We start from the raw sequence: 109,296 nt of genomic DNA, 5'->3' as shown, positions 1-109,296 counted from the left end.
GATGTTGTTGCAGATGTAGTAGTCTTGCTTGTTGAAGTTGTTGTCTTTGATGTTGTTGCAGATGTAGTAGTTTTGCTTGTTGAAGTTGTTGTAACTGTTCCTGAAGTTGTGGTTGTTGTGTCATAAACTCCGTTATCGTTAAGGAATCTTACCTTACCGTCGATAGCTTCATTGTTTACACCGATAGTAACATTCTTATCCCAGTCTGCTCTTGTGCTTGGATAGAAAACATTCTCTATGCCGCTGCAGCCGTTGAATGCATTATCAGCGATAGTTGTAATAATCTTAGGAAGATATACATCTTTAATACCTGACATTCTGTAGAACGAATACTTAGGAAGCTTCTTGCCGCCGTTTACTTTAACAGTTGTAAGCGACTTAGGTATCCATCTGCTCCAGCCCGATGCATTGGTAATACGATAATAATCGTCTTCGTTTCCGTCAAGGAAAAGCTCAGATAACTGATAAGTGCTTCCGTCAGCATTTGCCGTAGCAAGTGAAGAACCTACAAACGGAACAGTAAGGCTTTCAAGTGCCTTACACTTATTGAATAAAAAGTTACCGATAGTCTTATTTTCGCCGATAAACTCAGCAGATTTAAGTGAAGTACAGTTTTCAAATACTCTATCGTTCACAGATATAACTGTTTCGGGAATTGTTACGCTTGAAAGACTATAGCAGTTTGCAAATGCGTATGCTCCGATAGATTCAACGCTGTCAGCAAATTCTATGCTGTCAAAATCAGCAGCACTGCAATTATTGAATGCTGAATCACCTATAGTTACAAGTGATTTTGGCATAGGTGCATTCTTGAGTGAATTGCAGGCTTCAAATGAATGATTTCCGAAAGAGATTATTTCATCAGGAACATTGATCTTTTCAACGCCGCCAAAACGATAGAATGCATAATTCGGGATGCGCTTGCCGCCGACAATGTTGATAGTCTTTAACGACTTCGGTATCCATCTGCCCCAGCCTGCAGCGTTTGTAATATGATAATAATCTTCCTCATTACCGTCATTGAAGTAATCAACAACATACTGAGAGCTGCCGTCCTTATTCACATCATCAAGAGAGAAGCCTGCAAAAGGAAGTGTGAGTGTTTCAAGCGAACAGCAAGCGTTAAATATGAATACGCCGATGCCGTTGCTTCCGCCGTAAATTTCAGCATTTTTAAGCTTATCACAGCTATTGAATACATAATCTCCCAAATTGAGGACTGTAGCAGGTACATTTATGCTTGTGATTTCGTTACAGTCTGAAAAAGCATAGCTGCCGATAGATGTAAGATTTTCAGGGAATTCAACGCCCTTGAAAGAAGTACTGCTGCAATTCTCAAATGAACGCACACCAATTGAAATCAGTGAAGAAGGCATAGGTGCGCTCTTCAGTTCTGAACAGCTTGCAAAAGCGTAGTTTCCTATGTATGCTATTTCATCCGGAATAACGATATCTGTAACGCCTCTTAAACGATAGAACGCATAATTCGGTATCCTTGTTCCTCCGAGTACAGTTATCTTTTTAAGTGCCTTAGGTATCCATCTGCCCCAGCCTGACGGATTGGTTATATTATAATAATCCTCTTCATTGCCGTTGTTGAAGTAATCAGCGATACACTGAGAGCTGTTTTCGGCATTTACATCTGCAAGTGCATAGCCGGCAAATGGTATTGTCATTGAAGCAAGCGATTTGCAGCCGCTGAATATATGATAGCCGATGCTTGTGCCCGAACCGAGTATTTCAGCTGTTACAAGACCTGAACAATCATTGAATACAAAATTACCGATAGTTTTTACTGTCTTTGGAACTGAAATCTTTTTAATGCTGCTGCATCCAGAGAAAGCATAGTTTCCGATATTTTCAAGAGTTGTCGGGAACTTTACAGTATCAACAGCCGCATTGCTGCAATTGCCGAATGCAGAATAACCGATAGATTTTACGCCTTCAGGCATATAGATCTCAGTCATTGATGTACAGTTATCATATGCATGATCGCCTATTTCGGTTATGCTCTTAGGAATAATAATAGACTCAACTGAACTCAGATTTCGGAATGCATAATTAGGTATGCGCTTTCCGCCGAGTATAGTTATTTTCTTCAATGAATTAGGAACGTATCTTCCCCAGCCGTTTGTGTCACAGAAATTATAATAATCCTTATCATCTCCGCTATGGAAGTAATTAACGATCTCCTGCTTGCTGTTCTCAGCGTTTACTCCTGCAAGTGAGTGACCTGCAAAAGGAAGTGTCATATCAGCAAGTGACTTACAGCCGCTGAAAGCAAAGTTTCCGATACCTTCCTCACCGCCGTAAATAACAGCAGTTTTAACAGCAGAGCAGTCGCTGAATGCAAATTCACCGATTTTCTTTACTGTGTTCGGAACATTTATGCTTGTGAGACCTTTACAGCCTGAAAAAGCATGATCGCCGATAGAAGTAAGAGTCTTAGGGAAAGAAATGGTTTTGAGTGCAGCGCTGCTGCAATTGCTGAATGCATAATTGCCGATGCTTATAACGCCCTCTTTTATCTTGCCGTCAGAGATCGATGTACAGCCCTCAAATGCATGATTGCCGATGTATTCAACACTCTCTGGGATATAATCCTTTGTGATAGATGCACAGCCTGCGAATGTGTAGTTGCCTATCTCGGTCACTGTCTTGGATATCTCAAACTTTTCAACGCCGCCGAAGCGATAGAATGCGTAGTCACAAAGTCTTTTACCGCTTAAAACAGTGATCTTTTTAAGTGATTTCGGTATCCATCTGTTCCAGCCGTCTGTATTTGTTATCGAATAATAGTCCTTTTCATTACCGTTAAGGAACATTCCTGAAAGCTCACACTTTACATTTGGCTCATCAATTGTCTTTGCATTATATCCTGCAAAAGGAAGAGTAAGATCAGCAAGTGATTTACACTCACTGAAAATATAATGACCTATACCGTCTGCACCGCCGTAGATAACGACCTTTTCAAGTGCAGAGCACTTGCTGAAAACGTAGTCTCCCATAGTTTTTACTGTTTTTGGAACAGTAATATTTGTGAGACCTCCACATTCTGAGAAAGCATAATTACTTATAGAAGTAAGGCTCTTAGGGAACTCAACTGTTTTCATAGCTGTACTGCAACAGTTGCTGAATGCATATAAACCTAAGCTCTCAACGCCCTCAGGTATATTAGCATTTTCAAGTGAGATACAATTAGCGTATGAATAGTTTCCGATCGTTTTCATTGTTTTCGGAATATAGATGTTCTTAACGCTCTTTATATTATAGAATGCGTAATTAGGAACTCTTGTACCACTTGTAACTGTAATGGAATCAAGGGATTTAGGTATCCACCTTCCCCAGCCGTCGGTATTATTGACATTGATAAAATCTGCATCATTACCGCCGTAGAAGAAATCCGTGAATTCCTGCTTGCTGTTTTCAGCTTCAGCCTTTTCAAGAGAATGTCCTATATACGGGATAGTGATATCCTTAATAGCAGAACAACCGCTGAATATATGATATCCTATGGTTTCTGTAGCTTCGCTGATAACTGCTGTTTTTAGCGAGGTACAATCGCTGAATACGTAATCGTTGATCTTGATTATATTCTCAGGTACGCTGATAGACTCAATACCTGTGCCAGAGAACACATAAGAAGTAAGCTCTGAAATAGTTTCGGGAATAACGATATCAGTAAATGAAGCACAGCCGCTGAAAGCATATTCGCCAACTGTTTCTATAGCCTTCGGCATTACTAACTTGCCTTCAGGATACTTTACTTCTATTACCTTTTCTTTTGCATAATCATATTCATCGTAAGAAACTTCAGAAAGCGAAGCACAGCCTCTGAAAGCGTTCTTGCCGATGCTCTTTATAGTCTGCGGCATATTTATGGACTCCATATTCTTACAGCCGTTGAATACGCCATTTCCTATGTTTGTGATTATTTCTCCGTCATTTTCTATTATAACATTCTTAACGAGTGAAGGATCTCTGAAAGGTGAAGAACTGAAATCGTACATCTCACCAAATCCGCCTACATAGAGATAGCCGTTAGGATAGAGCATATATGAGATGTTATCTCCCAGTGCACCTGTCTCTGCAATAATCTGATCCTTTTCTGCTTTAATAGCAGGAAGAGTCTCTGTAACTATTATGCGCTTGGCTGTTGTTGCCTTTGTTACAGGAGAACCTGTTACAGACTTTGTATCACCGTGTGTATATTCTTTAAAGTTTCCGTCGTCGTCAAGTTTTACATCTTCTTTAAACTCCAGATCCTGCGAAGAATTATTTACTGTGACTCTTCCTGATTCCAAAGTCTTTCCGTCATAGGTTACAGAATAATCATACGAACCTGGCAGACAATAGAAAGTCGCACCGCTGCCTCCGACTGTCACTTCCTTATCGTTAAGCTTGACTACAGCAGGAATAAAACCGCCGTCAGCCTTGTTTAAAACCATGAACGTAGTTCTGTATCTGTTGTAATTACATTCACCCCAGCCCCAGCCGTCTTCAAGTGAATAATGGAAATATGCCCATTTCAACGGTACTTCTACTGTCAGAAGATCCCATTTCTTTTCTTTTCTCAGAACAATGAGAGTTAATTTTATTTTTACAACAAAATCAACTTTTGCCTGCATACAGAATTTGCAAGCATGGTAAGAATCGCCTTTTCCGGAATCAATAATGACTTTATCAGCAGGCTCATCTGCGTTTTGAGCTAATTGGTCATACATTTTTCCGAGATCTGCTTCCGCACTGATTCTTATACCTGCTTTAAAATCAATACCTACAGATGCAAGAGCTTTTGTGAATATCTCAACTTTAGGCGTTAACTCCAGTCCTGCGTATATCTCACCATATATTTTTAATGAGAGATCTACTGTTTTCTCGGGATTCAATTTAGAGTCATTTGTAAATTCTCCGTCCTTATAAGTAAATCCCAACACATTTTCCCATTTTAAAGTTAATGTCATATTTCCGACAAAATCCGCAAAAAGGCGCGGTTCAATGTCAACGACTACTGCTGGAATCGATGTCGGGATAACAAACTTTGCTATTGTAGCATAAATAGATGCAGCAGATTTTGAAGATACTGTCGTAAACGCTTCTTTAGGATTTGAAGAAGAATAGCCGATGGTAAAAGTAATAGCAGGTGTTACTTTTAACGCAAATTGTATCTCTGTTGTTGTGAAACTCTTGTAAAAATTAAGAGAAGCCGATATGGTGACCGTACCTGACAGATTTCTCTGAAATTCGCCTTTAGTACCTTCATACGGATCAAGTTTTCGGGGATCGACCGTTTGCGGATCCAGAATTGAATTAATATTGAAAACCTTTTTGGTCTCAAGCTTGAATTCTGCATTATACTCCGGTATCTCATATTCAAAATCCAGTGATCCGTCGTCATTAAAAATCGGATTACCGTTTTCGTCGGTATTAGGAAACGACATACCTTCATCTGCACAAGAAGTATCAACCGATGCATTTTTTAAATCGCCGTCAGTTTCGATCTTGATGAAATCGAACATATCATCAATAGCACCGTTACCCGATACAGTTACCTTATCGCCGTCTTTTTCTATATTTTCAACATTTACAGCGATGATATTCTGATCATCAGGCTGAATGAATAAGGATTCTCCTTCCCGGAGTGAAGAAATAGTCTCGTCCGCATTGTCGAAAACGAAAACATTGTTGTCATAGTCGGCAGAAACAAGAGTATTCTGCTCCTCAGAGCTTTCTGCCTTTACAGTATCTTCATTGAGAACGAGGAAGTTAGTTGTATCATCTTCATCAAGGTTAACTACCTGTTCCTCATCGAATGCTGTTATGTCGGTTGCAATGATCTCCTGAACAGCCTTTGTATACCTGCTAAGGACATATTCTTTTCCGACAGGTCGGTTCAGATCGTTGAAAAGCTGAGCTTTTACAGCATAATACTTCGGAAGCTTTGAAATATCGGCTTTGACCTCGCTGTTAACGAGCTTGCCTGCTTCAACAGAAGTTTCGACACTAAGAACACATTCAGAAGTTTCATCATCAACAAATGAAACTACTATTTTAGCGTCTGTTGATTGGTTAGATGCGATCTGTACCATTCCTGTCTCGCTGTCAAATTCCAGAGATGTTATCTGGAACTGAGAAGCATCACTGCTTTCAGCAAGCGGATCAGATACGTTCTTTTGGGCAGCTTCTCCTGCAAGAAAGTTTCCCAGCGAATTAGTAGACTTGATGTCATAATCGCCTGAGCCAGCTTTTTCCTTGCCCGAAGCTGCGTTTGCTTCACGACCGGCACTATCAGATACCTGATTCGGCATGACTGCTGTAGTACACATAACTGCACTCAGCAATCCTGCTATTAGTCGATTTCTAAGCATTTTTCACATTCCTCCTTAATACATATAATCGGTATAATATACCAAATATATATTATAAGCGAAAATATACAACTTGTCAATGACATTTCAGTCATTTTCACTTAATACCGATCATAAATTGCGATTATGTCAACAGCTGCTTTTTACTTATAATTCGGCAAAAGTCAAACATTTGCAATTATAGGCGCATTTCCATCGGAAATGGTATATAAAAATTCATATACTAACTTCAAAAAGTCTTACTTTTGAGCATAAAAAATCCCACAGATCAGAACCTTATCGGCTCAGACCTATGGGGTATCATTTTTTATCATATCAGCAAAAACGGCTTTCAGCAGTGAGATATCACCCTGAGCAGCCTTTATATTTGCAATTGCAAGCATATCGGGATCACATAATGCAAAGTCGATATCATATTCCGCATTTCTCACAAGCAGAGTTACGAACAATCGCAAAGTACGTCCGTTCCCTTCGCGGAAAGGGTGAAGCATATTAAGCTCATGGTACAGCTCAGAGACCTCTGAAACAAATTCATCATATTCCATATCCCGAAAGAAATCCCGAGCCCTCAGGCGTTCAAATCTCAGCCTTCCCAGTCTTTCAAGTTCGTTATGGTCGCAGAAAACAGTACCTTTTTTAGAGATATTTATAGTTCGGACAGTCCCTGCCCATTCATAAAGATCACCGAAAATAAGCTTATGCAGCCCTTTATAGTACTCAAAATCCACATCTTTGAAATCAAGCTCCTTTTCAGCCTTTACCGAACACGATGTAACGATTATTGACTCGGCTTCATTCAAAAGCTCCTGTTCCCTTATATCAAGCTTATTGACAAGAACCGTGGTATCGGGATAACAGCTGTCATTACAGCCTTCAATGCTATATACTGCCATTATGACCTTTCAGCGCACTTTTTCGCAACTATCTTTATAAGCTTATCATGTGAGAGTCTGTTGTCGGCGTATTCCTTTATGATCTCAATAGCCTCCTTGCTAAAACCCAGACCCTCCATTTTAGCGGAAGCCACCTGATTTTTTATAGCCTTTTCAGTTGAAACACTGTGCATTCTATCAGCTCCTTACCTACACATTATAACCGATACCAATATAGATGTCAATAGTTTATTTCACGCAGATATGCCTGCTCTATCAGCATATAAATGTAAAAATTCCATGAGTTTAAGCCAAAATGTTGAAAAAAACAGAAAAATATGCTATAATCATTATATCTTTTCTTACAATAAGGAGGTCAATATGTCCAATGCAAGATCAATAACAGAGGAATTCATACGCAATTATGCTGCAAATTCCTCTGCAATGAACAATGCCAATAAGATCTCATCATCAGGGGGCTTCAGAAAGCTTTGCAAGACCGATGACGAAATGCTCATATTCGGTGACTGCTACGGAAGCGGAAGCAAGCCCTACAACGCATCTGTTGATTTTTCGGGAGATGTTCCCGTTTTCAGATGCTCCTGTCCAAGCCGACAGATCCCCTGCAAACACTGTCTTGCCATAATGTACGACTGGCTTGCAGGAAAAAGCTTCGATATTGAAGCTATACCCGAAGATATCGCAAGAAAGCGTGAAAAAATAGAAAAACGTGCAGAAAAAGCCGCATCAGGCGAGTCAACAGCAGCCGCCCCTAAGCCTAACAAGTCAGCTGCCGAGAAAAAACTGAAAAAACAGCGTGAGGGACTCGATCTTGCCGACAGCTTTGTCAAAGACATACTTGAACACGGAATAGGCTCAGTGAGCAAGGCTGCCTGCACTCAGTACAGCCAGCTCGCAAAGCAGCTTGGCGACTACTATCTCCCCGAGCCGCAGGCTATAATGTATGAGATAATCGAAGCAGTACAGCTCCTTGATGCCGAACCTGACGACAAGGAAACCAACAAGGTCATAGCCCTGTGTGTAAGGCTTTCATCTGCAATTCACAAGAGCCGTGATTACATCGACAAAAAGCTTGAAACAGGCGAGGTTCTGCCCGAGGACAATATCCTGTACGAAGAAATGGGCGGCATATGGAAGCTCTCTCAGCTCCGTGAGCTTGGACTTTACCGCGAAAACACCGCTCTTATGCAGCTTGCATTCACCGTTGTGAATGACGTTCCTCACAAGGCGGAGATTGACACGGGCTACTGGATAGACCTTGATACGGGAGATATTTTCAGGACAGAGAATATCCGTCCATACAGAGCCGCAAAGTACATAAGATCAGAGGATTCAAGCTTTGATCTTTACATAATAAAGGAACTATACCTCTACCCCGGAAGCCTTAACAGGCGTGTACGCTGGGAAGCCTCAGAGGGCGTAGAGGTCACGGAAAAGGACTTCCGTCAGGTGCTTTCAAAGGCCGACGAAACCATCTCTTCTGCTGTAAAAAATGCTAAGAATGAACTCAAAAATACTCTTTCGCGTCCATATGCAGCGGTTCTCATAAAATTTGACCGCATAGAATATGCCGCTGACGGACACGGTGTGCTTATCTGCGGAGAAGAGACTATCTCACTCAGGGACTGCTCGGATTTCCCGTCAGCTTGCCAATCGCTGAAAATGCTGGCAGGAACGCTCAGCGGAGGAGCTGTTTTCGGCGGTCTCTTCTATGAAGCTGCCGAACACCGCTTTTATTTCAGTCCCTTCTCAATAGTCACCGAAAACGATATCATAAGGCTTTAAGGAGGCAGCTATGGAAGTAAAAACAAATCCCTTTTATGAACTCAGAGACAGACTCTATGCCTCAGCAGCCGCAGGCTGTTCGCTTATTTCCGAGGATTTCAGGCTCAAACGCGCTATTGAGGGCTTTCAGCCCATGTCGGAGGCTAACAAGGTATTTGCAAAGCTCTATGCTATGTGCAATTCACTTCTCACAGCCGATGATAAAGCATCTGCAATTGCAGATTGCATAGCCCTTGCCGATGCTCTCGCCGTAACTCAGGGCACATTTACAGACAGCAGCAAAACAGCTCCTGCTGCTCCATTAAAGGGAATACGCCCTGCACATCTTTCCCTTAAAACCATAAACGAATACAAGGAGCTTATCCGAAAGAACGCATACACACCGCAGGAATTCGATGATAAATTCTATCAGAACGCATCTGACCCGAGGATACTTTCAGCTATTCTTAATGCAGCTGATAAGCCATATATGAACAAGCTCATCACAGCTCTCGAATCTGTTATGGGCGATGACCTCATGCCTATGCTTCTTAGCTCTATAGACTTTTCAAAGAAAAACTCATCGGGCAATCAGATAATGCTGGTAAGCTATTTTACGCAGGATAAGTACAACGACAGATTTACAGAGCTTGCCGAAAACAGCAAAGCTCCTATGGAAGTACGCTGCGAAGCAATAAAGGCTATGTCTTTCTCGCCTGCCAACGAGGAGCAGCTCATAACCATGTATCAGACCTCAAAGGGCAAATTAAAGTCAGCAGCAATGTTCGCACTTGCAAAGATAGGCTCTCCAATCGCCGATAAATACATCACGGAAATGCCAAAGGACGACAAAAACATCGACCTTGAGCTTTTAACCGCAGCAAGCGGACAGGCTGCTTCGGAATACATATGCAAAGCACAAAAGCAGCATCTCATAGAGGGTGGAAAACTTGCTGATTTCTCATCTGACTTCACTCCGTACAGTTTAAGACTGCTCGCAAATAAAAAGAATGTCATAAGTGCGTTTGAGATGTGGGGAAAATATCTTTCAGAAAACAGCAGCAATTCTTCAAACGGACTTATACAGTCCTTTAATCTGATAAAATCTTTGAACGCTCCTCTTACAGCAAATATCTGCACTCATAACGACAAAGAATACCGCGATATGATAAGGGAGCTTTATGCGAAATATCCCGATGTCTATTCCTTAGCCGCAAGCACACTTGCACTTATAGAATCTCCTGAAACCGCCTGCTCGGAGCTCCGCGGCAAGAATCTCCTTTCCGATATAGCACTGTGCGCACAGATTAATTTCCACCTTACTCCCGACGGCTGGTACAGGTACAGAAGCCATAATGCTTCACAGTACAGCAGCTGCAACAGCCTCAGACTTTTCAGGTCTATCCCCGATGATATGATAAAATTCCTGACTGACACCAATTCAATATACAATGACGAGGATATGGACAGCATTTTCAGACATCATTGCGAAAAGACAGCAGCCTGCGAAAATATGGAGTGGAGATGCCTTACGCTTTCATTCATTCTCGGAAACTGTAAAAGGTCGGACTATGACCGCCTTATTGACTCGGCAAACAAATACGTATGGCTGGTACACAGAAATCACCCTAATCATACTTCCCTTGATTATCTAATTAAATTCAGCGACAAACCGCTTAACGGTGTGTTGTATAAATATATTTATAATTCACTTAAATACAGGAATGATATTATCAGCGACAGACGCATAATAAATATAAACATAGCCCCCGATATCAAGGTATCGGATATGGAAAGACTGATAGCAGACCTGACTGCAAAGCCCATACAGCACAGCGATGAACAGATAAAGTTCCTCAATGAAGCTATCAGGAGAATGAAACAGTAAAATCTATAAAAAGGAGCAAAATAATGGCACAGGAAATACTCAGGCTGTCAGCAGAACAGCTTTACAAAAACGAGATAGATACACTCATAGCAAATGAAACCGCCCCTATCCCCAAAGGATGGCAGATGTCGCCCAAATCAGTGCTGACATACATAATGGGCGGAAAGGTAGGCGGAGTTGATATAACTCCGAAATACATGGGCGATAAGAGAGTCGTGGAAATATGCATCGCTACACTCGTCACAGACCGCGCCCTTCTTCTCATAGGCGAACCCGGTACGGCTAAATCATGGCTCTCAGAGCATCTTACCGCCGCTATCAACGGCAACTCATCACAGGTGATACAGGGCACAGCAGGAACTACCGAGGAGCAGATACGCTACTCATGGAACTACGCTATGCTTCTTGCAAAAGGACCTTCCTTCGAGTCTCTTGTAAAAAGTCCTATATACAACGCAATGGAAACAGGTACTATCGCACGTTTTGAGGAGATATCAAGATGTGCTAGCGAGGTTCAGGACGCACTTATCTCAATTCTTTCCGAAAAGCGCATCTCAATACCGGAGCTATCCGAGGAAGTAGCTGCCAAAAAGGGCTTCTCCATAATAGCTACAGCCAATACCCGTGACAAGGGCGTAAACGAAATGTCCTCGGCTCTGAAAAGACGTTTCAACATCGTCATACTCCCACCGCCGTCGGATATGGATACTGAGATAAACATAGTCAAGACCCGTGTTGCACAGATGTCGAAGGATATGGAGCTCAATGCAGCTATGCCTACAGACAGTGACTTTGAGAAAATAGTAACTGTATTCCGTGAGCTGCGTGAAGGCAGAACTCTCGACGGACAGGTGAAGATAAAGCCCACAAGCGGCGTTCTTTCCTCCGCAGAGGCTATATCACTAATGGTAAACAGCATGGCACTTGCAGGCAGCTTCGGCAGCGGAAAAGTAACCGACTCCGAGCTTGCCGCCGCATTGCAGGGCGCAGTAGTCAAGGACGATGACAAGGACAAGTCTGCGTGGACAGAATACCTTGAAAATGTAATGCGGAAAAAAGGCAGAGACTACGCCGAACTTTACAGCGAATGTATGGAGCGCAATGCATAATGGCTGAATATTACGGCGTAAGACACCTGTCACCTGCCTGTGCGTATTACGTCAGAGAATTCCTTGACCGCACAAAGCCAAAGGCTGTGCTTATAGAAGGACCTTCCGACCTCAGCGGACTAATTGAAGGACTTTGCTCTCCGAGGGTACGGCTTCCCGCTGCCATACTCGCCTATACTACAGAAGCTCCCGTCAGGACAGTAATGTACCCAATGGCGGAGTTTTCTCCCGAATATCAGGCAATGCTCTGGGCTGTCACTAACAATATCCCTGTAGAATTCTGCGACCTCCCCTCAGGAAGCCTTCTGAGCAGGGAAAGAGAGGACGAGAACAGCCCACAGGAAAGCGAAAGCGTCTACAGCAGGCTTGAAAAGCTTACAGGACTTGATACGGACACATTCTGGGAATACCGCTTTGAACACTGTGAAAGCTATGACGACTTTATAGCTGCCGCAAAGGAATACGGAAAATCCATAAGGGAATTTTCAATTTCTGACGAGCATAACGAGCTTCGAGAAGCATATATGCGCCGCAGGATAAATGAGACCGAGGAAAAATACGGCAAAACAGCTGTTATTACAGGAGCCTTTCACACAAGCGGTATAAAGGACAGACCATATACCGACAAGGACAAAATACTCACAGACAAACTTGAAGCTGCGGCTTCAAAGGCTACACTGATGCCCTATTCATATTACCGCCTTTCCTCGCGCTCGGGCTACGGTGCAGGCAGCAAAGCTCCTGCTTACTATGAAATGCTCTGGAACAACCGTATCAAGGGTACTCTTGATAATACTGCCCCCGAATACCTTTCTGCACTTGCGGCATATCAGCGCAAAAACGGCTTTTCCGCATCATCGGCAGAGGTCATCGAAGCACAAAGGCTTTCTCTGACCCTTTCCGCTATGAGAGGCGGCAGACTCCCCTCAATGTCAGACCTGCGTGACAGTGCGGTTACCTGTCTTGGTCACGGCAGCTTCGGTGAGATATCACTTGCCTGCGCAGATGTAGAAATAGGCAGCAAGATAGGCGAACTCCCTGAGGGTACGGTCTGCACATCAGTACAGGAGGACTTCATGCTTCAGCTTAAAGAGCTGAAACTGGAGCGCTACCGCACTGCCACAGTACAGGAGCTTGACCTTAACTTGCGTGAAAACCTGAGAGTAAAATCCGAGAAATCAGCATTTCTTGACCTAAATCGCTCTTTTTTCCTGCACAGGCTATTGCAGGCAGGGGTGCATTTCGGTGAAAAGCTGCTTCATTCACAGGAGAACGCAACATGGGCAGAAAAATGGAATATCAGCTGGACTCCCGAAACAGAGATACAAATAGTTGAAGCCTCCCTCAACGGCGATACAGTCGAGGAAGCTGCAAGAACATCTCTGAATATGGAGCTTGCTTCCTCGGAAACGCTGACCGCTACCGCGAAGACGCTTTATTCCGCTCTTTTATGCGGACTCCCCGATTGCATAAAAACAGCAGCATATGCCGTACAGAAAATGGCTGCTGACTGCGCTTCCCCCTCGGACGAGGGCAGCACAATAGGCAGTCTTTCCGCAACAGTCCGCTACGGAAACATACGCAGACTCGATGCAGAGCCAATCATACCGCTTATAAAGCAGCTTTATCTGAAATTCTGCCTTCAGCTTTTCACAGCTTCTATATGCGATGCAAATGCAGCAGAGGAAATTATAACGGCAATGACAGCAGTACATGATGCCTGCATCGCTCACGATTTCCTTGACAGTGAACGCTTTATCGCTCTCCTCGGCGACATTTCCGACAGTGATACGGTAAATCCTCTAATATCGGGATTTGCCTGCGCACTTCTTGCAGAGCAGGGAAAAATAGCTCCCGAAAAGCTGTCAGAGCTTGTTTCACGCCGTCTTTCAAGAGGCACACCTCCTCACGAGGGTGCAGCGTGGTTCGAGGGACTTGCAAAACGAAACCGCCGCAGTCTTATCGGCAGACTCACACTATGGGAAAAGCTTTGCAGCTTTATAAGCGAGCTTGACGATGATGAATTCAAACCTGTGCTAATCTCGCTTAGAAGAACATTTGCGGATTTCTCACCTGCCGAAAAAACTGACATAGCCGAAAATATCGGCGAAGTTCTTGGAATTTCCACACAGCAGGCAGCAGAGATGATAACCGCCGAGGTCACAGCCGAGGAACAGCAGGCTATCGACGAGCTTGACGATTTTGATTTTGGAGATATATGATATGGAACATCAACAGATCTTAAAACGCTGGAGACTTATCCTCGGGGCTGAGTCACAGGACAAAATATCAACTCTTGGCGGTGCTGCGCTGTCTCAGGAGGATATACTCATGGACTCCGCTCTTTCACAGATATACGGCAGCTCTTCATCGGGCAAAGGCGGCAAGCTTGGCGGACACGGAGCTTCATCGCCTCAGCTCACCAAATGGCTGGGCGATCTGCGCACGCTGTTCTCACCAATGGAAATAAAAGTCATACAAAAGGACGCCATCGAACGCAAAGGACTGAAGCAGCTGCTTTTCGAGCCTGAGATGCTTGACGGACTTGAACCGGATATATCCACCGCATCACTGCTTCTCATGCTGAAAGATCAGATACCCGCAAAAGCCAAGGACAACGCACGAGCATACATTGCAAAGATAGTTGAGGACATAAACCGCCGCCTTTCCGACGACCTGCGCCGTTCGGTCACAGCTGCACTCAACCGCCGCGAACACTCCCCAATCCCCTCGGCGTCCGCTCTGGATTACAAAATGACCATACGCCGCAATTTAAAGAACTACGATCCACAGCGCAAGGTACTGCTCCCCGAAAAATTCTACTTTTTCGAGCGTGCGGCAAAGTCCGCTTCACGTACCGTAATACTTGATATAGACCAGAGCGGCTCAATGGGCGAATCAGCGATATACTCCTCCATAATGGGATGTATACTCGCAAGCATAAACGCTCTTAAAACACATATAATCGCCTTTGATACGGCAGTAAATGACCTTTCCGACCTTTGCAGCGACCCTGTTGAACTTCTCTACGGCATACAGCTTGGAGGCGGAACTGATATAAATATGTCCGTTGCCTATTGTCAGGAGCTTATCACAGAGCCGTCAAAGACCACCATGTTCATAGTCACAGACCTGTATGAGGGAGGTAACCGCGCTCAGCTCGAACGCAGACTATCCGAGCTGAAAGCGTCTGGGGTCAATGTAATAGTGCTCCTCGCAATATCCGACAGCGGCAAGCCCTGCTATGATACACAGCTTGCGGAAAAGGTCTCGGCAATGGATATACCATGCTTTGCCTGTCCGCCCGAAAAGCTTCCCGAGCTTCTTGATGCTGCACTGAAAAAGCGCAGTCTCAAGGCATTCGTGCAGAATGTTTATGACAAAAAATAAAAAAGCACCCGAAAGCGTTGTAAAAATCTGCTTTCGGGTATTTTTTTCAAGTCTTTTCGGTTTTGCTGCCGTCAAGGATTTTCCTTGCAATATGAACATTGAAAAACTCTATCAGCGGTCCCATAAAAAATGCCGTGATTATAGTGCCTATGCCTGCTATTGTGGATATCTCTTTAAGATGTCCTCCACCTGCAATGAACATGACAACACCAAGAACAACGCAGCACAGATCAGTGCATACGCGTATGAACCTGAACTGACCTATCTTCCACTTGTTCGCCATTATGAGTGCTACAGCATCATAGGTGGAAACACCGAGATTTGCAGTGATATACAGCGATGAACCGATGCATATTATCACAATTCCCACGATAAGAAATACCACTCTGAGCTGCAAGGTCGGTTCGGGAATGAGCCAGCGGAACAGCTTGTAGGAATATTCCGTAACATAGCCCAACAGGAACAGATTTATGAACGTAGCAATACCGATGTAATGCCTGTCAAATATGAGACTGAACGCCAGCAGCACAGCATTTACGATAACGTAAAGCGTACCGAAGCTAATGGGTATAAGCTTGCTTATACCGCTCATAAATGACTGAAATGGGTCAACTCCGAAGGCTGCCATTTTGAATATGGCAACACTTACAGCACCCGTCAGCACACCAAGCACCGACATTATTATCCTTCTTTTCATGTTTTCACTCTTTCCATTTTTTCTTGATTATAACACGGTCATAGTAAATATGTCAATTTAATTATTGCGCAAAAGTAAGCATTTTTAGCTGAATAACAGCTGCTTTCAAAAAAATGCGGAAAGAAAATACAGCATAATCAACAATTCAACATTCATTTTATTGTACAACGCTACAAATTATTCCATTATCATTATTAATTCACAAAATGTTATCAATTACATTGAAATAATATGATATCATATAGTTATAATGCTATATAGAATCGATAATAGGGTTCTTTTTCAGCAAAATTAAGCGGACAATAACAGGGTATCCATTCTGCCCTGTCTAAAATATTCAACTTGGGGGGGACTCGTTGTGAGTACTATCAATTTAGAGAATTGCAGTCTTGAAAATGTAGTCAACTTTATAACACAGGAAGTTGACGCAATAATAGCTGTTGACGGAAAAAATGATAAATACAAGGCTATCGCCAGAAAAGGATTATTTTCTGAGATCGTTGAGGAAGAAGGAAAATACAACGACCTCATAAAAACGCTATGGTATCATTTCAGCGACGGTTCAAGCGAGGTCGTTGAAGATTATCATGTCTTTGTCCCCACAGCAGGTATTTTCCTCGGCAAATACAGTAAAAGAGTAAAGATCAACTACAACGAGCAGCCGCACGTTGTTCAGATGACAATATATCCGACTTCTCAGCCGGATATGTACATATTCATACTTGACGAGCTTGACGGCAGTCAATACGTTGACGAAGCGCTTACAAACAAAAAAGTTGAGTCCATTCAGAACACATACCTATTCTCAATGTATGTTGATCTCCTGAACGATACCGTAAACAGCTGCAGTGTAACCGAAATATCCGATGAAGTAATTAATCAGCAGATAAAATACTCTGACTGGCGCAAAAAGATAGTAAATATGTTCGGTCCCGAGGATCAGCCGGTCTTCATGCAAAGAACATCTCCCGAATATCTCAAGAAAAATCTTGCTCCGGGAAAAACATCTTCATATGACTGTATGATGCTTAATCTCGAAGGGAAGTTCATATGGGTAAAGCTTATTTTCTCCCGTGCAGAAACAAATAATGACGATGATTTCATATTTGTATTCATGGTCCAGGATATCCACGACAATACTGTCGAGCTTATGGAAACGCTGAAAAAATATGAAGATATGGCTTCAAAGGATACTCTCACATCTGTTTACAACCACGGACGTATCGAAACAGAGATGCGCAACGCTGTTGAAACTAAGAAGAAGTTTAACATGGACGTTTCCATATTGATGATAGATATAGACTTTTTCAAGAGTGTAAACGATGCATTCGGTCACTCCGTCGGTGATACAACTCTTATCCGTTTTGTTGAAACGATCACTAAATCAATTGACGGCTATAAAGCAGTTTTAGGACGCTGGGGCGGTGAAGAATTTGTTGTGGTACTCTACGGTACCAACGATGTCAAAAGCCTTTCCCTTGCTGAAAAGATAAGAACAAGCGTCGCTGCCGAAACATTTGATACAGTAGGTCATATCACCTGTAGTATCGGAATGACTCATGTAAGATCTGATGACGAACTCGATGCCGCATTTGAACGCATGGACAAGGCTGTATACGAAGCAAAATCCGCAGGCAGAAACTGTGTAAAGGTACTTTGATACAATGAAAAAATCCCGAAAGCGGTTTATTACTGCTTTCGGGATCATTTTTTATTAAGAGCCGATGCCACCTTTTTCTGTACGGGGAACCTTTTTCTGCGCGGTACTTCCCTATCATAAATCTCACAAAGCTTTTCTGCGTCCTTAGAGTCAAGGAAACGGATAAGCCCCAGCGTCAGCCCATGTACAGCGTTCATTATCCAGTACGCACTGGTAAAGCTGATATATTCAGCCTGTGCATGATAGATATACTCCAGCACATCTGCCGCCTCTTCCGAGGACGGTCCTGAAGCTTCAATTTCCTTCAGTATGGCATCAAGCTTATCTGCAAAAGCTTCATGACAGGGATCATCGGATATCTTTTTTCCCATACCGAAAAGCCCGTCACCCGGCTTTTTTTCCTTTTCCAGCTTTTGCACCTGATTTATATAATCAATGTAAAGCTCTCTTACTTCTGTCAAACCCATGAACTATCTCCATTTCAGATGTTTTCATTCACAGAGATATCACTGTCTGCATCTGAATCCTCAGCATCAGCTTCCTCTGCAACTGCTTCTATCGTATCCTCTTCTTTAAGCTTTGCATCATCAAGATCAGCATGAAAACGCTTGTACGAATATACACCAAAGCCTATAGCCGCCGCAATGAAAACACCGCCTATTATCCAGCACAATGTCTTACTCATAGTTGTATCATCAGCAGATGCGATCTTGAACGCAAGATAACATATATACACAGCAACAATAAATCTAAGTGCTGCAAATCTTAATGCCTTTGAATATTTTACCTGATCATATTTTGAACTGTTCATTGCTTTTTCCTTTCGCATAAAATACAGATTACGGCCCGGAGCTCCCCATGACTGCCCCGAGCCGTATTATTCTGTTTTTTAACCTGCCTTACCTGTTTTCTTGTTTGATACAACGTCAAAGATAACAGCGATAAGAAGAACTGCGCCCTTTACAACATACTGCCAGTTGTTGTCAAGACCCTTGATAGACATACCCTGATTGATTACACCGAGGAGTATAGCACCTACCATAACGCCGCCGACTGTACCGCTTCCACCGTATGCAGAAGCACCGCCGATGAAGCATGAACCGATAGCGTCCATTTCAAATGAGTTACCGGTATCACCGTTTACAGAACCAACACGGGCTGCAACGAGAAGTCCCGAAAGACCTGCCAGTAATGACATAGATGTATATGCCATGAAGTAAACCTTGTTTGTATTGATACCTGAAAGCTTTGTAGCCTTCTCGTTTCCGCCGACTGCGTAGAAATAACGTCCGAATGCAGTCTTTGAAGTGATGAATGCATAAATGAGAACTATTGCAAGAACCCATATAGCCATTACAGGGATACCCTTGTAGAGAGAGAGCTTCCATGTATAAGCAAGTATGAGAGCATCAATAACGAGTATCTTTCCGAACTGTGATATAGCAGATGTCTGCTTATAACCCTTCTTAGCCTTCTTTGCACGGTTGATAACTGTTATAGCGAGAAGAGCTACTGCAATTATGATACCTGCGATAAAAGCGGAAAGCTTTACTTCAACGCTTCTGCCTTCAGCCTGTATAGTCCATGAATGGTCAAGACCGGGAACATCTATATAAGATGAGAAGATATCAAGGAACTTCTTGCCCTTTGATCCGTCAACCTGCTGAATAGCAATGGTCTTTGAATCCAGTATCTTTCTTCCGATACCTCTGAACAGGAACATTCCCGCAAGAGTACAGATAAACGGAGGGATATGTATATATCCTATCCAGAAGCCCTGCCACATACCGATAAGTATGGATATAAACAGACAGAAGCATATTACAAAAATAGGATCAAGGTTGTTTTTCGACAACAGCTGTGCGGCGACCGCTCCGATGAGACATACCGTTGAACCAACGGAAAGGTCGATGTTACCGCCTGTGAGGATACACATAAGCATACCGCAGGCAAGAACCAGTACGTATGCATTCTGTATCAGAAGATTGGACATATTCTGTGCAAGCATAAGCTTCTGTTCTGTCCATACAGTAAAGAATATAAATACCACGACCAGAGCAATGACCATGGTGTATTTTTTTACGAATGACTTAACGTTCATGTTACACTCCTTCGATCATTATTTTTTATCGGACATAAGGATAGCAGACATTATCTTTTCCTGCGTTGCATCAGCAGCAGGCATCTCTGCGACCATCTTGCCCTCGTTCATAACGTATATACGATCACACATACCAAGCAGCTCGGGCATTTCCGAGGATATCATGACAACTGATTTACCCTGTGCCACAAGATCATTCATGATGCAGTATATCTCATACTTTGCACCAACGTCGATACCTCTTGTCGGCTCATCAAGGATAAGCACCTCAGGATCCGCAAACATCCATTTTGCCAGCAGCACCTTCTGCTGGTTTCCGCCTGAAAGGTTTCCGACTGCCTGCTGTACAGAAGGAGTCTTGGTTTTGAGCTTGCCCTTGTATTCCTCTGCAACAGCATTTTCCTTGTCAAAGTTTATGATACCCTTACTGCACACCTTTTCAAGTCGTGCCATAGTGGTATTTTTAGCAATGCTCTCTGCAAGTATAAGACCATTGCCCTTTCTGTCTTCGGTAACGTATGCAAGACCTGATTCGATAGCGGAACGGACACTTTTCAGTTCCTTTTCCTGACCGTCGATCTTCAGCTTTCCGCTTATGCCTGTACCGTAAGACCTTCCGAAGATAGACATTGCAAGCTCGGTACGTCCTGCACCCTGCAAGCCCGAAAATCCAACTATCTCACCGCGGTGAACATTGAAGGATACGTTGTCAACTACCTTCTTTTCGGTATATATCGGGTGATGTACAGTCCAGCCGTTTACCTCAAGACCTATCTTGTCGCTTATATTGTGCTCGCGTGAAGGATAGCGGTCGCTGAGCTCACGTCCTACCATTCCGCGTATGATGCGGGCTTCGTCGATATTGTGCTCTGCATTGTCGATAGTTTCGATTGTAGAGCCGTCACGAAGCACGGTTATCTTATCTGCAACATAAGATATCTCATTGAGCTTATGGGAAATAATAATTGAAGTCATGCCCTCTTTCTTAAAGCCTAATAAAAGATCGAGAAGCATCTTTGAATCTTCCTCATTAAGTGATGAAGTAGGCTCGTCAAGTATGAGCAGCTTAACGTTCTTGCTGAGAGCCTTTGCGATCTCAACCAGCTGCTGTTTACCTGTACCGATATCCTTGATAAGTGTTGTAGGTTCTTCCTTCAGACCTACCTGGCGCATATGCTCGCCTGCCTCATGATAGGTCCTGTCCCAGTCGATACCAAAGGCGCCCTTGCGCTCATTTCCCAGGAACATATTCTCACCGATAGAAAGCTCAGGGATAAGAGCAAGCTCCTGATGTATGATAACAATGCCCTTTTCCTCACTGTCATGCAGTGTTTTGAACTGGCAGGTCTCACCATTATAAACGATATCTCCGGAATATGAACCATATGGATATGTTCCGCTGAGAACATTCATAAGTGTGGATTTACCTGCACCGTTTTCACCAACAAGAGCGTGTATCTCACCTGGTCTTACCTGAAGATTAACATTATCGAGAGCCTTTACACCGGGGAACTCCTTTGTGATCTTTTTCATTTCAAGTATAAATTCTGCCAAGTATAACCCTCCTTTGACCTGCGAAAATGGCTATTTACCGTTCGCAGATGACCTGAAAATTTATAAAAAGGGACGGGCACAGCCCGCCCCAAATATATTATTTCGTTATTCGTTTATCAGGTCGTAGAAGCTGTAGACTCAAGATACTTGTTAGCAGAATCCCACTGATAGAGTCCTGTATCTACGAGGAGGTCGAGATTATCCTTAGTGATAACATAAGGAACGAGGAGGTATGAAGGAACTACCTTCACGCCGTTGTTATATGACTCTGTATCATATGTAGCCTCAGCATCAAGTGAGCTTACAAGACCAGCATCAGGTGTCTGACCTGAAAGGATAGCCTTTGATACTTCGAGAGTAACGCTTGCTTCATCGCTTACGTTCTTGTAAACTGTCATTGACTGCTTGCCGTCAACGATGTTCTTGAGGTTAGCGATATCGCCATCCTGACCTGTTACGATAGGAACATTCTTACCGCTGTAGTCAGAAGTGATAGCCTGAGCTACACCAAGAGCTGTTGAGTCGTTTGAGCAGAGAGCAACATCGAGCTGTGTGCCGTCTGAATAGTATGAAGCAAGAGTGTTCTGCATATTAGAGAAAGCAGTATCTGTTGACCACTGTTCTGTAGCAACCTGCTCGAACTTCTTCTTGCCCGACGGGATCTTGAGCTTGCCTGCATCAATGTACTGCTTAACAGCATCATATGCACCGTTGAAGAAGTAGCCTGCGTTATTATCAGCAGGGTCGCCTGCTGTGAATTCGATATTGAAAGGACCGTTGCTGTTCTCAAGGTCAAGAGCATCAACAACATACTCGCCCTGAAGCTTACCAACTGTGTAGTTATCGAATGAAACGTAGTATGAAACAGCGTCTGTGTTCATGATAAGACGGTCATATGCGATAACTGCTATACCTGCGTCCTTAGCATCAGCAAGTGTCTGAGAAAGTGTGCTTCCGTCGATAGCAGCGATAAGGAGAAGATCTACCTTATCAGCGATCATGCTCTGGATATCGTTGTTCTGCTGGTTTGTGTCATTGTCGGAATACTTGAGCTCAACAGAATAACCTGCTGCCTCGAACTGTGACTTGAGGTATTCACCGTCACGGTTCCAACGCTCAAGAGACTTTGTAGGCATTGCGATACCGACTGTCTTTCCGCCTGCACTGCTGTCTGTGCCTGCATTGCTGTTTGCGTCATCGTTAGCCTTTGTAGTTGCGTCTGCACTGTTGTTGCTGTTACTGTTGTTGCTGTTGCTGCCATTGCTTTCAGAAGACGAGCTGTCTCCGCAAGCAGTAAATGCGCCTAACATTACCAGTGAGCTTACAGCAGCAAGAAACTTTTTGATTTTCATTTGAAAATTCCTCCTTTTGAATATTAAAAAATAATTGTTAAGAAATTGTTGCCATAAAAATTATAACGATAAACGTTATAAAATATTTTACTCTCTTTTCTTTGACGTGTCAATTGTTATATCTGCATTTTGTCGGATTGAATAACATCGTTCCACATTTTATATGCACATTGACAATCGACTCTTCAATAATTCTTTCTTTTGTGATACAAAAATATAAAAACCGCGCGTTTTATACAAATGGTAATCCATTATGTGTATTTTGTCTTTCTATATAGTATAAACGATGCTTGACAATACAAATGGACAGGTGTTTTAAAATTTTTTTATTTACTTAAATCAGTGACCATATTTATAGTTATTTTTTGTTATTCAGAAGGTCATCATTACATATCCGCTTGAAAAAAATAACCGCAGATGTTATAATATGAAAAACGAGAAGAGGCGGACAGCAAAATGGCAGAAATAATGATAATAGATGATGATACACATATAAGTGATATGCTGTGTGAGGCATTACAAGTGGAAGGCTATGCAGTATCAAGAGCTTATTCCGGCACGGAAGCACTTATGCTCCTTTCCGTGAGAAAGCCCGACCTTATACTCCTTGACCTTATGCTCCCCGGGCTAAGCGGCGAGGAGCTGATACACAGGATAAATGATATCCCTGTCATTGTTATAAGTGCAAAGACCGCCACCTCCGATAAGGTGGGGCTTCTTCTGAAAGGTGCTGCCGACTATATAACAAAACCTTTTGATATCGATGAGCTCCTTGCAAGGATAACCGTGCAGCTCCGCAAAAGCAAAAGCGTATCGGAGGGCGTGATAAAATGCGGAGAATTACAGCTTTATACAGACTCCCATACCGTTAAATACTCGGACAAGGATATAAAACTAACAAGAACCGAATACGCTATATTGAAGCTCCTCATGCAGAACGAAGGACAGGTGGTGGCAAAGCTCACTATTCTTGACAAAATAAGCGATGACACCCCCGACTGCACCGAGGACTCACTGAAAATACACGTTCATAACCTCCGCAGGAAGCTGAAAGCCGTTTCCGATACCGATTATATTTCCGCAGTATGGGGCATAGGCTTCATGCTGAAATATTAACCATATCTTAACTTATTCCTTAACCGTTTTCTTAACCATTTGATGCTATAATGGACTCAGAAGAAAAAAAGGAGGTTCTTATATGGACTATGTACTAAAAACCAATGCCATTACAAAAAAGTACAAGGATTTCAAAGCACTTGACGGACTTACCATGAATGTGCCAAAGGGTTCTATTTACGGCTTTGTAGGCAGAAACGGTGCCGGAAAAACTACTCTCATACGCACTGTATGCGGACTTCAGCCCCCTACAAGCGGAGACTTTGAACTTTACGGTGTAAAGCATACAGACAGTGCTATTTCCGATACAAGAAAGCGAATGGGAGCAGTTGTTGAAACTCCCTCTATCTACCCATATCTCACAGCTAAGCAAAATCTTGAGATACAGCACAAAATAATGGGTGTACCGAGCATGAAGGACATAGATGCGCTGTTAGAGCTTGTGGGACTTAAAGATATAGGCAAGAAAAAGGCAAAGGACTTTTCCCTCGGTATGCGTCAGCGTCTCGGCATAGCCGTTGCACTCTGCGGAAATCCCGACTTCCTTGTACTTGACGAGCCGATAAACGGTCTTGACCCGCAGGGAATAATCGAAATGCGCGAGCTTATCCTGAAGCTGAATCGTGAAAACAATATCACTATTCTCATATCAAGCCATATCCTTGATGAGCTTTCAAAGATAGCAACTCATTACGGCTTTATCAACAACGGACAGCTTGTCCGCGAAATGAGTGCAGAGGAGCTTGAAAACGAATGCCGCAAATGCGTGCGCATGAAGGTAACAGATACAGCCGTACTTGCAAGGACTCTTGACGGCATGGGCATTGATTACAAGATAATCGACAAAGAAACTGCCGATGTCTACGCTTCTCCAAATATAACCAAGCTTGCTTTCAAACTCTGGGAGGAAAAATGCGAGATATTCTCTGCATCAGAGCATGACGAAAGCCTTGAAAGCTTCTTTATATCGCTTGTGGGAGGTGGCAGCAATGAGTAAGCTCCTGAAAGTAAATATAAGCCTGATGAAATACAGGTCAGATGTAAAAATATGTATAGTACTGGGCGCGATTTTAGGTGTAGTCGAAGCCGTTTCCTGTCATATGAAAGGTAATCTGACATGGTTCGATATGTTTGAGATGAGCGTGCTCATGGTAATGTTTTTATCAGCTGTAGGCGGACTTTTCATAAGCCGCGACTATACGCATAACACCATACGCAACAAGCTCACCGTAGGGCACAAGAGAAATGACATATACCTTGCAAATCAGATAACGGAAATACTTATTTTCTGTCTGCCTCTGATACTTTATCTTATAACATCTGTGATATGCAATATCTGCTTCATAGGCACAAAGGATCTGAATTTATCAGCATTTCTGAAAAACATAGTTGTATGTCTTTTCGCTAACATAGCAATATCAGCTGTTACTACCTTTATCGCCATGACAGTAAAAAGCAGTGCAGGCGGAGTCCTGCCCATAATCCTTATGTATCCCCTGCTGTTCTTCTCTGTAATGGCACAGGAATTCCACGATATCAAATGGCTGAAAATCATCAATGACATAAACCCTTTAAGTCAGCTAACAGTTCTTATGGGACCTGATAAATCCCCGTGGCTGCACATATTCTATTCAATTTTAATTAGTGTAATATTCATATTACTCGGAATGTCAGTATTCCGAAAGACTGATCTCAAATAAAACAGGAGGTAAAAAATGGTATTATGTCTGTTATGCACCGCAGTAGTGATAATACTGCTGTGTGCAAAGATATATCTGCTGAAAAAGTCAGCACGGGAAATATCCGAGCAGTTTGCTGACAGACTGAAAAACGATACCAATAATCCTGTTTATGTTTCAAGCAGCGATAAGGATATACAGCAGCTTGCCGAAAGTATAAACACTCAGCTTGCAGAGCTCCGCCGCCAGCATCTTTCCTATATCAACGGCAACAACGAGCTGAAAAGCTCCGTAACAAATATATCCCACGATCTGCGAACTCCCCTTACAGCTATACGCGGCTATCTTGACATTTCCAAAAAGACCGACGATCCGCAGAAGCTCCACCGCTATATGGACATAATCTCCGAGCGCACGGAAGCTATGCAGAAGCTTTCCGAGGAGCTTTTCTGCTACTCCATGATAATATCAAGAGATGAAGCCCCCGAGCTTGAGGATATATACATAAATCAGATCCTTGCAGAAAGCATAAGCAGCTTTTATCCCGTACTTACTCAAAACAATATCACTCCTGTCATAGATATTACCGATGAAAAAATAATCCGCCGAGCAAATAAAGAGTCAATGCAGCGCGTATTCTCAAATATCCTCAATAACGCTGTAAAATACAGCAAGGGCGACCTTGAGATACGTCTTTCCGATGCGGGCGTGATAACATTTTCAAATATTGCCGACGAAATAACCGCTGTACAGACCGAACAGCTCTTTGAGCGTTTCTACACTGTAGAGACTGCCCGAGGCTCAACAGGTCTTGGACTCCATATAGCCCGTTATCTGCTCAGAGAAATGGGCGGAAGCATAACCGCCTCCTGCGAAAACGGTAGGCTTACATTCACGATCATGATATAGTCACATGGCTCCCGATACTGCTGTATCAGGAGCCTTTTATATAATATAGCCAAATTCGGACTCATATGTTTTATGTAAGTATTTATAAATTATTCATATATTATCATTGACTCTATTAGATAAAAATGTTATAATATAGGAGATATAATACAATAATAATAAATATGTTTGATTTTATTTAACTAAATATACAGTTATGGGGGGGATTTGTATGTTCAGCAACGATAAAATATTCAATAAAATAGCTGAAGCTCTCCTTGTCGATTATTCCAGCGTTTACTATGTCAATGCCTTGACCAACGAGTATCAGTGGTATTCTGTTGATCCTGAATTTCATTCTCTGCATATAGAACACGGCGGCGAGGACTTTTTCAAGAACATAGTCCGCGATGCGGATAAAGTGGTTTACGAAGAGGACAAGCCCATCTTCATGGACGGTTTCAAAAAAGAAAAGCTGCTTGCCGACATAAAAAAGGGCACTATGCAAAGCATAGAATACCGCCTTATGATAGACGGCAAGCCTGTATATCACACTCTCAGACTCATTCGCGGCATTGAAGATGATGAAGATTATTTCATACTCGGTGTCATAAACATAGATGAAAGAGTCCGCGACCGCGAGCGCCTTCGTCAGGCAGAACATGAGCGCGCGATCTACACACGTATATCGGAATCACTTGCCGCATATTATGATGTGCTCCTTTATATCGACTCGGATTCAGGTAATTTCTCTGAGTTTTCATTTGACAAGAAAACGGGAACTATCTGCGTAACAAACGAAGGAAACAATTTCTTTTCTTCGCTGACGGTTATGATAAACAACAATTTCTACCGCTTTGACAAAAAAAATGTTTTGAGAGCACTTACTAAAGAAAAGCTCATCGAGGAACTCAGCGATAAAAAACAATACACGCTCGAATACCGCATAGTTTCAAACGGCGAACCTATACATACAAGGCTTACAGCCATGTGGTCAAGTGACAGGTCGCATTTTATCATCGGTATCGAAAACATCGAGGAACAGCTGAAAAAAGAGCGTGAACACCTTAAAGCCCTGAAAATAGCAAATGAAATGGCACGGCGCGATGAGCTTACAGGCATAAAGAACAAAAACGCCTTCTACGAGCTCGAAAAGACAGTGCAGAGCAATCTTGACAACGGTCTTGATTATCTGCCATTTGCCATAGTAGTATGCGATATCAATAACCTGAAACTCATAAACGACACCTTAGGTCATAAGGCAGGCGATGAATATATAAAATCATCTTGCAAGCTCGTCTGCAATATATTCGCTCACAGCCCTGTTTTCAGAGTCGGCGGTGATGAATTTGTAGTATTTCTCAGAAGTTCGGATTACGAAAACCGAAGCACCCTCATTGAAGATCTGCACAATCAGGTAGTCGAAAACATGAAGAAAAAAGAAGGTCCTATCGTAGCAAGCGGTATGGCTGTTTACGATCCGCGCAATGATAAGCTTTTTACAGATGTTTTCGAGCGTGCGGATACAATGATGTACGAAAATAAAAAATGGCTGAAGAAAGGTGCTTTGGAGAAGCATATGCACGGTCCCGACAGCCTCGACGCACCTTTGCCGCTGGAAAGGAAAAAGAAGCTGGACGCTCTTTTTGAAGCATTTTCGGTTGTGGCTGACGGAACATACGTCTATATATGCGACATGAAGTATGATTATTCACGCTGGTCGAAATCAGCGGTAAAATGCTTCGGTCTGCCATCAGAGTATATGCTCGGTGCAGGAGGGATATGGGAAAAACACATCCACCCCGAAGATGCAGAGGTATATCATTCGGGAATATCCGCAGTTTTCTCAGGCAATGCTCTCGGACATGATATGCAGTACAGAGCAAGAAAGCTCAACGGCGACTATGTTCTTTGCACCTGCCGCGGTGTAGTTATACGAGATCCCAACGAGATACCCGAATTCTTCTGCGGTTCCATCCGAAACCACGGTATACAGGGACATATCGACCCACTTACAGGTCTCAGAAATCAGTACGGATTTTTCGAGGATATTGAAGCCAATATGGTAAAGAACACCGAAATGCGCATATGCATGATAGGTATCGGTAAATTTTCCGAGATCAATGAGGTTTACGGATATCATTTCGGCAATATCGTTCTCCAGAAATTCGGAAGATATATGTTTGAAAACATAAGCAGCTCGGAAAGCATCTACCGCCTTGACGGTACTAAATTCGCCGTCATATCCACTTCTCTTACAGTTGCGTAAATGAAAGAACGCTACGAAAAGCTACGCACTCATTTCAGAAAAGGCTTTTTCGTAGATGATAAATTCATTATTCTCGATCTGAATTCAGGTATCCTTACGGTAGATAACTTTATGATAGATGTGCAGACAGTGTATGCCTGCCTGAACTTCGCATACGGCGAATCAAAGGTACGCAGACAGGGCGATCTTGTGGAGTTCTACAACGATCTCAACGACGAAAACAAGCACAGGATCGAAAAGCTCCATGTAATAAGAGCTTCCATTATGCAGGACTATCAGGGCTTTTATCTGCTGTACCAGCCTGTTGTGGACGCTGTTTCCGAAAAGATAATCGGCGCAGAAGCACTTCTCAGATGGCGAAATGACGAATACGGCATAGTTCCGCCGGATCATTTCATTCCTATCCTTGAAAAGGATCCTCTTTTCTTCAAGCTCGGTCAGTGGATACTGAAAACGGCTATCCTCGGCGCAAAGGAGCTTATGAAAAAGTATCCTGACTTTATTATAAACGTAAATCTTTCATATACTCAGCTGGAAAAGACCAACTTTCTAGATATGGTCTTTGATACCCTTGAGGACACCGACTTCCCTCCCGAGCATCTCTGCCTTGAGATCACGGAGCGATGCAGGCTCCTCAATATAGATATGCTGAAAAATATAATCGTAAATCTCCGCGGAAGAGGCATAAGAATAGCCCTTGACGATTTCGGAACAGGCTTTTCATCAATGGAGATAGTAAAGGAGCTTCCTTTCGATGTAATAAAGATCGACAGAAGCTTCGTTATGAAGATAGAGGAAGACATGAAGGAACGCACCTTCATCAAGACCTTCGCCGAAGTATCCTCAACATACGGCGCAAAGGTCTGTGTAGAAGGTATAGAGACCGCAGGAATGAGACATATTCTCCTGAATTATCACGTACACAGCTTACAGGGATATTATTATTCACGGCCTGTGGAACTTGACAAGCTGCTGCAACTTGACACTGAGAAAAATCAATAGTTATAAAGCAGCATAAACGAAAAAACAAACGTTTATGCTGCTTTTGTTTTATCACAAAAGCATTACAACACAAGATCAACGGTATATTATCAAATACACGAAGATCCGGCAGTTTGTGATATAATACATATATAGCAAATAACGCGCATAAAAGGAGAGATATAATGAATCAAAGTATACAAATACAATTCTGCGCTTTGATATTTCTGCTGCTCATATGTTATTATTCATTCAAAAAGCAAAGTGTCATACTTGAAAGTATGTGGATATATCGACAGTTGGTACTGGTGACTACTCTATGCGTATTATCTGATATATGCTCCGTAGACGCTATCATTTACGCTCAGCCTTCAGAAGCGAGCATATTCTGCAGGGTCTACCTGTTCTTTGTAATATGGACAAGCTACCTGTCATTCAATTATGTATGCTATGATATCGTTAACCTGAGAAACAAAAAAAGACTGCGGCATATTTTCTTTTTGATAACGCTCATTCTTAGCGTGATACCATTTATGCTTCCGATCTCAATTATGAATGAAAAAAATGAAGTATACAGCTACGGTCCTGCCGTTTCATATACATTTATCGTTGCTCCTATATATATCATCGGCTGTATTGTAATGATACTCTTCTTCAATAAGCTTATGAACCCATACCGCAGTCAGGCTGCTATGCTATGGATGATACTTGAAACAACAGGCGCTATGATACAGCTGTTCAACCGCGAGCTGCTTCTTGTAAGCTTTTCAATGGCACTTGGAATAACCATACTCTTTGCGAAAATGGAAAATCCCGACTCGGGCTTAGACCGTAATCTCGGAATATACCGTATCCAGATGCTCTATGAATATTTAAAGCAGCTTTTCTACAGCAAAAAGCATGACTGCTCATTCATAATAATCACGGGCGAGGACACGGAAAAATCGATAAGCTCGGAAAATCTGCTGCTTGAGATATCAAATTATCTCAAAAAACAGACAAGCGACAAGGTATTCAGAGGGATAGGAAACGATCTCGTTGTTGCCTTTTCTGACGACGGCACATCAGATCGCCAACTCATACAGATAAAGAAAAGATTTGAAGCAGGCTGGTCAGGAAATCAGTTTCCCCACCCTCATTTCATCTCCATACCTTCACTGAAACCATTTCATAATGTCTCCGAATTCTTCACGGCATACCGCTATTACTCAAATATCGTAAGCGACAGCCACGAGGATTTCTTCGTTATTGACAATGATGCCATAAACAATATGGAGAAATTCCGTTCAATGCAGAACGAGATCAAGGCTGCGCTCAAGGATGACAGGTTAGAGATATTTCTACAGCCTATCTACTCCGTCAAGGAGCATAAATTCGTATCCGCAGAAGCACTTGTCCGTATGCGCAGCGATGACGGCAGTATCATAATGCCAAACCGCTTCATTCCTATCGCCGAGAGCTTGGGACAGATAGAACAGATAGGCGAACGGGTATTCGAGCTGGTATGCAAGCTGATACACGATCACGATATAGACTCTATCGGTCTGCAATACATAGAGATAAACCTTTCGGTAGTACAGTGTGAGAACACCGAGCTTGCTGCGAAATTCCTGAAAATAATGCACAAGTACGGTATTGATGCCAAAAAGATCAATCTTGAGATCACCGAATCAGGAGCTATAAAACAAAAGGACATACTTCTTGAAAATATGGAGTATCTCCGTAAATTCGGCTGTACCTTCTCTCTTGACGACTTTGGCACAGGCGAATCAAATCTTAACTACATAGTCAATATGCCCGTTGACCTTGTAAAATTTGACCGAACTATGGTCAACGCATATTTCAACAATGAAAAAGCAAAGATAATGCTGGAATCGGTAACGGAAATGATAAAGCGCATGGGTATGCACATCGTTGCCGAGGGAGTCGAGGAAAAGCATCAGCTTGAACAGCTGTCCAAGCTGGGTATAGACTTTATTCAGGGATATTACTTCTCAAAGCCCATACCTGTAAGCGAATTTCTCGATTTCGTAAGACGAAACAATTCCTCCACCTCCAAATTATAGCAGAACAGCCGCCCATTAATAGAAATGGACGGCTGTTTCTCATTATCTGTTATTTATGCTTTCGGGATAGAGGTCGTGATGAGAAAGTCTTTCCCACGCAAGCTTCTCCCACTTAGTACCTTCCCTGCCGTAATTGCAGTAAGGGTCAATCGAGATACCTCCGCGGGGCAGGAATTTTCCCCATACCTCGATATATTTCGGATCCATGAGCTTTATGAGATCCTTCATAATAATATTCACGCAGTCCTCATGGAAATCGCCGTGATTGCGGAAACTGAAAAGATACAGCTTCAGCGACTTGCTCTCAACCATTACCTTATCGGGAATGTAGGAAATATATATTGCCGCAAAATCAGGCTGTCCCGTAATAGGACAAAGGCTTGTGAACTCGGGGCAGTTGAATTTTACGAAATAATCATTGTCAGGGTGCTTATTAGGAAATGTCTCAAGCACTGACGGGTCATAGTCCGAGGAATACTTTGTATTATTATTGCCGAGAAGCGTGATGCTTCCCTTTTCGTTTTCGGTTCTGCCGCTCATATTATTCTCCTTTCATTGCAGGGTCATGTATACCATTAGCCTCAAATGCAGCCATTCTGTCACGGCAGGTACCGCATACTCCGCAGGGCTTGTCGCCGCCTTCATAGCAGCTCCATGTAAGCTCATACGGCACATTAAGGCTGAGTCCCTTAGCTACCACCTGCGCCTTGTTCATACCGATAAACGGCGCAATAACACTCAGCTCGCAGCCGCTTCCGAGATAGATAGCGCGGTTTATAGCATCGTTGAAGTCGCTGCTGCAATCGGGATAGGCATTGCCTGCTGCATCATCGCTGTGAGCACCGTAGTATATCTCGGTGCAGCCGTTTGAAAGCGCGATGCTTGCCGCAGATGCAAGGAAAAGCCCGTTCCTGAACGGAACATAAGTGGAAACAGGCTTACCGTCGGTCTTTTCAAGCTGCTCTGCATAGCTTTCCTTGGGAATATCTCCGCTTGACCCCTTTAAGAGAGTGCAGTCGCTGTCCGCAAAAATGAGCGCAAGGTCAAGCTCCTTATGTTTAACGCCGTAATGCGCAGCTATCTTACGTGCAGCTTCAAGCTCACGGCTGTGTTTCTGACCGTAGTAAAGTGAAAGTGCGAGAACATTTTCCGCACCGTATTTATCAACTGCGATAGCGAGACAGGTAGTGCTGTCAACACCGCCGCTGAATAAGACCAAAGCTTTCATATTATCCTCCTCAGTCGAATTTAACAAGCTCTTTCAGCTCCGCACTGTCGCGGAATGCCCCCATATAAGTACCTGTTACGGTCTTGGCGTTAGGATTGCGGATACCTCTTGCAGTCATACAGCTGTGGCTTCCGCGTATCATAACTCCCACATCTGGAGTGCCTGCTGCTTCCGAGATTATCTCCGCAATATCCCTGCCAAGCCTTTCCTGCAATTGCAGACGCTTTGCAGCCATATCGCATATACGTGCTATCTTGCTGAGCCCGAGAACCTTTCCGTGAGGGATATACGCAACATTTACGCTCATATCGTACATAAGAGCGATATGATGCTCGCAATAGCTGAAAACAGTTATATCCTTCATAACAACAGCACTGTCCATATCAGTATTGTAGTCAGCTTCAAATGTCTTTCCGAACATTTCTGCTATCTGATGATTTGTATAAGCAGTACCCTCAAGCACCTCCTCCAGCATACGTGCAACACGAGCAGGAGTTTCTCTGAGTCCCTCGCGCTCAGGATCCTCACCTATAGCCTTGAGTATCCCGAGAACATGATATTCTATTGCTTCTCTGTCCATTATACGCCCCTCCTTGAAGGCTCCCAGATAAACTTATGCAGCTGGAGCTGAAGCCTTACACCGTTCATTTTACGCTCCTCCATAAATCCTACTATATCCGCAGGTTCGATCTCTCCGAAAACAGGACTTATATACACATGACATCGTCCCACAAGTCCGTATTTTTCAATTATCTCCGCAGCTTTTTCAAGGTCCTCCATGCTTCCCGATACGAATTTTACTGTATCATGCTCACCGAGAAGACGGAAATTGTCCCTGCACATAAACTCCTCCATACCGCTTGACGGCAGCTTATAGTCCATAGTGAACACAGGACGATACTCCGCAGCGGCAAGTCTGCCAAGATATATACTTCCGTTTGTCTCTATCTCAACGCGGCAGCCCTGCTTCATCAGAAGCTCGGCAACTGCATCACATTCCTTTTGCAGAAGCGGCTCTCCGCCTGTGAGAGTAACATTTTCAACACCCTTTTCAGCCACCCACTCAGCAATATCCTCGGGAGTTTCATACTCAGCAGGAGCAGTCTCACAGTTTGCCCAGCTGGTATCGCAGTATGAGCAGCAGAGATTGCAGCCTCTGAAACGGATAAAGGCAGCAAGCTCACCTGCATGAGCTCCCTCACCGTTAATACTTATAAACTTTTCAACTACAGGAAGCATCAGTTTTCCTCCTCATATACCGCACAATTCTCAGGTGTTTCGTATACTGCAACACTTTCCATCGGAAGCCCCTCTGCTTTGAGGAGACCGTAGAAATGTTTTGCAAAGTTCTCGGCTGTAGGGCGGAAATCCACCTCTATAAGGCGGAAGTCCTCATCATTAAGCGCAGCAAGAGTGGCAGCCTTCAACGAGCCCTTTTCATAAATAAGCACATGGTCAAAGCTCTTTGCAAGAGTCCTGACTGCCTTTTTAAAATCGCCGAAATCAACGACCATTCCGCGTTTTTCGCCGCTTGCTGTAAGCTCGCCGCTTTTAACGACTGCTTCTATTTTCCAGCGGTGTCCGTGAATATTGGCGCATTTTCCATTATAGCCTGCAAGAAAATGAGCACTGTCAAATTCCGCAGAAGTTTTCAGTCTGTACATAACATCACCTCATGGATATACGTCGGGCGCGTCATACGCCGCTTTATGAATAAAAAAGCGTCTGCCATAAGCAGACGCACCTGTTTCGTAAAAAGAGCGCAGTTCCCCTGCACTCACAGATGCCCTGGTTTTGTTTAACGACAGGATGGCGCAAACGAACTGTCGGGAAAAGTTCCGTTCTATATTATATCATCTGTCAAACGATATGTCAACCCCTGCACGGACAAATAATCCGTATATTGACTGCTAAAAAGCCGAAAGTATATACTTTCGGCTTTTAGAGCTTATTTAGTTGAAGGTTTAAGGTCTTTTACCTTGCCGAGGAGGAACTCCTGTATCCTCAGTGCATCGTTAGATGTAATGCCTGCACTGCTCTTGTCAACATCGCCGTTTGCTTCGCCCTGTGCTGTGATGTGGTTCTTATCCGACCCCTTTAAGCCGAACTTGTCAGGATTAGCAAGAGACTGCATAATGAGTACAACGTCTGACATATCAATCTCACCGTCACAGTTTGCATCACCGTACTTCTTAGCTGCAACAGCAGGTGTCGAAGAAGTTGTTGTTGTAGTTACAGGCTTTGTTGTGGTAGTAGTTGTTGTCGTACCTGTTGAAGGCTCTGAACCGCCCTTATACAGGTCCTTAGGGAGCTCTGAAAGTGTGATGCAGAAATCGCTCTTGTAAAGCTCCTTGAACGTATCGGGATCCTGATACTCCTTGCCGCAGAGGAAGTGTGCCTGCTCCGAGTCATACCACGGGCAGAAATACAGCCAGTAAGCGTGTTCTACCTGCATATTGTTAAGGCTCGGGCATGAGTCATTCTCAGGCATTGATACCATTTTATTTCCATTTACGAATTTATTCAGAGTATAGAATATACCTGCCTCAGCGTCCTCATTCGGAACGCCCTGCTGCTTGCCGTCATGGCGGTTGTACTGGCAGTTGTACTTATCAAATCCTACGATATCTACCTTGTCATCGCCCGAGTACCACTTTGCGGAATTATCAGACCATGCATAGAGGTTCTGCTCCCAGATAAGATTGTGGAGTCCGTACTCATTTGTGAGAGTATCCTGTAAGAAGTTCCAGAGCTTGTTATATACTACTGCGCCTTCCTTCGACCACCAGAACCATGCACCAGAACCGTCGATAGGATCATCTGTACGGCTGGGGTTACCCTCAGCCTCATGGAATGGGCGGAAAATAACAGGCACACCTGCGTCCTGAAGCTTTTTCAGCTCAGCTGCAAGATTTTTCATACACAGCTGGAAGTAATCATACTCCATAGTACCCTTTACCATGCAGTTTGCAGTTACAAAGTCCGTATTCTCCGTGTAAGTAGTAAGACCGAAGTCAAGAGGCTCACCAAGAGTATATGAAGCCTTTGTTTTAGGCACATTTACGTGCCATGAAGCTGTACAGATACCGTTCTTATTTTTAGCCCAGTCTATCATACGCTGAGCAACTCCGTCGTCCCATGCATAGCAGGGGCAGTAGCTTCCGAAGTCAAATCCGCGGATAGCAGGCTCTTCGCCTGTAAGCTCCTTGATATATCTTACCTCATAGTTATAATCGTTATATGTATAGTTGCGGTTCTGAGTGCTGTAGGTATATACCTGACCGTCAGGACCTGTACAGTGCCACGGGAACTTTTCGCCCTGCTCTGTCTTGTCCCAGCTTTCCTCGTCTATGACGTACTCAACGCCTTCCTGGTCAATACACTTATTAGCGTTTGCATCGTAGCGGATAGTAGTCTCAACTGCATGACCGCCGCCGTATATCTCCTGCTGTCCCGAAAGGATATGCTTACCGTAAACGCTCTTGAGATACTTCATAAGAGCCTTAGTTTCAGGAGTAGCGTCCTTGTCAACAGTCGTTCCGCTTGCCTTTGAAAGATCGGGGAACTTCGCATTATCCACAGTTACAGTATCAATAGCCATATAACCGTATTCGCTGATGAATTCGATCGTATTCACGCCCTTGTTCATACGTACCATTCCGAAATCATAGTCTACCCACTTATCGGAATAAGCAGCCTGTGTTATATACTTTACTCCGTTGATCTTCACAGCCTGCTGTCTGCCTTCCTTATTGAGTATCTGTGCGCCGTGAACAACGATGGAATACATTCCGTCCTCGGGAACAGTGACCTCAAATGATGCAGGCTGAGCTGTGAGATAGTAAAAGCCCTCGCCGGAGTATCCGGGGAGCTCCGTCTGATAGATAGATGTCCACAGGTCTGCTCCCTTCATCTTCTCGCCCTCAATGGTATAAGGGAACGCTGTAGCCGCAGTTGCCTCTCCTGCTGCTGTAACGTTGAAAAGTCCTGTAGAACCGCACTGTACAGCCGCCATAACTCCCGCAGCCGCAAACGCAATTGCCTTTCTTAATTTGCTTTTCATGTTTGATATCCTCCTTTTATTGGAATGCTCCAATAATTCTTTAATTTCATTATACTTTCTTTTAAGTTCCGTGTCAAGACTATTTTAAGCATTATATGTAAAATTTCTGTTATTATTTAAGTTGCTTGCTTAAATAATGAAAAAAGGAACCAATGGGGGGAAGGTTCCTTTTTCCATAATATCATTTATTATGAGACCCGATCTGTTTATGATTCGGGGAGAGTGGGAATGAGCTTTAAGAGATATTTCTGTATAGTCAAAGCATCTCCGTTGGTAATACCGTTGCCCTTTTGGTGCACATCGGCATTATCGCGGTTCTCGGGAGCTATCTGATACTTGTTCGGATTTGCGAGACTCTGCATGATAAGCACGATATCGCCGAAATCCACCTCGCCGTCACCATTTGCATCACCTGCTACGCCGCTGCCTGCAATTACAGATGTAGTAGTCACAGCAGTAGTTGTGGTGCTGGTTGTGGTTGCAGAAGCAGTAGTTGTTGTCTGCACAGGAGCAGATGTACCGTTTGCATATGGATCAGGAGTTGAAACCTGCTTGACTCCGCTGCTCATATGATAGCCTATGCTCTTGTACGCGCTTCCCGATGCTGTTTCGGCAAATCCGCCTGTCTTAGGAGAGCCGTCTGCATTTCTCCATGTCTTGTGGAAATCCGTACCCATAGCAGCAACGTTAAGGGTCATAAAATCGCCGTCAGCAGGAGTAATGACATCGCCCAGCTTCGCACCGTTGGTCATCGTTGTATTTGACTTGGCAAAGTAGTACTTGCTGTTGTAATACACTGAATTGGACATATTTCCAACAAACTTGTCATTTGAGACCTTTATGCCTGCCGCATTTGTCTTTGATACCCTGCCTGTGTTGATGTATGAAATAACACTGTTGAAGGTTGCAGAGGTATCGCAGCGGTATACCATATAGTTTGCCTTGCCCTTGCCGCCGATACCGTTATTGTACGCGGTGCAGTTCTTCATATCGCCGAATTTCGGGTTATTATTGTCTGTAAATCCGCAGTTGAGGTTCTCGAATGCGAGGCAGTTCTCAACGATGTGGCGTGTGCCAACACCGCCGCCGCCAAGCTTGAAGCCGTTTCCGTCACAGTCTCCGTAGCCCTTGCCGTTTTCCGTGAAACCGTTACGGAATGAGATACAATTCTTTATAGTAACAACGCCTATAGGACCTGTTTCCGTCTTTGCGTATAAATCCCAGCCGTCGTCAGAGTTACAGTATGCGATACAGCCGTCGAATACATTGCCCTCACCACAGGTAAGCTTTGCAGCAAAACCGTCTGCATTTTCCATTGTTGCGTCATCGCAGTTATTGCGCGATGTGCAGTTCTTTACAAGGTTATTTGAAGGCCACTGTGATACACTTGTGTAAGAACCGTTATACCTTGATATCTGGAGACCTGTATCCTGATTGCCGTCAAACAGCATCATTTCAATGATATTGTTATCGCCTGAGAGAAGCATACCGTTGTCGCCTGCATTTGCTATCTCAAAGCCGTAGAAGTGCCAGTATGAGCCGTCAAGGACAAAGCCGCGGTTAGTGCCCGATACAGCTTCACCCGAGAAGTCGAATTTTACATCTGCATTTGGACAAGGAGTGATAGTCTTGTATGAACCTGCCTTGCCTGCATTGCTCTCTTCAATAATAATAGGTGAGCTGCATTTGTATGTACCTGCCAGCAGATAGATAGTGCCGCCTGCTGGTACAGATTTTATAGCTGTAAGTACGTCTGTTGGAGAGCTTACTGACTTTCCGTCGCCTCCGCCGTTAGGTGAAGCGAAGATTATATTTGCACCTGTTACCGGAGTAACCACAGACTGTACTGTTGTGGTCACAGCAGATGTCTGAGATACTGTAGTTGTAGTAGTTATATCAGTAGCTACAGGCTGAAGAACCGTTGTTGTCGTTACAACAGGTGCAGGAGTATTATCCTCCTTGAAGCCGCTGCCGATAGCTGTTACACTGCCCTTATATGCCACAAGTGCGGATTTGAGTCCCTGATTTACCGCATAACTCTCATCGTCAACAGCATTGTTGAACTGCCACTTAAAATCGCCGCCGTCAACTCTGCCTGCCTTTGAAGTTACTATTGAAGGTACATCTTTGGCATTGTCGGGAGTATAGCTGTACATGACACCCGATGTATCGAAATTGTTATATGAAGTTCCGCCGCTTTTTGCCTTTACATTGGAACCTATTTTCTCTGTTTTTGACGATGCCTCATAAGCATCGAAATCCGTATTATTCTGCTGATAGGTAGTATAAGCCTTCTGACCTGTCATAATATTGCCGAAGGACTTTATAACTCCGCCTGCTTCACCTGAGAATGTACCTCCTGTGATATCATCTGAGCCCTGCATGGATATGAGCATAGGATATTTGCAGTTTCTGAAATAGTTGTTCTCAACGAAGCAGGAAGCTCCCATTGTAACGCCTACGCCGTACTTTGCATTGCCGTCAAAATAGTTATTGTAGCAGTGCACCGAGCAGGTCCTTATTCTGGGGTGGCGGGAGTCTGAGTGATCGTACCAGTTATGGTGGTATGTGATGTAATTCTCAGTCGACTCAGACTTCATGCCCTGTAAGTTGCACTTACCGTTGTCCCAGAAATGATTATAGGAATGAGTTATATATGTAGATGTCTTTGTATCAAGCGCTCCGTCGCCCTTTACCTGATCTGCATCGGAGCCTGCATCACCGTAGAAGAAGTCGCAGTTATGCACCCACACATGGTCGTTATTCTGCTGCAGACCGCAGTTATCGCCCTCGTTGCTGTTACAGTTCATAAAACCGAGATTTCTTACCTCAACGTTTGAGCAGTTTTTCATAACAAGTCCGAAGCCGTTGAGAGTCGCATCGTTTCCAATTCCCTCAACAGTACAGCCTGCCTTTACTGAATCAAGCATAAGATCGCCCTTAGTGAGAACTGAGGGATCCGTGATGTTTCCGATGAAGCGTATATTTAACGGTCTCGCTTCTTTTCCCTTTTTATAGCCTGTAATGATGTTCTGCACGCCTGTAAGAGTCTCTGCGCCCTTACCTGTAGCATCAATACTTGCCGTGACACTGTCCTTATTTGAGTTGGTAACGTAAACAACAATGGCATTGCTCTTGAGAGTGCCGTCTGCATTGTATGCACCGCTTGCGCTGCCGCCTACGAAAGCAAAACCGCTTCTGTCGTGTGCATATGCATTCACCTTTGTTTCGGCAGACTTTGAAGCATCTTCCCTGCCGCCTATGACAGGTACTATTTTAATAGTGTGGCTTCCTGCCCTGAGACCTACTGCATCAGCTCTCATGTATCCGCTGTACTGTCTTATGAGCATACTGTCTATCTGAGTGCCGTCAACATAGACATTATAGCCCGATGCGCCCGATACCGATGACCATGTGGCATACACGCCCTCGCCGTAGCCTGCCGAGCTGAGTACCTTCACGCTGCTCTCAGCCGCATACACGGTCATCACAGATGGACCGACATCTGATGTGAATACGTTTCCCGATGTTCCGACTGCCGCGGATAGTGTGATAACAGCCGCAGCCGCAGCAGATGCTGCTCTTTTTTTAAAGTTAGTGTTTCTCATTACAGATCCCTCCGGATTTTAATATCCTCTGAAAAGTATGCCTATTGCATCCTTATCTCACTGATTATATTATATATTCCGATGTAGTTATTTTCAATGACATATAATACTTCTTAGGTGATATTTTGTGCTATAAGTATTTATTATCTCACACAATCTGTCAATTATTGACTTGAACAGTAATTATATTACTATTTTTATATTATATACCGTAATAAAAACTATATATTTCTTAACAAAATGTTCACAATATTCATGTGAGAGTTTTCATATTGTGGTACGTCTAATAAATAGAAGGCATGAAAATTTTACAAAGGAGGTATATTTATGCTATTCAAAAAATTATTATCAATCACACTTGCAGCTGCAATGTCAGCATCTATGCTGTCTGCTGCACCGACCACCACTACCGCAACGGTGGCACCACTAAATGCTATAGCCGCTGATGACACACAAGAGGTCGAAACGGTGCAATGCATGATGTGTCATAAGAACGTACCGAAATCCGAAATTCAGGTTGCTTCAAACGGCTGTGCTGCTTGTTATGACTGCTATCCTGCTGCTTCATGCTGTTTCCCTACAATAACAGCCAGCGCAAGCGGTATTATAACTGCTGTCGACAATGATTCAGTAACTCTCGACAAGGCAGGAAAATACTTCTTCAATGCTCCCCTTGAATTACAGCACCTCACAAACAAGCTCGGTCACAAACCCCAAGTCGGTGAAAAACTGAATATGGAATATACATATGTGGATAATCCCGAGCATACAGACGATCATTACATCATCACTTTCAAAAGTGCAAGCACAGAAAACGATACCACTGTAACTGTGGAGGATAATGAAGTTCACGGTATCGCAGGCGTTTTCGACCATGCAGAGGATGGTTATCTCTATTTCATCAACAACGAAAAATATCCATATGGCGAATCACTTGCAGCGGTCGTCAATTCGCTCAGCAAGGGCAATATAATAAATGTTACCCTTTCAGCTTCTGATACTATTATTAATATAGAAAAGACTCTTGAAGGCACAACTACAGCAACAAGCGTCCAGACATCAATAACGACAACGACCACCTGCATTAACACGACATTGCCTGCTACTACAGAATACTGGAAACAATATGCTCTTTCCCTGATCCCTCCTGAAAAAACCGAATACAATATCGGTGAAGAGCTTGATTTCACAGGCGGAAGCGCATACGGAACCGTATATGATTCTCTCGGAATGCTCGGAGATACTTTCCCACAGCCAATAGATTCAAAGTATTTCAAGGTAGACTCATCTGAATTTGACAACACGAAGCCGGGTACTTATACTATCTACGTAACATACGGCGAAGGCGAAGGAATGGCTAAGCAATCATTTAAGGTAACTGTCCGCAGAGCTGTTACTTCTCAGCCCGTAACAACTACTACGATCACAACTACGTTAACTGCTCCGGTAACAAGCGTCAAAGAATATGACCGCACATCGTTCAGAGGTACTTTCGACAGCTATGCTGATTGTGGTAGCTATAAGGAGCTTTATCTCAGCAACGGTATAAAATACACTTTAAGTTCTCTCCGTCTCGAAGGCGGTCTTTCCGATGAAAAAGTCACAGAAATACTAAAGAGCCTCAATAAGGGCGATAATATAATAGTAACTGCTAATCAAAGCTATATGGCTGTAAACTATCTCTATGATATTTTCAGCATTGATCTATATTCTGTTACAACTCACTATAACCCGAGCCCTACCACAACAGCTAATGTATCTTACCCTTACGGCGGTACAAATAACGATGTTCCCGACAATTCAACAACTTATACAGAACCCGAGCGATGGATGTACGGTACAGGTGTTGACCACTTCGAAAAGATAAAAACTATCCCTACAAAGACTATCTATGACGAGGGTGAAAAACTCGATCTGAGTGGTCTTGTTATCAACGCTTATCACAGCGTAAGCAGGTGGTCAAACAAGGGCAACGGCGAAACTTTAAGAACTGATTACATATGGAATGTTACAAACATTTATCCTAAATACATCAAGATAGAGTCACTTGACGGTGATACTTCTGTTTCAGCCGATGAGTTCAACACACTCAAGGGCGGTACTTATATCGTAAAAATTGGTACAGACGGCAGCTTCAAGTGCAATGTAGAAGGTGAATCATCCGACCGCACTGTTTATGACACACAATCAGTTGAATTCTCTTTTATAGTCTACATCAATTCAGCTGATAAGTCAGCTAAGCTCGTAAAGATCAACAACGCTGAGGTTACAGACTTCACTATCGGTTCAGAAAACGGATTTGTTATAAGCAACGTTGGTGCTTACACTATAAACAGTTGCTTTGACTCAGATATCCGCAAGGGCGACATTGTTTCAGGTAATATCTATGTTTCTCCTGATACAAATACTATCATCCGCAGCGAACTTGAAGTTGAAGAATACAGCGGCGATAAGGGAGATGCCAACGGAGACGGTTCACTCGACATGGGCGACGTTGTTCTTATAATGCAGTCTCTTGCAAATCCTAACAAGTACGGCGAAAACGGTACTGACGCACAACATATCACAAAAAGAGGAATTGCACTCGGTGATATGAACGGCGATGGAATTTCAACTCTGGACGCACTTTCAATACAACGCATACTCCTCGGTATTGATCCAAAGCCTGTATCGGACAATAACCACAGCGAGCAGCCTGTAGTTACAACAGTCACTAATAAAACAATTATCTAAATAGTTACAACAACTGAAACATATTCATGAAACTTTCATCCGACATATTATTACGCTTATACTTTATGCCTTAATGTAGAAATCTCCTTTAAGGTTACTATCGAAAGCGCAGAATAAGCTTAACACACACGTTTTTACACAAGCCCCAATAAAACCATGATATAGTTAAAAGGCTCTCCGTAACCGTGGTACTAATATAGAAGCTTATACTATTTATCGGGGGAAACCTTTCTGAAGAAAGGCTTTCCCCCGAACCCCTTTCCAAAGACTTTTTTAGCTGATTTTTTCTCAGATAGGGCACACCCTGCATTACTTGCAGGGCTTTTTTATTTTCGGTGTGCCCTATCTGAGAAAAAATAAAACTGAAAGTTTTCGGGAGAGAGTTTGAGAGTGACTCCCCACAGTGTGGGGAGATGTCACGCAGTGACAGAGGGGACGTCCTCCGTCAGAGGAGCCCCTTTTTCAAAAGGGGTTCTCTCAATAAATACTACAAAACTGCTATATGGGTATCGAGGTTATGGAGAGCCTTGTTTATGCTTATATATACAAAAAGCTCCGCATAAAGCGGAGCTTAAAGAATTCTTAGAAGAGATCGATGTCGCCGCTTGGCACACCATCAATTACATAGTAAACCTTGTTTGCCTCAGGAATAACATAAAGATCAACCTTCTCAGCATTCTTCTTGCCTGAAGCCTTTATTGCCTTCTTGATAAGCTCATCGGTATTTACCTCTGTGCCTCTTCCCTGGATCACTACCTTGCTTTCAACAGCAGCTGCAGTCTTCTTAGCAGCAGGCTTCTTCTCAGCAGCCGGCTTCTTTGCAGTTGTTGCTTTCTTCTCAGCAGGCTTCTTTGCAGCAGGAGCCTTCTTTGCAGCTGTTGCCTTCTTTTCAGCAGGCTTCTTTGCAGCTGTTGCCTTAGCAGCAGATGCCTTCTTCTCAGCTGTTGCCTTTGTATCAGCTGCAACAGCAGCTGTCTCAACTACTTTTGTATCTGCAGTCTTCTTTTCTGCCATGATAGTATCCTCCTTGAATTACTTGTTAACAGCGTTCTTGAATGCCTGACCAGCCTTGAAAGCAGGAGCCTTTGATGCAGGAGCTGTCATCATCTTCTTTGTCTGAGGATTGATTACCTGCTTCTCCTTACGGTCACGTACTTCAAATGTTCCAAAGCCTACGATTGAAACCTTCTCACCGCTTGCGAGAGCATCTGTAATTGTTGAGATGATAGCGTTTACAGCAGTCTCTGCGTTCTTCTTTGTGAAGTCAGCCTTGTCGGCAACTGCACTGATTAACTCGGTCTTTGTCATAGTTTTATCCTCCATAAAATAGATTTTACAATTGAATTATATACCCTTTATAACGATTTGTCAAGAATTTCAAAAAAAAATGACAAATCCACCTATATTTGGCTGTATACCGCCCCATTTTTATTCAAAACCGCCATAGAATTTGCCTATTTTCCGTTGAAAACGGTGCTGCCGCCCATTTTTTATTTTACTTTTTGTATATTATGTCTAAAATATTCCGAAATATAGAGTGATTTCAGCTCTTTGAAGGTAAAAAAATCAACGTTTTCGTCTCTGATTTTCTTAATATTTTGTGAACACGCCCAAAATATCCGACTTTTGCACTTGACCTTTAGCCATCAAAAAAATAAAAAGCCATAGTATTTCCGACTTTTCATCAGGAAAACTATGGCTTTGTTTTATTTATCAATCTGCGACCAGCTTGCCGTTTGCGTCTATGTCTATATCAATGACATCGCCTGCGGAAAGGTTGCCGCCTATTATACGCTTAGCCGCAAGTGTCTCAACATTGCGCTGAATAAATCTTCTGAGCGGTCTTGCACCGAAATTAGGATCATAACCGCACTCAACGATATAATTCTTAGCAGCCTCGCTTACATTTATACGTATATGCTTGTCGTCCAGACGCTTCTGAAGGTCAGCCAACATAAGGTCAACTATCTTGATTATCTCTGTTTTAGCCAGCGGCTTATAGAAGATTATCTCATCAAGACGGTTGAGGAACTCAGGTCTGAACTGCGTTTTAAGAAGTCCCTCTACCTGTGAACGTGCCTCATCGGTTATCTCACCGTTTTCGTCAATACCTTCAAGTATATACGGAGAACCTAAATTAGATGTGAGTATTATAATAGTATTCTTGAAATCAACTGTTCTGCCCTGTGAGTCTGTGATACGACCGTCATCAAGCACCTGAAGCAGTATATTGAACACATCGGGGTGAGCCTTTTCTATCTCATCAAAGAGAACTACAGAGTACGGCTTTCTGCGGACTGCCTCTGTGAGCTGACCGCCCTCATCATAACCAACATATCCTGGAGGCGCACCAATGAGTCTGCTTACGCTGAATTTCTCCATATATTCGCTCATGTCGATACGGATAATATTTCTCTCATCGTCAAAGAGTATCTCTGAGAGTGCCTTTGCAAGCTCTGTCTTGCCCACACCTGTAGGACCGAGGAAGAGGAATGAACCGATAGGTCTGTCGGGAGCCTGTATACCTGCACGAGAACGCAGTATAGCTTCGCTTACCTTTGTAACAGCCTCGTCCTGTCCGATGACTCTCTTATGGAGAAGTCCTTCCAGTCCCAGTATCTTTTCCTTTTCGCCTTCCATAAGCTTTGATACAGGGATACCTGTCCAGCGGCATACGATCTTTGCGATCTCGTCCTCTGTTACCTTATCACGGAGGAGTCTGCCATTCTCCACGTCATGCTCTGCCTGCTTTTCAAGCTCCTCCAGTTCTTTCTGGAGCTGCGGCAGCTTGCCGTATTTCAGCTCAGCAGCCTTGTTAAGGTCGTACTCACGCTCAGCCTTATCTATCTCGCCGCCTGTACGCTCTATCTCCTCACGGAGCTTCTGAACAGCGGAGATATCATTCTTTTCGTTTTCCCACTTAGCCTTCATGCTGTTGAACTTCTCACGCAGCTCTGCAAGCTCCTTCTGAATCTCCTCAAGGTGTTCCTGAGAGATATTGTCGCTTTCCTTTTTGAGCGCAGCTTCTTCAATTTCCAGCTGTACTATCTTACGTGAGATAACGTCCAGCTCAGTTGGCATGGAGTCCATTTCAGTACGTATAGTCGCACAAGCCTCATCTATAAGGTCAATAGCCTTATCTGGGAGGAAACGGTCTGTTATATAACGATTTGAAAGCATTGCTGCCGAAATAAGTGCATTATCGCTTATCTTTACGCCGTGGAAGACCTCATAACGCTCCTTGAGTCCACGAAGTATGGATATAGTATCCTCAACGCTTGGCTCATCGACCATAACAGGCTGGAAACGTCTTTCAAGAGCAGGGTCTTTTTCGATGTACTGACGGTACTCATTAAGTGTGGTAGCACCGATACAGTGGAGCTCACCTCTTGCAAGCATAGGCTTTAAAAGGTTGCCTGCGTCCATAGCACCGTCGGTCTTTCCTGCACCAACGATAGTGTGGAGCTCATCAATAAAGAGAAGTATCTGTCCGTTGCTGTTCTTTATCTCATTGAGGACAGCCTTCAGACGCTCCTCAAATTCGCCTCTGTACTTTGCTCCTGCGACGAGAGCTCCCATATCAAGCGAGAAGACCTTGCGGTCTTTAAGGCTGTCGGGGACATCTCCTGCCACGATACGAAGGGCAAGTCCCTCAGCGATCGCAGTTTTACCAACGCCCGGTTCACCGATGAGCACAGGGTTATTTTTCGTTTTTCTTGAGAGTATGCGGATAACGTTTCGTATCTCGCTGTCACGTCCGATAACGGGGTCGAGTTTATTTCTCCTGGCAAGCCCGACAAGCTCCTGACCGTATTTTGTGAGCACATCGTAGGTATCCTCCGGATTTTCACTGGTGACTCTGGTATTTCCTCTGACGGACATAAGTGCGCTGAGAAAGCTGTCACGGGTGATATTGAATGTGCCGAAAAGCTGTGAAACATCTCTGTCCTTGCTGTCGATAAGAGCAAGCATAAGATGCTCTACGGAAACGAATTCGTCCTTCATATTTGCAGCGATGCCCTCAGCCGATGTGAGAACTCTGTCGCACTCAGCCGATATGCCGATATTACTGCTTCTGCCGCTTCCCGTTACCTTCGGGAGAAGGTTCATCTTCTTCTCAACCTCAGAGTCGAAGATATCCTCGTCTATATTCATCTTTTTAAGGAGCTGCGGTATAAGTCCGTTTTCCTGACGAACCAGTCCTGCAAGCAGGTGTATAGGCTCGATAACGGAATTTGAGAGCATTACAGCGATGCTCTGCGCTTTTCTAACAGCGTCAATGGATTTCTGTGTCAATTTCTCTGCATTCATATTTATTCCTCCATTCACATTTTCTTTCTTATCAAAAATTATTCATTGAATACTCTTTTTTGCTTACTAAATAATATACCTGCTTAACAGCAATCGGTAATTCTTTTCAAGAATATGTGCGCTCTCGCCAAAGTTGGCAGGATCCGCAAAATACACCTTTACGGCGTGGTCAAGATCCTTGATGTACTCGCCTATTGCTTCGCCAAGCTGTTCTCCCGTAAGCTTTCCGGTATTTATAAGAGCCCTCGAAAAGCTTCCGTCACCTATCTCGCAGCTGTACTTATTTATACCAAGCTGTTGCAGATACGTTTTTTCAAGCTTTGCACGATAGGCAAAAAAGCTGTGAAACATATCAATAAGCGCCGAGCTCTGCGTCCTTATGTTAACTCTGAGAGTACCGATATGATCCGACGGCGATCGTTCCAGCTCCACCTTATAATTTATAGTAGGTCTGTACTTATATTCCAGCGCGGTTTTTACGGTCATAAGTGACGGCGAACGCTGTTCCTGTATCAGGAAGCTGCTGCTGACCAGCTCTGCCACCTGTTCAAATATCTCCCTCATACGCATTTCGGGGGTAACACAGGATAAATGCTCTGCAAGTATCTGATTTATAAGATTTGAGCGGCTCGTCCCCAGCCTGTAAGCCTCTTTGTCCACAGCTTTTATAACATCGTCCATTAGGACAAGGCTGTATACACTCTTTTTCACGGGTACATCACTTCCCTTCTTCATTACATATATTCTAACACAGGTTATAGAATTTGTCAAGCGGATTATATAATCTTTCACGCAAGTTTCACAATGTAAAAAAAATCCGCTCAGAGGGAGCGGATATTCGACCCAAACGATTTCTCGTTTAGCACTGTGGGTCGAGCCATAGACGATAAGTTAAAACAAATTATTGAGAATAGAAAACATGAAAAAATTACAAATGAAAGGGGTTAGTTTTATTACTTGACAAAACTATTTCTATGGCGTGCAAGTGAACTAATACTCAATATCAAGCACATGAGAGGGGAGGGTACTTGATGTTGAATACCAATAATCTTCATTTGCTGTATTTATTATATTGCATTATCCCGTACTTTACAATATACATTTATCTACAAAAATATACTTATGTGTACTTTTGCTTGTTTTTTCATATTTTTTCAAGTTAATTTTATGTGAATAAGTTTTCACTTATTACATATTTACATTTATTATACAATAATTCTTTTATTTAGTCGTAAACAGATTAAGTCCTTCTTCAATGGTATACTGTTCTGTATTTTCGCCATTGATAACAGCATAGAATGTATTCCCTGCTGATATTTCAGGTGCAAGCATCATAAGGCTTCTGAATTCTGTATGCGGAACAAATGTAGCCATCTGGATATCATTGAGCACCATTTCAACACTGTTTCCGCCTTCTACAGGGTCAACAAGGTCCATGACCACATAAGGTCTTTCAGAGTATGTAGGAACAGATACCTGATTGCCTGCTGCAAAAACATATCCGCCTGTATAGCTGAAGGTTCCCATAGCATAAATGGAACGCTTCTCCTCCTTGAAGCCGCCCGATATCATTGTACAGCCACCGTTTATATTGATAGTACCCTTTGACTTGATACCGTTTGTGCCGCCCTTGATATTTACTCTGCCGCCGTTTATCGTGATATCATCGTGAACAAATATGCCCGATTTTGCAGAAATGATATTATATGTGCCGTTATCGACGATAATATCGTCATCGCAGGATATACCGTGAGCATTGTTTGCAGTTATATAAAGCTCGCCGTTGCCCTTGAGTCTGAGAGTATCATTGGAGAAGATAGTACCGTCGTATATCTTATTGTCGCCGCCGTCGGAAAGGTAATTTGCTGTACCGTCCTTGACCTTGATAGTACACTTCTTAGCCTCATCAATAAGGATAGCAGGACCGTTTGAATTGGATATCTCAACGCCGTTAAGCACGATAGTGACCTTATCCGTCGGAGAAGCTGTATCAACGCATATCTGACCGTTTGGAAGACTTCCCGAAAAGATATAATCGCCCTCAGAGGTAATAGTTACCACCGAGCCGTTCACCTTTATATTACTGCCCTTTACGTTTATATCACTGCCAAGAGTTACCTCGGCAGTATACTTTAATGTATCATCAGGCGCTTCGACCTCAGAGCTGTTGACAGGCGCAGTAGGTGCCTGTGTTGCAGGCTGAGTATTGGGCTGTGTATTCTGATTCTGCTCACCGCCGCCGTTTTCACCGCCCTGGTTATTGTTTCCGCCTGTATTACCGCTGAAGCCGCCGCCGTTATAGTTATTCTGTACGCCGCCCCATGTACCGCCGCCTGACTGTCCCCAGTTAGGAACGCTCTGCTGTCCGCCGCTGTACGGGTTTCCGCCGTTGGGATTACTGTTTCCCCAGAAATTATTGCTGCTGTTGTTATTTGATGGATAGCCGCTTCCGCCCATATAAGGCGCGGAATTTCCACCCTGAGGACCATTTCCGTTAGGCATACCGCCGCCGTTGCCGCTATTCTGCTGAGGCATATTATTCTGACCGTTATTTGGTCCGCCATTATTCTGTCCACCGTTATTCTGCGGCTTATTCTGAGAGCTGTCGCCCCAGTCGAGCTTCTGTGAAGAGCTCTTGCTCGTATCCTCGGAATATATAGTCGGGTTTTTATCTTTGTCCGACTCAGGAACTTCATCTTTTCCGCATGATACTGCGGTCATCAGTGTTAAAAGTGCAGCAGCCGCTGCAATAAACCTTCTATATTTCATAGCTTTCTCTCCTTTTCCCCATATGCAAAATTTGTCAGACCTATAATTAGAGCCTGACAAATCTGCTGGAGAGGGTTTTAAATTATCTATTTATCAGCCTTCGTATATCTTATCGTCATACTTGAAGAATACGAGGTTGATCGTCATATTTCCGTTAAGAGCACGGAGCTCATCAACGAATTTCTTCTGGTCGATGTTATCAAGAACATCAACGCTGTAGATAAGCTCAAAGAGTGTACCGAAGTTTGTTGTCTTAACTCTTCTGAGCTTGTGGTATGTTGTGTATCTGCCGAGAACAGGCTCAAATACGCCCTGATAATCAAGGTTCTCGGGGATAGCGATCTTGAGAGTCATATGTCTCTTCTTGCAGCCGCCGAAGTCTGTCTCGCTGAGGATAAACATTACAACGCCGAGGATAACAAAGAATACGATAGCAAATCCGATGTATCCGATACCGCAGGCTGTACCTGCTGCCATTGCAAAGAATATGTATGCTATATCCTTCGGGTCACCCGCAACGCTTCTGAATCGTACAAGTGTGAATGCACCTGCCAGACTGAGTGCGCCTGCTGTTGTGTTAATGAGTAAAAGTATAAGTGAAACGATAGTCGGAAGCATTATCATGGTCAGAACATAGCTCTGTGAATAACCCTCTTTTCTATGAGTCACGATGTAGATAAGGCTTATAAGGAAGCCTATAAGAAGTGCTGCGCCGACGCAGAGGAAAAACTCTCCCGCCTTGATAGTAGTCAGTGTTGAGCTGATGCCCAAAACCGAATCACTTGACTCATAATACTTTGAAAGTACATTTCCGAAAAAACCGTGTTCAAACATAAATTATACGCTCCTGTTCATAATTACGTTATTCTTAACCATTGAGATGCCTGATATATAAATCCTTCTTCCCGATGTCTGCTGAGCACCCTCGATCTGAGTTTTAACGAAGTTCTGATATGCTCTGCCGTACTTTGAGAAGCTGGTCTTGAAGATACCAAGCTCTGACATCTTGCTTACCAGCCAGTCGGGAATGGCATTTGAGACCTTGACCTCCATAAGTCTCTGGTCTACGCCGATTATATAATTGCCGTAGCTCTCATAGTTCAGTCCGAGATCATAGCGGCGCTCAGTTATCTTTCTGTCAAACGTAAGACGGAAATCGTGATCGTACTTTCCGAAGAAAGCCTCACGCTGATAACTGATATACTGCTTTGGTGCGATGGGATAATTGTCAAGGAATACATCGAGCTCTCTGAAAACCTGCTCTGTTATGTACTTATCATATGCAGGCTTTGTTCGGTCAGCAAAGTATGCATCTGAATCAGCAAGGGTCATTGAAACTCTTCTCTTTGTAACAATTCCGCCGATCTTCTTCTTTATCTCAAGGAAAACCTTGTCATCAGGCTTAGCAGGTGAATAATAGCTGCGAAGTCTGATCTTTTCCTTGTAATATGGCTTTGAGAGTGACTCTCTTATAAGGTAATCATCTGGGGTATCATAATAGATATTATAAATACCATACTCCTTACCGCCTATGCAGTAATCATCAGGATTCATATACTCGGATATGACCTCCATCAGTCCGTGATACTGATCCATATTAAGGAGAAACTTGATTTCTTTGCGAGCGAATGTATTGATTGCCATAACTACCTCCGAAACGGACTTTTCCGCACGGAGTCTCACACTCCTTTCGTATCATTTGATTACATTATAGTCACCGTTCCTTAAAATAGTCTTAAGAATATGTTAAATTCACCAAAACTTCAGCTTTATTCCACAAAGAGGTCACAAAAGCTGATTTATCCCTATAATGCGTCGTTTGTACGCCCCGCACAATGTCCTTTACCTTTTTATTGAAAAATTGCCTCATGTCTAAATGACAATTTTTTGTGTGATTTTGTTGAAATATACCATTATTTTGACATGAGTGTGCCTTGCTTTTAAGTCTTTTCACCCCTTTTTAACATAAAAATAGCAACAATTGAACAATAGTCCGCAATAATTGACAAAAATGCCGTTATTTCGTCGTTTGACCCGCCATTACTGTTAATATTATTTGTTAATTGTGAACTATTTTTTAACATCAAACCTGCTTCCTGTATTTGGTAGGAGTCACCCCCACATTTTTCTTGAACTGCCTCATAAAATGCTCTTCGTTGTCATATCCGCACATAGCTGCGACCTGCGAAACAGTACAGTCCGTTTCGCTGAGTATCTCCTTCGCCTTTTCTATCTTGCCGCTTATAACATCGGCAATACATGACACACCGAAGGTCTCGCGGTAAAGATGCTGAAAATACGACCTTGACATATTCACATAAGCCGCCATGGTATCCACATTCCACTTCATCTGCGGATTGCGGTATATCTTTTCTCTCAGCTCTATCAGCAGTCCGTAATGCGGTTCGGAAGTCTGCACGGCTATATCCCTGTGCAGTCTCGCGTCACTCAGCTTTACAAGAAGTATCCTCATAAGACTGTCAAGCATTTTTAGTCTTCGCGCTCCGAGAGAGTAATACTCCTCGGCTATATTGCGCATGAGTCCGCATATGAACTCTGTATCCGCAAAGCATATAGGGCGGTCATATTCAAGCTCCAGCGACTCCATAAGCTCCTGCTCATCGCCTGCATCAAAGCATATCCAGTCGCATACCATCGCACATTCATCTGTACTGCACTGAGCAGTGCAGCTGCCGCTGAAAAGTAAAAGCGTATCCGCAGGAAGCTGCATAACCGCACCGTCTATGCTGACGCAGCTTCTGCTCCTTATGAGCATGAGCATATACTCCCCGTCCGCCTGCTTTTTTATCACAGTACCGCTTTTGTATATGGAATTCCAGCCTGTACAGCGTATATTCACATTATCACTTCCCGTCAGCGATAAACCGCCATTCTATATCCTTCCAGTAGTCACCTGCGTAGTCGATGCCCACACGGGGCGCAGTCCTTATTTCAGGTCGGAAACCGTCGTCCTCGAACCATATGCCCTCATTATCCTTGAGGAAAACACCGTTGAAGCCCCCGTCCACCTTCATGTTCTTGGTGAGCTTTGCAGGTCCGTCAAAGCGCTCTCCTGCACGTAGAAGTACGCCCTGAGGCTGGTCCTTTTCGCCTGTTATGACATTCATAAGCCAGTGCATACCGTAGCAGAGATACACATAAATGACTCCGCTTTCTCCGTAGAGCAGCTCTGTGCGCTTAGTCCTGCCCTTTGCCGCATGGCAGCCCTTATCCTCTTCACCGCGGTACGCCTCTGTCTCGGCGATACGCTCCCGAAGCTCACTGCCGTCCGCAAGTCTGTGAACGAGTATCTTTCCAACAAGGTCGGGAGCTACATCAAGAGCATCGCGGTGAAAAAACTCCGCATCAAGTCTTTTATTCATGCTCATACCCTCAGACTCGCTTCAAGCTCCGCATCGGGCTTCACAAAGGCAGTTTTGTAATTGGTGAAGATAACCTTTCCCGGCTTTGCACCAGCAGGCTTTTTCACAAATTTGGCAAGACAGTAGTCAACAGGCACAAGTCCCGAATTTCTGCCGCTGCTGTTTACCGCAGCAATTATTGCAGCCTCCTCGATAGTCTTATCAGGAGGAGTTTCTCCGTCAGTGAGTATCAGTACGTGAGAGCCTGTAATAAGCTGAGTATGCAGCCAAATATCGGATTTCTCAGCAAATTTGAGACTGAGCTGGTCGTTCTGCTTATTATTTCGTCCCACAAGTATTGTAAATCCGTCACTGGACTTATACTCGATTGGCGGCAGAGCCTTTGGCGGCTTAGCCTTTCCGCCTGCATAGCGGATATAGCCCTGCTCGCGCAGCTCCAGTCTCAGCTGTATGATATCGTTCTCGGAAGACGCTCTTGTCAGCGAGTCAAATACGCTTTCAAGATACTGAAGCTCCTCCTCGCCCTTTTGTATCTGCACCGCCAGCTTTTCCTCGGCAGTAACCGACTTCTTGTACTCGTTATAATAATGCTGGGCATTCTGTGCAGGAGTTTTCCTCACATCAAGCTCAATTGTCATCTGCGGACAGCTCTCGTCGTAGAAATTCTCCACCGTAGCACTGCTGTCCCCTTTCTGTATGCGGTACATATTTGCGGAAATAAGGTCGCCGCAGAGCTTAGCGTGCTCCTTGTCAGCACAGGCATCGAGCTCCTCACGCTGTGCAGCGATACGCCTTGAAGTACGTTCCGTAAGGTTCATAAGCAGCTTAAACAGGTCGTTTGCACGCTGCTTTGTACGCGCAGCCCTGTCACGCTCGGAGTAGAAATAGTCCAGCAGCTCTGAGGCTGTAGGTATCTCCTTTGTATACATAAGTGTTCCGAACTGTGAAAGGCGTATAAAGGAAAAGTCCTTCAGCTGTCCCTCCTTATCGCTCGCCACTGAGAAACAGCACTCGCCGTTTTCAAGCTGACCCTTTGTACGCTTTATGACAAAAAGAAGTCTGTCCAACTGGTCTCCGTCAATGGTATCGCTTTCAAGGTGCGCTCCCCTGCCGGCAAAGAACGCCCACTCACGGGCAAGTATCGGTGAAATACCCTCGAATATGCGTATAAGAGCCTTTGAAAGCTCTTTAGGCTCGGTACTGCGCAGACGCTCCACTATCTCCTCAGGCTCGGCTATAAGGAAATTCAGCCTGTCATCACGGGGCGGCATAGTGTACTTCATACCAGGGAGCACAAGTCTCTCACGGGACATATCCTCGTCAACACGCTTGATACTGTCAATGACCTTGCCTTCATGGCTAATGATAACAAGATTTGAACACCGTCCCATTATCTCGCAGGCAAGTGTAACAGTCACCACATCACCCAGCTCGTTTACGCACTCAAAGTCAAGAAAGAGTATTCTTTCCAATCCGTCCTGCCTGATATCAATGAGCTTACCGCTGCCAAGACGCTTGCGAAGAAGCATACAGAACATAGGCGGAGTCTGTGGATTATCCACGTTGTTTTCGGTCATATGCACCCTTGCACTTCCTGCATTTGAGGATATATAGAGCTTTTTGCTGCCGCCTCGGGTACGTATGGAAATTATTACCTCCTCACGGGAGGGTTGGTGTATTTTCTCGACTCTTCCACCGATAAGCGGAAGAAGTTCTTTTCTCACTGCATATAAGAAAGCTCCGTCAAGAGCCATAAGATCATTCCTTTGCTAATTTTTATGTGCAGCTTTACTGCTTCAACAAAAGCATATGTATTTCCGACAAATTACTGCATATCAGATATTGCGGTATACAAGCAATTCAAAATCCGCCTTTGTTGTTAAATGACCGAGCTTTGCAAGTCTCTCCTGCTGCTCACGCCCCGTCCTGTAGTAATAGGGAGTCATGGAAAACAGTGCGTTTATGTCCTCCTGACTTTCGAGGCGCATCTCATAGGTCACACGCTTCTTGCTCACAAGCTCGAAGCCTTCAAGCTCATAGGGTTTCACTTCATTTTTGTATGGGGTATCATATATAGCCTTTTTCAGCTCCCAAAGATGCTCCTGTGAAGGTATTGCCATTATCATTATACCGTCTTTTCTTAGAACTCGCTGAAACTCTTCTCCGCAGTACGGCGCAAAAAGAGTCACAAGCATATCGCAGGAATTGTCAGCAACAGGGATATGAAACACGCTTGCAACTGCAAGCTCCGCTGTTTTTATTCGCTTTGAGCTGTACTCCACCGCTGTTTTTGATATGTCGATACCGCATACCTCAGCCTTAATATTTGCTCCATTCAGCCTATCAATTATTGCTGATGTATAGTATCCCTCACCGCAGCCCGCATCAATAATGACCGAACCTTTCAGGTTATTTTCAACAGCCTCGCACAATGCCTCGCACAGCGGCGAATAATAGCCCTTATCCAGAAAATCACGCCTTGCCTGCACCATGAGCTTATTGTCACCGTGAACGGTCTTGCCCATATGCTTTGAGAGCAAAAGATTTACATAGCCGCTTCTTGCCCTGTCGAAGCTGTGTCTCTTTCCGCAGACGTAGGAATTTCCCGATAGATCAAGCTTCTGTCCGCATACAGGACATATGAATATACTCATGCTCTCACCTCAGACATATTCACAAGGATCAACAGAAGTCTCGGCGATCTCCACATCAAGCTGTGGAAATTTCTCTTCGAGAACGCGTCGGAGCTCCCATAAAACAAGATTTTCCGTGTGGAAATGTCCGCAGTCCAGCAGCGCAATATGCTGATTATTGGCATCTATCCACACATCATGCTTCACATCGCCCGTAATATACGCATCACAGCGCTTCTCAACAGCAGTTCCCAGATCAGAACCGCCCGAGCCCGAACAGAACGCGATACGTCTGATCTTTTCAGCTTTTTTCGTAAAGCGGACGATTTCACAGCCGAATATCTCCTTGCATACCTCAGCAAGCTCCTTAGCATAAATTTCTTCTTTAAGCTCGATTATCCAGCCCAGATTATTACCGCCGCCAAGCTCCTCAAATGGCTCGGGAGTTCCGACGATACCGAGCTTTTCATCAAGTTTACGAAGGATAACGCCATTAGTACCACCCTGAGCGATATCAAGATTAGTATGCATACATATTGCAGCGATACCGCGCTCGATAAGTCTGAAAACAGGGTCGTCCCTCGTTATTCTTTTACGGGGGTCAAAAATCACAGGGTGATGCGAGATAATAAGCTCCGCACCCTTTTCAAAAGCCTCATTCACAGCCTTGTTGGTAATATCAAGAGTCAGGAGGACCCTGCCGCAATCCATATTGAAATTCTCAACCAACAGCCCTGAATTATCCCATTTTTCCTGCAAATCAAAGGGATAAACGCTGTCAAGAAAGCTGTAGATATCGGCAATGCTTACAATATCTGTTCCGTTTTTCATTTTATAGGAAAGAGCAGAATAATGCTGTGCGCCATTCTTATCTCCCGCACTTTCAAGGGAACTGCTTATCTTTGCAAGTCTTTCCGCTTCACGGCTGCGGAGTTTTTTTGCGGCTTCGTCATTGACATCAAAGAAACCGTAAAGCGCGTCATTTTCCGTAAGCTGTGCCATGTCAGCAGACTTTTCGGCGACTATTATAACGTATATTTTATCCTTATCTTCAACAGCATACTCCTCGGTTATCTCATACTGTAATTCATAGAGCTTTTTACGAAGGAGCTCTGCTTTTGTCATGGGCTGAAGTATTAACCTTACGTTATCGGGTTTATCCGAAGTTGTATCACCGATTATTGCTGCGATAGTTTCTCCGCCCATGCCTGCAATAACAATATCGGTAACGCCGTTAAGGTCTACATTCTGAAGTCCATCGGAGAGTACAAGCTCGACCTTGTCCTGTACTCCGTATTTTTCCACGGTATTTCGAGCAGCTTCAAGAGGTCCTTCCTTCACATCGGAAGCAATGACCCTGCTGCACTTTCCGCTTTTCACCAGTTCAGCCGCGAGGTATGCGTGGTCTGTACCGACATCAACGGCGATGCCCTCGCCGCTTACAAGCTCAGCAATTTTCTTCAGTCTTTTATCAAGCATTTCTGCACCTCATTACTCAAAAATAGCGCACTGCATAGCAGTACGCATAAACAAAACCAAGCACAGCCGTTTCCGACTGTGCTTTCGGTCTTATCAATTATGCTTCGTTCATCTTTGCAAAGCACTCGCTGCAGTAAACTGCTCTTCCTTCCTTCGGCTCGAAAGGAACCTTTGCTTCGCCGCCGCATGAAGCGCAAGTTGCTGTGTACATTACGCGCTCAGCCTTGCCTGCGTTCTTTCTTGCATCACGACATGATTTGCATCTCTGCGGCTCGTTTACGAAACCTTTCTCTGCGTAAAATTCCTGTTCACCTGCGGAGAAAATAAACTCCTGACCGCACTCTTTGCAAACTAATGTCTTGTCTTCGTACATCTTAAATACCTCGCTTAATTTTTTCTTCGACCACGGTTGGACTTCCACCCACATCTTTGTTAAACAACGCTCTTTGGCTTGAGCTACACGGTCATACTTCAATTTGTGTCGTGCATGACAGCACGTATCTTTTTTCTTGCACGCTGCATGGCATTGTCAACAGCCTTCTCAGTCATACCGAGCTTTTCAGCTGCACTCCTGTAACTTAATCCCTGAACACAAAGAGTAAGCACATTGAGCTCAGTCAATGACAGCACCGAGCAGATGTTTTTCCAGAGCTCGGAAAAAAATTCTTTGTAAAAGTAAATGCTTTCAGGCGTTTCCTCAACAGACAGTACATCTGCCGCCTCATCGTCATCGATACGCTCTGCGAAGGAAGTATTCTTCACAGATCTTTTTGAAAGAGTCCTCATGCGATTAACTATGCACACCTCTGCAAAAGTAGAGAATTTTACCCCCTTCTGCGGGTCAAATGCTTCTATCGCTTTAAGAAGACTCAGCATACCTTCCTGATGCAGGTCGTCACTGTCGGTATCAGAATTCGCATAAATTTCCGATTTAATAAAAATAAGTCTGGAATAGCGTGATATAAGGACAGCCGATGCTGTTTTATCGGCCTTTCCGAGAACGGCAAGCTCTTCGTCCGTTTTGCTGTTCAGTTCATTCAAATTGAAATCCAAATCAAGCAAGATATCCACCCAACAATCTGCATTTTCCATACAAGTTTATATTGCCGCCTCCCCTCGGATCGCTCCGAAGGGAGGACGGTAATGTTATTATGATCAGTTCTCAGTATCCTTAGCAGCTTCCTCCTCAGCAGCCTTTAAAAGCTCTGCCATATCAAAGTTGAAGCTTGCGCTCTTATTGCCCTGTGCAGGCTTGTTCTGCTGCTGATTCTGAGCAGGAGCCTGTGCCGGCTTATTATTGTTATTATTGTTATTATTATTGTTATTGAAATTGTTCTTGTTGTTATCCTTGTTGAATCCGCCTACATTTGAAAAGGGATCGCTTTTCTTATCGCCTGTCTTTGCGGAAGGGAGATCGGAAAGCTCAGCCTTTGGAGCCTTTGAAGGTGTGAATTCAGCCTTAGGAGCCTCTGCCTTCTTGATAGTATTCTCATCAGACTTAGCAGTATCAACAGTCTTGCGTGCTTCACCGATAAGGTTCTGAGCCTCGCCCATTCTGCTTGTGCACTGACCTGTAAGGTTATTGAGTACAGACTTGATATCAGCAAACTTGCTGTTTACGCTCTCGATCTCTGTAAGGAGCATCTCGCGTACAGTCTTGGACATTGAATTTACCTTATCAGCATGAGCATTAGCCTCATTGATAGTATTTCTTGCCTGATCGTTAGCTTCTCTGATGCAGGTCTCAGCAGCAGCATTAGCAACTGCAACAGCCTTTTCAGCCTCAACATTAGCATCATCGAGAATCTGAGCAGCCTTGTCGTTAGCTTCCTTAGTAACGTTCTCAGCGTCGATCTTAGCCTGATTCTGTATCTGGTTAACGTTCTTCTGAGCCTCAGCGAACATTGCGCCCATCATTGCGATAGGATTGCTTCCCTCTTCCTTGAGCTTAGCGATCTCGTCATTGAGTGACTTGATCTCGTCGTCCTTCTTAGCGAGTTCAGCAAGCTTGCCGTCCTTTTCTGCAAGCTCCTTGGTCTTTGCGTTGATATCCTCTGAGAGCTTTGCAAGCTCCTGCTTGAGCTTAGCAACCTCGCCGTCATTAGCAGCGCCATTAACAGCAGCTACGCCTGTAGCAGCAGCCTTCTGCTCAGCAGCCTTGAGACGGTTTCTGAGGTCCTCTATTTCCTTCTTAGCAGCCTCAAGTGCAGCTGTTGTCTGAGCGTTAGCCTGTGAAGCGTTTCCGCCGGCAGCAGCCTTGAGCTGTTCTTTAAGTGTTTCTATTTCCTTCTTAGCAGCCTCAAGAGCAGCAACAGATGCCTGTCCGCCGCCTGCAGCCTTGAGCTGTGCGATAGTCTTCTGAAGTTCTTCGTTTTCCTTCTTAGCAGTTCTGAGAGCATTGTTGGAGGTATTGAGCTTCTCCTGAAGGTTCTCGACCTGAGTTAAAGCCTTTTTCAGCTCGTCAGAATTAGTTGCAGGTCCATTCTCCTTTAAAGATTTATTTTCTTCCTCAAGGGCAACTATCTTTGAATTGAGTTCGTCAAGGTATGTAATAACGTCCTCTTTAACAAAGCCTTTTTGACCTATTTTGGTTTCTCTTAATACTGTTGGTGTTGGTTCGCTCATGGTACACTCCATTCCCCTCGTCCAGAACGAGGTTAAAAATTTAAGGAACAAAAACCCGCACTCCACTACGGTGAAGGACTTCTCATTGGTGATATTGCATATAAATTAGCCTTCACAGTAAAAGAATACAGGTTCTGCTGATTTATGCCTTATGTAAATTATAACATATTGACTTTATTATTTCAACTATTGAAATGTAGAAAATTTGGAGTGATTTTAGTGCACTTTACTATAAAATTTATGTAAAATATACTAAGCGTTTAATTAACTGTCAACTGCTTTATCTTATTTTTAGACAATATTTATCTTTTTTACAATTTAATAACATAAATAATAAAAAGAAACTCCTGTTGCTCATATTCATTATTGTTTTAAAACAAGGAACATTTACAAAGGAGTCAAAGTCAAATTATATTTTACGATCGCTCAGTGAAAAAAACAAATTTAATAAGTGCGATAACAGCAGCTGCTGATAAATAACACACTAAAAAAATAAGTATCTTTTTCTTTTCTGACACACGCTTTGCAGCTTCCTTTTCCTTTTCGATATCATCAAGAGTCTCTCCGTTCATAAACGCAACTACTTCACGGTAGGTCTGAACATCATTATCCCTTTTGATATTTTCTATTTTGTGGAAATCCATTATAATGATGACTGACAACACTCCCGCAAGGAACAGACCTATCATACGCCCTATCTCGCCGCCTTTATCCACAATAAGAGTTACACCGAACATAAGCGCAAGCATTTCGATAACAGCAATTACTTCAAGTCTTTTAAGCCTTTTGCCTTCTTCATTTTTGATAGTTTCTTTCATAGTATCAACATCTCCTTTGATAAGCTCGTCGAGAGAAACGCTGAAAATATCGCTTAGGATAAGAAGGCTGTGAACATCGGGATAATTCTTTTCAGTCTCCCAGTTCGAAACAGTCTGGCGGCTGACATACGCGCGTTCTGCCAGCATCTCCTGTGACCAGTTCTTTTCCGCTCTCAGTTCCTTTATTTTCTTTCCAAGCTCCATAGCGTTTCTCCTTTCCGCAGGTTTTCCCTGTCTGTACTCATCATAGCAGATGCAGGACTCTATTGCAACCAAATCTGTTTTGCAGGCGGCAAAAAATTCTGCAAAAAGTATTTGACATGGCTAAATTACGTCATTTACATAAAACAAAAGCGGTCCGCAAAGGACCGCTGATAATTGTATTTCTTAGTTGCCAAGCATCTTGAAAATGTCATCAAGATCATAATCCTGACTTGAAGAAGGCTGTGCAGGTCTCTGCTGCTGCGGAGCACCGTAGCCGAAGCCGTCAATAAGAGGATTGTCGATAGGAATGATCTCCTCCTCAGGGCTCTCCTCAACAGGAGCATCAGCAACAGGAGCAGAATCGTCGTCGAAGCCTGCTGCGATAACAGTAATAGTCATCTCGTCCTGCATATCTTCCTTGAATGCTGTACCGAAGATGAACTCAACGCCCTCAGCAGCTGTATCTGTGATCATCTTTGTAGCTGCGTCAACATCGGATGAAAGAATATCCTCTGACATTGCGATATTGATAAGGAGTCTCTTAGCACCTGAGATAGATGTTTCGAGAAGCGGACTGGAGATAACAGCGTTTGCAGCATCTCTTGCCTTGTCCTTGCCTGTACCGTGACCGATAGCCATGTGAGCATAGCCTGCATCCTTCATGATAGTAGAAACGTCAGCGAAGTCGAGGTTGATGTATCCTTCCTCAACGATAAGGTCTGAGATACTCTTTACACCGGTCTTGAGAACGTCATCTGAAAGAGCGAAGCTCTGCATCATTGTAAGAGGCTTGTCAAGACCAACGAGAAGTCTTTCGTTAGGGATAACGATAAGGGAGTCAACATACTTTCTGAGCTCTGCGATACCTCTTTCAGCCTGAGCCATTTTCTGCTCTCTCTCGAAGAGGAAAGGCTTTGTAACAACAGCAACTGTAAGGATATCCATTTCCTTAGCGATCTTAGCAACAACAGGAGCAGCACCTGTACCTGTTCCGCCGCCCATACCAGCTGTAATGAATATCATGTCAGCACCCTTGAGGTGTGTCTCGATCTCATCGCGGTTCTCTTCAGCACTGCGCTGACCGATCTCAGGCTTGTTTCCTGCGCCTCTGCCCTTTGTGAGCTTAGCACCGATCGGTATTCTTGTTGTAGCCTTGGACTTGTTGAGTGCCTTGGCATCTGTATTGATAGCGATATATTCTATATTATTAACGCCCGAATCTACCATGCAGTTTACAGCGTTTCCGCCGCCACCGCCTACACCTATGACCTTTATATTAACATCGGGTTCGAGTGTTTCCTCATAATTGAAATCTGACATTTGAACTCCTCCTACTATTTATTATCCTTATAAATCATCAAATTTATATATTAACCTATAAATACACTTTATATTTTAGCATACTGAGTCTTTTTTTTCAAGAGTAAATAAAACATTTTTAAATTTCTGCGAATTTAACAATAACGGGCAGCATATTTTCAGCATTTTGTACATTTTTATTCCTTACCACTGCTGTTCAGAGCCGTCATAATTACCGTAATCTCCGCTGTTATCGCTGTAATTGCCGTTGCCATAGTAGCCGCTGTCGTCACCGCTGTAGCTGTTATCCGACCAATCGTTCTGAGCCTCAGTCTGCGGCTCTGCCTGAGTCGTTGCAGTTGTACTGTTGATGCGGTCAAAATCCGCCTCCTGCTCGGGATTGCGCTCACCGCTGCCGATATCGTCTATAGGATTACCGTATTCATCAGTCTTAGGTTCGGTTTTCGGCTCGATGATACCCGGCGTAGAAACAGGAGAATCACTTGTTCTGAAGCTGCACTGATTTGAGCCGATCATTGTAAGATAGCCTTTCTTGCCCTTTACAGTATCATCATTCATAACATTCTTGGCAAGATTGAGCTTGTATTCAACGTCGTTCCAGTTGCCCATTTTGAAAATCATATCATTTTTATACTGAACGACGATTGAATGTTCATCGCTCATATCAACAATTGATATATTGTCGTCGCCCATTGACACCATAGTGCTTATAAGCTCAGTGAACGCCTCATTTTTATGTTCATTTTCCGAGACAACAGGCTTTCCCGGAGTCACCTGTGACGGTTCGAGTCCCTCAATTATAGGAAGGCCCTCCGTAATGAAGTTATTTGAAGCAAGAATCTTTCCCTTTTTGCTGACAATAAGGACTCCGCTGTCATAGCTCACATTAAAAGCAGGTATGCATCGAGTTACCGTTATTTCAAGCGATGACGGAAAGTCTCTGCGCACCTTTGCTGTCTCAACGTAAAGGAGCTCGTCGAGTATTCTCTGCTCACTCTTTTTCGTATCGAGCCTGAGCAGATTATCGCCCTCGTTTATTCCCGAGGCTACAACGATCTCCTCCGCGGAATACATATCCGATTCGCCCGAAACGCGGATCTCGCTTATATTGAAAAGAAAGGTGTAGCTTACTGTAATTCCCACAGTCAGCGCCAACAGGAGCACCACAAGACCGTAAACATTCATCATTCTTTTTCGCCGTCTGATACGCTTACGGCTGTTCTTTCTTTCAACGCTTGTTTTCTCGACGTCTTTCATACTTTCTCCAAATCTTTCCGCCTCAGACCCGACGCATATCACCGCCGAGTAGTCTTACGGCTTCTTCAATTTTTTCATATCCTCTGTCAATATGACATATACGACCTATCTCAGAAGTACCTGTTCCGCAAAGTGCAGCAATTATCATCGCCGCTCCGCCCCGCAGGTCAGTGGCCTGCACATTTGCTCCGCGGAGCTTTTCAACTCCCTTTACAACTGCTACTTTGCCAAGCACCTGTATATCTGCTCCCATTTTGATAAGAGCATCTGTGTGACGGTATCTGCAATCGAAGATATTCTCCTCGAATATGCTTGTTCCGTCAGCAACAGCAAGCGCAGCCATAAGTACAGCCTGTGCATCTGTAGGGAAGCCGGGGTGAGGCATAGTCCTTATCCTTTCCCTTACAGCCTTTAGCCGAGTACCGCTGCGCAGGTATATTTTATTTTCTGATGTATATATGCTGCACCCCGTCTGCTCCAGAACCGAGAGGAAAGGCTCTGTTTCGGGGACGCAGGCATTTGTAAGTATAAGTTCGCCGCGGGTCGCCGCGACCATTGAAAGGTAAGTCGCCGCAGCTATCCTGTCGGGCATAATTGTATATTCACAGCCGTGAAGCTGTTTTTTTCCTTTTATAACTATCCTGCTCTCGCCGTCGCCCATTATGTCAGCTCCGCAGCATCTCAGAAAGCCGCAGAGGTCGCATATCTCAGGCTCACGAGCCGCATTGTTTATGACGGTCTCACCGTCGGCAGTCACCGCACAGAGTATAACATTCTCCGTAGCTCCCACCGAAGGAAAGGCAAGGGATATTTTCGCACCTTTTGCTCTGCCGAGAGCAGCCCTGCATATTATACTGCCGCCGCTTTCGGTTATATCCACACCCATTTTCCTGAGTGCCGCAAGGTGCATATCAATAGGTCTGGGACCAAGCTCGCAGCCTCCGGGAACGCTTACTGTACATTCCCCTGCTCTGCCCAGCATAGCTCCCATGAAAATAATGGAAGAGCGCATCTCGCGCATAAGCTCCTCGGATATATGAGTCCTGTCAACGAAAGTTGAGTCGATAACAGCCGTATTATCCGAAAATGTACACCGACAGCCCACACAGTTCAGTATCCTTGAAGCTGCATACACATCGGTAAGCTTGGGGCAGCTGTGCAGCGTACACTCGCCGCAGCAAAGCAGTGCCGCCGCCATAATAGGCAGTGAACTGTTTTTGCTTCCCTGCAAGGCAAGCTCGCCGCGCAGGCTTTTGCCGCCCGTTATTATGAATTTCTGCATTATACCACCTCACAGCATTTTCTGTATAATATGCCTGAGGGCGGTAATGTGTTACAATTCATAATTTAACAGCTTAATTTTACTGCGCAAAAATATTATTCAGGAATTTACTGAATGTTTCCGACATTTCATCGGGTATGAAAGCGTACATCATATGTCCTTTGTCTGACAAATGTATCTCTCCGCCGCATTTTTTTGCGTAGTCTATGCCTGACTGTCTCCATGAGACCTTTTTGGTCACGGTCTTCATATCACTTATGTAAAAGCAGCACGGGCATTTAAGAATGCCTGTATTTTCTGCTTTCTGCGCATTTTCTGTCATGTACATCGCTTCCTCTGAAAATTCGGTGTTAGCGATGTTTTTATAGAACATTTCCCTGTATATCTTCTTTTCTTCATCATCGAGCTCACTGCCGCCGAGAAGTCCCGAAGCGTTTTCAAGCTTGTTCCTGAACAGCTTTGCCAGAAATCCGCCTTTTGCCACCTTCTGAAGCAGCTTAAGCTGCTTTTTTATTAAGGCGGTGCGTTTTTCCTCGCCTATTTCCTTAGCCTGCAATATAGCCGTAGTCGGGATACCCATATCCATACTCAGCACTGCTTTCACTTCGTCGGGATATGTATTTGCCCAGTATACAGCCTCAAAGCCCGAATAGGAATGTACTGCGAGAACATATGGGGGCTGAATGCCTGATTTGAGAAGAGCTTCCCTGTCCTCAGTGATAAGGTTTTCTATAGTTCTCGGAGTTTTCGCTCTGTCGCTGAATCCGTAGCCCGCCTTTTCAATGACAGCTATACGGTAATTCTTTGACATTCTGCGATAGATCGGCTTATACTCGAGCACAGGACAGGTAATACCGTTGCCCGCCATAAAAACTATAGTAATATCGCCGCTTCCTTCGCTGTACACATTAATTTTTTCACCGTTTACTTCGACTTTTTTACCTGTGTTCATTTTTTATTGCTCTTTTCAATAAGTTTATCTATTACTGCGAGTATTCTGTCATTTGTATCTGCAAGGTGAAGCTTGGCTGCACTTTCGGACATAGCCCTTACCTTCGCGCTGTCGCCGTAAAGCTTTTCTATCTCGTCTATCATGCGCTGATTGGTAACGTCCTTCTGCTCGATAACTACTGCTGCACCTGCATTGCCGAGAACCATAGCATTGTGGTACTGGTGATTTCCTGCAACTATAGGTGAGGGTATAAGTATCGAAGCCTTGCCTGCTGCTTCAAGCTCAGCAAGGGTAGACGCTCCCGAACGGCAGATAACAAGGTCAGCCGCCGCAAGACAAACGTCCATATCGTTTATGTACTCGGTAATGCGGAGCCTGTCGGATTTGAGCGGTATTCCCGCTTCCTTCATAGCCTTGGGGAAAGTATCCTTTCCCATTCCGCCGTAGCCGTGGATATGGTTTATATTAAGACCCTTTCCAACGTGCCACTTTATCACCTCTGTCATAGTCTCATTGATACAGCCTGCACCGAGACTGCCGCCGAATGAAAGAATAGTGAAGCTGTCGTCGATACCCAGCTTTTTACGTGCTTCCTCGCGGCTCATGGTATTTATATTGCTTCTTACGGGAAGTCCCGTAACGCTGTACTCGAATTTGCTCTTGTCCATGAATTTGAGAGCTTCCTCAACGGTGAGCATAACATAGTCAACTTCCTTAGAAAGAAGCTTATTTGTAACACCCGGGTAAGCATTCTGCTCATGGATAGCAGTAGGTATGCCCATTCTTGCAGCCTTCCTGATAACAGGACCAGCCGCATAGCCGCCCGTACCTATAGCGATATCGGGCTTGAAACCCTCTATTATCTGCTTTGCCCTCCTGCCCGAAGTGACAAGATAGGCAACAGCCTTAGCATTTCTGCCGATATTTTCGAGAGATATCTTTCTCTGAAATCCTGCTACCTTGATAGTTTCAAGCCTGTAGCCTGCCTTTGGCACAAGCTTTGACTCCATACCCTTTGGAGTTCCCGCAAAGAGGAATTCCGTATCGGGATATTTCTTCTTTATTATATCTGCAATTGCAAGACCCGGGTTTATATGACCGCCTGTTCCGCCGCAGGCAATGAGTACTCTCATGTTCATGCTCCTTTTAGTTCAGCTTTTTCTTCCTTGACAGGTTTTTTCTTCTTTTTCGGTTTAGGCTTTTCATCAGGGTAATAGCGATGCTGAGATATATTCAGCATAACACCCATTTCCGCCAGCTGCATTATGAGGGCGGTACCGCCGTAGCTGAAGAACGGAAGGCTGATACCTGTATTTGGTATAAGGTTGCTTACAACCGCCATATTGAGCACAGTCTGTATGCCTATCTGAGTAGTTATACCCACAGCGATGAGCATACCGAATCTGTCCTTGCAGCGGACTGCTATCGAATAGCCTTCTATAATAAGAAGGAAGAATACTATTATAATGGCAAGAGCTCCCACAAATCCAAGCTCCTCACAGACTATAGGGAAAACGAAATCGTTTTTGGTCTCAGGGAGATAGAGATATTTCTGACGTGAGTTGCCCAGACCAAGTCCGAAAAGTCCGCCCGAACCGATAGCGATTATGGAGTTTGCATTCTGCCATGTATCGCCAAGCTTATCGGCAAAGGGGTCTTTCCATGCTCTTATTCTGACATTTACGTAACTGTCGGGCACCTGCGCCTGCCATGAGATATAGGCGATCGCAAGTCCGAGGACAGCCGCACCGAAGACGAGGAAGTGTTTTTTGTTGACACCGCCGCAGAGTATCATAGCTACAGCGATAGTGCTGATAAGAATGATACCCGAGATGTGTTTTTCGAGAGCTATGAGCATTACATAGACTCCCAGTATGATCGAATACTTTATGATGCCCGTTTTGAAATCATTCATCTTATCGCCGTCACGTTCCATGTTATAGGCAAAGAAGATGATAAGTGCAAACTTTGCCACCTCTGACGGCTGCAAATTGAGAGGACCGATGTCGATCCAGCGTTTTGCTCCCATTGAGCCGCCTTCATCGTTACCGAAGATAAGAACGGCAATGAGGAGAATTATTCCCAAAAAGTACAAAAGACTTGCTATGTTGAATTTTTTCAGCACAGGCAGCTTCAGATTTTTGAAATTATGATAATCCATCTTCATAAAGAAGATCATGGCGACAAAGCCTACTACAGCATTTTTCGCCTGTTTTTTTGCATAGTAAAGACCATCACCGCCGTGCTCGCTGTATGCCCACGCATAGCTTGCAGAGGACATCATTACGATACCGACAACAAGCAGTATCATAACGTATGCGAAGAACGAAAGGCTCAGGTCTCCTTTTCTTCCTCCCGAAAAAGGATTCGGGAGCGAAACGTGCTTTTTATTTACAGTTTTGCTTGCTGCCATTTTTCCTCCTTATAGTATGACGAGATCTGCCGTTATTACAGTGTCAGCAGTGTAATTATGCCCAATACTCCGAAAATAATGCCGCAGAGCGAAAAAGTTATCACTATCTTGTACTCACTGAATCCGCTCATCTCAAAATGATGGTGGATAGGAGTCATCTTGAATATACGCTTTCCCTCTCCGTACTTCTTCTTTGTATACTTGAAGTAGCTAACCTGTATAACAACAGAAAGAGCCTCAATGATATACACAAGAGCAACAAGAAGGAGCAGCAGGTGCTTGTGGAGGATAAGTCCCACGCCTGTTACGGCAGCACCGAGGAACATCGAACCTGTATCGCCCATGAAGCACTTTGCAGGATTAAGGTTCCAGAGTAAAAATCCGAGGCAGCCGCCTGCAAGAGCCATAGTGAAGCAGGTCATCTCGTCCTGCTTGACTATAGTGCAGCATACAGTGAAAATGAGCATAGCCACAAATGTCACAGAGCCGCAGAGTCCGTCAACGCCGTCTGTGAGATTTACCGCATTTGTAAGGTAAATTATCACAGGCAGCATGAGTATATAATAGAATATTCCCAGTGAAGGCGACTTCCAGAATCCAAGGTCTATACTTGTCGAGCCGTCACCGAAAAAGTGTATCACAGCAAGAAAGCCTACAGATACAACTAACTGTAAGGCTATTTTCTGCCACGGAGTAAGTCCGTCATTGTTCTTTCTGGCAACCTTTGTATAATCGTCGATAAATCCGATGATACCGAAGGCTGCTGAGAAAATTATACAGCCAAGCATGATATAGAACGGGTGGAAGCTTTCCTTATCCGTAGTATCAACACCTGTTTTCCACCTGTATATCCAATATCCTGCAATAGCAGTCACGACCGTGGATATTATGAACATGAAACCGCCCATTGTGGGAGTTCCCTGCTTTTTCGCGTGCCACTTAGGTCCGTCAACAGTTTTTATCGGCTGACCGAATTTAATCTTATGGAGAAAGGGTACAAGGAATATACCCGAAACTCCTGCTATCACGAATGAAAGAAGTGATGTGATAAGATTGATTACCCAGAAAGACATTTTAATATAACAACTCCAGTTTTTTATTTATCGAGCAGTTTAAGACCTTCGGCTACCACTTCGCGCTCGTCAAAGTGGATATGTTTCATGCCTGCAAGTATCTGATAATCCTCATGTCCCTTGCCCGCAAGAACTATTATATCACCTTTTTCTGCAATTTTCAAGGCATGATATATAGCTTCCCGTCTGTCGGTAACTACATCGTAGTTCACAGGCATACCCTCGATGCCTGCAAGTATATCCTGTATAATAGCTTCGGGCTCTTCGTTTCGCGGATTATCCGAAGTGATTATGAGCTTGTCGGCGTATTTTGCCGCAGCCTTAGCCATTTTCGGGCGCTTTGCCGCATCGCGGTTGCCGCCGCAGCCGAACAGGCATATAAGGTCGTTTTCTGTGTACTCCTTAACGCTTCTGAGGATATTCTCTATAGCATCGGAAGTATGAGCGTAATCGCAGATAACTGTGAAATCTCTGCCCGTAGGTATTACTTCACAGCGTCCCTTTACGCCGTTGTATTCCTCAACAGCAGGGATAATATTGTCAATGCTCAGACCTGCTTCAAGACAAACAGCAATGGCAGCTGTAAGGTTTGAAACATTGAAAAGTCCCGGCATTCTTGTCTTTATAAGATGAGATTTGTCACCGCGGCAGAACCAGAAGCTTGAACCTGTAGACTTTATCTTTATACCGTCCGCATAGATGTCCGCATTTTCCTTTACGCTGAAGCTGAGCTTACTGCACTTCACCTCACCGAAAAGTCTCTTGCCGTAGTCGTCGTCTGCATTTATAATAGCTGTATCACAGATATCGAAGAGCATTTTCTTTGCCTGATAATAGTCCTCCATATCCTTGTGATAGTCAAGATGGTCCTGAGTGAGATTTGTAAACACCGCAGTTTCAAAATGAGAAGAACCTATCCTGTACTGACACAGACCAAAGGAAGATACCTCCATTACCACATATTCGCAGCCTGCGTCAGCCATTTTCGCAAGGAGCTGCATGAAGTCATATGCCATAGGCGTTGTATTGTCGGTGTGAATTACCTCATCGCCTATCTCATTCTGTATCGTACCCACAAGACCTGTCTTGTGACCGTTCTTCATTAATATATGCTTGATGACATTGGTTATAGTAGTCTTGCCATTAGTACCCGTAACGCCTATCATTTTCATTTTACGCTCGGGGTGACCGAACCATGCAGAGCATATCTGACCGTAGAGCTTACGGGAATTATCCGTGATTATCTGCCTGTCTCCAAGACCCAGATCACGCTCGCATACTACAGCCGCCGCACCCTTTTCAAGCATCTCCGCAGCTGCTGTATGACCGTCGAAGCTTCCGCCCTTTACGCAGACAAAGAGGCTTCCCTCAGTTACCTTGCGTGTATCGTCGGTCACAGAACTTATTTCGGTATCGCCTATAGCAGTTACAGCGTTATTTTCAATAAGATCACATAGTTTCATTTTGTCTGCCTCCTGTCTTTTTCTTTGGGCATGGTCAATCGTTGAAGGACTGTGCCTGAAATTCTATTTCTATTGTTGTACCCTTCGGTACTATTGAATACGGCTCAATGCTCTGGCTCTTTACTATTGCGCCCTCCTGTGTAGCAAGAGAGTTTTTCGCAACATAATTGAGCCCAAGTCCCGTAAGGACATCATTTGCCGATTCGGGTGTATAATACGAAAGATCGGGCACCGTTACAGGCTCATATGTATTTCCTTTTTCGGTATAAAGGTAAATACAGCCGTCCTTGGATATAGCAGTACCTGTCTGCGGCGACTGCTCAACTACCTCGATACCGTTGCCTATCTTTTCATATCTTACTCCCATATCTTCGATAGTTTTTATAGCAGCGTCTATAGAAGCCCCCTTGAGGAGAGGTACCTTCTTATCAAGGTTTTTCAGCTCATTTTCGTCATACTCAGGGCTCTTGTCAAGGTATCTGAGTACATCAGTAAGTATCTCCTGAGCACAAGGAACAGCACATTTGCTTCCGTAGTACTGCTGGTTTTGCTTGTCAGGCATATCCGCAAGCACAAGAAGTATGAGCTCGGGATCATCGGAAGGAGTAAAGCACAGATATGAAGCACCGTACTCATTCAGGTTTTCGTTTTCCTTGCCGTATTCCTGTGCAACATTCTGCTTGATAGCACTGAAACGCTGGGAAGTACCTGATTTTCCGCCGATAGCAAAGCCCTTTATGTCAACATTTCCTGCCGTATTGAGAGAAACTACATTACGAAGAGCATTAGCCATTGTTTTTGATGTTTCTTCCGATATTACCTGTCGTCTGACAGTTCTCTCGTTATTTAATACTATATTTCCGTCGCTGTCAACTACCTTGTCAACTACATAAGGCTGAAGCAGGTAGCCGCCGTTTACTACGGCACTGCAAGCGGTGATAAGCTCTAAAGGTGTTACGGTCTCACACTGTCCGAAAGAAGCCTCGGCAAGGTCGATGTGGTTCATATCATTCGGACCGTCGCCAAGCTTTGGAAGGTCGCCGTTTACCTCATAAGGAAGGTCAATGCCTGTTTGTTCTCTGAAACCGAAGGCATTGAAATAATACTGGAATTTTTCCATTCCGAGAGCCTGACCCAAAGCAATGAAAGCAGGGTTGCAGGACTTTGTAAGTGCCTCCTGGAACGACACGGGTCCGTGTCCGCCTGTGTCTACACTATGACAGGCGATCGGAAGCTTACGGTCGCCGTCCTGAAGATACTCTACGCCGTTGCAAACATGAGACCATGTATCGAAATCTATAGCTTTTTCTTCAACTACAGAGGCAGCTGTTATTATTTTGAATACCGAACCCGGCTCGTAACGCTCGCTGATACACTTGTTCTTCCACTGGCGCTCACGGGCTTCGGGAGTATATTCCTCAATGTCCTTTTTCTTAGGATCATCTATATCCTTCTCGTAGAATATTCTGTTGAAAAGAGCCTCGCTTGTTACCTCGAACGGATCGTTAAGGTCAAAGCTCGGGTAGGTAGCCATACCCAGTATCGCACCTGTTTTAGGATTCATAAGTATAGCACATGACCTGTTTTTGACACTGTGTTCATCTGACATTTCCTTCAGATGCTTTTCAAGTATATACTGTATCTCTCTGTCTATTGTAAGGTATACATCATCGCCGTCCTTAGGCTCAAATGTCTTTGAGTACCTGTAAGGGAGCTCATTACCGTTAGAGTCCTTGGCAGAAACAGTTCTTCCGTCAACGCCCGAGAGGTACTTATCGTAAGAAGACTCTACTCCGTAAGCTATATTTCCCGTAGTGAAGCCGATAACAGAAGCCGCAAGGTCATTCTGGGGATAATAGCGCTTTGTATCCTCTACGCTTCCAACAGAAGCAAAGCCCATATCATAGAAGTAGTTGATTATCTCGTCAGCCACAGGCTTTTCAGTCTGCACCTTGAACTCCATATATCTGCCCTCGGCATCCATAGCCTTTTTTACCTTCTCGGCAGTAATATTCAGCTTCAACGCAATAAATGCCGCTGCCTTATTCTTGAATTCCTCAGCCGACTCTGGAAGTACATTTATCTCCTTGCCCTCATCGTCATATACGGGAGTATATGTGCCGTTTGCTTTATCTGCATTTCTCTTGTCTATGCGCTTCTGAAGGCTTTCAAGCTCTTCTCTGAATATCGAAGGATCAATGAAGATCTTGTATACCGTAGCACTTTTTGCAAGTGTTATGCCTCTCGAATCATATATAGTACCTCTGTGAGCAGAGATGCTGATAGAGCCGAAATGCTGATCGTTAGCCATATCCTGATACTTTTTGTTATCAAGCACAGATATTTTGAAGAAATTAGCCGCAACAGCTCCGAAAAGCAGGCTGAAAGCAGCTGTCATAACAATTTTTGATCTGAACCGCATCGAATTCGATGGATTAGTATTTATCACAGCAGAATTCTTCCTTTCCGCGAAAAAATCATCTATAAATAAAAAGGCAGGGTTTTTTCTGCCCCGCCCGTGAACATCTTTATTTCTTTTATGTGATGTCCGTTTCTTTTGATACGACGAAGGATTTATCGCTATTCAAGCGTGGGACTGCCGCCCCCGAGCTCTCTTTCTTTCTAAGAGCTCGGGAACTGCAATTCCGATATTCCGATCACCCGCTGTATCTCCGTGTTCTACATATAACCTCGGCTTTTATATTTTTTTATCGCCGATAGTGCTCATTAATTATACAGGCAGTCCTTGTATTATATTTATATTGGACTTACCCTCTGAAATATTCCACGCATTTATCGAAAAAGGACTTTACTTTCGCGATCACACCTTTTTCCTGCTCAGGAATAGTAACGACATCACCTGTCTGTATCTTGATATACTTTATCTGAGTAGAATCTATCTTCTGCATCTTCAGAACATTTTCCGCATATTCTTCTATATTCTTTGCGGACATTTTGCTATCAAGTTCAGACTGGAGTCTTACATTTTCGGCTTCGGCTTCATCGAGCTTTTCGTTCATTGCGGACACCTTATTGTATGCCGTGTTCCGCTTATCGAGCGAATAGATAACCGAGCCAAGCAGTGCGGCAGCCAGCAGCGATACAAATATTATCATAAGGACCGAGCCGCTTTGTGCTTCGTTCTTCTGCATATGTATCTCAGGCTTCTGCTCAGTATCTTTCATTACTGCGTCGTCCATATCGGTTGTCTCGTCCGAGTCGGCATCGTCGTAGCTTTCGTCGTTATAATAGCGTACAGTGTTTTCAGCCATTGCTTTCCGCACTCCTTTCTATTATTCTGAGCTTTGCGCTTCTGCTTCTGTTGTTTCTTTCGAGTTCCATTTCTTTAGCCTCTAAAGGCTTTCTGTTTACAAGTTTTCCCTGCGGCTTGTGTCCGCATACACATTGTGGGAAATCAGGGGGACAAATACAACCCCTGCACCATTCCGCAAATTTCTTTTTAACGAGTCTGTCCTCAAGGGAATGGAAAGTGATTACTGCGAGCCTTCCGCCCGCTCTCAGACTGTAGAATGCGTCCTCAAGCCCTTTTTCAAGGTGCTCGAATTCTCCGTTGACAGCTATTCTTATTGCCTGAAAAGTTTTTTTGCAAGGGTTCTTTTCACGCCTTGCCTTCTGAGGAACGCTTTCCCTTATTATATCTGCAAGCTGTAATGTAGTCTCTATCGGAGCAGTTTCTCTTGCTTTTATAATGTTCGAAGCTATTTTTCGTGAGAATTTTTCTTCTCCGTACTCGAAAATTATCTTTGCAAGCTCTGATTCCGAATAGGTATTGACAACATCTGCTGCACTCATTCCCTCCTTGCTCATTCTCATATCGAGAGGGGCATCGGAGTGGTAAGAGAAGCCTCTGCTTCCCTCGTCCAGCTGAAATGACGAAACGCCAAGATCCATAAGGATACCGTCGGCATAGTCTATATCAAGTTCATCGAGGACCGCTCTTATCTCCGAGTAATTCCTGTGGAACACTCTGGCATTGCTGAATACCGACAGCCTTTCCGTTGCGACTGCAACTGCGTCGGGGTCTCTGTCAAGAGCGATAAGTCTGCCCTTTTCATTCAGTCGGGCAGCGATTGCAGAGGAGTGACCTGCACCGCCTGCGGTACCGTCTACATAGATACCGTCGGGACGGATATTAAGCCCTTCAATACATTCCTCAAGCATAACAGGTATGTGGCTGAATTCCATTAAACAAAACTCTCCTTAATTCTAATCCGACAATGTTCGGAAAACGAATACAGAAACGATCGTATCAGAGGACAAGATCAGCAAGAACGTTGTTGATCTCTTCCTGAGAGATATTATTATTGAATTCTTCCCACTTGGACTTGTTCCATATTTCGGCTCTTCTGTTTGCACCGATAACAACGACTTCGTCGGTGATACCTGCATGATCTCTGAGCTGCTGTGTTATAAAGATACGTCCCTGTTTGTCAGGAACTTGTTTATCAGCACCTGCAAGGAGTTTACGCCTTATGTCAGCACCCTGCTTGCCCGGGATCGAGTTAAGAGTCTCACAATAGTCCTGAAATGCTTCCGGTGAGTATACGGCGATATAAGAGTCATCATGTCCCTGACAGAGAAAAAACTCCGGTCCGAGGATTTCACGCAGCTTAGTCGGGAAGCTCATACGGCCCTTCTGATCAATGCTGGGGTAATAAGTACCACATAAATGATCTGCCATTTGAACTTCGCCTCGCTTTCGTACAACCTCTTAGGATTTGATCACCCTAATTTGGAAAATTTCACATCCAATCACCTTTTTTCACCCTAAAACTATTTTATCATTATTTGGGTAGAAATTCAAGATGGAATATCTCACAAGTATAAACCTTAAAAACGGCTATTTTTTGTCGATTTTGTTTAAAGTTTAACTTTCGGTTGTTTTAAAACGAAACAAACGTTTCTATATTCGTTAAATATTTTGCTTTGCTTTCACCTTTTTTCACCTTTTTGGGTATTTCTTAGGATTTTTTTACCACTGAGCTTCACCTTTCTTCACCCAAAAAGAAGGAATAAGTCCCCGAATATAAAATGCCGTAACACTTAGTATATCCAAAGACTTATTCCTTTTGTTCTTAGATCATGCGATAATTCGCCATTTATCAATCATTTTTATATGTAAGATTGAATTTTGATGATTTGAGTCCAAGCAGCATTGAGAACGGATATCCCTTTGCAGTTACCTGTCCGTCAATACTTACTTCGGTTACATATCCTGTCTCATCTGAGTAAACAGGCTGTATCCAGTTATTCGGATCATCGGACAGAGTGATGTGATAACCGGCCTCAAGCTTTTTCTTCACTTCTGCCGCGTCCATATATTTTACTGTACCCCAGTGCGGATCGAACGCAGCATCATACTCGCTCGGTACACTTCTCAGGTACGGGTAGTCTGCATAGAATACTTCATAGCAGTTTGCCGAACAGCCTCCGCTCGAAGCAGAGAACACTGTAAGTGCGTAATTGCCATCATAGTAAAGAGCCTCACCAAGAACCTCGTTGCAGGCGTCAATAACTACCTGCGGCGGATTTGGCTTACCTCTCAGGTCTCTTGAATCATCGCCGTTATACTTCAAATAAGTATATACAGCAACCGCCTGAGCCTTGATAGCCTCGTAGGAGAAGCTTCCGCCCACCTCACGGTTGACTATCTCGGATACGACCTTCAGGGTATCACCTGCCGGTTCGTGAGCGATAGTAAGCTCTTCTTCATCTGTCATTCCTGTATTCATCAGGTATGTTCCCGGATAATAATGGAACAGGATATCCTGATAAGTCCAGCCCGCATAAGCGGCATAGAAATTAGCACCGTTCTGGCTCATGCCAACGCCGTGTCCCCAGCCGTAAGTCACGAAAGCGAACTGTCCGGGCTGAGCGTCTATGACAGGCCCCGGCTGAGAATCAGGTATATCTCCAACGAAAGCTCCTGAGGTCTTTGCCTCTACAGCAGTCGGAGTTTTGCTCCTGCTCTTTGCAGCGTTCTTGGATAAAGTAGGAGTCCCCTTTTTCAAAGCACTCTTTTTCTTTTCCGCAGCTTCCTCACGAGCCTTGCGCTCTTCCTCGGAAAGCCCTGCATACGGGTCTGGAGCTTCACCTATCTTAGCCATTTCAGGTGTTGCAAGCTCATAGCTTATAAGCGTGAGGCTTGAGTCATACTGACTGATGTCAGCTTTCTCCCAATCCTCAGGCATCTTCTGCATTTCCTCTGCGGTATCCGCAGTTAATTCAGAAGCTGCTTCCGTTACAGCATCTGCCGCACTGCTAACCTCTGCTGCTGCAACTGATGTTTTTTCAGTAACGGCTTCTTCAGCGGTAGTCATGCTTGTTGTGCCCGAGAACACGATGATTCCCGAGACAGCAGCTGCTGCTCGTTTAAGCATTTTCTGCTTTTTCATAACAATCTCCTTTAATATATAAAGTCAGATCACTGAGGCTTTTCTTCATTAGCAGCTTTTTCAGCCTCTTCCTTTGAAGCCTTTTCAGCTTCTTCTTTTTTTCTCTTATTATATTCCTCAGTATGCTGTATAGTTGTCATGTCTCCTGCGACTTCGCCCTCCCTGAGTCTTCTTGCCACAACAATGAAACGCGAGTTGTCATAGTCTGCATAGCAGGTAGAAAGGGTAAGGAGCTTGTCGCCGTACTTAACATCAACACCTGTATCCAGCAGCTGTCCGCCGTGGCAGTTGTCGATGTAGAACTTAAATTCTTCTTCTGTATCAAAGTCCTCCATATTCCAATAATGGAAGTCGGTAGCGTCATAGCTTCCGCTCGTTATCAGATATGAAAAGATAACGTAATCATATGTTTTATAATTCGAGCTCAGCTCGATAAACGGATGCTGCTCATAGAATTCAGGATCGGGACGATACTTTCTCAATGAGCCCATCATAGTTCCGTCGTACCAGTTATGTCCGTAGATAATCAGATTATCAGACTGCTGACTCTCATCGCCGTCGAATCTGTTGCGGTAATCCGCAAAGTAAGTTCCGCGTTCGTAATCCTGTCTGAATATATCCTTTGCAAGATAAAATGCATTAGGTCCCCACGCATCGGGTCCGTAATACGGATCGTTTGCAGCGACCTCACCGGGGTCTCTCAAGAACGGGTAATCGACTTGAGTCCCATCAATCTTTACCCAGCCCATAATGTCCTTGTTGAGACGCATCAGTGATCTGGTTCTCTCGGTGGTACCGTTAAGTGACGGTGTATAGTCGTATTTATCAGCCCAGTCAACCGAAAGCTTTTCGGCATCAGCTTCGGAACTTGCTTCCGTCGCAGCCTGGGTAGTATTTTCAATAGTCGGAACAGAATTCCTGTCCTTTTTTAAATATAATGCAAACGCACCAAGTCCAACAGCGGCTGCACAGCTTATGCAGGCTGTTATTATTTTCGCGTTTTTGTTCATTGCTTATCACTTTCCTCCCTTTGGACCATAGGGAACGAATTCGGCATTTGGATCATAATGTTCGTCCGGGTGGATCGAATAGTATAATGAAGGCCATTTTATATTAGGATTTGGTTTGCTTTCCTGAGTTCCCTTTTTAGGATCTTCACCTTCTCTTACACGCCTTGCAAGAACGATTAAACGTGCTCTTTCATCTGGGAAGAAGGTGTTGCAGGTAGAAAGTGTAAGGAGCTCATCTCCGTACTCAACATCTACATCATTTGTACGTATAGTTCTTCTCTTGGCTTCGTTGACGAAGTTATAGAATTCCTTTTCATCTTCAAAGTCGATAGTATTCCAAACGTCAAACTTGGTATCTGTCTCGTCCGCAGCATCGAGCATAAAGAATGCAAATATCTTATACTGATATTTCTCGTAATTGGAACTGAGATCTATTACAGGATGTGCTCCGTAATAAGCCTCGTTTCTGTGATAATACTTCAAACATCCAAACATCTGATCATCGTACATATTATGTCCGTAGAGGATCAGATTCTGAGAATTGGGATATTTAAGATATCCGTCCTCGCCCACATCATCAAAATGATTTCTGTAGTCCAGAAAGATCTCGCCGGCAACATTTTCCGTAAGATCATATTTCATGTTCAGATATTTGTCGTTGTCTTTTGCCTGTAAAACAGGGTTGTTAACCGGTGTATCAGGTATAGTGATAACACCTACTATTTCATGGTTGATGTCGTAGAGCTTTTTAGCTCCGTCGAGCATACCGCCGTATTTTTTTCTTTTATCTCCCTCGGGAGTTGTTACTTCTTCGATCTTCGGCTGTCGGTCCTTATAGATATCGTATATATCCATGATCTCCTCTGTCTTATGCTTGCTTGACCAGAGATCATAGTAATAATCTCCCACAAGATATCCGCACACACAGATAGCGATAACCGAGCCGAGAAAAGCGATCTTTCTTATACACTCCAGCACACTGTCGCCCTTTTCGGGGAATAGTCCGCGGAGCTTCTGCTTGAAAGTTCTTTTCTTCTTCTTTTTCTTCTTTTTTTCAGGCTTGACTATGCCGTTGTCAGCAAGGTCCTCAGCCTTTTCCTTAGCCTGAAAGCTTTGCTCGTCCAGTCTCTCATTGGTCTTTCTCAGCTGCTGTGCAGCCTCCTCCTCAGCCCGTTTTAGAGGAGCAAGCTGGTCCTCAACAGTCTTATTATGACCAACAGGAGTAAACACCACCGTATTCTCGGTGTCATCAGCCGCATACTCAGAGACAGCCTCTGCCGTTTCTTCGTCAGCCGCAGCAATAACATTATCCTCTGTCGATATTTCTTCCGGACGTTCAGTCACAGTTTCGGTGAAGTCCTCAACCTCCGCTGCGATATCGGTATCAACCTCTGAAAAATCCTCGGTAATTTCATCAGCAATTTCGCTCAATTCCTCATGTGCGGGTGTTTCAAGCTCGTTGATGATGTCCGAGATGTCTGGAGAAGCATCAACTGCGGACCGTTCAGCCGCAGCCGCCGTTTCGGCAGCTATCCTCTCAGCCTCAGCCTTTTCAAAAGCTATAGCCTCGTCAAGCTCATCAAGGATATCCTCAGCCGTTGAGCTGTGCTTTTCCTTGGCTCGCATGATACGGTCAGCCATAGTTTCCGTGCGTTCGCTTTCCGCTGTTTTATTGTCATAGGTCGTAGGCGCAACTTCTGCTTCGCCGTGTATCGACCTTCTGATAGCTTTTATCTTCTCAGCTCTGCGCTGAGCCTCTGAGCTTTCATCATTGAATTTGTCGCTCATCAGTCTGTTCCGCCTCCATCAGTACTTTTTCAATAGTGTCAAAGGCAAATGCCGCTGCACACTTTCTTATATGCTCTCTGCTCATGTCACTGAGCTTCCAAAGCTCGGGCAGCCGTACAAATTGTCTGCCGCAGATATCGAAGCCAACATAGACCGTTCCCACAGGCGTTTCAGCAGTTCCGCCCGATGGACCTGCGATACCCGTAACGGAAACGCACACATCTGCACCCGAACTTTTCTTTAGTCCTCTGACCATATACAGTGCAGTCTGTTCACTTACGACTCCGAATTGTTTTATCACCTCAGCAGGAACGTTAAGGAATTCCGTCTTTATTCTCTCCGAATAAGTACATATCCCCAGTTCAAAAACTGCCGACGCACCCGATACTGATGTTATAAGCTCCGAAAGAAGTCCGCCGGTACAGCTCTCCGCTGTAGATATAGTCAGACCCTTTCGTTCTAATAATTTTACAACATTTGCAACTGTTTTGTCAAGTTTTTCGGTATTACATTCAGAAAATTTACTGCTTACCACTAAATCCACACACTCTCTTTAGTCCACATTTCACAAAAATCAAATGATTATATTGTGAAAAACTTAAATAATCAATCACTAAAATTAAAGGTTTTCATCTCTGTGTTTTCAACAGCCTTCTGTATAAGAGGTTCAAAATCAAAGCTGTTCTGTGCCTTTTCAATGTCCCCCAGCTGAGGTCTTACCTTAGGGTGACGAGGGGTAAATACAGTACAGCAGTCCTCATAGGGCTGTACGGAGATATCGAATGTATCTATCTTACGAGCTATCTCGATTATCTCGGTCTTGTCCATTCCAACGCATGGACGGAATACAGGAATTCGGCAGACTGCATCTGTGCAGACCATAGCAGCCATTGTCTGGCTTGCCACCTGTCCTACGCTCTCGCCTGTGATAAGTGCAAGGCAGTTGTCCTTTGCAGCGATGCGCTGAGCTATCTCCATCATAAGTCTTCTCATTATAATAGTAAAGAACTCCTCAGGGCAGTTGTCCTTGATAGCCTCCTGAAGCTCTGTGAAAGGTACGCAGTAGAATGCGATACCGCCGCAGTAGTCCGTAAGCTTCTGACAGAGCTGCTCCACCTTGAGCTGTGCGCGTTCCGAGGTATAGGGAGGGCTTACGTAGTGGATAGCTGCGATATGGATACCGCGCTTAGCCATCATATAGCCTGCAACAGGACTGTCGATACCGCCCGAAAGCAGGAGCATAGCCTTGCCGCTGCTGCCTACGGGGAGTCCGCCTGCTCCCTTGATATTCTCTGCGTGAACGAAAGCATTCTCGTCACGTATCTCAACAGTTACCGTGACCTCGGGGTTCTTAACATCAACACTGAGGTGCGAGAACTTTTCAAGCAGCTTTCCACCCAGCTCCATGCATATCTCAGGCGACTTCATAGGGAAAGCCTTGTCGGAGCGCTTTGCGTTGACCTTGAAGGTCTTTGCGCAGCTGAGTACATCTTCAAGATATTCATAGCTCTTGTTGCAGATGTCCTCGAAGTCCTTCTCGCATACGCAGGCACGGCAGTATGTAGCGATACCGAATATCTTTCCTACTCTGTCGGCTGCCTCATTGAGGTCGATATCCTCATCGAGAGGAGTTATGTATGTGGTAGACTGAGCACTGGTCATCTGAAAATGTCCGAGGGGCTTCAGTCTGCGCTTTATGTTCTTTATGAGCATATCCTCGAAGGTCTTTTTATTGAGACCTTTCAGTGCCATTTCACCGTATTTTACAAGTATTAACTCTTTCATATTTTTCTCCTATACTATTTAAATATATATTAACCTCTTATCTTTTCCATGCCCTCACTGAGTCCCTCGCAGAAGCTGTCAAGCTCCGCCTCGGTAGTCTCGGCAGTCATGCTGATACGCAGCGCACTGTCCGCACGTTTGTCCCTTATGCCGAACTGTCCGAGAACTCCGCTCTGCTGTCCCTTTGAACAGGCAGAACCGCTGGAAACATATATCTCCTTGCTTTCAAGAAAGTGGAGCATTATCTCCGAGCGCTTTCCCACAGCCGAGATATTCACCACATAAGGCGAACCGTCCTCGGGAGAATTCACCGTAACTCCCTCAATATCACTGAGCTTGTCAAGCAGATACTTTTTAAGTCCGCTCACCTTCTCGTAACGCTCGGATATAGTTGGAGCAAGCTTCTTCACAGCCGCACCGAATGCCGCTATCATGGGAACGCTCTCTGTGCCCGAGCGTAATCCCTTTTCCTGCTTGCCGCCCGTAACTACGGGAAGCACACGGACTCCTTTTTTGATATACAGCGCACCTACGCCCTTAGCACCGTGTATCTTATGTCCGCTGAGGGAGATAAGGTCTGCGCAGAGCGCATTTGCTTTCACAGGGAGTTTCATGTAAGCCTGTACGCAATCCGTATGAGTTATAATCTCGGGATATTTTCGCTTCACTGCGGAGAAAGTCTCCTTGACGGGCATGATATAGCCTGTTTCGTTATTGACGTACATCATGCTTATGAGACAGACATCGTCATCACAGGCATTTACAAAGTCAGCCGCATAGTATCTTCCGTCCTCACGGGGAGATACGCGGACCACTTCAAAGCCTTTCTTTTCAAGGTCTGCGGCAGTCTCCTCCACAGAAGCGTGTTCAACTGCGGATATAACTATCTTTTTCCTTTTTCTTCCGTAAGCAGCCGAAGCTCCGCGGAGTGCAAGATTATTGCTCTCGGTAGCTCCCGAAGTAAAAATGATACAGCCGCTTTCAACGCCTATTGAGTCGGCGATCGTCTTTCTTGCACCGTCCATCAGGAGCTGTGCATTGAGTCCTGCACGATGAAGCGAGGAAGGATTGCCGTAATTATCGGTCATAGCTCCCACAGCAGCCTCTATGGCTTCCGCACAGGGTTTTGTGGTCGCCGCATTGTCAAGGTAAACTTCCATTTTATGTTCCCTTCATTTCTTTGATTGTAGCATACCCTTTATTATAACATACTATTAAAAATAAAGCAACTGCACAGCCGCTTTTTCTCATACTTTTCATTTTTTGACGTAAAATCGAAAATATATTCGTTTTTCTGTTGACTTTTTCTCCTAAATCATATATAATATATATGTTCTTATGGCCGTTTGAACGATTCAAAATCAACTTAACATCAGACTAATTCGAATTACTGAACTTTTTGAAGGGAATCTATTTAATTATGAACACAAAAATCATAAAAAAATTCGTATCAGGATTACTGGCAGCAGCTGCTTGTTTCACAAGCATGACTTTTATGCCAAAGGAAGAATTATCAGCAAAAGCTGCTTCGCGAACAATAAGCAATGGTATTTACTACATTCGTAATAAGCACAGCGGCAAATTCATTGATATTGATTACAGAGGAACTGCTAACGGAACAAGAGTAATACAGTATGATTTCAACGGCGGTTCAAATCAGCAGTTTAAGGTCACTTATGAATCGAATGGATATTATTCAATAAAGCCAATGCACGTTCCAAACCAGACATCTGCCATTGATATGCGCAATACTTCAGCTGCAAATACTAATGGTACAGATGCACAGATCTGGAAGTACACAGGAAAGCTCAGAGAACAAGATTTTATAATCAGTGCAGCTTCAGGCGGCGGATACCAGATCGGTACACGTTTAAGCAACGGAAGAAAGGTACTTGAAGTAACTAATTCATCTTACGCTAACGGCGAAACAATTCAGATCTGGGACTACAGCACATCCAGAATGAATGATAACTGGGATTTCATATCTGTTCAGAGTGAAAAGAATGATGCAACATATTTTACTCTTACAACTCTCAGTAATGCAGATCAGAAAGTTGCAGAAAATGTTAAAAGCACTTTCAATCGTCTCGGTTATAACGGCAATATAACATCTTTACCAAGTAAAGATACCATTGGACAGAAAGCTAAAAATTCAAGAATCTTGATATTCCACGGACATGGTGGTCCGGGTTATTTCAACGTCAATAAATCCAAAAAAGAAAGCGATTACTTTTCTGTCTATTCATATGAACTAGAAAAAATCATTTCAAGCAATGACTGGGCTCATATTGATTTCGTATTTTTTGCTTCCTGCAACAGTGCAACCACACATTCAGATCGTGCAAGTCTGGTTGATGCAGCAATTAGTGCTGGTGCAAAATGCGTTATCGGTTTCAACGGAAGTGTAGCAAATGCTGAAGAATATTTAGATTATATGATGTCTGCATTTGCAAATAACCCACTCATAACTGTAAACGGAGCTATGACAGAAGCTGATAAACATTTCAGCAAGACTAGCAGTGACTCACCTGCAAAGCTCAGAGTTATGAAAGGAAACGGAAATATAAAACTTAACAGAGGTTAATTTCCAGACATTCTAATCTATTTAAACATTATAAAACCTCCTATGGTAAAACAAAAAGCATAGGAGGTTTTGTTATAAAGACGAAATTCGTCAAAAATAAATAATGGAGGCTTTGATATGCACTTACAAGAGAAAACTATATCAAGCGATGTAAAATACGAAGGACCTATCTTCACTATAACTCACGACACTGCCGAGCTTGAAAACGGCAAGACAGCCGTAAGAGATGTGCTCCACCACCACGGCGGCGTATGCGTGATACCAATAACCGATAACAACGAGATATTCCTCGTAAAGCAGTTCCGCTACCCATTCAGCACAGTAACCCGCGAAGTTCCCGCAGGCAAGCTTGAAAAGGGCGAAGACCACTCCGAATGTGGCAGGCGCGAGCTTCTGGAGGAAACAGGCTGCACCTGCTCGGAATATATCTATCTCGGCGAGATGCTCCCTACTCCTGCCTATAACAGTGAGATAACCTATATGTACCTTGCAAGAGGACTTAAATTCAGCAGTCAGAACCTTGACCCCGATGAATTCCTCGATGTTGAGCGTATACCTCTTTCAGAAGCCGTAAAACAGGTCATGGACGGCACAATCCGCGACGGAAAGACTCAGCTTACTATACTCAAAGCCGCACGTATACTGGGAATATAAAAAGACCCACCACACGGCAGGTCTTTCAATCAGTGTTATAATTCAAGCCTCTTCAGCTTCTTCTTGTTCTGTTTCCTCAGTTTCAAGAATTGCAAGCTGTCTTTCATAGGCATCGAGAATACTCTCCTCAAAAAGCTTTCTTGCAGAAGGTGAAATAGGATGAACGATATCACGGAAAACTCCGTTTTCGTCCTTTCTGCTGGGCATAGCCACGAAGAGTCTTTCATCTCCCTGTACTACTTTGATATCATGTACTGCAAGCATATCGTCGATAGTTACCGAAACAACTGCTCTGAGTCTGCCTTCAGACATGATCTTTCTTACTTTGACATCTGTAATTTCCATAGATTTTCCTCCTTAATTGTCTATGAACTCCTCGGTCTGACTGGCTGAAACATTTTTATCTGACTCGTTACAGCAGTTAGTAAACCTGTAAACTATTATAACTCATATTTTGTAAAAATGCAAGCTAAATTTCGGTTTTTAAAAGAAAAATTCTAATTATTTCGAGTAAAAGAGATGAAAAATCTGTGAAAACTGCGTGACAGCGTTATTTCAGTCCCCTTTTATGAACTTATCACAAGCAAATATCAGCTCACAACACATGGGCTGTTAATATCACCCGTATCTATTCGGGCATATACTATTTATAATATAAAGAAAGGTGATCGTTTTGGATACCAATATTTTAAACGGAAAAAAGCACATTCATTTTATAGGCATAGGCGGTTCGGGTATGTACCCCCTTGCACAGATACTTCACTCTCAGGGCTACTACCTTACAGGCTCGGACAATAACGAGACCGAGACCCTCGATGCTGTAAGAAAAATGGGTATCCCGGTTTTCATCGGTCAGAGAGCCGAGAATATCGAAGGTGCCGACCTTATCGTACACACTGCCGCTATCATGGCTGACAATCCCGAGCTGGTTGCCGCAAGAGCAAGCGGAGTCCCTGTGCTTGAACGTGCAGACCTCCTCGGTATCGTAACAAGCTGGTACAGCAACGCTATATGCGTTTCGGGTACTCACGGCAAGACCTCGACCACCTCTATGATAACACAGATACTCTACACCGCAGGTATAGACCTCTCCGCATACATCGGCGGAAAGCTCCCCTGCATCGGCGGAAGCGGAATTGCAGGCAAGAGCGATATCATGGTATGCGAGTCCTGCGAATTCGAGGATCACTTCCTTAAATTCTTCCCCGATATATCTGTAATACTCAACATCGACGCCGATCACCTCGACTATTTCGGTACACTTGAAAATATAATCAAGTCATTCCATAAATTCAACGAAAACACTTCAAAGTGCATAATCGTAAACGGTTCTGATGCAAATTCAATGAAGTCTCTGGAAGGTATCACAGGCAAGGAGATAATCACCTTCGGCAAGGACAGCTCCTGCGACTATTATCCCGAAAACGTAAAGCACGAAAACGGTCTCCTCACCACCTACGACGCTATGTACAAGGGCGAAAAGCTGGGAACGATAACTCTTCACGTTGCAGGAATACACAATGTTCTCAACTCTCTTGCCGCTGTTGCTGCCGCAAGATATGTAGGCACGGAATTCAAATTCATACAGAAGGGACTTGAAGACTTCCGCGGTGCAAAACGCCGCTTCGAGAAGCTTGGCTTTGAAAAGGGCATAACCGTAGTTGACGACTACGCTCACCACCCGACAGAGCTTGAAGCTACTCTCAATGCCGCTATGGAAATGAACTTCAACCATGTATGGGCAGTATTCCAGCCCTTCACCTTCTCGCGTACAAAGCTCCTGCTTGACGACTTCGCAAGAGTACTGCAAATACCCGACCACGCAGTTCTCACCGATATAATGGGAAGCCGCGAGAAAAACACCTACGGCATCTTCACCCGCCACCTTGCAGAAAAAATACCGAACTGCATATGGTTCCCACAGGACGAGACTGCCGAATGGACGGACGAAAGGAAATACGCTAACTTTGAACAGATATGCGACTATGTATGCCAGCACGCACAGGAGGGCGACCTTGTCATAACTCTCGGCTGTGGAGATGCTTACAAGATCGCTAAAATGATACTGAAAAAGCTTTCGGAGGAATGATATATGCTCAAGGATAAAGAGATCTCTGTTTTCAACTATATCAAATCCCGTTTAAGTGACGGTATGTCCCCTTCCGTAAGGGAAATAATGGACGCTATGGGCTTCAAGTCCACATCTACCGCTCACCGTTACATCGAGACCCTTGTCCGCGAAGGACTTATTGAGAAAACAGGCAACCTCAACCGTACTCTGCGCCTTCCCAACAGCGGAACTACTTCCGTTCCCGTTATGGGTACAGTAACAGCAGGTCAGCCTATCACAGCCGTTGAGGATATCACGGGATATATAGGCTTTGAAGCTCCGGGCGTTGATCCTCAGGATCTTTTCGCACTGAAGATACGCGGCGAGAGCATGATAGACGCAGGTATACTGGACGGAGATATAGTCATCGTAAAGCGTGTGAACTATGCTGAAAACGGCGATATAGTCGTAGCCTTCATCGACCGCGAGGAGGCTACGGTAAAGCGTTTCTTCAAGGAAAAGGGACACTACCGCCTACAGCCCGAAAATCCCACTATGGAACCAATTATCGTGGACGAGGTAGAAGTTCTCGGCAAGGTCATCGGCTTGAAGCGTTATTATTGAGCCGTTAATTAATGGCTAACGGCTCAGGGCTAAACACGAACTTTAATGAAAAGAGTTGATAACAATGCAGGACAAAAATGAACACGAGATCAACGACCTCCACGATATGTTGTCGGCATTTCAGTCACTTACATCCGACGATGGGAAATCCTCAGGACAGAAAATGACCTCAGAGGAAGCAGCCGCAAAGGTGGATGAAATTTTTGCACAGGCAAGGGCAAAGAATATAATTAAGGATAAAAAGCGCAAAAAAACAACTGCCGAAGATACCCCCGCTCCCATAGAGCTGCCCGAGCCTATAACTCCTCAGGAAGCCGAGAAAAAGGCGGCAGGCTCATTCGCAGACACAAAGGAAAAGAAAGAAAGTGCAAAAGCAAGAGAGCAACGCTTATCCGCAGATGTTGCTATGCTTTCCACTCAGCTTACCGAGGGAGAGCTCAGTTCAGAGGAAGCTCAAAAGAAGGTCACGGAAATGCTTGCACTGGCAAGCTCGAAGAATTCCGACAATAATTCCAAAAAGTACAGCTTTTCACCTAAGGTAATGGAGGTAATAGTCCTTACTATCGTTGCGGTAATTCTTTATATTATCACTATGGACTCAGGTCTGCCGGGACCGTTCTCACCTGTTGCCATATTCTTCCCCGCACTGGCAGGAATAGGATACAGGTTATTGAAAAAACAGATTCCTGTAAGAAAGGCAGCTTCGGAATGTATACCGCATATAATAATATCTGCGGTCTTCCTTATAATAATAATCCTTGCATTTATCTGAGACTGAAAATCACAGCAATAAATTACAATTTATAAGGAGCATGAATATGAAAAAGATATTAGGCATAACAGCAGGAATACTTGGTATAATAATCGGCATTGCAATAATAGTATGCGCTGTCGCTGATGTGACCATACCAAAGCCTGTATTTATATTATTGGCTGTTACCGCCATTACTAATGCGGCACTGATAACTGTAAATTATATAAAGAAAAAATAATATCTGTAATTATGCTGATATTCAATCTTATGTTTTTTCTTTTTATGACCTATTAATAAAAAAATTTCAGAAAACCTCTTCCATTTCTGCGAAAAATAGTGTATAATGTAAGTTGGTTTAAAATACGCCACGGAAAGGACGATACTATGCTTAATGAAGTTAAGGTAATCATCTGCGGAAAGGAATACAAGATAAAGACCGCAGAAGCACCTAATTATGTATTCGCTCTTGCAAGAGCACTTGAAACAAAGATAAACGAGATCACAGCAGCAAGCGGTTCTTCACCTTACGCTGCTTCAATAATGGTCGCAATGGCTCTCCTTGACGACCTCAACAAGGCTAACCAGCGTCTTGACAGTATCCGCGACCAGACTAAGGAATACGTTGACGAGGCAGGAAGAACTCGTATAGAGCGCGACGCTGCACAGAAGGAGATCGAGGTGCTCAAGTCCAAGATAGTACAGCTTGAGAATATGGTCAAGCTCAAGCAGCTCAGCGACAGCATTTAATGAATAAAACCGAGATACTCGCTCCCGCAGGCAGCATGGAAACTCTACAGGCTGCTCTGCGTTCAGGTGCAGATGCTGTGTACATAGGCGGAAAACGCTATTCTGCAAGAAGCAGCGCCGCTAATTTCTCAATGGAGGAGATCGCAGAAGCCGCAGGGCTCTGCCATAAGTACGGTGCAAAGCTTGATCTTGCGGTGAACACCATAATTTCCGATGAGGAAGCAGAGGATTTCTGCGAGTACATAAAGGCTGCTGCAAAATGCGGAGTCGATGCATTCATAGTTCAGGACTGGGGCTGCGCAGAGCTTATACGCCGCTGTGTTCCCGATGCCGTACTCCACGGCTCCACACAGATGTCGGTGCATACCGCTGAGGGAGCTTCACTGCTCCGAGAGCTCGGATATGCAAGAGTCGTCCCTGCACGAGAGCTTGACAAGGACACTATTTCCCGTATCTGCAAGGTGGGTATAGAGACCGAGATATTCGTACACGGTGCGCTGTGTATGTCAGTTTCGGGACAATGCTATATGTCCGCCATGATAGGTTCGAGATCAGCAAACAGAGGCTGCTGCGGACAGGCTTGCAGACTCCCTTTCTCGGCTGTGGGAAATAAAAGCAAAGCCGCACTGTCACTGAAAGACCTTTCTCTCCTGCCAAATGCGCAGGAGCTTGCGGAAATGGGCGTTGACTCATTCAAGATAGAGGGACGCATGAAACGCCCCGAATATGTAGCTTCGGCAGTCCACGAGCTGAGATCCGCTCTCGACGGTGAAGCCCCCAATATGAAACTCTTGCGCGGAGTTTTCTCTCGCAGCGGCTTTACAGACGGCTACTACACCGCACAGAGGAAGGATATGTTCGGAGTCCGCGAAAAGGACGATGTTATCTCCGCACATGAGCTTATACCTAAGATACATGAGCTTTACCGCTTTGAGCGCAAGGCTTTTACTGCTGATTTTCATGCAGTTATAAAAAGCGGCGAGCCTGTACGTATAACAGCAAGCTGCGGCGACATTTCGGCAAGTGCCGAGGGTGATATCCCACAGCAGGCTATAAATCGCCCTACCGATGCGGAAATGCTGACAAAGCAGCTCTCCAAGCTCGGTGATACCGTATTTACTTTCGGAAAACTTACTGCTGATATAGACGAGGGATTGATAGTCCCCGCAGGCAAGCTAAACGAGCTGCGCCGCGAGGTGAGTGAAAAGCTCTCAGATCTGATAATATCTGCAAATACTCCTGCTTATACTATTACGGAGTATTTACCGAAGCTCTCTGAAAACAACTTATCCCCTATGCCTTCAAAGCTCCCTGTACGTACCTTCTGCCGAACAGCACAGCAGGCTTTTACAGCAGCAGAGCTTTCGGAGTACGTTATCATTCCCGAAGAGTTGATAAATGAGGAACTGCTCGGCGGCGTGGATAGAGAAAAGATAATAGCTTCTCCGCCCCGCTTTATCACCAATGGGGAAAAGCTTGCAGACAGACTTGCAGAGCTTAAAGAAATGGGTATAAACAGGCTTTACTGCCATACTCCCGACCATATTGCCATTGGCAGAAAATCGGGATATAAGCTCCACGGAAGCTTTACACTGAATGTTTTCAACTCATTCAGTGCCGAATATCTGCATGATCTTGGGCTTGAGGACTGCATCTTCTCTATTGAGGCAACATTGCAGCAGATCGCCCGTGTAAATACATCACTGCCCATAGGTGCGGCAGTTTACGGAAGACTTCCCCTTATGCTTACACGCAACTGCCCAATAAAGAATGAAGTGGGCTGCGGAAAGTGTACAAAGAAGCTCATAGACCGTACAGGCAGAGAGCTCCCTGTAGCCTGCTCTAAGGACTATGTGGAGATACTCAATGCCGACAGACTCTCCATGCTTGACAGAACAGATGAATTAAGCAATATATCCTTCGGTGTCGCTTATCTCTCCGATGAGACTGCCGACGAGATACGCTCTGTTCTCTCAGGACGCAAGCCGCAGGGAAACATCACCCGCGGACTCTACTACAGAGGTATCTGAATATGAAACTTACCTTCAAAAAACTCGATCCAAAGGCTGTTATTCCCTCCCGTGCCACAGCAGGAAGTGCAGGTCTCGACCTGTGCGCCTGTCTCGATGAACCTGTGACATTAGAGGTGGGAGAGATAAAAATGATACCCATAGGTATCACCGCACAGCCTGACTGTGACGATATCGCTCTGCTTATCTACCCACGCTCGGGACTCTCCTCAAAATTCGGAGTCTCCCTTGCCAACTGCGTCGGTGTTGTTGACAGCGATTACCGCGGAGCATGGTTCGTGCCCCTTATAAATCACGGTAAAGAGCCATTTACCGTAGAACACGGTATGCGCATCGCACAGGTGATCCCAACACGTATCTTAATGCCCGAGATAGAAGTCAGCGACGAACTCTCGGAGACTGAGCGCGGAAGCGGCGGCTTCGGCTCGTCAGGCATATGATATATACTAAGTTTTACAAAAGATAGGAGATCTTTATTATGAAAAAAACTCTATACTTTCTGCTTCTTCTCATATGCGGCTGTATACTCGGCGGTATAATCGCAAGCTCTGCTTCGGGTTCATTTGCATGGCTGGGCTGGTCAAGAGGCATAACCCTTTCTCCAAGCACTTTTGCTACCGATCTTATCTCGCTTACCTTCGGTTTTTCCGTAAATATCAGCGTTGCACAGGTCATCTGCATCATCGGTGCCATATACGCATACATCAAGACCGCACCAAAGGTCATTACAGGTTAAAAAGATATTCTGCTGTTGTCCTTTTCGACAGTTTTTCATCACCTGCGGACTGTTATGTAACCGTATTACACTAAATTTGTCGGGAAATGCTTTTTCTCGCTGAAAATTCTTGTACATACGCCCCGTTGGTGATATAATATAATATGTGTATAACAAGAATTAATGCATTTTAAGGAGCTGCAAAATGTTTACAAAAGATATTGGCATTGACCTCGGAACTGCTAATACCCTCGTATATATGAGAGGAAAAGGTATAATAATAAGAGAGCCTTCAGTAGTTGCCGTAAATACAAGAACGGATAAATGCCGCTATGTCGGTAAGGAGGCAAAGGACGTAATCGGTCGTACCCCGGGCTCGATCGTTGCCGTAAGACCTCTGAAGGACGGCGTTATCGCCGATTTCGACATTGCTACCACTATGCTTCAGGAATTTATCAGAAAAGCCCTGAAGGGTACTCTTTTTACAAAAGCTAATGTTATAATATGTATCCCATCGGGAGTTACTGCCGTTGAAAGACGTGCTGTACGCGAATCCTGCAAAAAGGCAGGCGCAAATAACGTACTCATAATCGAGGAGCCTATGGCTGCCGCTATCGGCGCTGGTCTCCCTACAAACGCTCCCGCAGGAAGCATGATAGTTGATATCGGCGGCGGTACAAGCGAAGTCGCTGTTATATCAATGGGCGGCATCGTTGCTTCGCGCTCTGTAAGATGTGCAGGCGATGAATTCGATGCGGCTATTATCAACTATATCAAGAAGAAGTATAACCTCCTCATCGGTGAAAGAACTGCCGAAAATATCAAGCTTGATATCGGCTCTGCTTTCCCAAGCGAAAAGGAGGAAGCTCAGGAGATAAAGGGAAGAAATCTTCTCAACGGTCTCCCTGAGAATATAACAGTTACCTCTGCCGAGATACGTGACGCTCTCGTTGAGCCCCTTTCAAGAGTTATCGACGCTATAAAGTCCACTCTCGAGGAAACTCCTCCCGAGCTTTCGGCAGATATAATCGACCACGGCATCACCCTTGCAGGCGGCGGCGCACTTCTCCGCGGTCTGGACAAGCTCATCAACCGTGAAACAGGTATGCCCGTTTATATCGCTGAGTACCCGCTGGACTGCGTTGCTGAGGGTACAGGCAAGATACTGGAAAATATTAGCGATTATCAGGACGCTCTCACCGAAAACGTCAAGTACTATTAAGGAGGAGCTTCATGCGTGAATTCTTTAAAAGCACCAGATGTAAGATCCTGCTTTCTTTTCTCGCTTTCCTTATTGGTATAATGATCTATGCCGTCACAAGAGGCGGCTATTCCATTTCGGGAGCTTCCTTCATAAATACTCTTACAAAACCATTCCGTGCCGCTTCCAACAGGATAAGCATGAAAATGGAGAATACTGTGGATAAGCTCTCCAATGCCGACAAATACTATGAGGAGAACGAACGCCTCAAAAAACAGATAGGCGAGCTGAATGCTCAGCTTACCGAGTATGACGCTATGAAGGCAGAGGTGGAGGAGCTCCGCAAATTCGTTACCATAAAGGAAAAAAATGAGGATTATCAGCTTTCTCAGCCATGCGGTGTTCTGGGGTATGTTACAAATGATCCTTTCAAGTCGTTTACTATAGACAAGGGCTCTGAGGACGGTATCCTCGTAAACTGCCCTGTTGTTACCGCAGAGGGTCTTGTGGGCATAACAGTAGAAGTTTCAAAGCACGTTTCTACTGTAAGAACTATCCTTTCCCCCGACCTTTCCGTTGCTGCCGTTGCTTCGTCGTCAAATGCCGATCAGGGTATCATCGAGGGCAATGTGCTCTCTTCTGAAAACGGTCAGACAAAGCTTATCCATGTTCCGAAAAAGAATAAGCTCAAGCGCGGCGACCTTATGATAACTACGGGCACAAGCGGCCTTTTCCCTAAGGATTACCCTATCGGTACTATCCTTGATATCGGTCTTGACTCAAACGGACTCTCCGTATGTGCCGATATACAGCCCTGTGTGGACGTTACAAGACTTACCTCCGTTATCGTTATAACCGATTTCAGCGGTAAATTCCACGAGGAAGAGGAAGAGGAAACAGAAGAAAAGAACAAGGATAATGCCGATAAGACCGAGGGTAAAGCCCATGAGGATTAAAACTACCCGTCAGCAGCATATCCTGCGCATAAAAACTACCATCCGCTGGGTGCTGTATTATCTGCTGATTTTCCTCAGCTTTATCATTATGACCTCGGGAACGCTCTATAAGCCTATACTCCTTGTTCCCCTTGCAATAGGCATAGCTATCAACAACAATATCTACGGCTCGGCTGTTACGGGAGCTGTATGCGGCTTTCTCATTGATATATGCTGCGGCAAGCTCTTCGGCTATAACGCCGTTATACTCACATTTTTCTGTATAGCGGCTAATCTTATATTCGAGCTTTACCTCAAAAACCGCTTTATCAATTATTTGATTATCACTGCTCTGGTATCTTACATACAGTGCTGGCTGGACTATAAATTCTACTATCAGATATGGGATTACGAAAATGTCGGACGCATATTCGTAAGAGTTTCCCTGAGAGTCTGGCTCTACACTGTTATATCTTCCTTCTTCGTATATCTCCTCGTAAAGCTGGTAAACCGCCTGCTCATGCCGAAGGAGCACCTTACTATTGAGGAAGCCATAAATACCAATATGCAGCCCGAAAACAAAAGATATAATTAACCTCGTTACTTATATAGAAGTTTATACTTTTTATCGGGGAAAACCTTCTTCAAAAGGATTTTCCTCAATATAATGTACAAAACTTTTATATGAGTATCAAGCTCTTGCGACCGCACTTTTTTCGTGCGGTCATAACTATAAAGGAGGCAGTCCATTGAAAGGATTTGCAGAAAACCTTAAATCCATTATTATAATACTGCTTGTGGTTCTGCTTGCGCTGCTCAGTTCTCTGCGGCTTATGAAAATACAGGTCGTAGGCGATAAGAGCATTGCTGCTCCGAACCAGTACGAGCCCGGTACCCTTACCTATAAAAAAGGCGTAAAGGCTACCCGCGGCGAGATAATCGACTATGACGGAAATGTCATAGTTACCAATGATGCCAGAACAGACCTTGTCCTCAGAATGGCTTTCTTCCCTACAGACCTGAAAGAGGGCAACAAGACTCTCCTCGGTATATACCGAGCTCTTGAGGAAAGAGGCTATAAATTCAAGGAAAGTATCCCTGTTTCATTCTCGAAGCCATATATTTTCACTTCAAAGGATACCGATGAGCTTATATCAGACCTTAATCTCAACGTTTATGCTACTGCTGAAAACTGCATCGACAAGCTCATATCCGATTATAAGATAGACGATAAGTATACCGACGAGGAAAAACGTATCATCGCAGGTATGCGCTATCAGATGATAGATAAGGACTTCTCCTACAGCAACGACCTTCTCCTTGCTGAGGGAGTGGACGAAAAAACTGTTGTTGACCTTAAAGAAATGGGCAATTTCTATCGCGGTATCGAGGCTATCGACGCTTCTGAGCGTAAAATACTCCGTGGAGATATACTCCCACATGAGATAGGCACTGTAGGTCCTATCTACGCCGAGGAGTACGATGAGCTGAAAAGCAAGGGCTACAGCTATAACGATATTCTCGGCAAAAGCGGTATCGAAGCTGCACTCGAAACTGAACTCAGAGGTTTGAACGGCGAGGAACAGATAGCTGTCAAGGACGGCGTTGTCAGAGATGTAAAGACTATCTCAGACGCTACCTCCGGCGAAACTGTAAAGCTTACCGTAAACGGCGCTTATCAGCTGAAATTACAGAATATCCTCGATAACTTCCTCACCAACACCTTCCCCTCTATAAACCCCAAGCCCTGGGTACTCAAGGGCAACTGCGGCGCTATATGCGTTCTTGACGCTAAAACAGGCGCTGTAAGAGGTATGGCTACCGCTCCTACCTATAATCTGAAGGATTACTCCGAAAACTACGATTACTTCCTTCAGGCTAAGGATTCGCCTCTTGTAAACCGCTGCACATACGGTCTTTACCGTCCGGGCTCTACATTCAAGACCATTACTGCTACAGCAGGTCTGAATGAGGGCGTTATCACAGGCGGTACTCCTCTTGTGTGTCATCAGCTTTACAATTTCTACGGAACAAATTATTCCTGTACAGGCTATCATAACAATATAACAGTCCGCCCTGCTATCGAGGTATCGTGCAACTGCTTCTTCTATGAGGTATCACGTATGCTTGGTATCGACAATATCACGAAGTACGCTAAGCTCTACGGACTCGGCTCACATACAGGCATTGAAACAGGCGATGCTGAGGGTTATCTCTGTAACCCCGAGACCTTTGCCGAGCACGGTCAGGAATGGTATATCGGTTACGTTATACAGGCAGGTATCGGTAACCAGGACTGCGGTATGACTCCGCTGCAAATGGCTGTAGTCGCCAACACTATCGCTAACCGCGGCGTTAGATATCAGCCTTACCTCGTTGACAGCTATTACAGCTACGGCACTAATAACCTCATCAAAAAGACCGAGCCTACTATTGCTCAGCAGATTGAGCTAAATACTCCCGACCTCTATGACTATATCGTTGGCGGTATGATAGACGCTTCAAGGAGTATGCCTGCAAGATATTCTCTTACTGACCTGGGCTACGATGTGGCTATAAAAACAGGTACTCCTCAGACAGGTGCCGACCTTAACGAGCAGAACTCCTTCTTCATAGGCTTTGCTCCCGCAGATAATCCCGAAGTCGCTTTTGCAGGCGTTATCGAGAGCGGTGAGTATTCAAAGTATATGATACGCGACCTTCTTGTTGCTTATCAGGAGTGCTACGGACTTAACGGTGTAAAGCCATCAAAGCCGAAACTCCCTGAGGAGGTTCGCCCAAAGCTTACAACTACTACATCTACTACTACGACTACAACTACCACAACAACTACTACAGAGCCTGTAACTATAGAGCAGTACATCGAGCCTGCACCTGCCGCTCAGGAGCAGCCGTGGACTCAGCCTGTTCAGCAGCAGCCGTGGACAGAATATCCTGCCGCTGTTCCTACAGAGCCTACTGTACCCTATGACCCTAATGCACTTTCCTCTGAAACATCACAGGAACCAGATAACAACTGATAACCTATGGGACGATATCTTCGTCCCATTTTCTTTTTCAAGATGCTTTCTATAATAGGGCATAAAATTGCAGAAAAACAACGGAAACCCATTGATTATCAGAAAAATAATTTTTAGTTTCTATGTTTTGCACAAAGCTGCATAATTGTTTTTGTGCATGATTATTGTTATTATTGGTTAGTGAGTAAAACCAAGGTATTGTGGGACGTCGAGGACGCCGTCCCCTACAATTGGTCATTTATACTTGTAATATTATCGGTGGTGTGTGAGAATAACTGCCACATACTTAGCTCTTAATTCTTAGCTCTTAGTTCTATCTTCATTAATTTTTTTCCGAGAAAATAGCGTATATTTTCCGAGCTTTTGTCAATAATATGGTCGGAGGTGTTAGTGTGAAGAAAAATGAACTGACCGACAAACATTATGCAAAAGGCTCTAAAGGCTTCTATGCTGCACTTGGTATCAGTGCCGTCATGATAGGTGCCGCCTGCCTTTTCGCTCATAAGCAGGGCGACAGAATAACCGATATGAAGCCTGCTGCGGATAAAACTATTGTCCGTGAAGCTGCTGTTGACAGACGAGTTACCAACATACCGAAAACCACGACTCCTGCCTACAGAGTCACTACCGCCGTTGCTACTATGCCCGTTTTTACGGACGCTCCTGCGGTAACTATCCCTGCTGCTGAAATAAGCGTTGATGCTCCGCCGCCTGCCGAGCCTGTACAGGCAGAAGCCGAGGAAACTGCCGCACAGAGCATGACAGACGTTAAAAAGCCCCTTGATGATATCAGCAATATCATCACTACTTTCAGCGGCGGTGAACTCGTTAAAAATGAGACTACAGGCTCATGGCAGACTCATAACGGTGTCGATATAGCTGCCGAGGTAGGGACAGATGTCTACGCTGTGTCGGGCGGAGAGGTCACTTCTGTAATAAATGACGCATTATGGGGCGTTACTCTTGTCCTCGACCACAAAAACGGCTATATCACAAAATACTGCGGTCTAAGCTCTGACCTTGCAGTGCAGGAGGGCGATAAGCTCAGCGGCGGCGATTTCATCGGTACTGTAGGCGGCTCTGCCGATATCGAAAGCGCACTTGCTCCGCATATCCACATTGAAATGACACATAACGGCAAGTATATCGACCCTATGTCGCTTATCAACCAATAACAGAAAAATCACTTCTGATATGTTTCTCAGAAGTGATTTTTTATTGACATATAGTGCCTTCCGTGCTATAATCATATTTATAATTTTATAAATCGGAGGTATCATTATGAACGCACTTATCATCAATTGCAGTCCTGTCAGAAACGGAGCGACTGCCGAGATAGTCCGCATAGTCACCGAGGAGCTTTCAAAAAAGTACACGGCTAAAAGCATATGTATAGATGACCATAGCTTCGGCTTCTGCAAAGGGTGCAGGACCTGCCATGATACTGCAAGGTGCGTTCAGAATGATGACCACAGCCTTTTTATGTACGACTTTGAAAATGCCGATATAATTGTTTCCGTTGCTCCCTCATACTGGGCAGATGTGCCTGCTCAGTTCAAGGCATTCATCGACAGATGCACTCCCTGGTGCAATACCCATGAGCCCCATGCAAAGCTGCGCAGCGGCAAAAAGGGTTACGCAATCGCTCTGCGTACAGGTCCGAATATGAAGGAATGTGCAAAAATAATCGGTACTATCGAGCATTTTTACGGTCATATGGAAATAGAGTGCTGCGGAGGTCTGGGACTGTGCTCAGTTGAATATAAAGAAGCCGTTGAGCCGCGAAAAGCCGAGATAACTTCATTCTGTGATACTATATAAAAAGAAAACCTGAGAACTGTATGTCCTCAGGTTTTATATTTATGGAATAATTATACTCAAGCCTTGTTAACGCTTCCGAAGAGCTCCATCTTCTCCTTGACCTTAGCCTTGATAGCCTCAACACCGGGTGCGAGAAGCTTTCTTGGGTCAAAGCCCTTGCCCTGCTTGTCCTTGCCTGCTTCTACATATCCTCTTGTAGCCTCAGCAAATACGAGCTGGCACTCTGTATTTACGTTGATCTTAGCAACGCCAAGTGAGATAGCCTTTGTGATCATATCGTCAGGGATACCTGTACCGCCGTGAAGTACGAGAGGCATATCGCCAACAGTCTTGTTGATAGCCTCGAGAGTCTCAAAGCTGAGACCTTCCCAGTTTGCAGGATATACGCCGTGGATATTACCGATACCAGCTGCGAGGAAGTCAACGCCGAGGTCTGCGATCATCTTGCACTCATCAGGATCTGCGCACTCGCCCTTACCGATAACGCCGTCCTCTTCACCACCGATAGCACCTACTTCTGCTTCGATAGAAAGACCAAGATTGTGAGCAGCATTTACGAGCTCAGTTGTCTTAGCAACGTTCTCGTCGATCGGGAAGTGTGAACCGTCGAACATGATTGATGTGAAACCAGCCTTGATGCACTTGTAGCAAGCACCGTATGAGCCGTGGTCAAGGTGAAGTGCAACAGGAACTGTGATTCCGAGAGACTTGTCCATTGCTGCAACCATTGCTGCAACAGTCTCAAAACCGCACATATACTTGCCGGCACCCTCTGATACACCGAGGATAACAGGTGAATTGCACTCCTGAGCTGTCTGAAGGATAGCCTTTGTCCACTCAAGGTTGTTGATATTGAACTGACCTACTGCGTATTTGCCTGCTCTTGCTTTCTGGAGCATTTCTGTAGCTGAAGTTAACATAGATATAATTCCTCCTGAGAATTCATTTACGGGGCTCAAGACCCCATCGTTAATATTATATCATAGCTTGCTCTGAATTGCAAGAGTTTCAGTAAAATTTAGCAATAAAAGCCCAGATTGGGCGAATTTGATTCGCCCAAAGCCTTTAGCCTGTAGGGGCGCACACAGTTCGCCCGCGAGCCTTTTTTTAATCAGGAATTGAAGTATCGCCTTACGGCGATGGATTTTAAGGATATAATTTTGATTTATCGGCAGAGCCGATACCATTAATTCCTAATTAAAAAGGGCGGATAAATCCGCCCTTTTATAGTGACTTTTAAATTTCTTGTGAGCAGAACTCGCCTATTAATTCAGCTCCTTAATTATTATTTGCTTCACTCATATCTTCTTCGTATCCGCTTTTTTCAAGGTTCGGAAATTTGTTCGTATCAGCAGACGCTATTTTACGCATATTTCTGTCCACGATTCCGAAATACTCCCGAAGATATCCGAAGACATAAATCGAAAAGCATATTATATAGCTCACAAACAGTGAAACAGGGATCAATGCCAGTGATAAACAGTGCTTTTTATTTACGGAAATAATAAAAGAGAAAAAGCTGCAAAGAATAGAGAATGAAAACAATATTCCTGCAAATGTTCTTAATTTTTTACCTGAATTTTCAAACATAAAAACTCCACTCCTTATAGACATTATATCTCTATGCGTATATATTGTCAATATTAATTCAACATTTATTATGTCTTTTGTTCGGTAATAATAAATATAAGGTGTCTTTTTTGTACACTAATAACAACAAAAAGGAGGCAGAAATTATCCAGCCCCCCATAAATTTACTCTCAATTCATTAATCAAGCTCCGCAACCAGCTTCTTGAAAGCGTCCCCACGCTCCTCGAAGTTCTTGAAGATACCATAGCTTGCAGCCGCAGGCGACATAACACAGCTCATACCCTCGGGAGTTATTTCCGCAGCAAGCTTTACTGCGTCCTCAAGGTGGTCTGCGTAGTGTACGCGGTCCTTTGCTCTGAAATCCTCTCGTTCCTGTATCATATCGAATACACGCCTTCCCGAAGCCTCCATGCATATTACCCTTACGTCAAAATCAGCAAGGAAATCTACCAGAGACGTATAGTCGATACCTCTGTCCATGCCGCCGATGAGGATAGTTCCTACCATCGGAACGCTCTGCAATGCGGATATTGCAGTTGCGCAGGCTGTAGAGATAGAGTCGTCATACCAGCGTATGCCGCGGACTGTGTCCACGTATTCAAGGCGGTGTGCAAGCGGATCAAAGGTGCGCACTGCCTTGTCGAAATCGGCTTCGTCAACTATCTGACTGCAAACGCCGAGTGCTATTGCGATATTATAATGATTATGCTCGCCTAAAAGCTTTATATCCTCCACAGGAATACTGTATTTCCTGCCGTTTTCGTAGTTCACAACACCGTCAGCCACGTATATATCCGCACTGCTGTCGGAGTTTGATACGCGGATAACCTCAGTATTATCACAGCTCGGAGCTATCTCGCTGTTGCACCAGAGAAGATCTCCTCTCTGCTGGTGGAGATAGATATTCTTCTTTGCGTTGTAGTAATTCTCCATAGTGCCGTAGTGGTCAAGATGCTCCTCATAGAGATTGAGGAACACGGCATATCGGGGAGAAACTGTCATATATTCAAGCTGGTGGCAGGAAAGCTCGCAGACTACGACTGTCCCCTGCTCCATGCCCTCGGCGATATCGAATACGGGGATACCGATGTTTCCTGCGATACGGCAGTCAACTCCCGACTCCTTCAGTACATGATATATGAGCGAAGTAACCGTGCTCTTGCCCTTTGTACCCGTGATGCCGATTATCTTTTCACGGAACACCTCGAAGAACACCTGTGTTTCGCAGGTTATCTGACATTTAAGCTCGTTTAGGGGCTTTTCGAGGACGATACCCGGGCTTTTGAATACCATGTCAAAGCTGTCAAGGCACTGCTGATAGTCCTTGCCGCAGATAAGCTCTACACTGTCGGGAAGTCCGTTTGCCTCACGGTCCACAGGATTAAGATCGGCAATGGCAACAGACGCCTGTTTGCCGTACTTTGTCAGTATCTTATACGTGGACTTGCCCTCTCTGCCGAAGCCAAGTATGCATATTTTCTTTCCGTCAGTGTATTCCTTTATATATTCGCTGAATTTGTTCACAGCAAACGCTCCATTTCATTTGTCAGTATATTTTTGAATTCCTCGGGCAGCAAATTCTCATCATTGTAAGAACCGCAGCACTTCTCGTTAAGCGCATCAACTGTCTCGGGGTGATAGAGTCCGCGTTTCTTGTACTCCTCAAACAGCATCGGGAGCTTCTCCCCTTCCTGTTCAAGACGGCGTATTGCCAGTGTTACGGCTAAATTAACCTCGTCGATACTGCCTACACACTCGAAGGGCTTGTGCTCGGACTGTCCGATAAGCTCGATGAAGTACTCCTTCATTTTCTCGTCATTAAGCATATCTCTGCCGAATATGCCGCTGAGCTCGGAAAGACTCAGGAACGGCGAAAGTATCAGGCACACGAAAAGACACTTAGGGCACTCTCCGCACCATATATCGGGAGATACCTTGCTTCCGAGGTTGCAGCTCCTGAATACGGACAGATACTTCCTGTGAGATACGAACATCTTTGCTATCTGAAATTCTGCAAGCGGGCGCAGGAAACTGAAATAGTACTGCCCTGTGCGGAGATACTTCTCCTCATAGCTGTGGAAATCCTGCTCGAATTCAAAGCTCTTGGAGTACTGGTGGTTTACGTCCTGACCTACTACAGTGCTCTCGTTGGCACTTGACTCGTTGGAGAGAACGAGGTATTTTAAACCGTTAAGATAGGCTGTTATCTCAGCCGAAAAGGCTACGATTGAAGAAAACGGCGTATGTCCGTTGATATAGCCCTTGTTGTTGAGTTCGATAAGCGAGCGGTCGAAGTGGCGCTGAGAAATAATGAGTGCGTCCTCCGAAAGTCCTGCTGCTGTGACTGTATCAATTATCGAGCGGCGTTTGTTTATGGAGTAGCACCTGCACTTCATACCTGCATTCACAAGTGTTTCGAGGGTGAGGGCAGAGTCCTTTCCGCCGCCTATAGGCACAAGACAGCCTGAGGGCTGACGCTTGCTCTCTGTAAGTGAGCTGTCGAAGCTTCCTGTGGGAACGATGTCCACAAAGCTCTCAAAATCAGCTTTTATGCCGTTTACGAAGAAAAGCTCGCCAAGTCCAAGAAACCAGAGCTTCTTCCACCACTGTATCTGCTCGCTGTCAAGCTCGCCGCACTCCACACGGCATACAGGTGAGCAGGCAGCCTTCCAGTAGCTAACGGCTTCTGCCATACCAAGTGAAAAAACAAGCCTTTCAAAGGTTAGATCGCCTTTTACGGTAATATCCTCGGGCTTGCGGAAAGTCCAGCCGGGAGTGAACTTCGCTAAATTCGGAAACTCAAATTCATAGCCGACCTCGATAGTATCTGCTGTTTCCTTAATACTGTACGATTTATATACAAATACGGGTGCTTCCGCCCTGAATTTTTCATATTTACCCATTAGTTCCTCCGAAAAAGGCTTATTTCTGCTCTTCGGCAAGCTTTCTGTAATGCGCCTTCAGCAGCGCAAATGTCTCGTCGGAGAGGTCATGCTCTATCTTACAGGCATCTTCGACAGCGATATCACGCTTGACACCGAGGAGTGTGAAAAACTCTGTAAGAACAGTATGACGGTCATAAATACGCTCTGCCACTATCCTGCCGCCGTCTGTGAGCCTTATATGATTATCGCCGTCAACGCTTACAAGTCCCTCGTCCTTCATTTTTTTGAGGATTATAGAGACTGTAGGGCGTGAATAGCCAAGGTAGGAGCAGATGTCGATAGCGTGGACATCAGGCTGCTTCTGGGAAAGGATAAGTATAGTTTCAAGGTAATTTTCGACTGCTTCGGTAATAGCCATTCGTATTCTCCTTATCTATATAAATATTATTATTCTGTCGATAATATACGGTTATACTATTATAACATATAAAAAAAAATAAATCAACTTCCACAGCGAAATATTTATGATTTTTCTTTCTGCGGTGCAAAAAAGTGCCGCACAGCACCGCCCGAAGCACAGTTCACCTCTCCAAAAATCAAAACTGCATATCTATATCAGTGGGTGACGTTTGAAGCCGTATGAAGTCTCGAAGCTGTCCCAGTCAGCGGTGCATATTTCTATATTCTCGCGGACAGCAGCCTCTGTATCCGCGTCGTAAAGCTCTGCATCTGGCAGCGGCAGTCGCGCTGCGTCCCCGGGGTTCATGTTCAGGGTTGGATTCAGGACCTGGGCAAGCTCAGAAGCGACCTTGCTGTTGAGAAGTCCGATAAGCATCATAAGCTGCTGTTCATTGTGCGGAAATGCACTTGAGCCTGCTACGTTGAACATGAAATTCTCGTCAAAATATCGGGCTGAAAACGCTCCGCTGGTTATCTGTGACCAGCTTACTGAGGGGCGGAAATTGTAGTCCAGCCCCTGCGGACGGGATCGAAGCTTTCCGTTTTTATCGGTGAAATGCTTTATCTCATAGCCGTCGTTCTCCCAGTTTACGACAAATAGGCGGTTGCCGTACCATTTTCGGTACTCTCCGCCCTTATTCAGAAGATACCAACGCTTTTTATGGGTACTCAGAAATGCTATCCTATCTACTTCAACCTCATACCATCTTCGCAAAAAGCGGTCATTGTCTCCCGAGATCAGCCCTTCCCTTATATCAACAGTACTGCCGAGGGTCCTGCCGCTGAACGCTCTCAGCATATCCTGTCCCAGCCAGTAGGCACAGGGCGCAGAGGGAATCATGAGAAAATCCGCTGTATCGGCTTCAAATCGGTAGCCGCAGTCTTTGGCGCTTATCGCTTCGGCAGCTTTTATGCGCTGTTCCTCCATTCCGCCCTTGAACTCTGAAAGCCGCAGATAAACTCCCCTTCCACTTTTTTCTGCGTTCTTTATGGTAAACGAACAGAGCGGCACTGTTGCCGCTTCAAAGGCGGAATACTCGAAGTGAATGAGAGTTTGCAGGAAACAGCTTTCAAAAATGCGCTTACGGAGCTTCTCGTACGATTGCAGAAACAGCCACGTAGCAGGAGTCAGAAAGCCGATATATCCGCTGTTTTCAGTCATATCAAGGCATCTTGCCATAAACGCCGAAAAGAGATCGGCACTGTAGTCGGCGAAGTTTTTGCGCACATATGCCGACAGTTCCTCATTCATTGCAGGCTTGCCCAGATAGGGCGGATTGGTAACGACTACCGCATATTTCTGTCCGAGAAGCTTGCCGATAATTGCTGCCTTTTCGTTGGCTTTCGGAAGGTCGATTTCACTGTGCAGTGAGCCTGTATTTTCACTTACTCCTGCAAAATCATACACCTGTGGCAGTGTATTTGCTCCGAATTTCTGAGCTTTTACGCGTATTGCCGTTTCTGCTGCCGCTCTTGCGCGTTCATCGAGTTCAAGCCCGAAAAGATTATATTTCAGCACTTTTTCCGCAGCAATTTTTGCTGTATATCCCTGCGCCAGATACTGTTCAAAAAATACATCAAAAGCGTACAGAAGAACGTTTCCGCTGCCCATACATGGATCTATGAGCTTTATTGCTTCAAGTGGAAGCTTTTCCGCCTGTTTCAGCTCCGCAGAAAATGTCAGCTCGCCGCTTCCTGCGGTATATCCGTGCTCCGCAAGATATGGTCCGAGAGTATTATCCACCATATACCTCACTACCCAATCGGGAGTGAATATCTGGGTGGCAGGGGCTATTTTTTCGGTGCTGAGCCGCTTGCTGCTTTTTAGTCCCACTGATATCTCATTTCTGTATGGCTCGTTGAAATACTGGTGGCACCAGCCGAGTACCGCGTCATCTCCTGCGAACACTTCACGGGGCAGACTCAGCAGCTCCGAAGCCGCTCCGCCGTCGGATAAAAGTGCGGACGGTACCGAAAGCTCGCCGTAAAGCGAAAAAATACCGCCGTACTTCTCCGCAAGCTGCCTGCACTTTTCATAGAAAAGAGCGATGCGTAGCTCTTCGGGTCGGGACATTATGGCTTCAAGTGCGCTGCGATCGGCAAAAGCAAGTCCGCAAAGCCGCATAAAGCCGTAATACGCCTGTTTCTCGCCGCATATTGCAAGGAGCTGTGAATACGTTCTCGCGGCTGTTTTTTTCAGTTGTTGATCGTTCATTTTCACATCTCCTCACAATTTCCAAAGGCGGACATAAAGTCCGCCCTTAGCTTCAATCAATATGTAATCGTACAAATAACGCTTCAAATACTGTTTTTCCGTTGTCACGGGAATACTGACCTGTGTACTCCTGTACAAATCCGCATTTTTCAAGGACTCTGCCCGATGCTCCGTTATCTTTTGCGTAAAACGCCGTAAAATCACGGATACCAAGCTCATTCACCGCCCAACCGATAATACCGCGGACTGCTTCCGTTGCATAGCCGTTCCGCCAATAGCTGCGGTTGATATTGTAGCCTATCTCATGCGCCTTGTCCTTTTCGTTCCATTCAAGGCTGATATCGCCAATGACCTTTTCTCCGAGAACTATGGCATATTTATCGTTATCCGCAATCCACTCCCTTATCCGCTCGCGCAAGGCTTCAACGTCTGTATCGCAGGGATATGGCATGAATTTGTTCACCTCAGGGTCAGAACGCCATTCAAAGGCATCTTCCGCATCACTTTCCATGAACGGACGTATCAGAAGTCTTTCAGTCTTTATCATGCTTATCAGAGTGAAGCAAGCTTTGCAAACTGTGCCTTGAGTGCAGGGTAAATGTCTCTGTAAAGCTGATAATACTTCTCGTACTCGGGAACGTTCTCAGCCTTAGGTGCCTGTACCTTATCGGTCTTGATGATAGCTCCGCAAGCCTCGGGAACACTGCTGTAGATGCCTGCGCCAACGCTTGCAAGGATAGCAACACCAAGTGCAGGACCTTCCTTAGATGCAACTGTCTTTACGTTGCAGTTGTAAAGGTCAGCAAGCATACTTCTCCAGAGCGGTGATGATCCGCCGCCGCCGCAAGCCATCATGTCGCTTACGTTTACGTTCATCTCACGGAATACCTCAACGCAGTCGCGGAGTGAATATGTAACGCCTTCCATAACTGCACGGAGCATATCCTTTCTTGTGTGGATAGCTGAAAGTCCGAAGAATACTCCTCTTGCATCAGGGTCAAGGTGAGGAGTTCTCTCGCCCATGAGGTATGGGAGATAAAGAAGTCTGTTTGCGCCTACAGGTACAGTCTCAGCCTGCTTGTCCATGAGGTAGTACTCATCAACGCCCATGAGCTTTGCAGTTTCCTTCTCTGTCATGCAGAAGTTGTCTCTGAACCACTTCAGTGAGAGACCTGCGCCCTGTGTAACGCCCATAACGTGCCATGTATTAGGAACGGCAGCACAGCAGGTGTGGACTCTGCCCTTCTTGTCGATAGATATATTTGAAGTATGTGCAAATACAACGCCAGATGTACCGATAGTTGTGAAAGCCTTTCCGTCCTCAACAACTCCTGTACCAACAGCAGCAGCAGCATTGTCTCCTGCGCCGCCTACTACGATAGTTCCCTCGCAGAGACCAAGTGTCTCAGCCATTTTCTTTGTGAGTGTACCTGTTACCTCACAGCTCTCGTGTACCTTGCCAAGCCAGCTCTTGTCTATCTCGAATGCGCTGAGGAGCTCGTCTGACCACTTGCGGTTAGGAACGTCAAGAAGCTGCATACCTGAAGCATCTGATACCTCTGTAGCGTACTCGCCTGTAAGGATAAATCTGAGATAGTCCTTAGGAAGAAGGATATGAGCTACCTTTGAGTATACCTCGGGCTCATTGTTCTTTACCCAGAGTATCTTTGCAGCTGTCCAGCCTGTAAGAGCAGGATTTGCTGTTATCTCAACAAGCTTGTCTCTGCCTACGATACGGTTCATTTCCTCTACCTCGGCAGCAGTTCTCTGGTCGCACCAGATTATAGAACGGCGAAGCACGTTGTTATCCTTATCAAGCATTACAAGACCGTGCATCTGTCCTGAAATACCGATACCCTTAACGTCTTCCTTCTTAACTCCACTCTTAGCCATTACAGCCTTGATAGTATCAACCATTGCGTTTGCCCAGTCCGCAGGCTCCTGCTCTGCATAGCCGTTCTTTGGCTGATACATAGGATATTCGATTGTTTTTGAAGCAATAACGCTTCCCTTTTCGTCAAAAATAACTGTTTTTGTACCGCTTGTACCGCAGTCAACTCCGATTACGTATGCCATATCTTAGCAACTCCTTTTATATATTTCAGGGGTTCCGTCCCTGTATTATCCTATAAATTATAATATCTTATATCAGTTCTTTTTTCAAGACCTTTTTTGCTCATTTTTTTACATTCTGCGCTTCTTTTGCGGACTTGTGCATACATATGATAATAATGAAGCGCTGCAGGCTGTATCATATCTCAGACTGCTGCCCGCAGCGCCTTAAATTCATTTTTAGTTGAAAAGATCTACCGAGATACGTCTTGAATTAACGTCGTAGAAGTCCTCGAGCTCTGCCACATAGAAGCGGAAAACTACCTTATTTTCTGCCACGGTTATTCTCTCAGGCTCGGCTGCTTCAGTATTTTCGGCAGTCTCGGTCTGCTCCTCATCTTCGTCCTTCTTGACATCGCGGTATACTGTTATGGACATAACGTCGCCGCTCTGTGATACGCCAAGGTCTTCAAGCTGCTTATCGGTAAGGCTGTTCAGCATTACTGTATGGCACTTCTTTACGTTGAAGTAGGATATGCCTGTTGCTGCGTCTACCTGCTCGCTGTTGAAT

Annotated in this window: 90 protein-coding genes (1 of these 90 only partly in view); 30 read left to right on the top strand and 60 right to left on the bottom strand. The window is 44.5% G+C overall.

All coding sequences use genetic code 11. The features are described 5' to 3' along the window. The 3 genes from BUB28_RS07685 to BUB28_RS17010 all read right to left on the bottom strand — a co-directional run. On the bottom strand, positions 1-6,368 hold a 6,368-nt coding region (locus BUB28_RS07685), incomplete at its 3' end, for a leucine-rich repeat domain-containing protein (RefSeq protein ID WP_139277526.1). A 290-nt stretch (positions 6,369-6,658) separates the two neighbouring features. Further along, a complete protein-coding gene (locus BUB28_RS07680; protein ID WP_072950350.1) occupies positions 6,659-7,261 on the bottom strand; it encodes a Fic/DOC family protein in 603 nt (200 codons plus the stop codon). Next, a complete protein-coding gene (locus BUB28_RS17010) occupies positions 7,261-7,434 on the bottom strand; it encodes a hypothetical protein (protein ID WP_175547818.1) in 174 nt (57 codons plus the stop codon). Before BUB28_RS17010 ends, BUB28_RS07680 begins: the two co-directional genes overlap by 1 nt. 187 nt (positions 7,435-7,621) lie before the next feature. Here BUB28_RS17010 and BUB28_RS07675 point away from each other — a divergent pair, with 187 nt between their 5' ends. The 5 genes from BUB28_RS07675 to BUB28_RS07655 are packed head-to-tail and all read left to right on the top strand — an operon-like array spanning position 7,622 to position 15,412. After that, positions 7,622-9,046 (top strand): SWIM zinc finger family protein, encoded by a 1,425-nt coding sequence (locus BUB28_RS07675; protein ID WP_072950349.1) that lies wholly within the window; start codon positions 7,622-7,624, stop codon positions 9,044-9,046. Between the two features lie 10 nt (positions 9,047-9,056). Then, positions 9,057-10,913: a hypothetical protein gene (locus tag BUB28_RS07670; protein ID WP_072950347.1), complete on the top strand. Its 1,857-nt coding sequence runs from the start codon at positions 9,057-9,059 to the stop codon at positions 10,911-10,913. A 23-nt stretch (positions 10,914-10,936) separates the two neighbouring features. After that, entirely contained in the window at positions 10,937-12,022 is a 1,086-nt protein-coding gene (locus BUB28_RS07665) for an ATP-binding protein (protein WP_072950346.1), read from the top strand. Next, a complete protein-coding gene (locus tag BUB28_RS07660) occupies positions 12,022-14,244 on the top strand; it encodes a DUF5682 family protein (RefSeq protein ID WP_081373431.1) in 2,223 nt (740 codons plus the stop codon). Before BUB28_RS07665 ends, BUB28_RS07660 begins: the two co-directional genes overlap by 1 nt. 1 nt (position 14,245) lies before the next feature. Further along, a complete protein-coding gene (locus BUB28_RS07655) occupies positions 14,246-15,412 on the top strand; it encodes a VWA domain-containing protein (protein WP_072950343.1) in 1,167 nt (388 codons plus the stop codon). Between the two features lie 46 nt (positions 15,413-15,458). Here BUB28_RS07655 and BUB28_RS07650 read toward each other — a convergent pair whose 3' ends face one another. Further along, positions 15,459-16,109 carry a YczE/YyaS/YitT family protein gene (locus tag BUB28_RS07650; RefSeq protein WP_072950341.1) on the bottom strand — a complete coding sequence of 217 codons (651 nt, stop codon included), beginning with the start codon at positions 16,107-16,109 and terminating at the stop codon, positions 15,459-15,461. Between the two features lie 358 nt (positions 16,110-16,467). On the opposite strand from BUB28_RS07650, the gene BUB28_RS07645 reads away from it, so the two are divergent. Continuing rightward, entirely contained in the window at positions 16,468-17,769 is a 1,302-nt protein-coding gene (locus BUB28_RS07645) for a GGDEF domain-containing protein (RefSeq protein ID WP_072950340.1), read from the top strand. A gap of 44 nt (positions 17,770-17,813) precedes the next feature. Here BUB28_RS07645 and BUB28_RS07640 read toward each other — a convergent pair whose 3' ends face one another. The 5 genes from BUB28_RS07640 to BUB28_RS07620 all read right to left on the bottom strand — a co-directional run bounded on the left by BUB28_RS07640 (position 17,814) and on the right by BUB28_RS07620 (position 22,776). Next, the gene (locus tag BUB28_RS07640) at positions 17,814-18,236 is read right to left on the bottom strand and encodes a hypothetical protein (protein ID WP_072950338.1); all 423 of its coding nucleotides are present in this window, start codon (positions 18,234-18,236) and stop codon (positions 17,814-17,816) included. 14 nt (positions 18,237-18,250) lie between these two features. Further along, the gene (locus BUB28_RS07635; RefSeq protein ID WP_207647091.1) at positions 18,251-18,598 is read right to left on the bottom strand and encodes a hypothetical protein; all 348 of its coding nucleotides are present in this window, start codon (positions 18,596-18,598) and stop codon (positions 18,251-18,253) included. 60 nt (positions 18,599-18,658) lie between these two features. Further along, positions 18,659-19,870 (bottom strand): sugar ABC transporter permease, encoded by a 1,212-nt coding sequence (locus BUB28_RS07630; RefSeq protein ID WP_072950335.1) that lies wholly within the window; start codon positions 19,868-19,870, stop codon positions 18,659-18,661. Positions 19,871-19,888: 18 nt separating this feature from the next. Further along, a complete protein-coding gene (gene mmsA, locus BUB28_RS07625; protein WP_367271276.1) occupies positions 19,889-21,403 on the bottom strand; it encodes a multiple monosaccharide ABC transporter ATP-binding protein in 1,515 nt (504 codons plus the stop codon). Positions 21,404-21,540: 137 nt separating this feature from the next. Next, the gene (locus BUB28_RS07620; protein WP_072950331.1) at positions 21,541-22,776 is read right to left on the bottom strand and encodes a substrate-binding domain-containing protein; all 1,236 of its coding nucleotides are present in this window, start codon (positions 22,774-22,776) and stop codon (positions 21,541-21,543) included. 456 nt (positions 22,777-23,232) lie between these two features. Between BUB28_RS07620 and BUB28_RS07615 the strand changes: the two genes are divergently transcribed. The 7 genes from BUB28_RS07615 to BUB28_RS07585 all read left to right on the top strand — a co-directional run bounded on the left by BUB28_RS07615 (position 23,233) and on the right by BUB28_RS07585 (position 31,775). After that, positions 23,233-23,892, top strand: a complete 660-nt coding sequence (locus BUB28_RS07615) for a response regulator transcription factor (protein ID WP_072950330.1) — start codon at positions 23,233-23,235, stop codon at positions 23,890-23,892. A gap of 82 nt (positions 23,893-23,974) precedes the next feature. Continuing rightward, complete coding sequence (locus tag BUB28_RS07610) at positions 23,975-24,889, top strand: ABC transporter ATP-binding protein (RefSeq protein WP_072950328.1); 915 nt, start codon at positions 23,975-23,977, stop codon at positions 24,887-24,889. Beyond that, positions 24,882-25,592, top strand: coding sequence for an ABC transporter permease (locus BUB28_RS07605; RefSeq protein WP_072950327.1), 711 nt, complete (start codon positions 24,882-24,884; stop codon positions 25,590-25,592). The genes BUB28_RS07610 and BUB28_RS07605 overlap by 8 nt, the downstream gene beginning before the upstream one ends. A gap of 15 nt (positions 25,593-25,607) precedes the next feature. After that, positions 25,608-26,480: a sensor histidine kinase gene (locus BUB28_RS07600; protein WP_072950325.1), complete on the top strand. Its 873-nt coding sequence runs from the start codon at positions 25,608-25,610 to the stop codon at positions 26,478-26,480. A gap of 211 nt (positions 26,481-26,691) precedes the next feature. After that, entirely contained in the window at positions 26,692-28,728 is a 2,037-nt protein-coding gene (locus tag BUB28_RS07595; RefSeq protein ID WP_072950324.1) for a diguanylate cyclase domain-containing protein, read from the top strand. After that, the gene (locus BUB28_RS07590) at positions 28,729-29,730 is read left to right on the top strand and encodes an EAL domain-containing protein (RefSeq protein WP_072950322.1); all 1,002 of its coding nucleotides are present in this window, start codon (positions 28,729-28,731) and stop codon (positions 29,728-29,730) included. Positions 29,731-29,990: 260 nt separating this feature from the next. After that, positions 29,991-31,775 (top strand): EAL domain-containing protein, encoded by a 1,785-nt coding sequence (locus BUB28_RS07585; RefSeq protein ID WP_207647090.1) that lies wholly within the window; start codon positions 29,991-29,993, stop codon positions 31,773-31,775. Between the two features lie 42 nt (positions 31,776-31,817). Here the strand turns inward: BUB28_RS07585 and queF are convergent, their stop codons facing one another. The 7 genes from queF to BUB28_RS16725 form a co-directional block, all read right to left on the bottom strand. Then, entirely contained in the window at positions 31,818-32,315 is a 498-nt protein-coding gene (gene queF / locus BUB28_RS07580; RefSeq protein ID WP_072950319.1) for a preQ(1) synthase, read from the bottom strand. 1 nt (position 32,316) lies between these two features. Further along, positions 32,317-33,003 (bottom strand): 7-cyano-7-deazaguanine synthase QueC, encoded by a 687-nt coding sequence (gene queC / locus BUB28_RS07575; protein ID WP_072950317.1) that lies wholly within the window; start codon positions 33,001-33,003, stop codon positions 32,317-32,319. Between the two features lie 10 nt (positions 33,004-33,013). Next, the gene (gene folE / locus BUB28_RS07570) at positions 33,014-33,583 is read right to left on the bottom strand and encodes a GTP cyclohydrolase I (RefSeq protein WP_072950315.1); all 570 of its coding nucleotides are present in this window, start codon (positions 33,581-33,583) and stop codon (positions 33,014-33,016) included. Then, a complete protein-coding gene (gene queE, locus BUB28_RS07565; protein ID WP_139277524.1) occupies positions 33,583-34,245 on the bottom strand; it encodes a putative 7-carboxy-7-deazaguanine synthase QueE in 663 nt (220 codons plus the stop codon). Before queE ends, folE begins: the two co-directional genes overlap by 1 nt. Continuing rightward, complete coding sequence (gene queD / locus BUB28_RS07560) at positions 34,242-34,667, bottom strand: 6-carboxytetrahydropterin synthase QueD (RefSeq protein WP_072950312.1); 426 nt, start codon at positions 34,665-34,667, stop codon at positions 34,242-34,244. The genes queE and queD overlap by 4 nt, the downstream gene beginning before the upstream one ends. A 284-nt stretch (positions 34,668-34,951) precedes the next feature. Continuing rightward, positions 34,952-37,066 (bottom strand): glycosyl hydrolase, encoded by a 2,115-nt coding sequence (locus BUB28_RS07555; RefSeq protein ID WP_072950311.1) that lies wholly within the window; start codon positions 37,064-37,066, stop codon positions 34,952-34,954. A gap of 206 nt (positions 37,067-37,272) precedes the next feature. After that, the gene (locus BUB28_RS16725; protein ID WP_072950309.1) at positions 37,273-40,674 is read right to left on the bottom strand and encodes a pectate lyase family protein; all 3,402 of its coding nucleotides are present in this window, start codon (positions 40,672-40,674) and stop codon (positions 37,273-37,275) included. Between the two features lie 327 nt (positions 40,675-41,001). Between BUB28_RS16725 and BUB28_RS07545 the strand changes: the two genes are divergently transcribed. Then, the gene (locus tag BUB28_RS07545; RefSeq protein ID WP_072950308.1) at positions 41,002-43,407 is read left to right on the top strand and encodes a dockerin type I repeat-containing protein; all 2,406 of its coding nucleotides are present in this window, start codon (positions 41,002-41,004) and stop codon (positions 43,405-43,407) included. Positions 43,408-43,989: 582 nt separating this feature from the next. Here BUB28_RS07545 and BUB28_RS17005 read toward each other — a convergent pair. The 34 genes from BUB28_RS17005 to BUB28_RS07375 all read right to left on the bottom strand — a co-directional run bounded on the left by BUB28_RS17005 (position 43,990) and on the right by BUB28_RS07375 (position 83,548). Further along, positions 43,990-44,421 (bottom strand): DUF6465 family protein, encoded by a 432-nt coding sequence (locus BUB28_RS17005; RefSeq protein ID WP_072950306.1) that lies wholly within the window; start codon positions 44,419-44,421, stop codon positions 43,990-43,992. 18 nt (positions 44,422-44,439) lie between these two features. Further along, the gene (locus BUB28_RS07535) at positions 44,440-44,715 is read right to left on the bottom strand and encodes an HU family DNA-binding protein (RefSeq protein ID WP_028518446.1); all 276 of its coding nucleotides are present in this window, start codon (positions 44,713-44,715) and stop codon (positions 44,440-44,442) included. A 405-nt stretch (positions 44,716-45,120) separates the two neighbouring features. Next, positions 45,121-47,718 carry an ATP-dependent chaperone ClpB gene (gene clpB / locus BUB28_RS07530; protein ID WP_072950304.1) on the bottom strand — a complete coding sequence of 866 codons (2,598 nt, stop codon included), beginning with the start codon at positions 47,716-47,718 and terminating at the stop codon, positions 45,121-45,123. Positions 47,719-47,784: 66 nt separating this feature from the next. Then, a complete protein-coding gene (locus BUB28_RS07525) occupies positions 47,785-48,453 on the bottom strand; it encodes a hypothetical protein (protein WP_072950303.1) in 669 nt (222 codons plus the stop codon). Between the two features lie 486 nt (positions 48,454-48,939). Then, entirely contained in the window at positions 48,940-50,487 is a 1,548-nt protein-coding gene (locus BUB28_RS07520; RefSeq protein WP_072950301.1) for a carbohydrate-binding domain-containing protein, read from the bottom strand. Positions 50,488-50,580: 93 nt separating this feature from the next. Continuing rightward, on the bottom strand, positions 50,581-51,321 hold the full coding sequence (locus BUB28_RS07515; protein ID WP_081373428.1) for a DUF4956 domain-containing protein: 741 nt from the start codon (positions 51,319-51,321) through the stop codon (positions 50,581-50,583). A gap of 3 nt (positions 51,322-51,324) precedes the next feature. Beyond that, positions 51,325-52,131, bottom strand: a complete 807-nt coding sequence (locus tag BUB28_RS07510; RefSeq protein ID WP_072950300.1) for a polyphosphate polymerase domain-containing protein — start codon at positions 52,129-52,131, stop codon at positions 51,325-51,327. A gap of 439 nt (positions 52,132-52,570) precedes the next feature. Next, positions 52,571-53,347, bottom strand: a complete 777-nt coding sequence (locus BUB28_RS07505) for a helix-turn-helix domain-containing protein (protein ID WP_072950298.1) — start codon at positions 53,345-53,347, stop codon at positions 52,571-52,573. Between the two features lie 4 nt (positions 53,348-53,351). Further along, the gene (locus BUB28_RS07500) at positions 53,352-53,870 is read right to left on the bottom strand and encodes a DNA-3-methyladenine glycosylase (protein ID WP_072950296.1); all 519 of its coding nucleotides are present in this window, start codon (positions 53,868-53,870) and stop codon (positions 53,352-53,354) included. Positions 53,871-53,872: 2 nt separating this feature from the next. Then, positions 53,873-55,624, bottom strand: a complete 1,752-nt coding sequence (locus tag BUB28_RS07495; RefSeq protein WP_072950294.1) for an Rqc2 family fibronectin-binding protein — start codon at positions 55,622-55,624, stop codon at positions 53,873-53,875. An 81-nt stretch (positions 55,625-55,705) separates the two neighbouring features. Beyond that, complete coding sequence (locus tag BUB28_RS07490; protein WP_072950292.1) at positions 55,706-56,524, bottom strand: methyltransferase domain-containing protein; 819 nt, start codon at positions 56,522-56,524, stop codon at positions 55,706-55,708. A 9-nt stretch (positions 56,525-56,533) separates the two neighbouring features. Continuing rightward, positions 56,534-57,982: a Nif3-like dinuclear metal center hexameric protein gene (locus tag BUB28_RS07485; RefSeq protein WP_072950290.1), complete on the bottom strand. Its 1,449-nt coding sequence runs from the start codon at positions 57,980-57,982 to the stop codon at positions 56,534-56,536. 97 nt (positions 57,983-58,079) lie between these two features. Beyond that, the gene (locus BUB28_RS07480; protein ID WP_028518435.1) at positions 58,080-58,355 is read right to left on the bottom strand and encodes a zinc-ribbon domain containing protein; all 276 of its coding nucleotides are present in this window, start codon (positions 58,353-58,355) and stop codon (positions 58,080-58,082) included. A 98-nt stretch (positions 58,356-58,453) separates the two neighbouring features. Beyond that, on the bottom strand, positions 58,454-59,074 hold the full coding sequence (locus BUB28_RS07475; RefSeq protein WP_242939960.1) for a sigma-70 family RNA polymerase sigma factor: 621 nt from the start codon (positions 59,072-59,074) through the stop codon (positions 58,454-58,456). Positions 59,075-59,137: 63 nt separating this feature from the next. After that, a complete protein-coding gene (locus BUB28_RS07470; RefSeq protein WP_072950288.1) occupies positions 59,138-60,607 on the bottom strand; it encodes a coiled-coil domain-containing protein in 1,470 nt (489 codons plus the stop codon). A 416-nt stretch (positions 60,608-61,023) separates the two neighbouring features. Next, complete coding sequence (locus BUB28_RS07465; protein ID WP_242939959.1) at positions 61,024-61,701, bottom strand: helix-turn-helix domain-containing protein; 678 nt, start codon at positions 61,699-61,701, stop codon at positions 61,024-61,026. Between the two features lie 111 nt (positions 61,702-61,812). After that, positions 61,813-62,949 (bottom strand): cell division protein FtsZ, encoded by a 1,137-nt coding sequence (ftsZ, locus tag BUB28_RS07460; RefSeq protein ID WP_072950285.1) that lies wholly within the window; start codon positions 62,947-62,949, stop codon positions 61,813-61,815. Positions 62,950-63,132: 183 nt separating this feature from the next. After that, positions 63,133-64,206 (bottom strand): cell division protein FtsQ/DivIB, encoded by a 1,074-nt coding sequence (locus BUB28_RS07455; protein ID WP_072950284.1) that lies wholly within the window; start codon positions 64,204-64,206, stop codon positions 63,133-63,135. 22 nt (positions 64,207-64,228) lie between these two features. Next, complete coding sequence (gene murA, locus BUB28_RS07450; protein ID WP_072950282.1) at positions 64,229-65,488, bottom strand: UDP-N-acetylglucosamine 1-carboxyvinyltransferase; 1,260 nt, start codon at positions 65,486-65,488, stop codon at positions 64,229-64,231. A gap of 79 nt (positions 65,489-65,567) precedes the next feature. Then, positions 65,568-66,440 (bottom strand): alpha/beta hydrolase, encoded by an 873-nt coding sequence (locus BUB28_RS07445; protein ID WP_072950281.1) that lies wholly within the window; start codon positions 66,438-66,440, stop codon positions 65,568-65,570. Beyond that, positions 66,437-67,573, bottom strand: coding sequence for an undecaprenyldiphospho-muramoylpentapeptide beta-N-acetylglucosaminyltransferase (murG, locus tag BUB28_RS07440; RefSeq protein WP_072950279.1), 1,137 nt, complete (start codon positions 67,571-67,573; stop codon positions 66,437-66,439). The genes BUB28_RS07445 and murG overlap by 4 nt, the downstream gene beginning before the upstream one ends. A 2-nt stretch (positions 67,574-67,575) precedes the next feature. Beyond that, on the bottom strand, positions 67,576-68,853 hold the full coding sequence (locus tag BUB28_RS07435; RefSeq protein WP_072950277.1) for an FtsW/RodA/SpoVE family cell cycle protein: 1,278 nt from the start codon (positions 68,851-68,853) through the stop codon (positions 67,576-67,578). 35 nt (positions 68,854-68,888) lie between these two features. Continuing rightward, positions 68,889-69,926, bottom strand: a complete 1,038-nt coding sequence (mraY, locus tag BUB28_RS07430; protein WP_081373427.1) for a phospho-N-acetylmuramoyl-pentapeptide-transferase — start codon at positions 69,924-69,926, stop codon at positions 68,889-68,891. 23 nt (positions 69,927-69,949) lie between these two features. Next, positions 69,950-71,389, bottom strand: coding sequence for a UDP-N-acetylmuramoyl-L-alanyl-D-glutamate--2,6-diaminopimelate ligase (locus tag BUB28_RS07425; RefSeq protein WP_072950275.1), 1,440 nt, complete (start codon positions 71,387-71,389; stop codon positions 69,950-69,952). A gap of 34 nt (positions 71,390-71,423) precedes the next feature. Further along, positions 71,424-73,838, bottom strand: coding sequence for a penicillin-binding transpeptidase domain-containing protein (locus BUB28_RS07420; protein ID WP_242939958.1), 2,415 nt, complete (start codon positions 73,836-73,838; stop codon positions 71,424-71,426). Between the two features lie 319 nt (positions 73,839-74,157). Then, the gene (locus tag BUB28_RS07415; protein ID WP_072950271.1) at positions 74,158-74,661 is read right to left on the bottom strand and encodes a cell division protein FtsL; all 504 of its coding nucleotides are present in this window, start codon (positions 74,659-74,661) and stop codon (positions 74,158-74,160) included. Further along, positions 74,654-75,595 (bottom strand): 16S rRNA (cytosine(1402)-N(4))-methyltransferase RsmH, encoded by a 942-nt coding sequence (rsmH, locus tag BUB28_RS07410; RefSeq protein ID WP_072950269.1) that lies wholly within the window; start codon positions 75,593-75,595, stop codon positions 74,654-74,656. The genes BUB28_RS07415 and rsmH overlap by 8 nt, the downstream gene beginning before the upstream one ends. 64 nt (positions 75,596-75,659) lie before the next feature. Then, positions 75,660-76,091, bottom strand: coding sequence for a division/cell wall cluster transcriptional repressor MraZ (locus BUB28_RS07405; protein WP_072950268.1), 432 nt, complete (start codon positions 76,089-76,091; stop codon positions 75,660-75,662). Positions 76,092-76,512: 421 nt separating this feature from the next. After that, on the bottom strand, positions 76,513-77,805 hold the full coding sequence (locus BUB28_RS17630; protein WP_072950266.1) for a SpoIID/LytB domain-containing protein: 1,293 nt from the start codon (positions 77,803-77,805) through the stop codon (positions 76,513-76,515). Between the two features lie 29 nt (positions 77,806-77,834). After that, the gene (locus tag BUB28_RS07395; RefSeq protein ID WP_072950265.1) at positions 77,835-78,815 is read right to left on the bottom strand and encodes a class B sortase; all 981 of its coding nucleotides are present in this window, start codon (positions 78,813-78,815) and stop codon (positions 77,835-77,837) included. 6 nt (positions 78,816-78,821) lie between these two features. Continuing rightward, positions 78,822-80,603 (bottom strand): class B sortase, encoded by a 1,782-nt coding sequence (locus BUB28_RS07390; RefSeq protein WP_072950263.1) that lies wholly within the window; start codon positions 80,601-80,603, stop codon positions 78,822-78,824. Then, positions 80,584-81,147: a CinA family protein gene (locus tag BUB28_RS07385; RefSeq protein ID WP_242939957.1), complete on the bottom strand. Its 564-nt coding sequence runs from the start codon at positions 81,145-81,147 to the stop codon at positions 80,584-80,586. Before BUB28_RS07385 ends, BUB28_RS07390 begins: the two co-directional genes overlap by 20 nt. Before the next feature lie 62 nt (positions 81,148-81,209). Further along, positions 81,210-82,388, bottom strand: coding sequence for a tRNA uracil 4-sulfurtransferase ThiI (thiI, locus tag BUB28_RS07380; RefSeq protein ID WP_072950260.1), 1,179 nt, complete (start codon positions 82,386-82,388; stop codon positions 81,210-81,212). Positions 82,389-82,417: 29 nt separating this feature from the next. Beyond that, complete coding sequence (locus tag BUB28_RS07375) at positions 82,418-83,548, bottom strand: cysteine desulfurase family protein (RefSeq protein ID WP_072950258.1); 1,131 nt, start codon at positions 83,546-83,548, stop codon at positions 82,418-82,420. Between the two features lie 260 nt (positions 83,549-83,808). Here BUB28_RS07375 and BUB28_RS07370 point away from each other — a divergent pair, with 260 nt between their 5' ends. Both BUB28_RS07370 and BUB28_RS07365 read left to right on the top strand, forming a co-directional pair. Then, positions 83,809-84,972, top strand: coding sequence for an RICIN domain-containing protein (locus BUB28_RS07370; RefSeq protein WP_072950257.1), 1,164 nt, complete (start codon positions 83,809-83,811; stop codon positions 84,970-84,972). Positions 84,973-85,089: 117 nt separating this feature from the next. After that, positions 85,090-85,626: an NUDIX domain-containing protein gene (locus BUB28_RS07365; RefSeq protein WP_072950255.1), complete on the top strand. Its 537-nt coding sequence runs from the start codon at positions 85,090-85,092 to the stop codon at positions 85,624-85,626. A 42-nt stretch (positions 85,627-85,668) separates the two neighbouring features. Here the strand turns inward: BUB28_RS07365 and spoVG are convergent, their stop codons facing one another. Then, positions 85,669-85,971, bottom strand: coding sequence for a septation regulator SpoVG (gene spoVG, locus BUB28_RS07360; protein ID WP_072950253.1), 303 nt, complete (start codon positions 85,969-85,971; stop codon positions 85,669-85,671). A 328-nt stretch (positions 85,972-86,299) separates the two neighbouring features. Here spoVG and murC point away from each other — a divergent pair, with 328 nt between their 5' ends. The 14 genes from murC (at position 86,300) to BUB28_RS07295 (ending at position 99,523) form a co-directional block, all read left to right on the top strand. Then, the gene (murC, locus tag BUB28_RS07355; protein WP_072950252.1) at positions 86,300-87,715 is read left to right on the top strand and encodes a UDP-N-acetylmuramate--L-alanine ligase; all 1,416 of its coding nucleotides are present in this window, start codon (positions 86,300-86,302) and stop codon (positions 87,713-87,715) included. Between the two features lie 3 nt (positions 87,716-87,718). Beyond that, entirely contained in the window at positions 87,719-88,300 is a 582-nt protein-coding gene (lexA, locus tag BUB28_RS07350; protein WP_072950250.1) for a transcriptional repressor LexA, read from the top strand. 64 nt (positions 88,301-88,364) lie between these two features. After that, positions 88,365-89,072, top strand: a complete 708-nt coding sequence (locus tag BUB28_RS07345; RefSeq protein WP_072950249.1) for a hypothetical protein — start codon at positions 88,365-88,367, stop codon at positions 89,070-89,072. Positions 89,073-89,118: 46 nt separating this feature from the next. Beyond that, positions 89,119-89,292, top strand: a complete 174-nt coding sequence (locus BUB28_RS17000) for a hypothetical protein (RefSeq protein ID WP_175547817.1) — start codon at positions 89,119-89,121, stop codon at positions 89,290-89,292. Positions 89,293-89,438: 146 nt separating this feature from the next. Continuing rightward, positions 89,439-89,801, top strand: coding sequence for a cell division protein ZapA (locus BUB28_RS07340; protein ID WP_028518409.1), 363 nt, complete (start codon positions 89,439-89,441; stop codon positions 89,799-89,801). Next, positions 89,801-91,831, top strand: coding sequence for a U32 family peptidase (locus tag BUB28_RS07335; RefSeq protein WP_072950247.1), 2,031 nt, complete (start codon positions 89,801-89,803; stop codon positions 91,829-91,831). Before BUB28_RS07340 ends, BUB28_RS07335 begins: the two co-directional genes overlap by 1 nt. A gap of 2 nt (positions 91,832-91,833) precedes the next feature. After that, positions 91,834-92,271, top strand: a complete 438-nt coding sequence (gene dut / locus BUB28_RS07330) for a dUTP diphosphatase (RefSeq protein ID WP_072950246.1) — start codon at positions 91,834-91,836, stop codon at positions 92,269-92,271. A gap of 38 nt (positions 92,272-92,309) precedes the next feature. Then, positions 92,310-92,567 carry a DUF4321 domain-containing protein gene (locus tag BUB28_RS07325; RefSeq protein WP_072950244.1) on the top strand — a complete coding sequence of 86 codons (258 nt, stop codon included), beginning with the start codon at positions 92,310-92,312 and terminating at the stop codon, positions 92,565-92,567. A gap of 184 nt (positions 92,568-92,751) precedes the next feature. Beyond that, positions 92,752-93,768, top strand: a complete 1,017-nt coding sequence (locus BUB28_RS07320) for a rod shape-determining protein (protein ID WP_028518405.1) — start codon at positions 92,752-92,754, stop codon at positions 93,766-93,768. A gap of 11 nt (positions 93,769-93,779) precedes the next feature. Next, on the top strand, positions 93,780-94,703 hold the full coding sequence (gene mreC / locus BUB28_RS07315; RefSeq protein WP_072950243.1) for a rod shape-determining protein MreC: 924 nt from the start codon (positions 93,780-93,782) through the stop codon (positions 94,701-94,703). Continuing rightward, the gene (locus tag BUB28_RS07310) at positions 94,693-95,277 is read left to right on the top strand and encodes a rod shape-determining protein MreD (RefSeq protein ID WP_072950241.1); all 585 of its coding nucleotides are present in this window, start codon (positions 94,693-94,695) and stop codon (positions 95,275-95,277) included. The genes mreC and BUB28_RS07310 overlap by 11 nt, the downstream gene beginning before the upstream one ends. 154 nt (positions 95,278-95,431) lie before the next feature. Next, complete coding sequence (locus tag BUB28_RS07305) at positions 95,432-97,702, top strand: penicillin-binding transpeptidase domain-containing protein (protein WP_072950239.1); 2,271 nt, start codon at positions 95,432-95,434, stop codon at positions 97,700-97,702. Positions 97,703-98,094: 392 nt separating this feature from the next. Further along, positions 98,095-98,877: a M23 family metallopeptidase gene (locus BUB28_RS07300; protein WP_072950238.1), complete on the top strand. Its 783-nt coding sequence runs from the start codon at positions 98,095-98,097 to the stop codon at positions 98,875-98,877. 106 nt (positions 98,878-98,983) lie between these two features. Beyond that, positions 98,984-99,523, top strand: a complete 540-nt coding sequence (locus BUB28_RS07295; RefSeq protein WP_072950236.1) for a flavodoxin family protein — start codon at positions 98,984-98,986, stop codon at positions 99,521-99,523. 56 nt (positions 99,524-99,579) lie between these two features. Here BUB28_RS07295 and fba read toward each other — a convergent pair whose 3' ends face one another. From fba to BUB28_RS07245, 9 genes are all read right to left on the bottom strand, one after another. Continuing rightward, positions 99,580-100,443, bottom strand: coding sequence for a class II fructose-1,6-bisphosphate aldolase (gene fba / locus BUB28_RS07290; RefSeq protein WP_072950235.1), 864 nt, complete (start codon positions 100,441-100,443; stop codon positions 99,580-99,582). 358 nt (positions 100,444-100,801) lie between these two features. After that, complete coding sequence (locus BUB28_RS07280) at positions 100,802-101,113, bottom strand: hypothetical protein (RefSeq protein ID WP_072950232.1); 312 nt, start codon at positions 101,111-101,113, stop codon at positions 100,802-100,804. Between the two features lie 178 nt (positions 101,114-101,291). Continuing rightward, on the bottom strand, positions 101,292-102,638 hold the full coding sequence (murD, locus tag BUB28_RS07275; protein ID WP_072950231.1) for a UDP-N-acetylmuramoyl-L-alanine--D-glutamate ligase: 1,347 nt from the start codon (positions 102,636-102,638) through the stop codon (positions 101,292-101,294). Then, entirely contained in the window at positions 102,635-104,017 is a 1,383-nt protein-coding gene (locus BUB28_RS07270) for a MurL-like N-terminal domain-containing (RefSeq protein WP_072950229.1), read from the bottom strand. Before BUB28_RS07270 ends, murD begins: the two co-directional genes overlap by 4 nt. Positions 104,018-104,036: 19 nt before the next feature. After that, complete coding sequence (locus BUB28_RS07265) at positions 104,037-104,417, bottom strand: metal-dependent transcriptional regulator (protein ID WP_072950227.1); 381 nt, start codon at positions 104,415-104,417, stop codon at positions 104,037-104,039. Positions 104,418-104,609: 192 nt separating this feature from the next. Next, on the bottom strand, positions 104,610-106,673 hold the full coding sequence (locus BUB28_RS07260; protein ID WP_072950225.1) for an Eco57I restriction-modification methylase domain-containing protein: 2,064 nt from the start codon (positions 106,671-106,673) through the stop codon (positions 104,610-104,612). Positions 106,674-106,725: 52 nt separating this feature from the next. Then, a complete protein-coding gene (locus BUB28_RS07255; protein WP_072950224.1) occupies positions 106,726-107,220 on the bottom strand; it encodes a GNAT family N-acetyltransferase in 495 nt (164 codons plus the stop codon). Between the two features lie 5 nt (positions 107,221-107,225). After that, positions 107,226-108,749 carry a xylulokinase gene (gene xylB, locus BUB28_RS07250; protein WP_072950222.1) on the bottom strand — a complete coding sequence of 508 codons (1,524 nt, stop codon included), beginning with the start codon at positions 108,747-108,749 and terminating at the stop codon, positions 107,226-107,228. Positions 108,750-108,965: 216 nt separating this feature from the next. Beyond that, positions 108,966-109,296, bottom strand: partial view of a hypothetical protein gene (locus tag BUB28_RS07245; protein WP_072950221.1) — the 3' end only. Its footprint extends 998 nt past the window's final position; only the last 331 of its 1,329 coding nucleotides appear in the window; the start codon falls outside the window, past its right edge; it ends in the stop codon at positions 108,966-108,968.

It is taken from the genome of Ruminococcus flavefaciens, assembly GCF_900143025.1.
Taxonomy (GTDB): Bacteria; Bacillota; Clostridia; order Oscillospirales; family Ruminococcaceae; genus Ruminococcus; species Ruminococcus flavefaciens_I.
This window is presented reverse-complemented; position numbering and strand designations above follow the sequence as displayed.

Coding starts and splice junctions, on each gene's coding strand:
- BUB28_RS07680 (WP_072950350.1), bottom strand. CDS start 7,261: ATGGCAGTATATAGCATTGAAGGCTGTAATGACAGCTGTTATCCCGAT.
- BUB28_RS17010 (WP_175547818.1), bottom strand. CDS start 7,434: ATGCACAGTGTTTCAACTGAAAAGGCTATAAAAAATCAGGTGGCTTCC.
- BUB28_RS07675 (WP_072950349.1), top strand. CDS start 7,622: ATGTCCAATGCAAGATCAATAACAGAGGAATTCATACGCAATTATGCT.
- BUB28_RS07670 (WP_072950347.1), top strand. CDS start 9,057: ATGGAAGTAAAAACAAATCCCTTTTATGAACTCAGAGACAGACTCTAT.
- BUB28_RS07665 (WP_072950346.1), top strand. CDS start 10,937: ATGGCACAGGAAATACTCAGGCTGTCAGCAGAACAGCTTTACAAAAAC.
- BUB28_RS07660 (WP_081373431.1), top strand. CDS start 12,022: ATGGCTGAATATTACGGCGTAAGACACCTGTCACCTGCCTGTGCGTAT.
- BUB28_RS07655 (WP_072950343.1), top strand. CDS start 14,246: ATGGAACATCAACAGATCTTAAAACGCTGGAGACTTATCCTCGGGGCT.
- BUB28_RS07650 (WP_072950341.1), bottom strand. CDS start 16,109: ATGAAAAGAAGGATAATAATGTCGGTGCTTGGTGTGCTGACGGGTGCT.
- BUB28_RS07640 (WP_072950338.1), bottom strand. CDS start 18,236: ATGGGTTTGACAGAAGTAAGAGAGCTTTACATTGATTATATAAATCAG.
- BUB28_RS07635 (WP_207647091.1), bottom strand. CDS start 18,598: ATGCGAAAGGAAAAAGCAATGAACAGTTCAAAATATGATCAGGTAAAA.
- BUB28_RS07630 (WP_072950335.1), bottom strand. CDS start 19,870: ATGAACGTTAAGTCATTCGTAAAAAAATACACCATGGTCATTGCTCTG.
- mmsA (WP_367271276.1), bottom strand. CDS start 21,403: ATGAAAAAGATCACAAAGGAGTTCCCCGGTGTAAAGGCTCTCGATAAT.
- BUB28_RS07620 (WP_072950331.1), bottom strand. CDS start 22,776: ATGAAAATCAAAAAGTTTCTTGCTGCTGTAAGCTCACTGGTAATGTTA.
- BUB28_RS07615 (WP_072950330.1), top strand. CDS start 23,233: ATGGCAGAAATAATGATAATAGATGATGATACACATATAAGTGATATG.
- BUB28_RS07610 (WP_072950328.1), top strand. CDS start 23,975: ATGGACTATGTACTAAAAACCAATGCCATTACAAAAAAGTACAAGGAT.
- BUB28_RS07605 (WP_072950327.1), top strand. CDS start 24,882: ATGAGTAAGCTCCTGAAAGTAAATATAAGCCTGATGAAATACAGGTCA.
- BUB28_RS07600 (WP_072950325.1), top strand. CDS start 25,608: ATGGTATTATGTCTGTTATGCACCGCAGTAGTGATAATACTGCTGTGT.
- BUB28_RS07595 (WP_072950324.1), top strand. CDS start 26,692: ATGTTCAGCAACGATAAAATATTCAATAAAATAGCTGAAGCTCTCCTT.
- BUB28_RS07590 (WP_072950322.1), top strand. CDS start 28,729: ATGAAAGAACGCTACGAAAAGCTACGCACTCATTTCAGAAAAGGCTTT.
- BUB28_RS07585 (WP_207647090.1), top strand. CDS start 29,991: ATGTGGATATATCGACAGTTGGTACTGGTGACTACTCTATGCGTATTA.
- queF (WP_072950319.1), bottom strand. CDS start 32,315: ATGAGCGGCAGAACCGAAAACGAAAAGGGAAGCATCACGCTTCTCGGC.
- queC (WP_072950317.1), bottom strand. CDS start 33,003: ATGAAAGCTTTGGTCTTATTCAGCGGCGGTGTTGACAGCACTACCTGT.
- folE (WP_072950315.1), bottom strand. CDS start 33,583: ATGGACAGAGAAGCAATAGAATATCATGTTCTCGGGATACTCAAGGCT.
- queD (WP_072950312.1), bottom strand. CDS start 34,667: ATGTACAGACTGAAAACTTCTGCGGAATTTGACAGTGCTCATTTTCTT.
- BUB28_RS07555 (WP_072950311.1), bottom strand. CDS start 37,066: ATGAAAAGCAAATTAAGAAAGGCAATTGCGTTTGCGGCTGCGGGAGTT.
- BUB28_RS16725 (WP_072950309.1), bottom strand. CDS start 40,674: ATGAGAAACACTAACTTTAAAAAAAGAGCAGCATCTGCTGCGGCTGCG.
- BUB28_RS07545 (WP_072950308.1), top strand. CDS start 41,002: ATGCTATTCAAAAAATTATTATCAATCACACTTGCAGCTGCAATGTCA.
- BUB28_RS17005 (WP_072950306.1), bottom strand. CDS start 44,421: ATGGCAGAAAAGAAGACTGCAGATACAAAAGTAGTTGAGACAGCTGCT.
- BUB28_RS07535 (WP_028518446.1), bottom strand. CDS start 44,715: ATGACAAAGACCGAGTTAATCAGTGCAGTTGCCGACAAGGCTGACTTC.
- clpB (WP_072950304.1), bottom strand. CDS start 47,718: ATGAATGCAGAGAAATTGACACAGAAATCCATTGACGCTGTTAGAAAA.
- BUB28_RS07525 (WP_072950303.1), bottom strand. CDS start 48,453: ATGAAGAAGGGAAGTGATGTACCCGTGAAAAAGAGTGTATACAGCCTT.
- BUB28_RS07520 (WP_072950301.1), bottom strand. CDS start 50,487: ATGAAATATAGAAGGTTTATTGCAGCGGCTGCTGCACTTTTAACACTG.
- BUB28_RS07515 (WP_081373428.1), bottom strand. CDS start 51,321: ATGTTTGAACACGGTTTTTTCGGAAATGTACTTTCAAAGTATTATGAG.
- BUB28_RS07510 (WP_072950300.1), bottom strand. CDS start 52,131: ATGGCAATCAATACATTCGCTCGCAAAGAAATCAAGTTTCTCCTTAAT.
- BUB28_RS07500 (WP_072950296.1), bottom strand. CDS start 53,870: ATGAATAAAAGACTTGATGCGGAGTTTTTTCACCGCGATGCTCTTGAT.
- BUB28_RS07495 (WP_072950294.1), bottom strand. CDS start 55,624: ATGGCTCTTGACGGAGCTTTCTTATATGCAGTGAGAAAAGAACTTCTT.
- BUB28_RS07490 (WP_072950292.1), bottom strand. CDS start 56,524: ATGAGTATATTCATATGTCCTGTATGCGGACAGAAGCTTGATCTATCG.
- BUB28_RS07485 (WP_072950290.1), bottom strand. CDS start 57,982: ATGCTTGATAAAAGACTGAAGAAAATTGCTGAGCTTGTAAGCGGCGAG.
- BUB28_RS07480 (WP_028518435.1), bottom strand. CDS start 58,355: ATGTACGAAGACAAGACATTAGTTTGCAAAGAGTGCGGTCAGGAGTTT.
- BUB28_RS07475 (WP_242939960.1), bottom strand. CDS start 59,074: ATGGAAAATGCAGATTGTTGGGTGGATATCTTGCTTGATTTGGATTTC.
- BUB28_RS07470 (WP_072950288.1), bottom strand. CDS start 60,607: ATGAGCGAACCAACACCAACAGTATTAAGAGAAACCAAAATAGGTCAA.
- ftsZ (WP_072950285.1), bottom strand. CDS start 62,949: ATGTCAGATTTCAATTATGAGGAAACACTCGAACCCGATGTTAATATA.
- BUB28_RS07455 (WP_072950284.1), bottom strand. CDS start 64,206: ATGAAAGACGTCGAGAAAACAAGCGTTGAAAGAAAGAACAGCCGTAAG.
- murA (WP_072950282.1), bottom strand. CDS start 65,488: ATGCAGAAATTCATAATAACGGGCGGCAAAAGCCTGCGCGGCGAGCTT.
- BUB28_RS07445 (WP_072950281.1), bottom strand. CDS start 66,440: ATGAACACAGGTAAAAAAGTCGAAGTAAACGGTGAAAAAATTAATGTG.
- murG (WP_072950279.1), bottom strand. CDS start 67,573: ATGAGAGTACTCATTGCCTGCGGCGGAACAGGCGGTCATATAAACCCG.
- BUB28_RS07435 (WP_072950277.1), bottom strand. CDS start 68,853: ATGGCAGCAAGCAAAACTGTAAATAAAAAGCACGTTTCGCTCCCGAAT.
- mraY (WP_081373427.1), bottom strand. CDS start 69,926: ATGTCTTTCTGGGTAATCAATCTTATCACATCACTTCTTTCATTCGTG.
- BUB28_RS07425 (WP_072950275.1), bottom strand. CDS start 71,389: ATGAAACTATGTGATCTTATTGAAAATAACGCTGTAACTGCTATAGGC.
- BUB28_RS07415 (WP_072950271.1), bottom strand. CDS start 74,661: ATGGCTGAAAACACTGTACGCTATTATAACGACGAAAGCTACGACGAT.
- rsmH (WP_072950269.1), bottom strand. CDS start 75,595: ATGGAATTCAGCCACATACCTGTTATGCTTGAGGAATGTATTGAAGGG.
- BUB28_RS07405 (WP_072950268.1), bottom strand. CDS start 76,091: ATGGCAGATCATTTATGTGGTACTTATTACCCCAGCATTGATCAGAAG.
- BUB28_RS17630 (WP_072950266.1), bottom strand. CDS start 77,805: ATGAAAAAGCAGAAAATGCTTAAACGAGCAGCAGCTGCTGTCTCGGGA.
- BUB28_RS07395 (WP_072950265.1), bottom strand. CDS start 78,815: ATGAACAAAAACGCGAAAATAATAACAGCCTGCATAAGCTGTGCAGCC.
- BUB28_RS07390 (WP_072950263.1), bottom strand. CDS start 80,603: ATGAGCGACAAATTCAATGATGAAAGCTCAGAGGCTCAGCGCAGAGCT.
- thiI (WP_072950260.1), bottom strand. CDS start 82,388: ATGAAAGAGTTAATACTTGTAAAATACGGTGAAATGGCACTGAAAGGT.
- BUB28_RS07375 (WP_072950258.1), bottom strand. CDS start 83,548: ATGGAAGTTTACCTTGACAATGCGGCGACCACAAAACCCTGTGCGGAA.
- BUB28_RS07370 (WP_072950257.1), top strand. CDS start 83,809: ATGAACACAAAAATCATAAAAAAATTCGTATCAGGATTACTGGCAGCA.
- BUB28_RS07365 (WP_072950255.1), top strand. CDS start 85,090: ATGCACTTACAAGAGAAAACTATATCAAGCGATGTAAAATACGAAGGA.
- spoVG (WP_072950253.1), bottom strand. CDS start 85,971: ATGGAAATTACAGATGTCAAAGTAAGAAAGATCATGTCTGAAGGCAGA.
- lexA (WP_072950250.1), top strand. CDS start 87,719: ATGCTCAAGGATAAAGAGATCTCTGTTTTCAACTATATCAAATCCCGT.
- BUB28_RS07345 (WP_072950249.1), top strand. CDS start 88,365: ATGCAGGACAAAAATGAACACGAGATCAACGACCTCCACGATATGTTG.
- BUB28_RS17000 (WP_175547817.1), top strand. CDS start 89,119: ATGAAAAAGATATTAGGCATAACAGCAGGAATACTTGGTATAATAATC.
- BUB28_RS07340 (WP_028518409.1), top strand. CDS start 89,439: ATGCTTAATGAAGTTAAGGTAATCATCTGCGGAAAGGAATACAAGATA.
- BUB28_RS07335 (WP_072950247.1), top strand. CDS start 89,801: ATGAATAAAACCGAGATACTCGCTCCCGCAGGCAGCATGGAAACTCTA.
- dut (WP_072950246.1), top strand. CDS start 91,834: ATGAAACTTACCTTCAAAAAACTCGATCCAAAGGCTGTTATTCCCTCC.
- BUB28_RS07325 (WP_072950244.1), top strand. CDS start 92,310: ATGAAAAAAACTCTATACTTTCTGCTTCTTCTCATATGCGGCTGTATA.
- BUB28_RS07320 (WP_028518405.1), top strand. CDS start 92,752: ATGTTTACAAAAGATATTGGCATTGACCTCGGAACTGCTAATACCCTC.
- mreC (WP_072950243.1), top strand. CDS start 93,780: ATGCGTGAATTCTTTAAAAGCACCAGATGTAAGATCCTGCTTTCTTTT.
- BUB28_RS07310 (WP_072950241.1), top strand. CDS start 94,693: ATGAGGATTAAAACTACCCGTCAGCAGCATATCCTGCGCATAAAAACT.
- BUB28_RS07295 (WP_072950236.1), top strand. CDS start 98,984: ATGAACGCACTTATCATCAATTGCAGTCCTGTCAGAAACGGAGCGACT.
- fba (WP_072950235.1), bottom strand. CDS start 100,443: ATGTTAACTTCAGCTACAGAAATGCTCCAGAAAGCAAGAGCAGGCAAA.
- BUB28_RS07280 (WP_072950232.1), bottom strand. CDS start 101,113: ATGTTTGAAAATTCAGGTAAAAAATTAAGAACATTTGCAGGAATATTG.
- BUB28_RS07270 (WP_072950229.1), bottom strand. CDS start 104,017: ATGGGTAAATATGAAAAATTCAGGGCGGAAGCACCCGTATTTGTATAT.
- BUB28_RS07265 (WP_072950227.1), bottom strand. CDS start 104,417: ATGGCTATTACCGAAGCAGTCGAAAATTACCTTGAAACTATACTTATC.
- BUB28_RS07260 (WP_072950225.1), bottom strand. CDS start 106,673: ATGAACGATCAACAACTGAAAAAAACAGCCGCGAGAACGTATTCACAG.
- BUB28_RS07255 (WP_072950224.1), bottom strand. CDS start 107,220: ATGATAAAGACTGAAAGACTTCTGATACGTCCGTTCATGGAAAGTGAT.
- xylB (WP_072950222.1), bottom strand. CDS start 108,749: ATGGCATACGTAATCGGAGTTGACTGCGGTACAAGCGGTACAAAAACA.